Here is a 112,000-nt window from a genome sequence, read left to right on the forward strand (position 1 = left end):
CCGTCTGCTCGACGGCGCCCTCGAAGTCCTCGCCGAGCGCGGATTCCACGGAGCCTCGGTGGAGGACATCTGCGACCGGGCCGGGTTCACGCGCGGCGCCTTCTACTCGAACTTCGCGTCCAAGGACGAGTTGGTCATCGCGTTGTTCCAGGCAACCACCGACCGCCTGCTCGAGCAGATCGCCGCGCTGCTGCCCGAGCTCGCGAATCAGCCGGGCACGCTGCTGGACGCCGTGCTCGGTCTGCTCGACGAGGCCTCGCCGGACCAGCGGCAGTGGCATCTGATCTCGACCGAGTTCACCCTGCACGCGCTGCGGCATCCGGAGGCGGCGCGGGCGTTGAACCGCCAGCGGGCGATGTTCCGGGACAGCCTGACGAAACTGGTCGAGGAGATTTCCGCGGCCAGTGGGCTGACGTTCAGCGTGCCGCCGGAGCAGTTCGTCCGGCTGGTGATCGCGTTGCATGAGGGCGCACGCTCACAGAGCCTGCTGGAGCCTCGGAAGGTGCCGGCGGGTTCGCTCGAGCACACGTTCCTTCCCATGGTGCTGACTGCGGTCAGTCGACCTTCACGCTGACGGTGTGCAGGCCGGTCGAGCCGTTCGGAGCCGGCGGCGCCGACGCCTCGATCTGAGGGTTGCCCTTGTCGTCGAACGCCCGTACCTGCAACAGATGCGTGCCATGCGGCGCGTTCCAGGTCCAGTGCCACTGCCGCCAGGTGTCGATCGACGCGTCCGTCGCCAGCGTCGCTTGTTGCCAAGGGCCCCCATCAACGCGCACCTCGACCTTGGACACGCCGACGTGCTGGTCCCACGCGACCCCGGCCACGGTCACCGGGCCTGCGGTCACCTTCTTGCCGAACGGTACGTCGATCCGCGACGACAACTTGATCGGGCCGAGCTCCGACCACCCACGCGGCGTCCAGTACGCCTCGAACTGGTCGAACCGGGTCACCTCGATGTCCACCAGCCACTTCGTCGCCGACACATAGCCATACAGCCCGGGTACGACGATCCGCACCGGGAAACCGTGCTCGACCGGCAGCGGCTGACCGTTCATCGCGAACGCGAGCATCGCCTGCCGATCGTCGAGCAGCGTGCTGAGCGGCGTACCGGCGGTGAATCCGTCCTTCGATGTCGACTTGATCGCGTCGGCGTCCTTGGACGGTCCGGCTTCCTGCAGAAGGTCCTTGAGGAGTACGCCGGACCAGAGCGCGTTGCCGATCAGGTCACCGCCGACCTCGTTGCTCACACAGGTCAGCGTCACCCACTTATGCAGCACCTGGCGCTTGAGCAGGTCGTCGAACGTCAGCTGGATCTCCTTGCCGACCATGCCGTGGATGCGCAGCTTCCAGTCCGTCGGCAGGATCTGCGGCACCGAGAGGGCGGTGTCGATGCGATAGAAGTCGTCGTTCGGCGTGGCCCACGGGGTGGCGCCGTCGGCTTGCACGCCGGCGGGCGGAGCGAGGGTCGGCGGCTGGGGCAGCTTCAGGCTCTTCCGCGCGTCCGCGACGGCCGCACGATTTCCGCTGACCACTCGGCCCAGCAGTCCGACGGCCGCCGACCCGAGCGCGACCCCGGCCGACAACTGCAGGAACCCCCGGCGGGTGACGCCGTCATCGGGGAAGTCGATCAGTGGCTCGAGTCGCTTGCTGAACAGCCGCAGGATCAGCAACGCCGTGATCCCGGCGACCGCCGACGGCAGGAACCCGGTCTGCCCGGAGTCCGCCCGGGTCGTCGCCGCGATCACGGCCAGCCCGGTCAGTACGACGGTGATCAGTGCGCCGGCCCAATAGCGCCGTACGGCGAGAACGCCGCCGATTGCGGCCAGTGCGAGGACGACGATCAGGATGCCGACCCGCAGCGCGGTCTTGTCGTTGGTGCCGAACCACGAGATGGCGAGATCCTTCAGCCACGGCGGCGTCCGGTCGATGAACGCCGACCCGATCGCGACCACCGGTGTCTGCGAGGTGCCGAGGAGACCCGCCGCCACACTCCCCGCCGCCAGTCCGGCCAACGCCGCCAGCACGCCGGCGACAGCGCCTCGCCACCGCGTCGCATGCCGCCCCCGGCTCAGCTCCTGCCCGGTCGGCGGGCCACCGTCTCCGGGTCCGCCGGTACGTCGGCTGGGAGTGTCCGTGCGCACCTGACCGGTTGGTTGCTTCACCTCTCAACCATTACGCGCCGGGGCGCCCGACACCAGCCGAGCGCCCCAACCGTTAGTAGCGGGTAATGCTTTGTATCGGATTTTCAGGTTGTCGCTGTGGTTCAGATCCGGTCGGGTGAGATCGGCCCCAGGCCCGGGCGGCCGTTCGGCCAGCGGCGGGCGTTGTCCCGGACCCGGCGGAGCTTGCCGAGCACGAGGTCCCGCTCGTCGGCCAGCTGGGACATCCAGAGGCTGTCGATCTCGAGGAGGTGGTCCGGCAGTGCTTCGCGCAACCGCCGCTTCCCCTCGTCGGTCAGCACCGCGAACGAGCCGCGGGCGTCGTCGGGACACGGCTCCCGGCGCACCAGGCCGAGATTCTCGGCGCGGTCCACCAGCCGGGTGATGCCGCCGGTGGTGACGGTCAACTCCCGGGCGAGGGACGTGAGACGCTGCCTCTCCCCGTGGCTGCGGGCGAGCCGCAGCAACAGTTCGAACATTGCCATTTGCAGTCCACTGCGCTTCAGGGAGTGCCGCATCAGATGATCCAGCTCGGCCGCCGCTTCACGCAGCAGGCCATAGGCCGAGATCACATCGCTTTCCCAAGGTTCCGAGGCGCGAGTGGGGTCTGCATCGGCGAGCGCTAGGGGCGAGCAAAGCGAAGGCGCGATGGTCATGCGCGGACTCTATTAGCTGACTAGGTCACTTCGCTACACGGGGTGACCTTTCGGCTACAGACCGACCGTCAACCGCAACCACCTGAGCGTAACCACGAACCTGCCTTGACCACTTCGCGGGGCCTGTGGATAACTTCCGCGGCGGTCGGGCGATTTTTGCCAGCCTTGGTCCGTGAGGTTCGCAGCCAACAGATCGGGGAGCACGATGAGCGAGACCGAAGAAGACAAGTCGCCGTTCGGCCCGGGGTTCGTCGCCGCGTGCATCGTGGTCGGAGCGATCCTGCTCTGCGGCGTGGTCCTGCTCGTCACCGGCCCGAGCTCCGGGAGCACTTCAGCGGCTGCGAGCACGGCCGGTTCGGTCGCTGTATCGGCCGGCGCGACCGCACCCGTGGCAGGCAGTCCCGCATCCCCCGGCAATCCCGCACCCCCTGGCAGTCCTGCATCCCCCGGCCGGCCTGCGACCTCTGACGCCGGTGCGACCACCGGTCAACCCGCTGCCGCCGGGAGCTCCTGCAGCCTCGCCGACGGCGATCAGGCGATCCCTACCAAGGCCCCGGCCGCCGATGGCTGGGAAGTGAGCCGCCGGGTCGTCGTGCCTCGCTCGTCGACGTACGGCCCCGCCAGGACCGACCCCGACGGCTTCCGGCACTGCTTCGCCCACTCACCGACCGGCGCCCTGTACGCCGCCTACAACGCGATCGCCGCCGTCGCCGACGAACGTCAGGCGATCCCGACCGTTCGCAAGCTCATGCTCCCCGGAGCCGCTACCGACGCGCTGATCCGCGAGCTGGGCCACGACGACACGGCCGGCGGGTCGGCCGCCACGCAGCTCGCCGGCTACCGCCTCATCGACGCCGGCCCCGACCGGGTCACCGTGATGCTGGCCATCCCCGTCGAGTCGGCGTACATGAGTGCGACCCTGACCCTGGTCTGGCACGACGGCGACTGGCGCCTCCAACCACCACCCCCGAGCGAACCCGTCGGCGCCCCCTTCGCCCAGCACCGCGACCTGTCCGACTTCGTCCCCTGGAGCGGTGTCTGATGTGCGGAAAAGTAGACATCGGCTGCCACATCCACGAAGGCTTCCAGTCGATCGCGACCAGCGCCCTCGACCAAATGAAGGAGGGCACCAACGAGGCGGCGCTGAGCACCTTGCACTCGTTGGCGACCTTCTGGATCCGGCCTGGGTCCCCGGCCCTGGCTGATGACAAGACCTGGACGGACAGCCAGACAGTCGGCTTCATGCACGACAGGCTGCTGTGGCTCACCGGTGTGGTCTTCCTCGTCGCCGTACTGATCGCAGGTATGCGGACCGCCTGGGAACAACGCGCCAGGCCTCTCCAGGAGCTGCTCAAGGCGACGCTGATCTTCGTCGCTGTAGGTGCTGCGGGCACCGCGGTTCTGCAGTTGCTGACGACCTTTTCGGACGAGTTCGCGGTGGACATCATCCACCAGGCAGGCGCGGATCCGTCGCTCGAGACCGCCTTCGGCGGCGAGGTCGACAAGCACGGCGACCTGGTCCATGGTCTCGTTGCCCAGAATGTGCCGACGCTACTGGCCATTTCCTTGTACGGATCGGTGATCATCGCGTCGCTGATCCAGATTGTCCTGATGATGGTGCGCTCGGCGATGCTGGTGCTGCTCGCAGGGACCTTCCCTCTCGCGGCTGCCGCGACCAGTACCGAGATCGGCCGGAACTGGTTCAAGAAGTACTGCAGCTGGTCGCTGGCGTTCATCGCCTACAAGCCGGCGGCCGCACTCATCTATGCAGCGGCTCTGCAGTTGAGCAAGAGCAACCTGCTCGCCTCCGGCGACAGCGTGATCCAGGCCATGACCGGGATGATGATGCTCCTGCTCGCGATCTTCGCGCTCCCGGCACTGCTCCGCTTCGTCGTGCCGGTCACTGCGGCGGTCGCCGGCGGGAGCGCCGGGATGGGCAGCGCGGTGGCCGATCCTGGCGGTCTTGCCACCGGCGCCATCAACGTCGGCCGCTCCGGCTTCGGCGGTGGGTCGGGCGGCGGTGGGGGATCCGCGTCCGGGGGCGGCGGCGCGTCCGGCGCGAAGGCAGTCGGTGCAGCGGCCGGTGCCACTGCCGGAGCTGCCGGTGTGGCCCTCGGTGCCGCCCGCAAAGTCGGCGGGAGTGTTGCCGGGGCGGCCGCACACTCGGCCGGTGAGGCGGGAGGCGGCTCGATCACACCGTCCTCCGCGTCCGGTCCGATGGCCCGCGGCTCACGGTCGCGGCCGCCGAAGTCCACTTCCCGAAGCCAATCCAGCTCCGCGGCACAGGAGCGTGTTCCCGAGCCGACCGGCCCCAGCGGGAGCCGGTAATGCGTTGTCGGTGGGGTGTGGTGGGGTGACAGGATGCGGCATATGGGGCTGGACCGGATTGCGCTGATTTCGGATGTGCATGGGAATCTGACCGCGCTGGAGGCGGTGCTCGCGGATATCGAGGGGCGGGGGATCGAGCGGATCTTCAACCTCGGCGACTATGTCGGGAAGGGACCGCGCGGGCAGGCGGTGGTGGATCGGTGCCGCGAGGTCTGCGAGGTGAACATCCTCGGCAACTGGGACGACTTCCTGCCGGATCCTGATCGCGAGCACGACAGCGAAGGTCTGCGGTGGTGGAAGAAGGAACTGCGTGAGGATCAGTGGGCCTGGCTGCGCGGGCTTCCCTTCTGCCATGACTTCCTGCTGAGCGGCCGCCAGATCCGGCTCTTCCACGCGTCGTCGACGAGTGTTCACCGGCGGGTCCGGTTCGATCACGACGAGGCGGAGTACGTCGGGATGTTCGAGAACACGCCGGCCACCGGAGACGGCCCGATCCCGACCGTGGTCGGGTATGCCGACACCCACGATCCGTTCTACGAGGTCGACCTCGGCCGGACCTTGTTCAACATCGGCTCGGTCGGCAACAGCCTGGAGGATCCGACCCCGGTCTACGCGATCCTCGAGGGCGTCCCGGACGCACACGATCCGGCGCCGTTCTCGATCCAGTTCGTCCGCATCCCGTACGATGCCCACGCCGAACTCGAGATCGCCCGCGACCTCGGCATGCCCGAACTCGACGGCTACGAAGCCGAGATCATCCGCGGCCTCTACCGCGGCAACTTCTACGCCGACGAGCCGCACACCTACCATCGCCGTACGGCGTGACGCCCGGTTTCCCCAGGTTTGTCCACAGGTGTGGACTAGGTGCCGTCAGCAACAATCCGCCAGGTGTTCACGGAGCGGTCACTTGACCAGCAGCGCTTCGGAGCCTACGGGTTTGTAGCCCGCGGCCAGGAACGTCCGGAACGAGGCCGCGTTGCCTGGCGTGACCTGCGCCCAGATGTGTGCGTCCGCCGGGATGAGCGCACGGGCGGCTGACGCGAGCCGGCGTCCGTGGCCTTTGCCGCGGGATTCTTCGGGTACTTCGATCGCACACTCGAGGCGGCCGGCCAGACCTCGCCCGGTGAGCACGAGTCCGCCGTACTGGTCGCCGTACACCCGGACGTCGTCGCGGTAGCGCCACGCGCGCTCGACGCGAGGGTGGTCGTGATTGGTGAGTTCGGTCACACCTGTGGTGGCCGCGACCCGATCGGCCGGGTCTTTGAGCGCCGGCGCGAGCAGCATCGCGTCGATCGCGTTCACCCGGCGGCCGGTGAACTCCTCGAGGGCCGAGAGGAACGGCGGATTGGTCGGCGCGGAGAGGTCGCCGGCCGGGACGCGTTCGGCCACCCACGCGGGGTCGACGTCCGCGGCGATCACGATGTGCCCGGTCAGCGCGACGACGCAGGTCTCGCGCGGCGACGGCGCCGGTACGACGGTGACGCCGAGATCCGGGGCGGGGAAGACGCCACGTTCGATGCCGCGCAGAATGTCAGCCAGAGTTGTCATCACGAGCCATTGTCGCGGAGATCCCGTGTCAGGCTCAGACGCACGGAGGCGGCACGATGCGGAAACCGCAACTGGTGAAGGCCGACGGCCTGCCCGACCGGGTGACGATCTACGAGGTCGGACCACGGGACGGGCTGCAGAACGAGTCGGCCATCGTCGACGTCGCGGTGAAGGCCGAGTTCATCCGGCGGTTGATCGACGCCGGCCTGACGACGATCGAGACGACGAGCTTCGTGCACCCGAAGTGGGTCCCGCAGCTCGCGGACGCCGCCGAACTGCTCGACCAACTCGACCTGCCGGCGGGCGTGCGAGCCCCGGTTCTGGTGCCGAACGAACGCGGCCTGGACCGCGCTCTCGCCGCCGGTGTCCGCGAGGTCGCGATCTTCGCCAGCGCGACCGAGACCTTCGCGGCGAAGAACCTGAACTCCACGCTCGACGACCAGTTCGCGATGTTCACCCCGACGATCCAGCGCGCGCTGGCCGAAGGGCTGACGGTCCGCGGCTACGTGTCGATGTGTTACGGCGACCCGTGGGAGGGCGTCGTACCGATCGATCAGGTGGTGAAGGTCGGCGCGCGGCTGGTCGACCTCGGCTGCCACGAGCTGTCCCTCGGCGACACGATCGGCGTCGCGACGCCCGGCCAGGTGACCGCACTGATGACGGCCTTCGGCTCCGCCGGGATCGGGGTCGACAAGTTGGCTGTGCACTTCCACGACACCTACGGCCAGGCTCTCGCCAACACCCTCACCGCGCTCCGCGAAGGCGTCACTACGGTCGACAGCTCCGCCGGTGGCCTCGGCGGCTGCCCGTACGCCGAGAGCGCAACCGGCAACCTCGCCACCGAAGACCTCCTCTGGCAGCTCGACGGCCTCGGCATCGAGACCGGCGTCGACCTGGAGAAGCTCGTCACCACCAGCGTCTGGATGGCCGACCAGCTAGGCAAGCCGTCCCCTAGCCGAGTGGTGCAAGCTCTCGCCGGCTGAAACTGTCGGCGGTGGCCGACATGATGGTGGCGTGAGTACTCACCGGGCTGAGCTCGGGGAATTCCTGAAGGCGCGGCGCGCGCGGGTGTCCCCCGAGGATGTCGGCCTGCCCGCCGGCGGGAGGCGTCGTACGCCGGGGTTGCGGCGGGAGGAGTTGGCTCAGCTCGCTGGGGTCGGCGTGACCTGGTACACCTGGCTCGAGCAGGGGCGACCGATCAACGCGAGCGGTCAGGTGCTGGATGCGGTTGCCGCGACGCTGCGGCTCAACTCGATCGAGCGCGAGCATCTCTACCGTCTGGCCGAGGCGACGCCGGTGCGACCACCTCGGGCGACGGTCTGCGCGAACGAGAACGTCTTCGCCGAGATCCTCGACACACTCGATCCGTTGCCCGCGGTGATCACCAACACCCGGTTCGACATCGTGCGTACGAACGCGGCGTTCAGCGACCTCTTCCACGACTGGCACCAACTGCCCTGCATCCACAAGAACCTGCTGTGGTGCATCGTCACCGAGCCGAACGCCCGGCAGCAGTTGCTGAACTACGAGACCGAGCTCCCGTACCTCGTCGGCCGGCTGCGATCGGCGTACGGCGAACACCTCGGCGACCCGGATTGGGAGACGGACCTGGAGCGGCTGCAGGCGCTCAGTCCTGAGTTCGCCCAGCTGTGGTCACGGCACGAGGTCGCCGCCTGCACGCCGCGGCCGCGGCACGTGATCCACCCGGCCGCGGGCGAGCTCCACTTCACGGTCACCGAGTTCGCGTTGCCCGCGCATCCGGATCTGATCCTGTTTGTCGAGACGCCCGCGGATGAGGAGACCCGGACTCGTCTTCCGTTGACGCGGCGCAGCCTGGAGCGGGCCGAAGCGTCAGCGTGATTCGGGTGGGCCACTCGGCGTACGCCACGTGGTCAAGCAGAACGGGTGACCGGCCGGGTCGAGGAAGACGCGGAAGACGGACGGCTGCGGCTGGAAGGCAGTTGGCGTCCCGCCGGCCGCGATCACTCGCGCCTGCTCCGCGTCCAGATCCTCGGCCATGAAATCCAGGTGGGTCTGCTGCGGTACGCGCGGGTCCGGCCACGTCGGCGCGCGGTAGTTGAGGTCACGCTGGAAGCCGAGGCTGAAGGTGTCGAACCTCAGCTCCACGAACGCCTCGTTGACGACCGCCAGCTCACCGCCGGCCACCCGCTGGTAGAACTCGGCCAGCGGCAGCGGGTCCGGGCAGTCCAGCATTGGTCCCCAGAACGGCGCTACCACGCGGCCATCACCCTTCCACAGCCGTCACCGCGCGCCGGCGTACGGCGATCACGGCTCGATCGGGCGCCGGATCCGGCGGACCAGGCTCTTGTCGGCGTACTGACCGACGCGGTACGTCGACCAGCCGTCGACGCAGCCGCCGACCGCGCCGCCGAGCAGCGGAACCCGGCGGGTGACGGTGAGGGCCATCTTCTTGCCGCTGATCCGGGCGATCAGTTCGCCGACCACCTCGCCGGAGATCTGGCGATCCAGCTCCGGGTCGAACACCGGCGCGGTCGCGATCGCCATCGGCGACGACACCAGACTGGACTTCTTCAGCCGGTCGGCGATGCCCTCCTCGCCGAGCAGGCAGGTGATGACCGCCGTGCGGACGCGCGGGTCGTCCAGGTCGTAGCCGCGCAGGTGCGCGATCGCGGCGACCATCCGCGCCTGGACGATCGCGATGCCGGTCAGGTTCGCGGGCAGCGCGACCGGGAGGGTAATGAGGCCGCCGAGGCCGGTGGCGAAGCCCTGCACGCCGGCCAGCCGGATGTGCTGGTCGATCACCGCGTCGATGGCGAGCTGCGGGTCGCCGCCGCACCGGGCCAGCTTGCTCTCCGCGATCCGCTCGGCGCCGGGGAATCGCTGGTACCCGTCGATCGCGACTTCGAGAATCTGGCGCAGCACACCCGCCGCGGCCTGCGGGGCGAACCGCTGCGCGGCGGGCGCAAGACTGCTGGCGACGAACCTGGCTACTCCGGCCACGGTGCTCCTTCCCGCCCTCCCCCGCGTCCGGAAGCCTGGGCGTGCTTCAACTCTACGTGCCTTCCGGTACCCCGCCACTCGGGAGAAACCCCGGGTGTCCCCTACCTCTTCGTGTGTCCCCTCGACCGCGGAGTGTGCCGTCGACCGCGCAGCGTCGCCTCGGCCCCGAGGTGGTCCCTCGGCCGCAGGTGTCGCCGCCACCGCGTGGTGTCGCCGTGCTGCCGCCTTGCCCCGGGTGGTCCGTCGAGCTCGGGGTGTCCCCTCGGCGGTGGAGTGCTGGGGGGTGGTCCAGGATGGGGGTGTGCCTGTCGAGCCTGCTGCTTCTGTGTGGGAGTTTCCGCCGGTCGGGGTTGCCGGGGCGAGCGACGTGGTCGCGGGTGGTGCCGACCTGGCGCCGGGGACCGTGCTGGCGGCGTACCGGCGGGGTCTGTTCCCGATGCCAGACCACCGCGCCTCGCTGCTGTGGTGGTCGCCGGTCGATCGCGGGGTGATCGAGGTGGCCGGGTACCGGCCGTCGCGATCGGTGCGGCGGGCCCGGAGCAAGTTCGAGATCCGGGTGAACACGGCGTTCGACCAGGTCATCCGCGCGTGTGCCGATCCGCGCCGGCCCGGGTCCTGGATCGACCGGGACATCATCGCGTCGTACACCGAACTCCACCGGCTCGGCTGGGTGCACTCGGTCGAGGCCTGGGACGGCGACGAGCTCGCGGGCGGTCTGTACGGCGTGTCGATCGGCGGGCTGTTCGCCGGGGAGTCGATGTTCCACCACAAAACCGATGGTTCGAAGGCTGCTGTCGCCGGTCTGATCGAGCTGCTGGATGACGAGTACGCCGCCGAGCGCGTGCTCGACATCCAATGGGTCACCGACCACCTGGCCACCCTCGGCGCGGTCTCGATCCCGCGCGAAGACTACGTCCGCCGGGTCGCGCGCGCCATCGACCTCCCGCTTCCGAAGGCGTTCAGCTGACACCCGCCGCGGCCGCGGCGGGCAGGAAGGTCGTCAACTGACACCGACGAAGGCGGCCATCTGCCGGGTCGCCGAGGCGAAGAACTCGTCCGCCGGGTCCATCGATCCGACGAGCTGACCGAACAACTCGAAGTTGATCATCCCGAACAACTGCGTCCAGACGATCACCATCCGGAGCAGCACGCTGGGCGGCACACCAGGCGCCAACCCGACCAGCACGGCCACCTGGCCGGCGAGTACGCCGTCCGGCTCAGGAGCATCGTCGAGCGGCGCCAGCCGGCCCTCCGCATGCGCTTGCTGGAGAATCCCGAGCATCAGGATGGGCACCCGGATGGCGGGCTGAACCGTCGTCTGCGGTGCCTGATACCCCAGCACCGGCGACCCGTAGATCAGGGCGTACTGCTGTGGATTCGACCGGGCCCAGTCCCGAACAGCGCTGAACACGGCCACCCAGGTCTGCAACGGATCCCACGACCCCGGGGGCGGCGCCAGCCCTCCGTCCGGCGGCTCCGCGTCCGGGGTCGCCCCGCCGACTGCGAACGACGCTCCCGACTTGATCGCCGCTGCTTCGGCCGCTTCGCCGAGAGCGTCGTACGCGTCGATGATCAGCACTGTCAGCAAGTCGTCGCGGCTCGGGAAGTAGCGGTAGAGCGCCGACGACACCATCCCGAGCTCCCGGGAGACCGCCCGCAGCGACAGCCCTTCCGCCCCGACCGTTGCGAGCTGCCGCCGGGCGACCGCCTTGATCTCGTCGGTCAGCTCGGCCCGGGCTCTCTCGCGTGCGGTGCGTCCAGCGTTCATGAACCCAGTCTGCCACAGATTCGAGAGCAGTGCTCTTGACAAGGAGCACTGCTTCCGTGTTCACTGATCTCAACAGAGAGCACCGCTCTCGAAACGAAGAAAGGGCACGACGATGCCGGAGTACAAGCAGACCTACGACAGCAAGCGCGTGATCACCGCGGCCGAGGGCAGCATGCGGGTCTTCAACCGGATCGTCGCCCGCATGACCAAGCTCGGCCTGAGCCTGATGGGCAGCCGGGTCCTCTCGGTCCGCGGCCGCAAGTCCGGCGAGTGGCGCAGTACGCCGGTCAACCTCCTGGTCCTCGACGGCGAGCGCTACCTGGTCGCCCCCCGCGGTCACACCCAGTGGGTGAAGAACCTCCGCGCCACCAAGGACGCCCGCCTCCAACTCGGCCGCAAGGTCGAAACCTTCCGCGCCGAGGAGATCGCCGACGCCGACAAGACCCCGATGCTCCGTCTGTACCTCAAGAAGTGGGCTTGGGAGGTCGGCACCTTCTTCGGCGGCGACGTCGACAAGAACTCCCCCGACGAGGTCCTCCACCACATCGCCCCCGGCGTCCCCGTCTTCCGAATCCACGCCATCTAGTCACCCGACCCACCTGCTGAACCGCGCCGACCCAAGCAGTTGTCGCCTCAGCGCGGACGCCGATCGCGACCGAGGGCGACCGGCGTGATGGTCTCGACCGGCCGCCCCGGCCGCCCCCGCACCCGGCCGCCCCCGCACCCGGCCGCCCCGCGACGCCCCTGGGGCGGATGCGAGTCGCTCCGCGCGGTGGATGTGAGCCGGGTCGGGCGGGCGGACGCGGGCTGGGTTGGACGGGACGCGGGTTGAGCTGGGGGGGTGTGGCCGAGCCCGGGTGGCTGCGGGGCGAGCCAGGGGAGGATGGCCGAGCCCCGCGGTGGATGCAGGCCTGCGGCCTGAGTGAACTGTCACTCGACTCGCGAGTCGCCAGCTGCTGGGGTCCGTCCGGCTGGAGTTGGGGGGTGAGGGTCAGGCGGCGTGGGAGATGACGATTTTGCCGAAGCCGCCGCCGTTGGCGTAGTAGGCGAAGGCAGCGGGGGTTTGGTCGAAGGGGAAGACCCGGTCGATGACGGGGTGCAGGTCGGCTGCGGCGATGGCCTTGTTCATTGCCTGGAAGTGGGCGCGGTGGCCCAGCGCGATCGGGCGGAGGGTGACGGAGGATGTGAAGAGGAGGCGGGCGTCGATCGGGTCGGCGCCGCCCAGTGAGCCGACGAAGGCGACCTCGCCGCCGGTCGCAGTAGCGCGCAGCGACTCGTTCAGAGTGCCGGCCACATCCACCACGTGGTCGACGCCGCGGTCGTCGGTCAGTTCACGGACCTGCTTCGCCCAGTCAGGCGTGGTGGTGTGGTTGATAACGGCGTCGGCACCGAGCTCGGTCAGGCGCGCGGCCTTCTCGTCAGTGCCGGCGGTCGCGATCACTCGAGCACCGAGCAGCTTGGCGAACTGCACCGCGAACAGCGACACACCACCCGAACCCAGGGTCAGGACTCGCTCGCCAGGCACCAGCCCCTGCCCGCCGACCAGCGCGTTCCACGCGGTGACTGCCACACACGGCAGCGTCGCCGCCTCTTCGTACGTGAGGTGATCGGGGATCGGTAGGACGCCTTCCTGGTCGAGTACGGCGTACTCCGTCAGCAGACCGTTGAGCGACCCGCCCAGCTGGTCGGCGCGAGCGAGGTCGAAGCGCCCGTCGAACCACCGCTGGAACACAACGCCCATCACGCGATCCCCAACCTGGAAACGGTCGACCTCGCCGCCCACCTCGACCACCTCACCAGCCCCGTCGGACGCGGCGATGATGTCGTCGGCGACCGGAAGCGGATAGCGGCCGCGCAGGATGTTCAGCTCACGCGAGCTGAGCGAGTTCGCCCGCATCCGCACCAGCACCTCGGTCGGCCCGGGCTCCGGCACGGGATGTTCACGCAACCGCAAACTCTCGAGGCCGCCGCCGTACTGAATGTGATAGCTCTTCATCGTTTCCACCCCCCAACGGTGCGTCCACCCCCCACCCACCCTCAATTCCCACCCGGGAATCGCCGCGACTTCCGAACGCCGGCTTGAGCTGGCCCTCGTGGCGATGCAAGGTGCAACGCCGCGTTGCACAAATCCGGCCAGGCGACGCGAAGGCTCGGATGTCCTTGAGGTTGGCGGGGTGCCTGCGAAGATGGCGGGATGATTACGCCTGAGCAGCTCAATGCGGCGCCGAAGGTTCTTTTGCATGACCATTTGGATGGTGGGTTGCGGGCGGGGACCGTTGTGGAGTTGGCGCGGGAGATCGGGCATCGGTTGCCGCGGGGGGATGCGGGGGAACTGGCCGAGTGGTTCGTCGAGTCGGCGGATTCGGGGTCGTTGGAGCGGTATCTGGAGACGTTCGATCACACAGTGGCGGTGATGCAGAACGCGGAGGCGATCACGCGGGTCGCCAGTGAGTGTGTGCAGGATCTGGCCGCGGATGGAGTCGTGTACGCCGAGGTGCGGTACGCGCCGGAGCAGCATCTGACTGCCGGGTTGACGCTCGAGCAGGTGGTGGAAGCAGTCCGCGAAGGGTTCGAGCACGGGATGGCGACCGCGGATCGGCCGATCGTGGCTCGGCAGTTGCTGACGGCGATGCGGCACAAGGCCCGGTCGATGGAGATCGCGGAGCTGGCGGTCGCGTACCGCGACGTGGGCGTGGTCGGGTTCGACATCGCCGGCGCAGAGGCCGGGTACCCGCCCACCCGCCACCTGGACGCGTTCGAGTACCTGCAGCGCGAGAACGCGCACTTCACCATCCACGCCGGCGAGGCGTTCGGTCTGCCGTCGATCTGGCAGGCGATCCAGTGGTGTGGCGCCGACCGGCTGGGTCACGGCGTACGGATCATCGACGACATCACGTACGACGAGGCTGGGGAGAAGGCCGAGCTCGGGCTACTGGCGGCGTACGTCCGGGACCGGCGGATCCCGCTGGAGATGTGCCCGAGCTCCAACCTGCAGACCGGCGCCGCCGAGTCGATCGCCGACCACCCGATCGGCGTGCTCGCCAAGCTGCGCTTCCGGGTCACGGTGAACACGGACAACCGGTTGATGAGTGGTACGTCGATGAGCCGGGAGCTGGCGTTGCTCGCGGAAGCCTTCGATTACAGCCTCCACGACTTCCGCTGGTTCGCCATCAACGCGATGAAGTCCGCCTTCATCCCCTTCGACCAACGCCTCGCCCTGATCGACAACGTCATCAAGCCCTGGTACGCCGAAGCCCTCGCCGGCTGAATCCGGCGAGGGCCCGACAGTGGCTCAGACCGAGCGCTGATAGGTGCGGAAGGCGCGGGTCGAGGCCCAGCCGACGACGAGCGTGAACGCGAGCAGGTAGGCGCTGTGCCGGACGACCGACGACCAATCCGGGTCGGCGGACAGGGCTTGGCGGGCGGCGATGGCAGCCCAGTCGACCGGGTTGTAGCGAGCCGCCACGTTGACCCAGTGCGGCGCCACCGCCGGGTCGATCATGATCGACGACATGAAGGTCAGCGGCAGCGAGACGAACTGCGAGATCCCGATCAGCGCCTCCTGCTGCCGGGTCAGCAGCGCGACCGCGTTGGACAGCGAGCCGAACGCGATCCCGACCAGCATCGACACCCCGATCGTCACCAGGTAGCCGGCCGCGCCGCCGTGGTACCGCGCGCCGGCGGCGATGCCGATCGCGAACACCAGGACGGTCTGGATCAGCGTCGTGGTCGCGTTGCTGATCAACTGCCCGGCCATCAGCGCGCCCCGGCTGACCGGCGACGCGAGCAACCGGTCCATCACCCCGCGCTCCATGTCGGCGATGAACGTCGTACCGTTCCAGCCGCTCGTCATCAGCGCGGTCATCATCACGATGCCGGGCGTGAGGAAGGCGATGTACGACGAGTCGCTGAAGCCCGGGATGTTCACCACGCCCTTGAAGAGCTGGCCGAACAGCAGCAGCCAGATCGCCGGCTGGATCAGGGTGAACGCGATCAGAGCCGGCTGCCGGTACGACGCCCGCAGCCAACGGCCCGTGATGAAGCGAGTGTGCGCAAGAAATCCGGTACGGCGCTGGGCCGCAACCGGACGCGTTGCCGTCAGAGTGGCCATCACGCGGCCTCCCTTTCCAGCGAGGCTTCCCGGAACGAGCGGCCGGTATAGCGCAGGTACACGTCGTCCAGCGACGGCCGCGACACAGTCACCGCGGTGACCGGAACCGCCTTGTCCTCAAGGGCTCCCAGTACGGCGGGAACCGCGGTCGCACCGTGGTCGACCCGGAGTCGCAGCACGTTGCCCTCGACAACGATCGCGCCGATGCCGGACAGCTGTCCGAGCAGCGTGCGGACGCTGCCGTCGAGGTCCGGATCGACCAATTCGACGTGCACCGAGTCGCCGCGGAGCTCTGCCTTCAAGGCCTCCGGGGTGCCCTCGGCAACGATCTTGCCGTGGTCGACGATGGCGAGTTGACCGGCCAGCCGGTCCGCCTCCTCCAGGTAGTGCGTCGTGAGCAGCACGGTCAGGCCTTCCGCGCCGGACAGCCGGCTGACCTCGTTCCACAGGTCGGCGCGCGCCTCCGGGTCGAGGCCGGTGGTCGGCTCGTCGAGGAACAGCACCCGCGGCCGGTGGACCAGGCCGAGCGCCACGTCGAGCTTGCGCTGCATGCCACCGGAGTAGGTCTTGACCTGGCGATCGCCGGCCTCGGTCAGGTCGAACCGCTCCAGCAACTCGGTGGCGCGCCGCACCGCTGATGGCCGCGACAGGCCGTAGATCCGGCCGCTGAGGACGAGGTTCTCCATGCCGGTCGCCATCGGGTCGGAGCTGGACTTCTGCGGCACGTAGCCGATCGAGCGTCGTACCTGGTCCTGGCGGCCGACCACGTCGTACCCCGCGACGCGCGCCCGGCCGGAGTCGGCCCGGGAGAGCGTGGTGAGGATCTTGACGGTGGTGGACTTGCCGGCGCCGTTCGGGCCGAGCAGGCCGAGGACGACGCCGTCGGGAACGCTGAACGTGAGTCCGTCGAGCGCGCGGAGCGGTGGTTTCTTCCGGCCGGCCGGGTACGTCTTGACCAGGTCGACCGCTTCGAGGGCATGCGTAGCCATCAGGTGACTCCCTTTGTGGGTGCTGGGAGCCGGTCCGGCCTGGCCTATCCTGTGATTGCGCCTTGGGTGCCAGGTCTTCGGACCGACTCGAGGAACCGCGGCCCTTGACCCTGGTGTTGCCGCACCGTGGTCGAGGGCCGTTTATTCAGTGGGCTTCCGGTGGGATCGCCTTCATCCAGGCGAAGTCCGTGCCGAAGTACTTGACCGGATCCTTCAGTTGCTCGGTCGGGGTGATGCCGTCCTCCTCGAAGTGTTTCCAGGCCAGCCGCCAGAACGCGGAGCCGCCGAGAGCGTCCGAGCGGATCTCCGCGGCGAGCTGGTGAACGTACGCCGACTCGGCCTCGAGCAGCTTCAGCCGGAACTCGGACTCGATCCAGAAGATGCGCGGGAACTCCACGGAATCCATCTGGTCGTGCAGCTCGGTCAGCTCCCGGATCTCGGCGTCGATCGTCGTCAGGCGCTGGTCGAGGAGTTCGAGCACGCGGTCGGGTGGCAGGCCGGGCAGGTAGGCCAGGCCGGCCTCGAGCGGGTGGAACTCGCGGGTCGGCGTCCCGATCAGCTCGGTCAGCCAGTCGGAGAACTCGGCCTGGCCGGCCGCGGTGATCTGGTACACCGTGCGCTCCGGTCGGTTGCCCTCCCGGACCGTCTCCAGCGCCTCGATGAAGCCGTGCTTCTCCAGGGCCCCGACGACGGAGTAGAGCGAGCCGTAGTTCACCTTGATGCTCTGGTCCTTGCCGCGGGCCCGGAGCATCGTCGAGATCTCGTACGGGTGCATCGGCCGCTCGCCCAGACTCCCGAGCACGGCGAACGCCAGGGGGTTCCCCACCTTGCGCTTCGCCACGACAGACCCCCCTCGATCTCAAGTACTCGATATCGAGTATTCGAGGATGAGTATCCGATGTCAAGTAGATCGGGCAGAACGGTCGACGGATCGGACACCATTCTGGCGAGCGCGGAGGAGGGTCCGGTCGTCTCGACAGGACGTATACGCCTACTGTCCGGCGAGTGCGCCAGCTGCCAAGCGTGTGAAGACGTCCGGTCGCCGGCAGTGGGCGTATACGTCCTGTCGAGCTGCACCTGCCAGCTCGCCGACCGAGCAGCAATGGGTCATCAGAGTGGCTTGACCCAGCGGGACCATTCGGGCTGGGGTGCGTACCCGGCGGTTGACCAGACGCGGTGGGCCTGGCTGTTGTCGTCGAGGACCATCGCGTCGGCGCGGGTCCCGCCGTACGCCGTGAATCGGGCCTCGGCCCGTGCGACCAGTTCGCGGCCGATGCCCTGGCGGCGATGGGTCGGCGCGACGGCGAGTCGGTAGAGATGACAGCGCCAGCCGTCCCAGCCGACGATGATCGAGCCGACGACCATATCGTTGTCGACGGCAAGGATCAGCGCCTCCGGATCGCGCGCGATCAGCCGCAGTACGGCGTCGGCCGAGTCCGGCGGGCGGTGCGAGTCCTCAGCGGCGGTGGCCCAGAACTTCATCACGTCATCGGCATCGGCCGCGACGGCGTTGCGGTAGGCGACCATCAGCTGGCGGTCTGGAACGTGCGGCGATAGTCCTGTGGTGGCACGCCCACCACCCTACGGAAGTGATGCCGTAGCAGAGCCGCCGTCCCGAATCCCGACTCGGTCGCGATCTGCTCGATACCCATCCGGGTCTGCTCGAGGAGCGTCCGGGCGCGCAGGACGCGCTGCGTGGTGACCCACTTCACCGGCGTCGTCCCCGTCTCGGCGACGAACCGCCGGGCGAAGGTTCGCTCCGACATCTGCGCCCGCCGGGCGAGCGCGGGCACGGTGTGCTCGATGGTCAGGTTGTCGACCATCCAGTCGCGCACCGGCTGCAGGCTCTCCCCGGACGACTCCGGCACTGGGACCTCGACGTACTGCCGCTGACCGCCGTCGCGCTGCGGCGGGACCACCATCCGGCGGGCGATCCGGGTCGCGACCGCGCTGCCGAGCTCGCGGCGGACCAGGTGCAGGCAGGCGTCGATGCCGGCCGCGGTGCCGGCGCTCGTGATGATGTTGCCGTCGTCGACGAACAGCACGTCCGCGTCCAGCTTGGCCAGGGGGAACTGCTCCTGGAACAGCTTCTCGTAGCGCCAGTGCGTCGTGCACGGCCGACCGTCCAGCAGACCCGCCTTGCCGAGCACGAACGCGCCCGAGCAGACCGTCAGCAGGATCGCCCCGCGGGCCGCCGCCTGGCGGAGTGCGTCGAGGATGCGCTCGTCGTACTCCTCCCGCCAGGTCGTCGCCGGCAGTGCGACCAGGTCGGCGTCCTCGAGCTCCTCCAGCCCGTACGGCGCGATCACCGAGGAGTGACTGCTACTCCGCAGTGGCTCACCGGGCTTGGTCGAACACACTTTGAAGTCGAACTCGGGCACACCGTCGTCGGTCCGGTCGATTCCGAACACCTCTGACACCACGCCGAACTCGAACATGGCGACGTCCTCCATCAGGACGACCGCGATCTTTCGGAGCATGCAGCCAGTATGGCAGTAATTTGTGGAAGTATGTCAATAGTGCCAATGGTGGCTGGATCTAGTTGGTAGCATGATTACTGCCATGACCGGATACATCGTTCTCGCAGTACTCGTGCTGGCCGTGATCGCGGCTCTGGAGATCAGCAACAAGCGCCACTCCACCGGTCTGACCGGTGCGGAGGGCACGTGGATCGCTGACGACCGCGACCTGGCCCGGACCAAGCTCGACCTGCTCGCCCTCGGTGGCGCAGCCGAGCCCTTCAACCACAAGCCCGCCTCGACCGCGGGGACCGTGCACGCGATCCGTCGCGCTCGCCTCACCACCCACCACGGCCGCCACGCGGCCTGAGTCATACCAAGACCGCCCGGGGTTCCTGCCCCGGGCGGTCTCCTTTGGGGAGGGAACCCCGGGACCGTCGGTGGCGTCAGTACCGACTGAAAGGGCTTACCAACCTGAGGAGGATCTGAATGCACCGGAGGACGTTCCTGCAGGGGCTGGCCGCGGCGGCCGTAGGCGCGCCGGCGATCACGCTACTGGGGCAGCAGGGCGCACAGGCGGCGGTGGCAGCGAACTACTACGTCGCGACTACCGAGCAGACCAAGAACAAGGTCCTCGTCTTCCCCAAGAACAAGGCGTTCTCGGACGCTAATGTGCACTGGAGCTTCAGCCCTGGCGGCGGAGCCTGGTCGAACCTGTCCGACGTGAAGATCCGCGAGACCGCGGCGCAGGGCTGGATCGCGCTGATGGCCGCGTCCGGCGGCAAGGCCGGGATCGTGAACATCGGCAGTGAGAAGAACACCGAGCTGAACGACGTGGCCTGGAGTGCGACGCCGGGCGGGAATCCGCACGCGATCGAGCGGGTGCCGGGGAACGGCTCGGTGATCGTGGCCAGCTCCGACGGCAAGCTCACGCTGTACGCGCCGAGCAGTGTCGGCAGCCTCGGCAGTCTGGCCAAGGTGCAGACCGTGGATTACCCAGGTGCGCACGGTGTGCTGTGGGACCCGACGTACGAGCTGCTCTGGGTGGTGGGGAAGAACCGGTTCAGCCACTACGCCGTGATGGGCAGCAAGCGGAACACCCGGCTCAAGTACGCCGCCCACTTCAGCTTGGGCAGTGGAAACCTGGGCCACGACCTGCAGCCGGACTACACCAACCACCAGAAGATGCTGATCACGTCGACCAAGGGTGTGTACGAGCTGCTGACCGACGGCGGGTCGTTCCGGACCCGGAAGATCTCGTCGGAGTCGCGGGTGAAGTCGTACGTGAAGCATTCCTCCGGCGAGGTCGTCTCGATCCGCGGGGATGGCACGCAGCCGAGGGACTGGGCGAACAAGACGGTCCGCTTCTCCGCCTCGCCGGACCGGACCCGGTCGGGGGCGCAGTTCTACAAGGCGCGGATCTGGACCACGGCGTTCCAGTAAATCCGTTCTGAGCCGCGGTCGCGGTGTGCGACAGTTCGAACCGTGACCGACTACCGGGATGTGAATCGGGCCAGCTGGGACGAGCGGGTTCCGGCGCATGTGGCGTCGCCGGACTACCGGGTGGCGTCGTTCGAGCAGGATCCGTCGTACCTCAGCGGGGTGGTCCGGTTCGATATCCCTCGGCTGGGCGACATCGCCGGGCTGCGCGGGGTGCACCTGCAGTGCCACATCGGCACTGACACGGTGTCCCTCGCGCGGCTGGGGGCGCGGATGAGCGGCCTCGACTTCTCGGCGCCCGCGGTCGAGCAGGCGCAGTCGCTGGCCGATCGACTCGGGCTGACCGCGGACTTCCACGTGGCTGATGTGTACGACGCGGTCGAGGTGCTCGGCGCGTCGTCGTACGACCTGGTCTACACCGGGATCGGCGCGCTGTGCTGGCTCCCCGACATCCGGCGCTGGGCGGGCACGGTCGCCGGACTGCTCAAGCCCGGTGGGCGGCTCTTCGTCCGCGAGGGCCACCCGATGCTGTGGGCACTGGCCGGTGAAGGCCTCGAGGAGCCCGTGCTGAGGCACCCGTACTTCGAGACGCCCGAGCCGATCGTCTGGGACGAGGGCGGGACGTACGTCGAAACCGACGCGGTGTTCACCGTGAACCTGACGCACGAGTGGAACCACGGCCTGGCCGAGATCATCACCGCGGTCCAGGGCGCCGGGCTGACGTTCGACTCACTCACCGAGCACGACAGTGCGCCCTGGAACGCCCTGCCCGGCCTGATGACCGAGGACGCCGCGGGCGAGTGGCGGCTGACGGAGCATCCGAATCGTCTCGCCGCCACCTACACCCTGCAGGCGCACAAACCCGCTCAGTGAGCGCGCTTCTGCTGAACCTTCTGGAAGGCTTCCTTGATCTTCTGCTGGTTCTCCGGCTTGCTCAGCTCACGCTGCGCGACCTGCACCAGCTTGGCGACGACGGCACCCTTCACCAGCGTCTTCACGAATCCCATGGGGGACCTCCCTGCTCTGTTGCCACCGACGGTAGCCGCCTGGGCCAACCCGCTTCCATAGGTGGTTCCCCCCGGAACCCCGGAAAGTGTCCCTGGTATCGGGCACACTGGGTTCGTGCCTGAGTTGCCGGAGGTGGAGTCGCTGGCGGGGTTCCTGCGGGAGCGAGCCGTCGGGCAGGCGTTCGTGCGCGCGGACATCACGGCGATCAGCGCGCTGAAAACCTACGACCCGCCGATCTCGGCGCTGGTCGGGTTGCTGATCGACGACGTGCAGCGGCACGGGAAGTTCCTGGACATCTCCGCGCAGGGCGTGCACCTGGTGATCCACCTGGCGCGGGCCGGATGGCTGCGGTGGAAAGAGGAGCAGTCGACGACGCTGGTCCGGCCCGGGAAGGGCCCGATCGCGCTGCGGACGGTGCTGGACGACGGCTCCGGGTTCGACCTGACCGAGGCGGGCACGCAGAAGAAGCTCGCGGTGTACGTCGTCCGCGACCCGGCCGAGGTGCCGGGGATCGCGCGGCTCGGGCCGGATCCGTTCACGCTGTCGCTCGAGGACTTCGGCGCCATCCTCAAGCGGGAGGGCCGGGTCCAACTGAAGGGCGTCCTGCGGAACCAGTCGGTCATCGCCGGCATCGGCAACGCGTACTCCGACGAGATCCTGCACGTCGCGAAGATGAGCCCGTTCAAGCCGGCGTCCAACCTCTCCGAGGACGAGATGAAGACCCTGTACGACGCGATGCGCGAGACCCTCCAGGACGCGGTGGATCGCTCCGCCGGCCTCGCCGTACAGGATCTGAAGTCGGAGAAGAAGTCCGGTCTGCGGGTGCACGGACGCAAGGGCGAGAAGTGCCCGGTCTGCGGTGACATCGTCCGCGAGGTGAGCTTCGCCGACTCCTCACTGCAGTACTGCGCCACCTGCCAGACAGGCGGCAAGCCGTTGGCCGACCGCCGCCTGTCCAAGCTGCTCAAGTAGGCGAATCCAGTCACAGGTGGATGACGTACGGTGACGATGCCGAGCGGCGGCCGGCCTCGAGGCGGAGCTGCAGTTCGTGGGCACCTGGCGGTCCGGCGAGGCGGGTCGCCCAGCCGATCGACCGGCCCGCCGCGAGATCGTCGAACGTCCACTCGCGGTCGGTGGCGGACCACCCGGTCGGCAGCGGCAGCACGACCTCGCCACGCGCTCGCCCGCGGCCGAAGTTCGTCACCAGGACGGTGAGCTCGCCCGAGGTCCCCGGGTGGATCGAGGCCAGCACAGTGCCGACCGGCGCGACGAGCATCCGCCGTACGCCGGTGGGGACGAGGAGCGGGAGCACGCGTCGGGCCGGCATCGGGAACGGGCCGATCGTCGACCGCAGCAGTTGATGACCGGACACGACGTACCTCCGGCCGGCCAGCCGGATGTGCTGCTGGGCGTCCGGGTCCATCGGGCCGAGGAAGCGTACGGCGACGTCCGCCGAGCGGCGGGCGACCAGGTGGGCCGTCGGGCCGGTCGGGGTGACGTCCCAGACGCCGTCGGCGTTGGCGGTGACGGTGTCCGGCGGGACGATGCGGAGCTTGCCCTGCAGGGCGACCCGGACGAGCGGCGGTTCGCCTGAGTCGGGCAGCCGGACGATCAGGTCGTCGCCGTCGTGCCGCCACGTCAGGGCCTTGCCGGTGCGGTCCTCGACGACGTGCAGCGGGGTGGTGGCCAGGCCGGGCAGGCGGACCTCGTGGTCGGGTGGCCGGCGGGCGATCCGGAGCAGCAGCAGTTCGCGACTCCGCAGAATTGCCTCGCCCCAGGGCTGCGGCTCGAATTCCCCCGGGATCCCCTGTATCAGTGCCACGGCCGCGCCTCCTTCGAGCCACGGTCCGCAATCCGGCGGCCGGTGTCAATGCGTTGTCCCACACCTCGGGCAATCGCATTCCCAACCCTCCTCGGTGGAACCTACGGAGGGAGGCTGCTGATCTGACATGCTTGGTCGCATGTTCCAGAACCAGGAGATTCCCTCGGTCGTCGTGGCCGATCTCGACGACGCGTTGCTGGCGGACACATTCGTGCTCGACGTGCGCGAGCCGGACGAGTGGGACCGCGGCCACATCGAGGGTGCCAACCACATCCCGCTCGGCGAACTGCAGGAGCGGGTCGGTGAGGTGCCGCTGGACCAGAAGGTGCTCTGCGTCTGCGCGGTCGGCGGCCGGTCCGGGATGGCGACCCAGTTCCTGAACCAGCTCGGCCGCGAGGCGATCAACCTTGACGGTGGCATGCACGCCTGGCAGACCTCCGGCCGCCCGGTCAGCACCAACTGACGACGCCCCGGCAACGCTGCCCGGTCAACTCCCGCGATCGCCACCGCGGCGACCGTCCGGCAGGGTCGCCGCGACCCGCCAACCGCCCCCGGGGATCGGTCCCGTGACCAGCCGGCCACCCAGCTCCTGCACCCGCTCCCGCAGGCCGACCAGCCCGCGACCCGTACCGGCCAGCCCCGGCCGCTCCTGGATCGAGTGGTCGTTCTCGATGCTCACGGTCACCTCGCGACCTGACCCGTTGACCAGCACGCGTACGGCGGCGCCCGGTGCGTAGCGGAGCGCGTTCGTCAAGCTCTCCTGGACGACACGGAAGGCGACATGGGCGGTCGGAGCGGCCAAGCCGTCGCGTTCGCCCTCGAACCGGCAGGACACGTCCAGCCCGCCCCGAGCGGCCCGGGTCACGACCTCCTCGATCAGGGACAGATCCGGCTCGGCGACCTCGGTTCCGCCGAGCAGCTCGACGAGCCGCTGCAAGTCGTCATGGCCCCGCCGCGCCGACTCCGCGATGGCAGAGAAGGCCTGCTTGGCCCGTTCCGGATCCTGGTCGACCAGTCGCTGCCCGGCCGCAGCCTGGATGACCATGACGCTGATCGCGTGGCCGACGATGTCGTGCAGCTCCGAAGCGATGCGCGCCCGCTCGTGCCGGACGGCCAGCTCGGCGAAGAGTTCACGCTCCTCCTCCAACTCCCGGCCGCGCTGCGCGAGTTCGTCCGCGGCCTCCTGACGGAGCCGCAGGATCGTGCCGGCGAAGAAGCCGGGAACACTGAACATCCCCAATGCGACCCAACTGGTGCTGCCGAGGACAAGCCAGAGGACGAACAGGTACGCCGCCAACGCGCCCCCGACCACCCAGGCGGCCCGGCCGGACCAGGCCAGTGCTGTGACCGTCGCAAGCAGCACCATGATCGCGAAGGCGGTGTCGGGGAACCAGCCGTAGTCGCCGAGCAGCGCGAGGAACAGCCACATCGCGCCACCTGAGATGGCGACCAGACGAGGGTGGTCACGCCACCACAGCAGCGTGAGTCCGCTCGCCAGCAGCACGGCGGTGAAGACGTTCCCCATGAGCGTGGTCGGCCAGCCGTGCAACGCCGTCGGCAACGCGACCACGATGGCGTCGAGGACGACGATCCCCACCTGCTCGAGTCTGTGCACGCCCACCCCTTCGTATTAGCCGAGGACAGGCAACTGGGCCACGGCGCCCGCCCGGCCACGGGCGACCTTCACGTCGACCGAGCCACCGAGCAGCTTGGCGCGCTCCCTGGCCCGGGCGACGGCCGCCTTCAGGTCCGCGCTCTTGTCCACCAGTCCGTTCACGCGGATCTCGAGGGCGTCGGTCTCGAATCTCACCCCGACCTCGATCGGGGCGTCGGCATGGTCCGCGAGCGCGGTGATCAGGTGCTCGACGATCCGGTACGCCGACAGCTCGACCGTTGCCGGCAGCACTCGGGGGTCTCCCGACACGATCAGCCGCGAGTGTGTGGTGCGAAGCCGGGCGAGCAGCGTGTCGAGATGAGCGACAGTCGGTACGGGCGCCAGCGCAACGTCATCGCCGCGGAGCAGACCGACGATCTCACGCATGTCGTCCAGCGTCTGCCTGCTGCGCGACTCGATGGACTCGAGCACGACCTTCGCCTCGGCGGGCGCGAGGCTGTCGGCGGACTCAGCAGCAGTCGTCAGCTGACCGAGCCGCTCTTGCAGCAACCCGTCGAGCTGCTGGGACAGCCGCGCCCGGTCGTCCGCGACGTCGAGCGCGGCACGCTCGTCGCGCAACTGACGCAGCTCCGCTTCACGAATCTCGAGCTCCCGGTTCAAAGCGGTTCGGTGGCGGGCAGCCCGGCCGACGCCGAAGACGACCAGGAGCACCGGGAGAGCCAGCAGTACGGCGCTCGGGCCGGTAGTGGAGTCCACGACCAGCACGAGCACGGTCAGCAAGGCACCGAGTGCGCCGACGAGCCACGCCGTCGTGCGCTCGGACACGAGTGCCCCGAGGAACGCGAGTACGAAGGCCAGTGGGAGACCGGCGCCGCAGCGGGTCACCCAGCCGAACATGACGTCGTGCAGCGCCATCACCACGACGGCGGCGGTGGTGACGGCGATGATGTTGCGCCGCCACCAGAGCACCGGAATCGTGGCGCCCAGGAACACCACGATCATCCAGGGCGACCGAGAACTCGTCAGGTGAACCATCGACCCCTCCGCGATGGCTGCCCGGACCTGGTCGCCGGTCATCCGGACGTCCTCCCACATCAGCAGGACGCCGAGCGCGGTGAGGCCTCCCGCCAGGACCCAGTCCCGGACCTTGATGCCCCGGAAGACCTCATCCATCGCAAACTCCTACCTCCAGCAGACCCGCTCAGGCGGCCGTACGCTCGGTGACCGGCGCGACGCCCGCAGACTGCCTGGTGACCCGATTCTGCACGAAGAGGCCGATGCCGTAGAAGAGCGCGGTGAGCGGAAGCGCGACCGCCAGACCGCCCGCGATCGTGTCGATCGACGCGTCCCTGGCGAGCATCACGAGCTGTGTGACGACGATGCCGAGGAGGCCGAGCACCTGGTTCCGCCAGCCACCGGCGAAACGGGCCACGGCGTACGCCAGGGCGAATGCCAGCGGGAGCTCGGCGCCGCAGCGACTGATCCAGCCGAACGCGAGCACGTGGGCGAGCGTGGCGACGGCGGTGACCGCGACGACCGCGAGGATGTTGCGCCGGCGCCACAGGATCGGCAGCGTGACGAGCAGGAAAGCCGGCACCATCGCCCATGAGGTCGACGACAACGGGTGCGGCAGGCCTTCCGCGCTCGACGCCGTGACGTTCTCGAGCATCATCAACAGACCGGCTACGGTCATGAAGCCGGCCAGTACATAGTCGAGCGGCCGGATCCCCTTGAAGATTCCGTTCATTGGTCTTCCCTTCGTTCCGGGCCACCCTGATTGACCCTGATGCCGCGACGGTAGGTCCCGGCATCCGTCGTCCACGTCTGGCGCGAGGACGATTGTCAGGAGCCGCCGTCCTCCGCAGGGATGACCCACGCGCCGCAGGGATGACCCGGCCGGACGGTCGGGCACAATCTCGGTGTGACCGAGTTGGATTCCTTCCCCGCCCCACCGCCGCGGTCGAAGATCCGCGTGCTCGTCGCCGACGACCAGACCCTGGTGCGCACCGGTTTCCGGGTGATCCTGGAAGCCGAGGGCGACATCGAGGTCGTCGCCGAGGCCGACACCGGCACGGAGGCGATCCGGCAGGCCCAGCTGGTCAAGCCAGACGTGATCCTGATGGACATCCGGATGCCCGAGCTCGACGGCCTGGCGGCCACCGAGGAGATCCGGCGGCATCCGAACGCGCCGACGATCATCGTGCTCACCACGTTCGACCAGAACGAGTACATCTACCGGGCGTTGCGGGCCGGCGCGGCCGGCTTCCTGCTCAAGGACTCCCCGTCGACGCGGCTGGTCGCGGCTGTTCGCGCCGCGGCCACCGGCGACTCGCTGATCGAGCCGGCGATCACCCAACGACTGGTCGAGCGCTTCGTCGAGCCGGTCCAGCCGCAGGGGCTGCCCCCCGAGCTGACCGCGCTGACCGACCGCGAGCTCGACGTACTGCGGCTCATCGCCCGCGGACTGTCGAACGCGGAGATCGCGGCCGAGCTGGTGGTGGCCGAGACGACCGTGAAGACCCACGTCGCCCGGGTCCTGACCAAGCTCGGCGTCCGTGATCGCGTCCAGGCCGTGGTGGTCGCCTACGAGACCGGGTTCGTCACTCGGAGCTGATCATTGGAGGAGAAAACCTTCCGGTCAGGCCCTGGAGGCGTTACTTTGTCACCGGTCGGTTGACCGGCGTACACCTGTGTCTCATGCGGCGGTAGAGCGCACAGCGTCGGATGGCCGCGTCCGTCCACGCTGGGGAGGCTGTCGTGTCGCTCTTCCGTCCACTCGCCACCACGCTCGGCATCGGTGGTCTGCTCGCCGGCGCCGCGCTGAACCCGGCGTTCGCACAGCCTGTCCCCGGTCCGCAGCCGGTCGAGGCGCAGCGGCCTTCGTCGTCGAGCTCGGACATCTCCGACCTCGCGATCGCTCCGGCCGACGAAGGGCTGGTGACGAGCCGGCAGGACAGCCCGGTCGCGCCCGGCGTCAACTACACGGCCTTCGAGCGCCTCGACCCCCGCGGCTGGTTGCGCGGCGACATTCTCGCCACCGACCTGGACAAGCACGGCGTCACCGTCGACTACGTCAACACCGGCAAGGTCTCCGGCGGTACGCCGCTGAGCCAGCAACTGGCCCGCAAGGGCGCGATCGCCGGGGTCAACGGCGACTTCTTCGACATCAACGACACCACCGCGCCGATCGGCGTCGGGGTCGAGCGGTCCGGCCGGCTGATCAACGCCCCGGCCGCCGGCCACAACGACACCGCCGTGATCGGCAAGGACGGACTCGGCACGATCGCCCAGCTCTTCCTGCAAGGTACGGCGACCGACAACGCGACCAAGCTCGAGCTGACCAACCTGAATTCGCCGGCTGTCAACGCCGGCGGCATCGGCCTCTACACCCCGGAGTGGGGCGACGCGGCCCGGACCAGGACCGTGGACGGCCTGCCGACCGTCCGCGAGGTGATCCTTCGCGACGGTGTGGTCGTCTCGTCGGCCACCACTCCGGGCACCATCCCGCTGGCCGCGAACGAGCAGGCGCTGATCGGCCGCGAGGCCGGGGCCGACGCGCTGACCGCGTTCGAGGTGGGCGACAAGGTCGACGTGCAGTACGGCCTGCGCCCCGACGCGGCGGATGTCGCGGTCGGCATCAGCGGCAACACCCAGCTCGCGAAGGACGGCAAGGTCCCCGACGACGTGCCGGACGCCGACCTCGCGCCGCGGACCGCGATCGGGTTCGACGCCGATGGCAGCAGGATGATCCTGCTCACCGTCGACGGCCGGGCGACCGGCTCCCGCGGCCTGTCGCTGAAGGAGATGGGTCAGCTGATGATCGGCCTCGGGGCCGACGACGCGCTCAATCTGGACGGCGGCGGCTCGTCGACGATGCTGGCCCGTACGCCCGGCAAGGCGGCGCCGCAGGTCGTGAACGATCCGTCCGACGGCGGCGAGCGGCTGATCCCGAACGGCCTCGGCCTGCTGCCGGTGAAGGGTTCCGGCAAGCTGAAGGGCTTCCGCGTCGAGGCGGTGGGCACCGCGGACGAGGAGCCGGACACCGACATCTCCCGCAGCTCCCGCGTCCTCACCGGCCTCAGCCGCGTCCTCACCGCTACCGGTCACGACGAGACCTACGCGCCGGCGACGGGTACGCCGTACTGGTTCGGTGGGAGCAATGTCCGGGTCGACCAGCATGGCGTGGTGATCGGTCGGAAGGCCGGCGACGCGGTGATCACGGCGGCCCGCGGTACGGCGAACGGAAGGTTCCCGATGACAGTGCTCGGTCCGCCGACCCGGTTGGCGCCGTCGACCCGGCAGGTGTCGTTGTCCGACGCAACGGCCAAGGGCTTCTTCGAGGTCGACGGGTACGACGCCGACGGCTTCTCGACCTGGATCGAACCGCGCGACGTCAAGCTGAGCTACGACCCCGCGGTCGTGAATGTGGTTGCGCGCGGCAACGGGTTTGACGTGAATGCCCTCAGCAGCGAAGCGGTCTCGACCGTGATCACCGCAACGGTCGGCAACCTGACGACGCAGCTCAGTGTCACCGCCGGGCTGGCCAGTACTGTCGTGGACGAGCTCGACGACCTGAGCAAGTGGGCGGCGAACGCCGTACCGGTCGGTGCGGCGACGGCGTCACGGTCGGCGGCCGAGGGTCATGACGGTGGTCACGCGATCGCCCTCGACTACTCGCTCACGGGCAGTACGGCGACACGAGCGGCGTACCTCTCGCAGACTCCGCAACAGACGCTCCCCGGTCAGCCGCAGAAGCTGGGCGCATGGGTCTACGGCGACGGCAAGGGCGCGTGGCTGCGGGCGAACGCGTACGACGCCGCCGGCGGTACCGCGCAGACACTGAACCTCGCGGCCGCGGTCGACTGGACCGGCTGGAAGTACGTCGAGGCCGACATCCCGCCGGGTCTGACGATGCCGCTGCGGTTCTGGCGGATCTACGTGGTGGAGACCGTGCCGACCCGGCAGTACTCGGGCCGGATCATCATCGACGACCTGACCGTCCGCAGCGCTCCGCCGGTGACGATGGAGCCGCCCGCGAAGGTGATCGACCCGATGGTGGTGACCGACGGGACGGTGACCGGCGGCGGCCGGTGGCGGTTCGCGGTGATGTCGGACGCGCAGTTCACCTCCGACGACCCGAACTCGGACTACGTCAAGCAGGCCCGGCGGACGATCCGCGAGGCGCTCGCGCAGAACCCGGACTTCCTGGTGATCAACGGCGACTTCGTCGACCGCGCGTTCGGGCCGGACATCGCGCTGGCCAAGCAGATCATCGACGAGGAGGTCGCGGGCAAGGTGCCGGTGCACTACGTGCCGGGCAACCACGAGACGTACGGGCCGGGTGACCTGTCCGAGTGGACCAAGGTGTTCGGGTCGCCGACCAGCACGTTCGACCACAAGGGCACGCGGTTCATCCTGCGCGACTCGTCGCTGGGATCGCTCCGGGCGGGCGGGTTCGACCAGATCCTCGACCTGCGCAAGCAGATGGACGACGCGGCGACGAACAAGACCATCCGCAACGTGGTGGTGATGGCGCATCACCCGATCGACGACCCGTCGCCGGCGCAGAACTCGCAGCTCGGCGACCGCAAGGAAGCCGCCATGATCGTCCAGTGGCTGGCCGATTTCCGGGCCTCGACCGGCAAGGGCGCGGCGTACATGGCGGCGCATGCCGGGACGTTCGCGGCCACCCGGACGGACGGCGTCCTGCTGCCGCTGACCGGCAACTCGGGTAAGAGCCCCGCTGCTGCTCCGGACGCCGGCGGCTTCACCGGCTGGGCCCTGGTCGGGATCGACCCCAAAGCGACCGCGGCCCCGGCCGGCGAGCGCAAGTGGTCGGCACCTGAGCGGTCCTGGTTCCAGGTCGAGCTGCGGCCGCACGTGGACTCGCTCGAGCTCACCGCCCCGGCCACCCTGCAGCGCGGTCAGACGGCGGCCGCCTCGGCGACCGTCGTCCAGGACGGTCGCCGCGTCCCGGTAGCGTTCCCGGTCTCCTCCGACTGGTGGGGTTCGCCACAACTCCACATCGGCCCGGCCCGGACCGCGCCGTTCTGGGCGGTCGCGTCGTACGACCCGGCGACCGGTCAGCTGACCGCACTGCGTCCCGGCATCGCCCAGCTCGGAGTCACCGTCAACGGGGTCTCGAAGAACTCCACCATCGAGGTGGGCTGGTAGGTGTGCAGCTCAACAGGACGTAGTCATGTAGTAGGTCCTCGGTTCACGCTCAGCGGGCGAGTGGTCCGGGCGGAATGAGGCACTACTACCTGTCCAGATGCACGTGGCGGCCGGCCGTCGGGTAGCGTCCGGCGGGTGACTGACGTGGTGGTGCCGCAGCGGCTGCGGAGTGGTGACCGGGTTGCTGTGGTGGCGCCGTCGGGACGGGTGGATGCGCAACGGCTCGAGATCGGGATCGAACACCTGAAGGGGTGGGGGCTCGAGGTCGAGGTGATGCCGTCGGTGCTGGCAGGGCACGAGCGGTTGAGCTACCTCGCTGCGGAGGACAAGGCCCGGGCCGAGGACTTGCGGACCGCCTGGCTGGACGCCCGCTTCACCGCGGTGTTCTGTGCGCGGGGTGGGTACGGCGTGCAGCGGATGCTCGAGTACGTCGACTTCGACGAGCTGGCTGCGGTCCCGAAGTGGTTCATCGGGTTCAGTGACATCACCGCACTGCATGAGCCGCTCAACGCGCGGGGCCTGGTCACGATTCATGGGCCGATGGCCGCCGCGGTGGAGCAGTTGGCGGTTGCGGACGGACGCGAGCGGCTGCGTGCGTTGCTGTTCGAGCCAGAGAGCGTCACTGACCTGTTGGCGCCCGCCGGAGCTCGCACTGTTGCCGGTGGCGTCGCCGAGGGACGTCTGGGTGGCGGCAACCTGGCGTTGCTGGCGACGAGTCTCGGTACGCCGACGTACGCGCCGCCGGCGGGTGTCGTCGTACTGGAGGATGTCAACGAGGACGGGTACCGGGTGGACCGGTTGCTGACCCAGTTGCTGCGGTCCGGGTGGTTCGACGAAGTGACCGGTGTCGTGGTGGGGGACTTCAGTGAGGCGGAGGATCCGATCGCTGATGTGGTGCACGAGCGGCTCGAGCCACTCGGCGTACCGATCGTGGAGGGTGCGGCGATCGGCCATGAGGCGTTGAACCTCGCCGTACCGCTCGGACTGCCGGTGCGGCTCGACGGGACCGCGGGGACTCTCACTCCGCTGTGGTGAGATGCTCCCGTAGGAAGGTGAGGGCCTGCGGGTAGGCGTCGAGGCGGTTCTTCAGCTTCGCGAGGCCGTGGCCCTCATCCGGGTAGACGAGGAGCCGGCACGGTACGTCGCGCTTGGTCAGCGCCTCGGTGATCTGCTCGGCCTCTGACAGCGGCACCCGTGGGTCATTGGCGCCGTGGATGACGAACAGCGGCGCCCGGATGTCGTCGACCCGGCTGAGTGGACTCGCGGACTCCAGGAAGTCCCGGTCGGTCGCGAGATAGCCGTACTCGCGCTCCCGCATGGCCCGGCGGTAGTCCGAGGTGTTCTCCAGGAAGGTCACCAGGGAGGCGATCCCGACGATGTCCACACCGGCCGCCCACAGGTCAGGCTGGAACGCGACCCCGGCCAGCACCATGTAGCCGCCGTACGAACCGCCCCACAGCGCGGCGTGCCGCGAGTCGGCGCCGATCGACGGGAGCCAGCTGTGGATCGCGGCCAGGTCCTTCACCGAGTCGAGCCGCAGCTCCCGGTCGTCGAGGGAGTACCAGCGCTTGCCGTATCCCGCCGAGCCGCGGACGTTCGGTACGACGACCGTGTGGCCGTCGGCGGCGAGCGACGAGATGATCGGGCTCCACAGGCGCATCGCCGCGCCCTCCGGACCACCGTGCACGTGGACCACGGTCGAACCCAGGTCCGGACCGGTCGGCCGGAACACGAACACCGGCACCTGCTCACCGTCGAACGACGGCACCCGCAGGCTCTCCGGGTGCTCGAGCTCGGCCGGAGGCTCCGCCTGACCCGGCGACCGCAGCTCCACGACCTCGCCGGTCGCCGGGGTGTACCGGAACACCGTCGGCGGCGAGACCGGTGAGTTGTAGGTGATCGCCGCGAACGAGCCGTCCGCGGACCAGAGCGGATCCGGCGTCGCCATCGTCAACCCGGCGCAGCCGCCCGAGGGCAGGTCCAGTGGCGCGGTCGCCGAGCCGTCCAGCCGGTGCAGCGCCAGCGAAACCTCGCCGTCCTCCAGTACGCCGACCAGCAGGTGCTCGCCGTCGGGTGAGACCCAGCCGGCCAGGTCGCGGGCGTCATCCACGAGTACGTCGCTCCACACCGCGTCGGCCAGGTCATAGCGGCGTACTGCCATCCGGTCCCGGTCTGCGTTGCTCGACACCAGGAACGCGCTGGAGTCCGGCAGCCATGAGACCGCCGTCTGGTCGTTGTGGGCGTCGGCCGGGGTCAGCTCGGTGACGGCCTGCGTGGCCGTGTCGACCAGCAGCAGCTGCATGGAGTTCGCCGGTGCGCTGGCCATGGACAGCACGACCCACTGGTCGTCCGGAGAGGGGCTGACCGCCATCACCCAGCCACCGCCGTCGTACAGGGCCTTCTCCGTACCGGTCGGCAGGTCGCGGCCGACCAGGTCGAAGTCGACGCCATTGCGCCGGTTCGTGGTGAACAGGATCCGGTCGGGCTTCGCGTCCACCAGATGGTGGTTGTACGCCGGGTCGTGGACGAGCGGCGTGAGTGTGGGCAGCCCAGGGTCGTCGAGATCGAGTATCGACAGCTGGCCACGTTCGTCGCCGCCGCTGTCGTGCTCGACGACCACGCGCCGGCTCCCGGGCACGAACCGCGCGCCGCGGCAGGTGTCGCCGAGGTCGGTGAGCGCTCGCCACGTCCCGTCGGGAGCGATCTCGTTGACCTGGCGGACACCGGTGCCGTCGTAGAGGACGAGCAGGCGACCCTCGTCGTTCACGTCGAGTGCCATCGTGGACGTCAGCGAGAACAGCGTTGTCAGCACCGTCCCATCCTCACATGGGTGCCGGTCACCGGGGGCAGCCCGTGCGGTCTGCCCCCGGCGCCGCGTCAGCGCTCGCCGTGCCAGGAATGCCAGAGCGCCGCATACGGGCCCTGGGCATCGACCAGTTCGTCGTGCCCGCCCAGCTCGACGATCTTGCCGTCCTCCACGACTGCGATCACGTCCGCGTCGTGGGCGGTGTGCAACCGGTGCGCGATCGCCACCACGGTCCGGCCGGCCAGCACGCCGGCCAACGACCGCTCCAGGTGCCGGGCGGCCCGCGGGTCCATCAACGAGGTGGCCTCGTCCAGGACCAGCGTGTGCGGGTCGGCCAGCACCAGCCGGGCCAGAGCGACCTGCTGCGCCTGAGCCGGAGTCAGCGAGATCCCACCGGACCCCACCTCGGTGTCCAGCCCGTCGTCGAACCCGGCGACCCAGCCGTCGGCGTCGACCGAGCGCAGCGCGGCCCACAGGTCGGCGTCGGTGGACTCCGGCCGGGCCAGCCGCAGGTTGTCCCGCACACTGCCCACGAACACGTGGTGCTCCTGGTTGACCAGAGCAACGTGACTCCGGACCTGCTCGGCCGACATCTGGTCCAGGGCCGCACCACCCAACGTGATGTCACCGAGCCGTGGCGAGTAGATGCCCGCCAGCAACCGGCCGAGCGTCGATTTCCCTGCTCCAGAAGGGCCTACGAGCGCAACCCGCGCACCCGGCTGCACAGTCAGCGTCACACCGTGCAGCACGTCCCGGCCCTCCAGATAGCCGAACCGCACGTCGTCGGCCAGCACAGTCCGGCCCTCCGGCTCGGCGTCTCCCTCGGCGGCGGCTGCTTCGATCTCACGGACCCCGACCAGCCGGGCCAGTGACACCTGCGCCACCTGGAGTTCGTCGTACCAGCGGATCATCATGTTGACCGGCTCGACCAGCATCTGGATGTACAGCGCACCAGTGGTGAGTGCGCCGACGGTGAGCCAGCCCTGGATGGCGAACCCGCCACCGATGACCAGTACGGCGGCCAGCGCGACCGTGTGGGTCATGTTGATCACCGGGAACAGGACCATCCGCAGGTACAGCGTGTACCGCTCCCAGGCGACCCACTGACCGATCCGGGTGTCGCCCAGCTTGATCCGGCGGTCGCCGAGCCGGTGCGACTCCACGGTCCGGCCGGCGTCGACGGTCTCGGCCAGCCCGGAGGCCACCGCGGCGTACCCGGCGGCCTCCGACCGGTAGCCCGATGGCGCGCGGCGGAAGTACCAGCGGGCACCGATGATCAGGATGGGCGCCGCGATCACCACGGCCACGGCCAGCTCAGGCGCGGTCACGATCAGCGCGCCGATCAGCAGCGACCCCCAGATCACCGCGATGGTCAGCTGCGGCACTGCGTCCCGCATCGCGTGCGAGAGCCGGTCGATGTCGGTGGTGATCCGGGACAGCAGGTCACCGGTGCCGGCCCGCTCCAGGACACCCGGCGGCAGGCCGACCGCGCGGACCAGGAAGTCCTCACGCAGGTCGGCGAGCATCTCCTCGCCGAGCACCGCACCACGCAGCCGGGTGAGCCGGACGAACACCGTCTGCACGAGCAGAGCGATGACGAACCCGATCACCACGGACGGCAGCTGCACATCGGTGCTGCCCTGCGACAGCTTCTCCACCACGTTGCCGAGCAGCCAGGGCCCGACCATGCCGCTCAGCGCCGCCACGGCGTTCACCAGCGTCAGCCAGCCGAACGCGCGGCGGTGCCGGCGGAACAGTGTCTTCAGGTAGGCGCGCACGGTCGCGCTGCCCGCCACCGGCAGCCGGGCCGCTTCCTGCGGCGCCGCCGGGTCGTACAGAGGGCGCTTCACGCCAACTCCTCGAAGGTTGGTTCGTCTTCACGGGTCACAACCGCGCGGTAGCGCGGGTTGGTGAGCACCAGCTCGTGGTGGGTCCCGACCGCGTCGACACGGCCCTCCGGAACGAAGACCACTCGCTCCGCGCGGTCCAGCATCAGCGGGCTGGAGGTGAACACCACAGTGGTCCGGCCGGCGCGCAGCAGCCGCAGACCGTCGGCGATCCGGGCCTCGGTGTGCGCGTCCACCGCACTGGTCGGCTCGTCCAGCACCAGCACCGGCGGGTCGACGTACAGCGAACGGGCCAAAGCGACCCGCTGCCGCTGCCCACCGGACAGGGACCGTCCACGCTCGGTCAGCACGGCCTTCATCGCGTCCGACTCACCGGCCGGCAGCGTCTGCCGCAGTACGTCGAGAATGTCCGTGCACTGCGCTGCGTCGAGCGCAATCTCCGGAGAGACCGCACCACTCGCCGGTACGTCGAACAGCTCGCGCACCGTCCCCGACAGCAGCACCGGGTCCTTGTCCTGCACGAGTACGACGGTCCGCGCGGACTCCAACGGGAGGTCGTCCAGCGCGACCCCATCGAGCAGCACAGAGGCCTCGCCGTCCTCGGCCGTCGGGCTGTGACCACCCAGGCGGTCGGCCAGCCGGCCACCCGCGTCCGGGTCGCCACAGACGACCGCGGTGAAGCTGCCGGTCGGGACGTGCAGACCGGACACCGGGTCGAGCACGTCACCGTCGGGCAGCTGGGCCTCGCCCGTGCCCTTGGTCTCGTCGGTCCGCTGCAGCGACAGCACTCGCGCGGCCCGGCGCGCCGACACCTTCGAGAAGATGAACGCGCTCGCCGTCTCCTCGAACGTGTGCAGCGGCACCAGCATGAAGGTGATGAACCCGTACGTCGTGACGAGCTCGCCGACCGAGATCTGTCCGGATATCACCAGCCGGACACCCAGCCACACGACGACCACCAGGAAGATCCCGAACAGCAGCACCTGGAGAGCCGCGATCAGCGACCACATCCGGGCACTGCGGACCGCACTGGCCCGGTAGTCCTGCGATGCGGCGCGGTAGCGGTCCAGGAACAGCTGCTCACCACCGATACCCCGCAGCACGCGCAGACCGGCGACGGTGTCGGCGGCCAGCTCGGTGGCCCGGCCGCCCTTGGCCCGCTGCGCGTCCGCACGACGCTCGGCCGGACCCATCAGCGGAACGATCGAGAACGCCAGCACCGGTACGGCGACGGCGACCACCAGACCGAGCTGCGGTTCGTAGAACAGCAGACCGATCACGACGGCGAAGCAGGTCAGCAGAGCGGCCGCGAACCGGCCGAGCACCTCGACGAACCAGCCGATCTTCTCGACGTCGCCGCTACTCACGGCGACCACCTCGCCGGCGGCGATCCGGCGGGTGAGCAGCGAGCCCAGCTCCGCGGCCTTGCGGAACAGCAGTTGCTGCAGGCGCGACGCCGTACTGATCCAGTTGGTCACCACGGCGCGGTGGAAGAACGAGTCGGCACCGGCCTTGGCCGCGCCGAACGCGAGCAGCAGCACGCCGGCCAGGATCAGCTTCGGCCAGGACAGGTCGATCACCGCCTGGACGGCGAGACCGACGGCGACCGGAGCGGCGGCGATACCGCCGAAGTACAAGAGTCCCCAGAACACTGCGAGGGCCTGCCCGCGCAGTTGCTGGTGCTCCAGCCAGAGAATGAGTCGGAGACCCGACCGGGTGTCCGGCACACCCGGGTCGGCGAATGGAATGAGGCGCAGGGACATGACGTCTCACAAAGAGGCATAGAGGGTGGAAAAGAGGCACCTGACCAGGCGAATAGATCAACCCTAGGCGGCGCCGCCGACAGTTCGCCAACCGTTTTCAACCGGTGGTCGGACACCGGGGGAATCGTTTCCGGCGACGGTAGTACCGTCTTCAACGGACGATCGGAGGGAGCCGGGTGGCGGAGCTGACGCGAGGGCGGCGGCTGCTGATTCTCGGCATCTGTTGCTCCAGCCTGTTCATCGTCGGGCTGGACTCCACCATCGTGAACCTGGCGCTGCCGTCCATCCGCGTCGAGCTGGGCGCGTCGGTGACGAAGCTGCAGTGGACCATCGACGCTTACACACTGGTGATCGCGTGTCTGCTGATGGTGTCCGGTTCGACCGCGGACCGGGTCGGACGGCGGCGGACGTTCCAGGCCGGGCTGGTGCTGTTCGGGATCGGGTCGCTGTTGTGCGGTTTCGCGCCGACCATCGATCTGCTGATCGTGTTCCGGATGCTGCAGGCGGTCGGCGGATCGATGCTGAACCCGGTCGCGATGTCGATTATCACCAACACGTTCACCAACCCGCGTGAGCGCGCCCAGGCGATCGGAGTCTGGGGCGGTGTGGTCGGGCTGAGCATGGCGGTCGGCCCGTTGGTCGGTGGCGCCCTCGTCGACGCGGCCGGCTGGCGGTACATCTTCTGGATCAACGTGCCGGTCACGGTGGCCGCCGTACTGATGACTGCCTCCTTCGTGCCCGAATCGCGGGCCGCGGTGCCGCGGCGGATCGATCCGGTTGGTCAGGTGCTCGTCGTCCTGGTGCTCGGCAGCCTGGTGTACGCGATCATCGAGGGGCAGTCGGCCGGGTGGGGTTCGCCGCTGATCATCGGGTGCTTCGTGCTCTGCGCGGTGGCGTTGGTGTCGCTGGTCTTGTACGAGCGTCGCCGGGAGGAACCGCTGCTCGACCCGCGGTTCTTCCGGAGCGCACCGTTCTCCGGCGCGACGCTGATCGCCGTCTGCGGGTTCTCGGCGTTGTCCGGGTTCCTGTTCCTGAACTCGCTGTATCTGCAGTCGGTGCGCGGGTTCTCCGCGTTGCACGCTGGCTTGCTGACGTTGCCGATGGCGGCGATGACGGTGGTGTTCGCGCCGCTGTCCGGCTGGCTGGTCGGACATCGCGGACCGCGGCTGCCGCTGGTCGTTGCCGGGATCGGGCTCACGGTCTCCGGGCTGCTGCTGTCGCGGCTGGACCTCACCACCTCGACCGTCGTGCTGCTGGCCGGCTATCTGATCTTCGGCCTCGGCTTCGGGATGCTGAACGCGCCGATCACGAACGCCGCGGTCTCCGGGATGCCACTCTCCCAGGCCGGCGTCGCGGCCGCGATCGCCTCCACGAGTCGCCAGGTCGGCGCGTCCCTCGGCGTCGCGATCGCCGGTACGGTCCTGACCGCTCGGCTGGTCGGCCCGCTCGAGACCGGCTTCGTCGACGCCGCTCTGCTGTGCTGGTACATCATCGCGGGCTGCGGGTTCCTGGTCCTCGTGCTCGGACTGATCACGACCGGCAAGTGGGCCCGTCGTACGGCGGAGTCTGTCGCGGAGGACCTCGTCAGGGCTCGATGAGTCCGGCGCGGCCGAGGGCCTTGAGCCGGCCGCGGAGGATCTTCTGCCGGCGCTCCTCGTCGGGGAACAGCTCGACGTACGCCGTTCCCTTCGCGGCGAGCAGGTCGTCGTCGAGGCGTCGTACAGTGCCGGCCGGGAAGCGGTGGGTCATCGCGACCTGCACCGCGGCGCTGTCGATGCCGGTGAGGAGGTCGGTCAGCTGCTCCTCGGTGGTGACGCCGAGCCGGCTGAGGATGCCGAGCATCCAGGCGTAGTGGTTCGTCTTGGCGTGCGGCGCGTCCGGGTAGCGACGGGTCAGGTACGACGTCAGGGTCGCCGTGGTGAGGTCACGCGGGGTCTTGTCCGGCTCGGCGGCCGCGAGTTCGCGGTAGAGCCGGTCGATCTCGGTGAACTCGTTGTCGGCCAGCTCCATCAACGCCGCCGCGAGCAGGAACCGCCGGTCGAACTCCGCCTTGCGCTCCGGTGGGATGTCCAGCTTGTACCGGATGTCGTGCTCGAACTCGGCCCACGCGTGCTGAACCGCGGTCCGGACCTGGATCTCCATGGTCAGGTTCTTCAGCACGGCGTACTCCGGCAGCTCCCGGCGATGCGCGTTCAGCCGGACCAGATAGTGCTTGCTCGCGTACCCGAACACGCCCTGCGCGCGGGTGTGCGCGCCCATGTCGGTGTGCTCGACGATGTCGAACTCCGCCTCGATCACCTCGCACACCCGGTCCACGGCCTCGACCAGGAACGTGATCACCCGGGCCGCCACCAGGTCGGTGATCTGGTTCAGCGGGTCGTCGTACTTCGGCCTGGTCGGGTCGTCGGGATGCGGTTTGGCCGCCTTCGCCAGGAACGACTCCGGATCCTTCGCTCGGGCGGTCGCGCTGAGGTAGTTGATGCCTTCCTCTTCGCCGATCAGCTCGTCGATCAGGGCCTCGAGCTTGCGCGCACCACCGACGTACTGCTGATGCACGCGCTCGTACAACGCGCCCGCCTGACCAGCCCACTCCATGGCCGCACCCTAATGTGCCGACAGCTGACGCGCTCTCTGGACGCGTCTATCGAAATCTAGTTCGTTCACTAGAAAGCCGTAGACAAGGCTCGCGACACGCTCTCGCGGTGGCTAGCGAAATCTAAGGAAAACGCTAGACGGGCTCATACAGTGACAGCATGGATCCGATCCGGAATCCCTATGCGCCCGGCGCCGGTCAGCGGCCGCCTGAGCTGGCCGGACGCGACACCGAGGTGCGGCAGTTCGAGGTGGTGCTCGAACGGGTCGCGGCAGGCAGGCCGGAGCGGAGTCTGGTCCTGAGCGGACTCCGTGGTGTGGGTAAGACCGTGCTGCTCAACACCTTGCGCAGCCAGGCCATCAAGCGGGCGTGGGGCACGGGGAAGATCGAGGCTCGGCCGGACCAGAGCGTCCGGCTGCCGATCGCGCAGGCGCTGCACACCGCGATGCGGGAGTTGGGACATCGGCACCGTGACGACGAGCGGGTCGACCAGTTCAGCGCCGTACTGAAGGCCTTCGCGCTGCGGACGGCGGCGAATGATCGGAAGGGGATCCGCTGGCATCCGCCGGTCGACGTGGCCGCGGCGAAGGGGCGAGCCGATTCGGGTGATCTCGAGATGGACCTGATCGAGCTCTTCACCGATGCGGCCGATCTGGCCGGCGATCTGTCGGTGGGGGTCGGGTTGTTCATCGACGAGATGCAGGACATCAGTGCGGACGACCTGTCCGCGCTCTGCGCCGCTTGTCACGAGATCTCCCAGCAGAGTGCGCCGTTGGTTGTCGTGGGCGCCGGGTTGCCGCATCTGCCCGCCGTACTGTCCGCCAGCAAGTCGTACTCCGAGCGGCTCTTCCGCTACATCCGCGTGGACCGGTTGGCGCGGGAAGCGTGCGATCGGGCGCTGATGGTGCCGGCGGAGAGCGAGGGCGTTCTGTACGACGAGGAGGCGCTGGACGAGCTGTACGCCCAGACGGACGGGTACCCGTACTTCGTCCAGGCCTTCGCCCACTCCACCTGGGACCACGCCCCGACCTCCCCGATCACGATCAAGGACGTCGCGGTCGCCGCCCCCGAGGCCTCCGCCGAACTCACCGTCGGCTTCTTCGGCTCCCGCTACGAACGCGCGACGCCCGCGGAACGCGAGTACATGCGCGCCATGGCCGAACTAGGCATCGGCGTCGACGACGGCTCCGTCCCCACCGCCGAAGTAGCCAGCACCCTCAACCGCAAACCCCAGTCCCTCTCCCCCGCCCGCGACGGCCTCATCAAAAAAGGCCTGGTCTTCTCCGCCGAACGCGGCACCGTAGCCTTCACCGTCCCCCACTTCGGCAAATTCCTCCGCACCCGCACGGCCTGACGTACTACGTCCAGCCCACGCGTGCTCCAGCGGCCGCTCCTCCGTCGCGTCCACTCCGCGCGCTCCCACCCACCCGTACCTTCCCTGCGGGGCGGCAGCCCGCCCCCTGCGCGCTGCCGCGCGCGACCGACTACCCAAGCCGGCCCTTGTCCACGAGACGACTGGCATCACGCCAACCGTCAGAGCCCACGACAACGCCCAGCCAAAAGGGCCAACTAGCACCAACCGAGCGACTACTACGTCCGTGAGGAGTCTTGTAGGAGCCGTTCGGCCTCTTCGATGATTAGGCCAGCATCGGATGATGGGATTACCTGCACCCCGAGGCGCTCCCAGCCTTCCTTGGCAATCTCGAACTGGGCCTCGCCAGCCGCGTTATCCGGCGACGTGAATACTGCATTGACCTCAACATCGCGTGGAATGGACACGATGTCGCGCCCACTCCTTGACGCCAGGCGACCGCCATCGTCTCTCAGTAGTCCGAGCAGATAATTCCACGCCTGAATTTGGGTTTGCAGATGGCGCGTATTCTTGACATCGAACGCCCACACCTGAGACATCTGGTGAACGATTCCATCTCTGACGGCGAAATCAACACTGGTCTCCTGTGATCCCACCGCAGCGACCTGGAACCTGGCGACGTGCCGAACCAGTTCAGAGTTCAACTCGAATGCGTCCCGCAGTCTATGGACGACGCGAGTCCGTGAGCGATGGCTGACACTCGCGTCCGAATCTACGATCATCAGTTCGTAGGCCAAGTCTGCAGCTTCTTCTGAGGTAGCGGCCAGGACTGGCCGCGGCTCGGAAAGCTGAACAATACTGTTCATCCGAGTCCGGAGGTCTTCAACCTCTCCCCGATCAAAGCTTGAACGGTGATCCGCCAGTGATGATTCGACGGACTCCAGACCGGACTCGATCGCCTCCTCGATCCTCCTGAGGAAGGATGAGGTCAAGATCGGCGATCCACCAAGCCGCGCAGCTCGGCGCAGATTATTCACACGCCTAAACGACCAGTCGTCATCCCAGCCGGCGATCACGCCGATGTTGACGAATTCGCCGCGGATCGGATCTGGGACGTATCGGATTACCCAGTAGTCGTAACGCATGCGACCCCCTCTCACAGCCGGCCTTCTGCAGCTTCACGGAGCCTTTCCGACACTTTCTTCCGGCGGGAATATACGAAGAACGCCAGAGTGCGTAAGGTCTCGTCTGCCACACCCCACCTCTAGCGGTACCTCACCGATGGTCCTGGCGAGATCGTCACAGGACAGCCCGTCAACGGACTCCGCGGCGGCGGAGAGTGCTGCGACCTGGAGGCTCCTCAGTTGCACTTCTTCTGGCCACGGCCACTCTGTCTTGACGCGAGCTGCCAGGAGGTCGGGCGTCCAGTCGCCCTCGATGCTGTCGAACCAGAGTCCGTGGTCGATTGACCAGACCCGATCACGCTCCGCAAGGTGATAAAGAAGCTGGAGGTCAGTGCCCAGGCACAGATCCCATAGCGCCAGGTAATAGGCGAACCTCTCGGAGTTGCCGTCTCTCGCCACTCTGGTTATCTGGGTGCTCTCCTCAACGTCTCGAAGCATCTCCGAGCCGACATACGTACCTCCTGGCAGGCGGATCCCGTTGGCATAGGAATCGCGCACCAGGGCATCGTCGACATAGACGAGCGCGGTTGGCCTAATCGGTGCGCCGATCAGTGCGCCTATTCTGCCGACCACCAGTTCGTGGACAAGAGAGAGGTTGCCGTGTGGATTACCTGGCCACTTCATCCAGTATCGGCGACCGTTGTGGGCAACCGCGAGTACGGGCCTTGCGCCTGTGTCGGCAACCTGGAGCAGCGCTTGCGCCGACTCGCCAGCAAGTCCACGACGGGGATCGGCGAGGGCATCCGTGATGCTTTGATCTGACCAAGCATCCCCGCTAGCAGTCATTCATCTCCCCGCCGCTCGCGATTGATCTCCGACAATCTGGATGCTAGGCAACGCAGCATACAAGTCCTCCCCCGCTGACAAAGAGGATAGATCCAGTGTTCGGCGGTATGCGACCATCCCTGGCATCGGCAAATTCCTTCGCATCCGCACCGCCTGACGTACTACGTCCAGCACACGGAGCCTCGCCGGATCCGCTGATGAGGGCGACGATCGTCGTACCTCTGGCGAACGCTCCGCGGCTCACCTGGTCGAACAGCGCGTACATCCTCTTTGCCTCGTAGACCCAATCCAGCAGCGGGCCGTGCCTCGCAGCGAAGTCCGCAATGAACTCGTCCAGCTCGGGTGTTCGCTTCGCGTAGCCACCGAAGTGGTAATCGCATTCGAGGTGCCATGTGCCGACCCGGGCGCCGTACGCGGCCTGCTGCAGGTCGACGATCTCGTCCTCGAGAAAAGCGCCACCTTTCAGGACGGGGACGCCGATCACCACGTGGCGCGCGCTCACTCCTCCGGCGACACCAGCCAGAGTTCCGCCGGTACCGACCGCACAGAACAGCACGTCGAACGGCTCGGTGAGTTCGGCCGGAAGTTCCGCGCATCCCAGCACACCCTCTGTGTTGCATCCACCTTCAGGGAGCAGGTAGAAGTCGCCGAACTCTCGCTGCAGGGCGCCGATCACCGCGTTCGAGGTCTTGGCGCGGTACGCAGTCCGGTCGAGATAGGTGAGTCGCATGCCGCGGCCCCCGGCGTACGCAAGCGAGCAGTTCAGCGGCAGGTGCTCTTCCCCGCGGATCACACCGATGGTGGTGAAGTCCCCGTAGTAGCTAACCGCAGCAGTTGCCCGGATGTGGTTCGAGTAGGCCCCTCCGAAGGTCAGCAGTGTGTCGAACCCGAGCTCGCGTGCCGAGGAGACGTTGTACTTCAGCTTGCGCCACTTGTTGCCAGAGATCTCTGGGTGGATGAGGTCGTCACGCTTGAGGAGGACCCGGATGCCTGTGGCGGTCAGGCGGTCGTCGTGGAGCTCCGAGACCGGCGACGGCAGCCGAAGGTCGACTGGCCTGAGCTCGCCTTCACCCACATCGTCAGCATCGCACGTGTGGTGCGAGCCGGCAGGGTCATGGGGTGGTTCGGTAGCGGGTGGGGGTGGTGCCTAGGAGGGTGGTGAAGGCGGTGATGAAGGTGCTGGGGTTGGACCAGCCGCAGGCGTGGGCTACGTGGGTGGTGGTGTGGCCGTCGGCGAGGAGGATGAGGGCCTGGTGGATGCGTAGTTGGGTGCGCCATTCGTAGAAGGTCATGCCGAGTTCGTTGTGGAGGAGGCGGCTGAGGGTGCGGGGGCTGGCTCCGATGGTTCGGCCGAGGTCGGCAAGTGGGGTGTTGTCCGCGGGGTCGTCGTACAGGAGTTGGGCGATCGCCTGCAGTCGATCGTCTTGTGGTTCCGGCAGGTGTAGTGGCTGCTCCTGTGCTTCGTGGAGTTCGTCGACCAGGACTCGGCGGACGCGGGCGCGTGCGGCCCGGTCGTAGGCGGGTACGGCGGGGTCGTAGTTGCGTGGACCGGTGAGGTTCAGCAGGATCTCGCGGGCGAGGTCGGAGACCATGAACACGGCGGGACGGGCTGGTACGAGCCGGGCCAGAGATGCCGGGAGGAACAGGATCCGCATGTCGGTGTTCCCGTGGGCGCGGTGATAGTGGGTGAAACCGGCGGGGGTCCAGGCGACGCGATTGGCCGGCACGATCGAGGTGCCACGTTCGGTGTGCACCGACAGCACGCCGCGGGCGGCGTACACCAGATGCCCGCGCGCATGGGACTGCACGGAGCTCGTTCCCCCGGACGGCCAGAGGTGCACGCCTCCGGACGGCCACAGCTGGGAGGATCGGGCAACTTGGCGACGAACGGGCATCGGTTGGCATTCTATCGGTGGCCCGCCACACCGCCTGCTGGCGACAGTGAATGCATGAGTACGACGATGCGCGCGGCGGTCTGTGTCAGGGCGGGTGGCCCGGAGGTCCTGGAGCTCCGTGAACTGCCGGTGCCGGCAGTCCGGGAGGGCTGGAGCCTGGTGCGAGTGATGGGCGCGGGCTTGAACCGGTCGGAGCTGCGAACCCGGCAGGGGCATTCCCCGAGCGTGACGTTCCCGCGGGTGCTCGGGATCGAATGTGTGGGAGTCGTTGCGGCGTCGACCGATCCCAGGTTGCCGGATGGGACGACCGTCGCGGCGGTGATGGGTGAGATGGGACGTCAGTTCGACGGCGGCTACGCGGAGTACGCACTGTTGCCGAACTCCCTGCTGATGCCAGTCACCACCGCATTGCCGTGGGACGTCTTTGCCGCGCTACCCGAGACGTATCTGACCGCGCATGGCTCACTGGACACGTTGGGGATCGAGCCCGGAGGCAAGCTGCTGATCCGCGGCGTGACCTCGTCCGTCGGGATGGCGGCCGCGTCGATCGCGTCCGGCTACGGTGTCGAGACGGCGGCGACGACCCGGCGGCAAGACAAGGTCGAGGCATTGACTGCGGCCGGTGTCGACCACGTACTCGTCGATGGCGGTGGGTCGCTGGCGACCATGCACGCGGTGTGGCCGGAGGGTCCGGACTATGTTCTGGACCTCGTCGGAGCGAGTACTGCGGTCGACTCGCTGCATCTGGTCCGTCGTGGCGGGACGGTGTGTGTCGCGGGCTCGCTCAGTGGGTGGCTGATGCCGGACTTCGAAGCCATAGCGATGATTCCGTCCGGGACCAAGCTCACGGCTTTCCACAGCGACAACCTGAAGGGCGAGGCGGGCGCGGCCGTGCTGCAGCGGGTCGTGCACGAGATCGAGGCCGGCGTCTATCGACCCAACGTCGACCGGGTCTTCGGCCTGGACGACATTGTTGCGGCCCACCACTACATGGAAAGGAACGAAGCCATCGGAAAGCTTGTCGTGACGCCCTAACGGGTCGTTTACGAAACTGACCTTTCGTGGGGGACCGGTGAGTCGGTAGGGTCGATTGTCATGACCACCCGGCGGACTGGCCAGCGCGACGACGCGCCTGTGCGTCAGCGGGGCGGGCGGCACAGCCGGCGGAAGTCGCACAAGGTGCAGTGGTTTTCGGTGACTGCGTTGGCCGTGCTGGGGACTGTGGTGGTGATGCATCCGGATGTGGCCAACCGGCGGAGTCTGGCGGCTGACGTGGTGACCGGGGTGAGTGCGCCGGTGAGCGCGCCTGTCACCGAGGTGCCGGTCAGTACGCCCACGCCAGTTCCGACGCCGACGCAGAAGTTCACGACTCCGTTGCGGCCGGCACCGAGTTTGACGCGGCAGCCCAAGGGCGCGAAGCCGAATGTCACCGTGTCCAGCGGCAAGCTTGCCGTGGTGCCCGGGTTCAACAAGGCGACCGGGGTCCGGGACAAGCTGACCTATCGCGTCGAGATCGAGCAGGGGGTGTCGGTCAACGGTGCCGCGGTTGCCGCGATCATCCACAAGACGCTGACCGACCCGCGCGGCTGGCAGGCGGTTCACCCGGTCAGCTTCGAGCGGACCGACAAGGCCGACGCCGACCTGCGCATCATCCTGGCCACGCCGGCGCTGACCGACAAGCTCTGTCTGCCGCTCGACACCGGCGGTGAGGTGTCCTGCCGGGTCGAGGACCGGGTCGTGCTGAACGCCAAGCGGTGGATGTACGCGATCCCGGCGTACAACGGCGACGTCTCGCTGTACCGCAGCTACCTGGTCAACCACGAGGTCGGGCACGCGCTCGGCCACGGCCACTCGACCTGCACCAAGGCGAAGACCCCCGCGCCGGTGATGATGCAGCAGACCAAGGGCCTGGCCGGCTGCCTGCCGAACGCCTGGCCCACGATCAAGGCGACTTAGGTGGTGTCTGATGACACCGCCTGAGCCAAACTGCCGTTCGTGAGAAGCTGAGTCGGAGGGGAGGGAGCAGCGATGTCGTCACAGGATTTCCCGACGTACGGCCGGGGCGACGAGCCCGACCAGTCCGGTGAGGAGCACCACTACGCCCGTCCCATGCCGTACGGCGGTGGGACCTACGGCGTGGGCCCACACACGGACCCGCAGCCCGGCCCCTACGCCCAGCCGCAGCCCTACGGCTCCCAGCCCGGCCAGCCGCAAGGTCAGCCGGGCCAGGCACAAGGCCGGCCCGATCAACAGAGCCAGCCGCAGTACGCGGGTCCGCCGCAGAGCCAGGGCCCGACGTACACCCAGCCGCCGAACTTCCGCCCCGGGAGCCCCTACGGACCCGCGGCGCATCCGCAGCAGCACGAGCTCCCGACGTACGGACGGGATGAGCCGGTCGCGCCCCGCGACCCGCGTGCCGCCCGGGTGGTCGGACTGGCCGCACTGATCGCGGCCGTCTACGGACTGCTCGTCGTGTCCGTCCAGCGGGTCGCCCTGCGCGAGATCTCCCAGGCTCCCGGCTCATCGCTGAATCACCCCCTCCGCACCGACGTGATCGACACCATCGGCCAGCTGCTGCTGATCGTGGTCGGCGCGGTCGCGCTCGGGATGTGGATCCGAGATGTGCTCGCCCGCCGCAAGGTGGGGCGCCAGCCCGACCCGGTCGAGCTCGGTGGCCTCCTGCTGGTCGCGGTGTCCGCGATCCCGATCCTGATCTGGCTGATCATCGTCCTGTCCACCGGCCTGGGCGCCATCGACGACACGATCGACCGGCTGCCCAAGGCGTACGGTTGGGGCGGCACCGGCCTGCTGATCCTCGCGACCGGTCTGGCCATCGGGTACCGCGAGCTGAAGCCCGACGTCAGCAATCCGGTCGTCCAGGGCCCGCCGGTCAAAGCGCCCTGGGAGTGAGCGCACCCGTTGTCCTGGTCCCGGGCCTCGGTCTCGGTCCGGAGTCGTACGCCAAAACGGTCGAGCACCTGACCACGCCGTACCTCGTGGTCACTCTTCCTGGGTACGGCGAACCGGCCGGGGCCCGCGAAGATCTGCATCCGCGCGCCCTGGCCGTGGCACTCGCCGACAAGATCCGCGAGCGGTCGGTCCTGGTCGGACACTCGGCGAGCTGCCAGATCGTGGTCGAGACCGCGATCATCGACCCCGAGCTCGTCCACGCGCTGGTGCTCGTGGCGCCGACCGGAGACGCCCGGATGTCGAGCTGGGTGGACCGGACGGTCCGCTGGCTGGGGTCGGCCGTGCCGGAAGCGCCCCGCCTGATTCGGGTTGTCACCCCGCAGTACGCCCGTACGACGCTTTCCTCGATCGCCCGGGCCGCGGAAGCCGCCCGGCACCACGACCTGGCCGCGGTCATCACCCAGGTGCGGGTGCCGGTGGTCATCGTGCGCGGCAAGCACGATCTGATCTCGCCGGCCGAGTGGGTCGAGCGGCTGGCGGAGCTGAGCCACGGCGAGGCTCGCACCCTCGAGTCCGGCTCGCACATGCCGGTGCTCACCAACGGTCCCGAGGTGGCGGCCCTCATCCAGCGCGCCGCCGCCGTACCCGAAAGCGATTGAAGCGCTATCGTTGACGCGCTAACAACCTTTGCGGGAGCTCGCACCGTACGCGCGGGCTGAGAGGGCGACAGCTGGGTCGCCGACCGCCTGAACCTGACCGGGTAATGCCGGCGTAGGGAGCGGGTCATCATGACCAATACTGCTGTTCGTCCTGCTAGCGATATCGAGGCGCCGCTCGTCCTGACCACGGACTCCCCGCGGACGCTCGGATTCCTCGACCAGTTCGCCCTCTGGGGGAACTTCGGCATCTCCTTGTTCGGGCCGGTCACCGGTGCGCTGGTGGCGGCGACCACGGGCTCGCTGTGGAAGGGCCTGCTCGCGGTCGTCGTCGGCTGTGGGATCGGCGCGTTGGTGCTCGGTGGTGCGGCGGTGTTCGGTTCGCAGACCGGTGCGCCGGCGATGACGTGCCTCCGCGGCTTGTTCGGCCGACGCGGTTCGATGGCGCCGACCGTGCTGAACATCGCGCAGAACGTCGGCTGGGCCACGATGGAGATCATCATCATCTCGCAGGCCGCGGTCGCGGTGACGAGTGAGCGCTGGCGCTGGGTGTTCGTCCTGCTGGCCGGGGTGATCGCGACGACGATGGCGGTCCGGCCGCTCGGCAGTGTGAAGCTGCTGCGGAAGTTCATGGTCTGGCTGGTGCTGATCGCGTCGGTGTACCTGTTCGTGCAGGTGCTCAGCAAGCCCATGCACGACCTGCCGCAGGACAACGTGTTGGGCTTCTGGCCGGCCGTCGATCTGGCCGCCGCGGGCGTGGTCTCGTTCGCGCCGCTGGCCGCCGACTACACCCGGCACTCGCGCACCAACAAGGCGGCGTTCGCCGGCTCCTCGCTCGGCTACGGCTTGGCGGCGATCGCGTACTACGCACTCGGTGTGTTCGCGGTCGCGACTTTGCAGACCAACAGCGAGGACGTGATCACCGCGCTCGTCGTCCTGCCGGCCGGCGCGATCGCACTGTTGGTCCTGCTGGTGGACGAGGTCGACGAGGCGTACGCGAACGTCTACTCGACCACGATGGCCGCCCACAACCTGATCGGCCACGTCGACCGGCGCTGGATCTCGGTCGCGATCGGCGTACTCGCCACCGGCCTCGCCCTGATGGTTGACCTAGGCAACTACACGCAGTTCCTCTTCCTGATCGGCTCGGTCTTCGTCCCGCTGTTCGCGGCCGCGATCGCGGACTTCTTCCTGGTCAGCAAGATGAACTGGGACGTCTCGGGTACGGCGCGCTTCCGGTGGCAACCGGCCGTGGCGTGGCTGATCGGATTCGTCGCCTACCAGGTGGTCAACCCCGGCACAGTGGGCCATTGGTCGCCGTTCTGGACCGACGTCCAGCAGCGGGTGTTCAACCACCAGCCGGTGCCGACCTGGCTGGGTGCGACGGTCACCTCGATCGTCGTCTCGATGCTGGCCGCGGTCGTGCTCGGTCGCGTGGGGCGCCGACCGCTGGACAACTGACCCGGAGTAACCGGGATACTTGCGCCCATGCTGAACTCCGCACTGCGCAGCCGGGCCGAGTACGCCGAGCTCGGGGCCGACGGCCTGGCCGCGCGGACCACGCCCGAGCGGGACGCGGCGACCGTCAAGGCCGTCGAGGAACTGCTGGCCGGGCGTGAGTCGGTGCTCGACCTGTGCTGCGGCTACGGCCGGATCGGGTTGCCGCTGGCCAAGGCCGGCAAGGTCGTCCGCGCGCTGGACATCTCGCCGAACCTGATCGAGGCCGGCCGGGCGAAGGCGGCCGAGGAGGAGCTGTCGATCGACTGGGCGGTCGGGTCGATGACGGACCTGCCGTACAAGTGGGACGCGTTCGACGCGGTGATCTGCCTGTGGACCGCGTTCCACGAGCTGTTCGCCGAGGACGAGCAGGTGTCGACCATCTGCGAGATCTCCCGGGTCCTGAAGCCGGGCGGCATCGCGATCATCGAGGGCCCGGCCTGGGGACCGGCGACGGCGGCCGAGATCGCCAACGGGATGCGCCAGGGTCCGGAGCACCGGATCGTCACCACCGAGCACTTCGGCACCAGCAGCGTGCACTTCATCCACGACGAGATCAGCTACGGCCGGCTCTGCGCGGCGGCCGGAATCGAGGACTACAAGGTCTACAAGCGGGACTGGGGCGGCCGTCGCCGGCTCATTCTGGAGATCCACCAGCCCGCCGCTGACTGACGCGTCGGCAGTCCTTGCAGGTAAGGGAAAGCAAGGAGCAGATCCCCACTCCACACTGGGGATCTGCTCCTTTGTCCGTCGAGTGTAAATGCTTCCTGGCCGGCTGAAGAAAATTCAGTCTTTTGCTTCGAGATTCAGCAAAAACCGCTTCGCGTCCAGTCCGCCGGCGTACCCGGTGAGCGCGCCGTTCGAGCCGATCACCCGGTGGCAGGGCAGGACGACGCAGACCGGGTTCGCGCCGAGTGCGGTACCCACCGCCCGAGCCGCCTTGGGCTTGTGGATCTCTCCGGCGACAGCGCCGTACGTCGTCGTCGTGCCGTAGCGGGTGTGCTTCGGCAGATCGGTGAGCACGAGTCGCTGGAACGGAGTCGCCAGCGCCAGGTCGACCTTCAGGTCGAAGGCCTGCCGATGGCCGTCCAGATACTCGTCGAGTTGCCGTCGTACGTCGTCCAGCGCACCGGGCTGGCGGAGTACGCGCGGGGACACCGCACGGGCGAGGCGGGTGGTCATGGTCTCCTCGTCGCCGAACGAGCTGGCCACCACCCGGCCGTGCGCGACGGCGAGCAGCATCGTGCCGATCGGGGTGTCGTGCAGGGTGTAGGCGACGTCGGCGTCCGGAAGGATCGGTGGGGTCAGGTCTGGGGTGGTGAGCCGGGTCAGCCGGCTCTCGAGGTCAGTCATCGTTTACTCCGAGTTTGCTGCGCAGTGCCGCGAGGGCGTCGCTGACGAGCCGGCGCGACGCGGCGGGCGTGGTGTCGAGGGCGGCGGCCACGCCGTGGTGGTCCAGGTCGCCGACGTATTTGAGCGTGATCGCGAAGCGTTGCCGCTCCGGTAGCTCGTTGACCGCGCGCCAGAGGTCGGGGTCCGGCCAGTCCGCGGCCTCCGGGCCGTCGACGGCGACCGGTGGAGCCTCGTCCAAGGGGCGCTGCGGTTTGCGTGCACGGTGTACGTCGGTCGCGCACCGGGCCGTGATGGTGAGGAGCCAGCTGCGGAGGTTCTTCGCCGATGTGAGATCGGGGTAGGCGGCGTACGCCTTCTCCCAGGCGCGTTGGGCCGCGTCGTCGCCGTCCACCGGCCCGGCCATCGCACGGGCCAGCCGGGCCACGTCGCGCCAGTGCGCGTCGATCAACGCCTGGAACGGCGGCAGTACGACCTTCTCCCGAGCCATCACGCAAGTAGAACGCATGGTGAGCGGTGGATGTGAGGGTGCCTGGTCCGGATCCCGAGATTGTCTAGTTACTCAGTGGACATTGATGAGAAGATTGCTGACATGACGACGACACTGCTCACCCGCCGTCGCGTCATCGATCTTCTGCGGACGGCGAGCGCCACCTGTCGGTGACCCTGTCACCCGTTGTCCCGGCGGTCCTCCCGCCGTACGAGGCCTCCTGACGCCTCCCACACCCCGCCCGGCTGTGGTGCTCGCTGCTGCCCTGCCGCCGGTCGTCCCTGCCCCGTTCCCCGAGGGAGAGACATGTCCGTACCCGCCTTGCACCGCCCTGCCCTCTCGGTGGTCCCCGACCGCTCCGAGGAGCGGATCGTCGACGCCGACGTGTTCCGGTCCGTGTTCCGTCGCCACGCCGCCGGTGTCGTGGTGATCACCGCGGACGCCGGCCACGGCCCGGCCGGGTTCACCGCGACCTCCTTGGTCTCGGTCAGCCTGCTGCCACCGCTGGTCTCGTTCGCGATCGCCACCAGCGCGTCCAGCTGGCCGACCGTCAGCACCGCCGACAGCCTGGTGATCAACTTCCTGTCCGCTGACCAGCAGGCGATCGCCGGCCGGTTCGCCACCAGTGGCATCGACCGCTTCGCCGAGCCGACCCGCTGGTCCCGGCTGCACACCGGCGAACCGGTGCTCGACGAGGCGCCCAGCTACCTGCGCGCGCAGGTCGCCCACCGCTTCGCCGTGGGCGACCACCACCTGGTCGTCGCCCGCCTCGCCACCCATACCGAACGACGTGAGCACGACCCGTTGCTGTACCACGACGGCCGCTACGTCACGACGCATTCGAAGGCACATCATGCTTAAGACCCACAAGGTTCTGGCCGCGGCCGTCGCGATTGCCGCCTTGGCCACCGGCTGCGGCGGCGCCGCCCAGGCCGGCAACGACGGCGGCGCGAAGCTCGCGCTGGACGCCGCACTGCCGACTACCGTCCCGGACGGCACCAAGATCGTCGTCGGCGACCCGGCCACCGAGGTGGCCCTGAAGCTGTCCGGCCAGATCGACAAGGTGTCGAAGTTCGTCCAGTTCGCCAACCTGAGCGGCGGTCCGCAGACGACCGAGGCGTTCCGGGCGCACGCGCTGGACGTCGGCTCGGTCGCGGAGATCCCTCCGATCCACGCGACCTGGACCGGACTGCACGTGAAGATCGTCGCCTCGAAGTTCCGCCAGGAACCGCTCGAGCACCCGATCTACAAGCTCGGCATCGCTCCCGGGGTGAGCGTGAAGACGCTCGGCGACCTGCGCGGCAAGAAGATCGCCTACAGCCCCGGTCAGGCCCAGGGCGCCCTCGTCCTCAAAGTGCTGAAGAAGGCCGGCCTGACCAAGGAGGACGTCAAGCTGGTCGAGCTCCCGAGCACCGGCGACGTGTACTCGAACGCGCTGGCCGCCAAGCAGGTTGACGTCGCCCCGATCGGCGGCGTACAGATCAAGCGCTACCTGGCCAAGTACGGCAAGGACGGGGCCGGCACGATCGATCACGGGCTGCGCGACGACGCCGGCCACCTTTATGTCCTCACCGAGTCCCTGGAGGACCCGGGCAAGGCGGCCGCGATCCGCGCGTACGTCGCCGCGTGGGGTGTCGCGCAGGACTGGATCGACAAGCACCCCAAGGAATGGATCCAGGGGTACTACGTGAAGGACCAGGGGCTCACCGAGGCCGATGGTCAGTGGCTGGTCGACAACGCCGGTCACCCGGATATCAGCGCGGACTGGAGTGACGCGATCCAGCGGCAGCAGGAGACCATCGAGCTGCTCGCCAAGGAGACCGGCAACAAGGTGATCCAGGCCAAGGACCTGTACGACCTGCGCTTCCAGACCGTCGCGGCCGATGCGATCAAGGGAGCCACCAAATGAGCGCCACGACACTGCCTGGACTGCGTACAGCCGATTCGGTCGCGCCCGTCGTACGGCGTCGTCGCCTTGGACTGGGCAAGCCGATCAGGTTCGGCGCGGCCATCGGACCCGTGCTGCTGCTGGTGATCTGGAGCATCGGGTCGGCGACCGGCTGGATCGACCAGCGGGTGCTGTCCGCGCCGTGGACGGTGGTGACCACGGCTGGCGACCTGATCGCCGATGGTCGCCTCCAGTCGAACTTGTGGACGTCCGCGCAGCGCGCGCTGATCGGACTCGCGCTCGGCATCGTGCTGGGCGTCGTACTCGCGCTGCTCTCCGGACTGTCCCGTCTCGGCGAGGCACTGCTGGACGGTCCGATTCAGATCAAGCGAGCGATCCCGTCGCTGGCGCTGCTGCCGCTGCTGATCCTCTGGCTCGGTATCGGTGAGTCGATGAAGGTCGTCACAATCCTGCTCGGCGTGTTCGTGCCGATCTACATCCACACCCACAACGGCCTCCGCACGATCGACAGCCGGTACGTCGAACTCGCGCAGACCGTCGGGCTGTCGCGCTGGGACTTCATCCGCCGGGTGGTCCTGCCGGGCGCGCTGCCCGGGTTCCTGCTCGGCCTGCGGTTCGCGGTCACCGGCGCGTGGCTGTCGCTGGTCGTCGTCGAGCAGATCAATTCCACCAGCGGTATCGGCTACATGATGGAGCTGGCCCGGACGTACGGACAGACCGACATCATCATCGTCGGCCTGGTCCTGTACGGCGCCCTCGGCCTGCTCTCCGACGGAGCCGTCCGCCTGATCCAGAGGAGGGCCCTCACATGGCGCCGCACGCTAGCCTCTTGACGGCCGCGGTCCAGGTCCGCGACTTGGTACGCCGGTACGACGATCGCGCCGTACTGGACGGGGTCGACCTGGACATCGCGCCGGGTGAGTTCGTTGCCTTGCTGGGAAAGAGTGGGTCCGGGAAGAGCACGTTGCTGCGAGCGCTGGCCGGGCTGGACCCGGACGTGGCCGGCTCGGGCGAGGTCGTCGTACCAGCGCAGGTGTCGGTTGTCTTCCAGGATTCCCGGTTGTTGCCCTGGGCAAGGGTGCTGGACAACGTCGTTCTCGGGTTGTCCGGGGCTGCTGCGCGGGGCCGGGAAAGTCTGTCGGAGGTTGGGCTCGCCGGGCGTGAGAAGGCGTGGCCGAACGAGTTGTCCGGCGGGGAGCAGCAGCGGGTCGCGTTGGCGCGTTCGCTGGTGCGGGAGCCGGAGTTGCTGCTCGCGGACGAGCCGTTCGGTGCGCTGGACGCGCTGACCCGGCTGAAGATGCATGTGCTGCTCCGGAAGCTGTGCGCCGCGCATCAGCCCGCCGTACTGCTCGTCACGCACGACGTCGACGAGGCGATCGTGCTGGCCGACCGGGTGATCGTGCTCGACGAGGGCAAGCTCGTCGCCGAGGAGCTGATCTCGCTCAGCACGCCGCGCAGTCCGGCCGATCCAGGATTCGCCGCGGTCCGGTCGCGGCTTCTCGACGCCTTGGGGGTTTCGCTGTGAGCAAGCAGTTGCATCTGAACGCGTTCCTGATGAGCACCGGGCATCACGAGGCCTCGTGGCGGTTGCCGGAGAGCGATCCGTTCGCCAACACGTCGGTGTCGCACTATCAGGAGCTGGCCCGGATCGCGGAGCGCGGCAAGTTCGACTCGGTGTTCTTCGCGGATTCGCCGGTGCTCATCGGTGACGTCGGCCGCCGTCCGGCCGGCACGTTGGAGCCGACGGTGCTCTTGACCGCTCTCGCGGCCGTGACGTCGCGGATCGGGCTCATCGCCACCGCGTCGACGACGTACAACGAACCGTTCAACCTGGCCCGGCGGTTCGCCAGCGTCGACCACGTAAGCGGTGGTCGCGCGGGGTGGAACGTGGTGACCACGGCCGGTCCGGAGGCCGCTCGCAATTTCAATCTGGCTGATCAGCCGGCGCATGCGGAGCGGTACGAGCGGGCGGCGGAGTTCCTCGAGGTCGCGTACGAGCTGTGGGACTCGTGGCAGGACGACGCGGCGATTGCGGACAAGTCGACCGGCGTGTGGGCTGTGAACGACCGGGTGGTGCCGATCGACCATGTCGGGCGGCACTTCCAGGTGCGCGGTCCGCTGAACCTGCCGCGGTCGCCGCAAGGGCACCCGCTGATCGTGCAGGCCGGATCGTCGGAGGACGGCAAGGGTCTGGCGGCACGGTACGCCGAGGCGGTCTTCACCGCACAGCAGACGCTCGAGGACGCGCAGGCGTTCTACCAGGATCTGAAGGCACGGACGGCCGCGCTCGGGCGTGATCCCGCGACGATCAAGATCCTGCCGGGCATCGTGCCGGTGATCGGTGGGACGGTCGAGGAGGCGCTGCGGCTGGAGCGTGAGCTGGACTCGTTGATCCGGCCCGATTACGCGCGGCTGCAGCTGGCGAAGACGTTGAAGGTCAGGCCGGAGGACCTGCCGTTCGACGAGCAACTGCCGGCCGATCTCCCCGACGAGGACGAGATCGAGGGCGCGAAGAGCCGCTATACGCTGATCGTCACGCTGGCCCGGCGCGAGAAGCTGACGGTCCGCGAGCTGATCGGCCGGCTGGGCGGCGGCCGCGGGCACCGCACCTTCAGCGGTACGCCGGAACAGGTCGCGGACGCGATCCAGGACTGGTTCGAGGCCGGCGCGGCCGACGGATTCAACATCATGCCGCCGGTCCTGCCCGCCGGGCTCAGCACCTTCGTGGACCACGTGATCCCGATCCTCCAGGCCCGCGGGCTCTTCCGCACCGAGTACACGGGCACCACGTTGCGCGACCACTACGGTCTGGCCCGTCCCGCCAGCCGGGCCTCGTTGCAGGAGGCCACCGCCTGATCCGGTGCTGGGGCCTGTCAGGTGGCGGGCCCCAGCACCACTCGCGGCTCAGTCGACCCGGACCACCAGCTTCCCAACGGCCTTGCCGTCCTGCATGATCCTGTGCGCCTCGCCGATCTCCTCCATGCTGAAGACCCGATCGATGCGGATCGGGAGCTTCCCCTCCGCCACCAGATCGACGTACCGCTGGAAGGCCGCGGGCGGCAGGTCGCTGCTCTCGCCGCCGTACGCCGTCAGCCGGACCCCGTTCGGGAGATAGCCGATCGGGTAGAAGTCGGGGATCGTCCAGTTGTCGCTGAGCATTCCGGTGAAACACACCGTGCCGTGCACCGCGGTCGCCTTCAGGGTGTCCGGCAGGACATTTGTCCCGACGAGTTCGAGGCCCGCGTTCACGCCGCCGGGCAGGATTTCCCGGATCTTCTCCGCAACGTTGCCATCATCAACAATCGGGTGATCGACGCCGAGATCGCGCAGCACCTGTGCGCGGTCCGGATTCCGCGTCGTCGAGAACACGGTCAGCCCGTGCTCCTTCGCCAGTACGGCGGCCGCCACCCCGACGGACGACGTACCGCCGCGCACGAGCAACGTCTGCCCGGGCTCGATCGCCAGCCCGGTGTGCAGCGAACCGTGTGCCGTCTGCAGCATCTCCGGCAACGCGCCGAGCGTGGCCCAGTCGAGGTCCGTCGTCACCGGGATGACGGACGACGCCGGTACGACGGTGTACTCGGCGTACCCACCGTCGAACTCGCGGCCCATCCCGCCCATCATCGCCACCACCTGCTGCCCGGGCTCGAACTCACCGCCCGGCGCCGCGTCCACCGTCCCCGTCGCCTCGATCCCCGGGATCACCGGGAACCGCGCGTTCGTCGCCAGCCCGGCCCGCAGGTGGTACTCGGACCGGTTCAGCCCGAACGCCTCCACCTTGATCCGCACCCACCCGGTCTCGGGCTCGGGTACGGCGATCCGCCGTACCCGCATGTCCTCCGGCTCCCCGGGCCCGTCCAGCACGATCGCGCGCATCTCCATGCGATCCATCCTCGCTTGAGCGTGCGATGAGAAACCGTTTTCCATCACCCGGCGAGCCTCCGTGACTTCCTCACACGGCCGCGTGACAGAGTTGTCCCTATGGGACAGAACTTCCTCGGTGGGAGGGGCCCAAGCGTGGTGGCCCATCGTGGCGCTAGTGATGTCAGTCCCGAACACACGCTCGCGGCGTACCGCCGGGCGGTCGACGCGGGAGCAGACGGTCTCGAATGCGACGTTCGGCTCACCGCAGACGGACATCTGGTCTGTGTCCACGACCGCCGCATCGAGCGCACGTCCAACGGTCGCGGCGTGCTGTCCACGATGAGTCTGGAGGAGCTCGAGGCGTTCGACTGGGGCTCCTGGAAGAACCCGTGGGCGGAGCTCGACGACGAGGCCGAGTTGCCGAGCCCCGACATGCGGAAGGTGCTCACGCTCGACGAGCTCCTCGCCACCATCCGGGACGCCGGCAGGCCGCTCGAGCTCGCGATCGAGACCAAGCACCCGACCCGGTATGCCGGTCTGGTCGAGCGCCGGCTGATCGAGGCCCTCGACCGCTTCGGGTGGGCGCATCCGAAGATCGGCACGGAGTCTCCGGTCCGGGTGATGAGCTTCTCCTGGCTGTCCCTGCGCCGGATGCGGGTGCTGGCGCCCGGCCTGCGGACGGTCCTGCTGATGGACCGTGTCCCGCTGCGTTTCCGCGACGGCTCACTGCCGACCGGGGTCTCGTACACCGGTCCCAGTCTGGAGATCGTCACCGCACACCCCGAGTACGTCGATCGCGCGCACAAGCACGGGCATCAGGTCCACGTGTGGACCGTCAACGCCGACGCGGACGTCCGGCACTGCCGCGACATCGGCGTCGACGCGATCATCACCGACCGGCCCGAGGCCGCGCTGAAGACCCTCGCGGAACCCGCCAAGGCCCCGGTCCCGACGTACACCTACCCACCGAGACGCCGCGATCGCCGTCAGTCCTGACGCCGGGCTCCGGCGGCGTGACGGGGTAGGACGCCGCAAGTGCGCACGAAGTTTGTTACACATCGGTTGCATGTTGTGTGGCGTGTGTCACGCAGGTCTGGATACGTAGTGGCGTGAATGCGGGCGGTTATTAAAACGTTCATTTCCGTCGATTTCGTCACGGTTTCTTGGGGTTTAGGCGGGGCTTGTGCTGTGACTATGTAACGGAATACCTGCGGTGGTTTTCCAGGGCGGCAACGTGGGCAGATGTCACTGTGGCTGTTCCGATCATCGAGGAGACCCTGCTTGTCCTCAGCGACCCTGCCTGCCGACGTCAGCATCGTGGACGTCGTCTTGCCGCACAAAGTATCCGCAGTCGCGGATGCCCGCCGCCGTCTGGCCGCTTACCTGGAGCGGTACCGGGTCGCCGAAACCCCCTCCGACGACGCTCAACTGGTGCTGTCCGAGCTGCTGTCCAACGCGATCCGGTACGCCCCGGCGCTGCCCCCCGGCGAGGTCCGCGCGGCCTGGTGGATCGACAAGGCGGGCATCCATGTCGAGGTGACCGACGGCCGTGGCGACACCGAACCGCAGGCCATCAGCGACACCCACCCCGAGTCGATCGGCGGCCGCGGCCTGCGGATCGTCGACATCCTCACGTCGAGCTGGGACGTGCGCACCGCCGCCAACCACCGCACCGTCCACGCGATCATCCCGAACTGATCGACCGCGCGATCGTCCTGACCTGATCGGGTCGGCTGACCTGATCAGGTTGGCTGTCTTGAGCGGGTTGGCTGTCTGGTGCGGTGGGCTGCAAGACTGCGCCTATGGGAAAGAAGTCGCGGCAGCGCGCGAAGAACACGACGACCGTCACCCTCGACCCGGCCGACCTGGTGGATGTCGGGCCGCGGGAACCGTGCCCGTGTGGTTCGGGCAAGCGGTTCAAGCAGTGCCACGGCAAGGACCGCGCGCAGGCGGCGGACACCTTCGTGGTGCGGCCGTTCGAGGGGCTGCCGTCGGAGTGTGACCTGATCGCGTTCCGCGAGATCGTCCCCTCGGGTACGGCGGAGGTCGTGCTGACCGGGGACCACGCGGGCAAGGTGGTCAACCTGGTCACCCTGCTGCCGATGGCGATGCCGGGCCTGGTCCGTGACGACGAGACGATCTGGATCGGCCTGCAGACGCACGCGTCGTCGGGTGATCCGTCCCGCGACCTCGGCCACGCGATCACCGCCGCGCTGGACACCGAGCCGGGCAACCCGATCCAGCTCGGCGACCTGATGACGGACGGCCCGCGGCTGCAGGACCTGATCGACACCTCGAAGCCGATCGAGGTCAAGGTGCACGAAGGGTTCGACTTCTGGGTCGGCGAGAACGTCGAGGACCCGACCGGCGAGGTCGCCGCGGGGCTCGAACGGGCCAACGCGGCCGCTGCCCCGACCGTACGGCTGGAGTCGGTCGAGGCGGCGTACTGGACACAGATCGGTGACCGCCGCTACCTGCGCTGGGTGATGCCGCACAGCGAGGACACCCTGCTCGACGCACTCGCCCGCCTGCACGCGGCCGGCTCCTCCGCGCTCACCGAAGGCAGCCGCCTGATCGGCTCCTTCCGCGCCCTCGGCGTCCTCGCCCCCGTCTGGGAACTCCCCGCCGACACCGAAGCCGCCGACGTAGAAAAGCCCGCCGCCGACTTCGCCGTAGCCCTCGAGAAGGCCCTATCCACCGAGGCCCCCCTCACCACCGAAGAACGCGCAGCCCGAGCCGGCCTCTCCAGCCGCCAACTAACCATCCGCTAGCACCCCGGCGCCGACCGCGCCCCCCATCACCTCGAACACCCGGGTGTCCAAGCACCCGGGTGTTCGCGCACCAGTTACCCACCCAACCCCACCCACGTACGAGCGCGCCCCGCCCCAGCCCCGCCTACGTGCGAGCGGCCCGCCCCATCCCCGTCCACGTGCGAGCGGCCCGCCCCAACCCCGGCCCACGTGCGAGCCTCCCGCCCCAACCCCGGCCCACGTGCGAGCCCTCGCCCCAAGCCCGCCCACGTGCGAGCGGCCCGCCCCAACCCCGCCCGCCCGGCCGCCGGCGACACCCGGCCCGAGGCGCGGATCGTGGAAATCGGCGAGATATCCCGCCTCCAACTGACCTCAATCCACGACTCGCCGCACCACGCGCCCGGGTGCTCGTCGGCTGCTCAACCACGCGCCGGCTGCTCCCACGAGTCGCCGACCTGAAGGTGGGATGGATTGGGCCCGAGTGGGCGAGGTGGAGGCCCGTGTGCACGGGTGGCTGGGGGTGCCGGGTGGGGCCGAAGTGGGTGTGGTGGGTGCCGGCGTGGCTGGTGGCGCGAGCGCACGGGTGGCTGGGGTGCCGGGTGGGTGTGGTGGGTGGTGGGGACACGAACACCCGGTGCCTTGGGGCAGCCGGGTGTAAGTTACTGAGAGTGGTCTAGGCCGGGAGGGGGTGGGCACCTGCGGACCGGGGCTAGGAACGTGGACGGCCCAAGTCCTGCTGACGGGGGAGCAACAGGGCCTGGGCCTAGCCATGAAGAGTACTCAGAATGGATGTCCGCCACAAGCCCCGATTTCACTGCGCGTGTCGTAGGGCTCACTTGGGTGGTGGAGCAAACGTTCAGGTGCAGGTCAGGAGCCGCCGAGTGGGGCGCGGAGGACGGGGCATGACATGCAGCGGGGTCCGCCGCGGCCGGAGCCCAGCTCGGAGCCGGAGATGCGGATGACCTCGATCCCGGACTGTTCCAGGCGCGTGTTGGTCTCCACGGTCCGCTCGTAGGCGATGCACACGCGTGGCGCCAGCGCGAGGGTGTTGTTCCCGTCGTCCCACTGCTCGCGTTCGGCGGTGACCGGGTCCAGGCCGGTGTCGATCCGCCGGAGCGTGTCGATCCCGAGCGCCTTCGCCGCCGCCACCAGGAACGGCTCGGGCTCCTCAACGTGCAGCTCATCGCCATCGGTGGTGACCGCGAGCGCACGCATCTCCTCGGCCATGTTCGGATACATCAGTACGGCGTCGACGTCGACCATCGTGCAGACGGTGTCGAGGTGCATCGTGGCCCGCTGCTGGGCGATCGGCACCGCGAGCACCGTGTGGGCCAGATCCTTGGCGAACACCCGCCGAGCCAGCCGTTCCACACCCGCCGGCGTCGTCCGCTCCCCGACCCCGACCGCGAGTACGCCGGGCCCGAGAGCGAGGACGTCTCCGCCTTCGACGTGCTCGAGCTGATGGTCGTACACCTTGTCGGCGCCGGCGAACCGCGGATGGAACGCGTAGATCAGCTCGGTCAGCTGGGTCTCGCGCGCCCGGGCCGGCATCGCGAGCGAGGTGACGGCGACCGAGTCCCGGATCCAGACGCTGGAGTCGCGGGTGAAGAGCAGGTTCGGCAGGGGGTCGATCAGGAAGTCCTCGTGGGCCAGCAACGACGTGACCAGGCCGCCCACGCGGACTTCGTCGTTGCGGACGCCGGCCATCAGGGCCTCGGCGAGCTGGGCCGGGTCCAGGCCGGCCAGCGACCTCCGGAGGTAGTCGCGCAGGGTGTCGCCGAGCCGGAGGTCCTCGGTGGTGCCCGTCACCGCTTGTGCCCGCGCCTCCGGATCCGTGAGCGCTTCGGTGAGCAGCTCGCCGAGGTACAGCACCTCGACGTCGCGGTCTCGGAGCGCCTGGGCGAAGGCGTCGTGCTCCTCCTGCGCCCGGCCGACCCACGGGATGCCGTCGAACAGCAGTTTGTCGTTGTTCCGCGGGGTGAGCCGGCGGAGCTCGTTCCCGGGGCGGTGCAGCATCACCGTCCGCAGCGGTCCGACCTCACTGTCGACGCCGTACGCCCTGTCGACTGCTCGAGCCTCGGTCATGCGCCTGCCCTTTCGTCCGGTCGTGCCAACCACGCTACGGCAGCCCGCCGCAGGTGTGCGGCGTGTCGCTCGATCTGTCTGATTGTCCGACAATATGCCTCAACCGCAACTTCACGCCAGGTGGTGGCCGATGGAGCCGGGATCAGCCAGGGTGGAGTGGGTGGATCGGCCCGGCGGACGGGGATATCGGCCAGGTGGCAGATGTTCGGGGCGGGGTGTGGCGACAGGATTTCTGGTGTGAGGACGCCACCAGGGCGACCGGATCGGAAGAGGTACCGAGATGATGCGCAAGGTGACCGCCAACATCACGCTCTCGCTCGACGGACGGGTGAACGGCGCCGGTGGCGATTACGACATGAGCTGGATCGTCCCGCACGCGATCACCGAGGCGGCCCGCGATCACATGATCCGGGTGACGTCGCCGGCGACCACGATCCTGCTCGGCCGGAAGAACTACGAAGGCTTCGGCGGCTTCTGGCCGGCGGTGGCCGACGACGAGAACGCGGCGCCGCAGGATCGGGCGGTGTCGAAGTGGATGAACGAGACGGAGAAGGTCGTCTTCTCGACGGCGCTGACCGAGGCGCCGTGGCAGAACTCGCGGGTCGTCGACGCCGACCCGGCCGATGTCGTCAAGCAGCTGCGGGCCGAGGAGGGCGGGGACATCATCGTGCTGGCCAGCGCCAGCGTGATCAGGGCGCTGCTGGCCGCGGACGAGGTCGACGAGCTGAGCATCACGCTCGCCCCCGAGCTGGTCGGCGCCGGGGCTCGCCTGTTCGAGGACGGGCTGCCGGGCTCGTCGTGGCGGCTGGCGGACTCGACGCCGACCGAGTCCGGCGCCGTGTGCCTGCTCTTCGACCGCGTGCGCTCCTGAAGCACCTGAACTGGTCATCCGGACTCCTCCGATCGGCGATGAAAGCTGTCGCCAGAGAAGATGCCGCGATCGGCACCCACCCCCCGGCGGTTTTCCACAGGGTCGTTCGAAAGAACGAGATATCCACAGCGCGTGGGCGCTGACGAGGTCGATCGGCTGCGGAGGAACTAGGCTGACGTGCTGTGTCCGGTCATGATCTGCCTTCCGAGCCTTATCAGCGTGCCGTCGCCTGTGTGATCCCGGCGAAGGACGAGGTGGCGCGGATCGCGGCGACCGTGGACGCGGTGCACAAGATCATCGGGGTCGACCTGGTCGTGGTCGTGGACGACGGCTCGGCCGACGGTACGGCGCAAGCCGCCGAGCGGGCCGGAGCAGTCGTCGTCCGGCACGAGCGGAACCGGGGGAAGGCAGCGGCGATGGAGACCGGAGCGGCAGCGGTCGCGGAGCGCGACGGTGCCCGGCCACGGCATCTGCTGTTCCTCGACGCCGACCTGACCGACTCCGCGACCGCAGCGGCGCCGCTGATCGAGCCGGTCCAGACCGGCCAGGCTGACATGACCATCGGCACGCTGCCGGCGCAGTTGCGCGCCGATGGGTCCAAGGCCGGCGGCCACGGGTTCGTCGTCAAGCTGGCCCGGGCCGGCATCGAGGAAGCGACCGGTTGGGCTCCGGAGCAGCCGCTGTCGGGGCAGCGCTGCCTGACTCGGGCCGCGTTCGACTCCGCCGTACCGCTGGCCGCCGGGTTCGGGGTCGAGACCGCGCTGAGCATCGATCTCGGCCGCAAGGGTTTCCGCATTCTCGAGGTTCCGATCGAGGTCCGGCACCGAGCCACCGGGACGGATCTGCGCGGGCAGCTCCACCGCGCGAAGCAATACCTGCACGTCCGTCGTGCCCTCGCCGCGCGCAGCGCCCTGCCCGCGGACGGCGGCGGCCCGTCGCTGCGCAGCCTGTTCCCGCGGAAGACAGTGCAATGAGCACTGGCGACACGCCTGACACCACCACTGCCGATCCGCAGTTGGCGAACCGCTACGGCCGTCGCGCCGTCGCGCTCTACCTGGCCTGTACCGCGCTCATCGTCGCGGCCGGCCTGCTCGGTCCGTCGGTGGTCGTGCTGACCCTGACCAACCGGCACGCCTGGCTGCCGTCGTACTGGTTCAACTCGAAGCCGAACGACTGGCTCGTCACGGTGATGATCTACGTCGCCATCCTGCTCGGCGGGTACGGCGTCTTCGTCGCCACCAAGGCCCTGAAACATGGCTGGTCCCCGCGGGTCGACCGATTGGTTGCCCTAGGCATCGGTACGACGGCGGCCATCACCCTGGTCCCGCCGATGGCCTCCGGCGACGTCCTGATCTATGCCGCGTACGGGCGGATCATGTCGCTCGGCGGCAACCCGTACACGACCGCACCGGCGGACACGATCCGGCTCGGCTACGACCCCGTGATCGCGGCGACCGAGCGGCCCTGGCAGGGCGCAAAGAGTGTGTACGGCCCGATCGCGACCTGGATCCAGTGGATCGCGTCACTGATCGGCGGCGACTCGATGCAGCTGACCGTGTGGATGCTGCAGTTGTCCGTCGCGATCAGCCTGGTCGTCACCGGACTGCTGCTGCTCAAGCTGGTCGGCCCCAACCTGCCGAACCGCCGCCGCGTGATCATGCTCGGCCTGGCGAACCCGCTGATCCTCTGGACGGTCCTGGCCGGCGCGCACAACGACGCGATCGCGGTGATGTTCGCAGTGATCGCGCTGGTGCTGTTCCGGCGGCACGTGTTCTGGGCGGGCATCATGCTCGGGGTGGCCGGCTGCACGAAGCTGTCCATCGGGCTGGTCGGGGTCGCGATGCTCTGGTCGCTGCGGGCGGATCGGCGGAAGGCTCTGATCTTCTGTGGCGGCGGTGCGCTCGCGATGGGTGGTCTGTACGCGATCGTCGGGCTGCAGGCGTTCCAGCAGGCGCGGTCGCAGACGTCGTTCATCTCGACCGGCACACCACACAAGGTCCTGCTGAGCTTCTTCACCCTGTTCCTGCCGAACGGGCTGGTGCGGACGGTCCTGGCGATCCTCGCGTGGGTCGGCCTGATCGTGGTCGCGATCCTGCTGACGCAGGTGTTCCCGAAGTCGCTGGTGCCGCAGACGCATCCGGACGACCCGACGCCGGCCGCGATCCGCTACACCGCGATCTACGCGATCGCGTGGATCCTCACCGCGATGTACTCACTGCCCTGGTACGACCTGATCGCCTGGGTCGCGCTGGCCGCGGTCGCCGCGTCCAAGGTGGACGGGCTGATGGTGATCCGGACGACGATGCTCGCGATCGCCTATGTCCCCGGCCGGGATCCGAACGCGCGCCAGGTGGCCGCGAGCCTGTCCGACTCCCTCGAGTGGTTCAGCGCACGGCTGCGCGACACGATCTGCCCGGCCGTCGAGCTGGCAGTCCTGATCGGCCTGATCGTCTGGGCGCGCCGCGGCGGAGCACAGTGGTGGCCGTACGACTGGCCCCGCCGCAAACAGAAAGCCCTCCAGGAGAAGGCCGAAGCCCACTAGCCGGCGTCAGCTCCAGAGGTCGTGACCGGCGGCGATCGCCTTCGCCAGAACGGTTTTGACGGGCTTCTTCAGGACCGCCGCGGCCGCGGCCACGTCGTCGTACTCGGGCTGGACGTTGACCACCTGGCCGCCGTACCGGGCGATCTTGACGTGGATGCGCTGGCCGTCGACGTCGACGCTGGCGAACTCGCGATCCGCGGCGTGCTTGCGGATGCTGAACTCCCGCAGGCCGATCGCCGACGTCTCGGCCAGGATCACCGAGCGGACCACCTCGGCATTCGCGCTGCCGACGAGGACCGACAGCGTGTGGGCCGGCCGTCCCTTCTTCATCAGGATCGGTGTCAGCCACGCGTCGGCCGCGCCAGCCTCCATCAGCCGGGCCAGGACCTGCGGCCAGATCCGCGGGTCGAGGTCGTCGACGTTGGTCTCGTAGACGAGTTCGGTGGCCGGATGCTCGACCGACTCGCCCACCACCACGCGGACGACGTTCGGTACCTCGACCGGATCGCGGCCGCCCGCGCCGACGCCGGTCCGCTCGATCCGCATCGACGGCAGCTGGCCGAACTCGTTCGCCATCGAGGCCAGCAGGGCCGCGCCGGTCGGCGTAGTCATCTCGTACGGCGCAGCGCCGCCGACGACCGGTGCTTCGGCCTCGGACAGCAGGGCCAGGACCGCGGGGCCGGGTACCGGGATCCCGCCGTGCTGACCGCGAACCTGGCCACCGCCGCCGAGCGAGATGGTGGAGACGACGATCCGGTCGAGATCGAGCGAGATCGACGCAGCCGCGACGCCGACGATGTCCGCGATCGCGTCGAGCGCGCCGACCTCGTGGAAATGCACCTCGTCAGGCGCGACGCCGTGCGCGGCACCCTCGGCCCGCGCCAGCCGGGCGAAGGTGTCCAGGGCGCGCGCCCGAACGGCGTCGCTCAATGCGGCCTGCTCGAGCAGTCGCCGGACGTCAGCCCACGGCCGAGTCACCTGGTGTCCGTGCCCGGCCTCGTGCCCATGCCCGTGTCCAGCCTCATCTCCATGACCGTGACCATGGCCGTGGCCGGCGTCCGGGATGTTCTCCGGGTGGGGGGTGCCATTGACCTGAACCGTCGCCTTGGTCGCGGCGATCTGGTGCCGCGCCGTCGGGGCGACGGTCACTGACAGGGACGCGTCGACGGCGGCCACCGCGACATTGACCACCGCGAGATCCGCACCCGCGTCCAGGAACGCCCCGAGCAGCATGTCGCCAGAGGCACCCGCCGAACAGTCGATCCAGGCGATTCTCACTCGGTCTCCTTGGACTCGCGAGGTGCGGAACGGCGGGCGACGCGAGCGGCGAAGACCCCGGCGCCGAAGCCGTTGTCGATGTTCACCACTGTCACACCGGGCGCACACGAGTTGAGCATCCCGAGCAGAGCCGCCAGCCCACCGAACGAGGCGCCGTACCCGACTGAGGTCGGTACTGCGACCAACGGTACGCCGACGAGTCCGCCGACCACGCTGGGCAGCGCACCCTCCATGCCCGCGACGACGATCAGGCAGTCCGCGGCGTCGAGACGCTCGCGCACCCCCATGATCCGGTGCAGCCCCGCGACACCCACGTCGGTCACCAGATCGACCTCCGCGCCGAAGACCCGAGCCGTCGTCGCCGCCTCGGCTGCCACCGGGGCGTCCGACGTACCGGCCGACACCACGGCGACAGTCCCGCGCAGGACGGGCGGCTCGCCGAGGACCGCCGTACGACCGACCGGATCGATCACGGCGGCTGGCAGAGTGGCGGCCACCGCCTCCTGGGCCTCGACCGTCAGCCTCGTGGCCAGTACGGCGTGATCGGGATGCGTGGCGTGCAGAGTCCGCAACAGTTCGACGACCTGGGAGGGTGTCTTACCGGCGCCGTAGACCACCTCGGCGTCGCCGGTCCGCTCCAGCCGATCGGTGTCGAGCCTGGCGTATCCCAAGTCGTGGACGCCCGGCTGGGGACCTTGGTCTGGCAAATGAGTCACGCCGAGAATCTACGTGGCCTGCGCGGACAACACCTCTTCCGGTCCAGATGCACACGCTGCGCAACCGTCTGAATACTCAGGCATACGATCCGATGCCTTAGGCTGCAGTGCGTGTCTTCGACGTTAGCCGGTGCATTCGGGATCGCCGCCCTGTTCGTGGCGGTGCTCGCCCTGGTGTTCGCCATCCAGGCCCTGCGAGCTCAATCCGGTGCGACCAAGCCGGCCAAGTTCGATTCGGCCCCGGCGCCCGAGCCGGAGCCGCAGCAGCCGGAGTCCAAGCCGGGGACGGTCCGGTCCGAGCTCCGCAGGCTGGGCAAGGAGATCGAGGTCACCCGCGGCGAACTGCGCGAGACCCTGAAGCATCTGGCGGTGGTCCGGTACGACGCGTTCGGCGACACCGGCGGGAAGCTGTCGTGGTCGATGGCGCTGCTGGACGACCAGGGCGACGGGGTCGTCCTGACGTCGATCAACGGCCGGGCGGATGCGCGCACCTACGCCAAGGAGGTCAGGGCGTTCGCGAGCGAGGCCAAGCTGTCGCCCGAGGAAGAAGAGGCGATCGAGAACCTGCGCAAGGAATCCGAGCAGACCGACTAACGACGCTTGGGCACTCGGGCGGTCAGCGCGCCCGGCTCGATCTCGGCGGACAGGAATCGCCCGGGCCCGATCGGGTCCCCGTCCAGCTGGCGCTGTACGTCGACCGCCGCGGTGATCTCCACTCTCCGCCCGGTGAACCGCTCCAGATACATGTCTGTCCGGTTCGTCCGCGTCATCAGCCGCCAGACGACGATCGGCCACTGCGTCACCCGGCGTGGGGCGATCACCACGACGTCGAGCAGCCCGTCGTCCGGCCGCGCGTCCGGGAGCAGTGGGATGTTCGCCTGCAGCATGCCGACGTTCCCGATCACGACCGTCCGCACCCGCCGCTCGATCGGCTCCGCGTCGTCGATCGTCAGCTTCACCCGCACCGACGGGTGGTTGATGTTCTTCGCCGCCGACACCAGGTACGCGGTCCAGCCGATCTGCTTCTTCAGGTGCGGAGGCGCATCGGAGATGATCGCCGCGTCCAGCCCGAGCCCGGCCATCACCGCGAACCGGTCGGTGTCCAGTTCGTCGCCGCGCACACTGACCAGGTCGATCCTGCGGTCACGGCCGTCCAGGATGCGCTCCAACGCGTCGTCCAGGTCGAGCGGGATGTGCAGGTTCCGAGCCAGCAGATTTCCGGTGCCTGCCGGGATCACCCCGACCGGGATCCCGGTGTAGGCCAGCGCCGCGCAGACCACGCGGACCGTACCGTCGCCGCCGGCGATCAGCACCAGATCCGACTCGTTCTCGATCGCGCGCTTGGCCATCGCGTTCCCGGCGTCGTCCTCGCGCGTCTCCAGCCACAGCGGGTCGTCGTACCCGCGGACCGACAGCGCCCGGCTCACCTTCCGCCGGAACGCTACGCCGTCGCCGACCTTGATCGGGTTCACGATGACGGCCGCCCGGGGCGGGATCGTCGTACCGGTGCCGTCCGAGGGCGTACGACGCCGCCGGCGCCGCAACCCCGGCCGGAGACCGAATCCGATCGATGTGGCGGTCAGGATCGCCAGGCCGAGCGCCCATCCGCCGAGCACGTCCGACACGTAGTGCGCGTTCAGAGCGATCTGGTCGGCGGACGCGATCCACACCACCGCGATCGCCGGCAGCATCACCAGCAGGCGGAACCGGCGCCGCCAGCCCCGGACCGACGGCAGCACGACGCCCAGCGCACCGGCCATCACGAACGCGGCCGTCGCGTGGCCCGAGACGTACGACCAGCCGTCGCTCTCGACCAGCATCTGGGCCGGCCGGGGCCGCTCGAAGATGTACTCGACCAACTGAACCAGGACGAGCTCCGCAACGGCGGACACCAGCAGCCAGAAGGCCAGCACGCGGGCCCGGCGGCGCCACAGGTACGCCGCGACCACCACGATCACCGCCCGTGAGGTCCAGGGCAGGACCACCGCGCCGACGACCTGCCAGAAGTCGATCACGGTCTCGTGGCCGGCGCCGTACGCGGCGGCCCGGGCGGCGACGGACTGGTCCCAGCGCTGCAGCGGAGGCCAGTCCTTGAAGACGAGCAGCGTGATCACGGTGAACGGGAGCGCACCCAGGACGACCGTCAGCGCACGGCCTAGCGAACTGGGTGGATGGTGGTTCATGGCCCGCTCTGATCCCCCTCGATGATCGCGTGCTGCCACCACATCATCCCGAATAGGCTTCGCCGGTTCTGACACGCCCCGATACCCTCAGGGTGTGATTGACGCGAAACTGCTCCGTGAGAACCCAGATATCGTGCGTGCGGCCTTGACCAAGCGCGGCGAAAGTACGGACTTGGTCGACCAGATCCTGGTGGCCGACAGTGAGCGTCGATCGTCCATCTCCGCGTTCGAGGCGCTCCGGGCCGAGCAGAAGACACTCGGCAAGCAGGTCGCCCAGGCCAAGGGCGACGAGCGGACCGCGCTGCTGGAGCGGACCAAGGCGCTGGCCGCCGAGGTGAAGGCCAACGAAGCCGCCGCGAACGAGGCAGGGAACCGCTTCGACGACCTCTCCCGCGCCCTGCCGAACCTGGTGTCGGACCAGGCCCCGGTCGGCGGCGAGGACGACTTCGTCCTGGTCGAGGAGGTCGGCAAGCCGCGCGACTTCGCCGCCGAGGGCTTCGAGCCCCGCGACCACCTCGAGCTGGGCGAACTGCTCGGCGCGATCGACATGGAACGCGGCGCGAAGATCTCCGGCTCGCGGTTCTACTTCCTCAAGGGCGCCGGCATGCTGCTCCAGCTCGGCATGCTGCAGCTGGCGATCCAGCAGGCGGTCGAGTACGGCTTCACCCCGATGATCACGCCGACACTGGTCAAGCCCGAGGTGATGGGCGGCACCGGCTACCTGTCGGCGCACGACGACGTCTACCGGCTCGAGGACCCCGAGCTGTACCTGACCGGTACGTCGGAGGTCGCCCTGGCCGGATACCACATGGACGAGATCCTCGACCTGTCCGGCGGCCCGATCCGGTACGCCGGCTGGTCGTCCTGCTACCGCAAGGAAGCCGGGTCGCACGGCAAGGACACCCGCGGGATCATCCGTGTCCACCAGTTCGACAAGGTCGAGATGTTCTCCTACTGCAGCCTGGACGAGGCGGACGCCGAACACCAGCGGCTGCTCGGCTGGGAGAAGGAGATGCTCGACAAGATGGAGCTGTGCTACCGGGTGATCGACACCGCGACCGCTGACCTCGGCGTCTCGGCGTACCGGAAGTTCGACTGCGAGGCGTGGGTGCCGACGCAGGGCCGCTACCGCGAGCTCACCTCGACGTCGAACTGCACGGACTTCCAGGCGCGCCGGCTGAACATCCGGCACCGCGACGCCGACGGCAAGACGCAGCCGGTCGCGACGCTGAACGGCACGCTGGCCACCACCCGCTGGATCGTCGCCATCCTGGAGACCCACCAGCTGGCCGACGGCTCGGTCCGCGTGCCGACCGCGCTCCGCCCGTACCTAGGCGGCCGCGAGATTCTCGAACCGGTTGCCAAATGACGGTGCTGATGCCACGCCTCCGGCGCGGCGGGTCATTGGGCTGTAACTCCCGGCCTTCCCTCGTCGCTCCGGTCGCTTCGCTCCCTGCGCTCCTCAGTCCAGGCCGGGAGGCCCAATGACCGGGGGCCCGCGGCCGACGGCCGTTGCCCTGGACATCGATGGCACGCTGATCGACCACGACGAAGGGCTGTCGCCCGCGGTCGTCGATGCCGTACGGCGGACGGCCGCCCAGGTGCCGGTGATCCTGGCGACCGGCCGGGCCTGGTCGACCACCAAGCCGGTGGCCGAGCGGTTCGGCCTGCCGGCCGGCGGATTCGTTGTCTGTAGCAACGGTGCGCGCACGCTGCGATTCCCGGACGGGAAGGTCGTCGACGAGCGGACCTTCGATCCGACGACCGTGATCGCCTCGGTCCGCAAGTACGCGCCGAACGCCCGGATGGCGGTCGAGGAGTACGACGGCAGCTACCTGGTCACCGCGCCCTTCCCGGAGGGCGATCTCGGCGCCGGAGCCAGGATCCGCGTGGTCGGCGACGACGAGCTCGCACCGGAGCCCGTGACCCGGTTGATCATCCGGGACCCGGAGCAGTCCGAAGCGGACTTCGTCCACCTGGCGGAACGCCTTGGTCTGCACGGTGTGAGCTACTTCGTCGGCTGGACGGCGTGGCTGGACATCGCACCCGAGGGGGTCGACAAGTCGACCGGGCTGAAGGTGGCGCTGGCGCAGTACGACCTCGATCCGTCCGGCCTGGTCGCGATCGGCGACGGACGCAACGACATCGAGATGCTGACGTACGCCGGTCGCGGTATCTCGATGGGGTCCGCGCCGGACGAGGTCAAGGCCGCGGCCGACGAGGTGACCAAGTCGGTGCAGGACGACGGCGTCGCCGCCGTACTCAACCGCTGGTTCTGACCAAATTCTTGACAGTTGTCAAGTGCAACCGAAAACCTGACAGGTGCCCAGAGCAACCGAAAGGCCCGGAACCCCTGTTCACACAGGGATTCCGGGCCTTCGCTGTCAGTGTCCGATAGTCCGCTGGCGGGCCGAGTATCGGATCAGGCGACGCGGCTGCTGCCGGTCCGGCGTGGCTGGCACTGCTGGTGGTCGATGACCGTGTCGAACGCGTCGAGCACGGCGCTGACCTTCGGCCGCGGCCGTGGCGTCTTGGCGGCCGGACTCTGCCCGCGGCGGGCGCGGCGCAGGTGACGCTTCACCGTCGACAGCGAGCAACCCAGCCGCATGGCCAGGGACTCCAGGCTGTCGTTCGGGTACTGCGTCCGCAGCCGCAGCACCTCTTCGTGGCTGACCGGCCGACGGGTGCCACGGGCGCCGGCGAGCTGGTCGAAGTCGTCGGCCTGGACCTCGACGTCGAGCAGGTTGCGGATCGAACGCCGTTGTGCGGCAGTGGTTCCGGCGACGAACCCGCTCACGTCGTGCTCAGCAACGGCGCTGTACAAGCAGTCGGTGAACAACGGGCAGGAGGCACACAAGGCCTTTGCCTCGCGGACGAGCTGTTCGTACCGCTCCCGGGTGCGACGGGTGGCGGACGCGGGCGGCGGCTCTTCCATCAGGCGGTGCTGGAAAATCTCCGGTCGGGCGATGCAGCCGGTCATCGCCCCTTCCCTGATGGAAGCCGTGTCGACAGCCGCTCGGGAGCTGCTGCCCCCCGGCCCCGCTAGATTGGCGCTGTTGACGATCATCAAGGCTCCCCAAGTATCAGGACCCGAGTGAACGAACGGTGAACGACGTTCGGCCATACGAATCCACTAGCTGATGGATCGGCGAACTTTGTTGCCGACCCACCGTGTCGTCCCGGGCGCGGGACGCACCGATCCATAACTGTTGACGCCGCTGCTGCGGATTTGGTTGCAGCCAATTCCGCATCAGTTCTTCGACGTTTCTGTGTGCTTCCGGTGGTGGGGCTGCATCAGTCGCGCTGATCCAGAACAGGCTTACGACGCGGCCGAATCGCCCCCGGTTCCCCGCCAGACCTCCGCATGAAATCATGTGCCCCCCGCGCTGCGCAGGGGAACTTGCTGCCTTTGCAGCATCCTGCCGTAACGGTCTGATGACGTTGTCAAAAGCTCAATCAGAAAGATCAGAAACGTCTGAAACCGGTGTCCGATGGCTTGCGCCGGAGGTGGTCGGAGGAGTAATGAACCCGCTGGATACGGTAGCTGTGTGACCGCCGCCGAACTCCCCCGCCTGATCGCCACCGACCTCGACGGAACGCTTGTCCGCAGTGATGGAACCATCTCGGCGCGGACCCGCGCGGCGGTGCTCGACGCGCAGCACGCGGGGAGTGTTTTCGTGATGGTCACCGCGAGGCCACCTCGCTGGTTGCACGACCTGTCCGACCTGGTCGGCGATCACGGTGTCGCAATAGTTGCCAACGGCGCCATTCTGTACGACGTCGTGCGCCGCAAGGCGATCCGGACCCGGTTGATCGAGCCGGGCGTCGCGCTCGACGTCGCGCGGGCGATCCGGTCGGAGATTCCCGACGTACAGTTCGCCATCGAGCGATCGAACCGCTACGGACAGGAACCGGACTACCTCAATCGCTGGCCGAAGCCCGAAGACACATTGGTCGCTGCTGTCGAGGTGCTGCTGTCCGAGCCGGCCGCGAAGCTGCTGGTCCACCATCCGAGCTGGCACTCCGACGAACTGCTCGCCCGGATCGGTCCGGTGGTGGGCGATCGGGTGACCGCGAGTCACAGCGGTGGTCACGGGTTGGTGGAGATCTCCGCCACCGGTGTCTCGAAGGCCGCGATGCTGGCCGATTTCGCTGCCGAACAAGGGATCCCGGCCGCTGCGACGATCGCCTTCGGCGACTCGATCAACGATCTGCCGATGCTCGCCTGGGCCGGTACGTCGTACGGCGTGGCCAACGCGCATCCCGACGTACTGGCCGTCGTCGACGTGGTGTGCCCGGCAAACGACGAGGACGGCGTCGCTGCCGTCCTCGAAGAGTTGTTCCGGTCTTGAGTTCTTCTTTCAGCCTTTGAAATAAGGCGTTACAGATACATCCCGCCGCTGCCCGGGCCGTCGGTGGTGCCGGCCTGCGGCGCACCGGGAAAGCCGGGGCCGTCTTCGGGCGGCAGCTGCTGGCCGCCGGGCAGTGCGCGTCGCATCTGCTCCAGCTGCTGGCGAGCCGCCATCTGCTGGGCGAACAGCGCCGTCTGGATGCCGTGGAACAAACCTTCCAGCCAGCCGACCAGCTGCGCCTGCGCGATCCGGAGCTCGGCGTCGGTCGGCGTGCTGTCGTCGGTGAAGTCGAGGCTGAGTCGCTCCAGCTCTTCGACCAGCTCCGGAGCCAGGCCGGACTCGAGCTCCTTGATGGACGCCTCGTGGATCGCCTTCAGCCGCTGCCGCGATGCCTCGTCGAGAGGGGCGGACTTCACCTCCTCGAGCAGGTTGCGGATCATGTTCGCGACCCGCATCACCTTGGCCGGCTGCTCGACCAGTTCGGTCACCGACCGCGGTTCGTCGTGCTCGTCATCGTCACGGTTGGAGCGCGGCGGCCCCTCGACAGCCATTCCGTCCGGCCCGACGATCAGCACCTTGCCGTCCTCGGTCCGCGCCCCGGTCATCGGAACTCCCTGGCCCTCGCTGCTGCTCTCGGTCATCTGCCCATCCTAGGCCGGTCGACTGAACCTACGACCCGTCCGGTGGCCCTAGGATGCGCGGGCGCGATGCCGTCGTACAGCGTCCCGGTTGGCGCAGGCGGGGCTGCAATAGCGCTGACGGCCGGTCCGCGAAAGGTCGGCGTACACCTTGCCGCAGCCGTCCGCGGCGCAGCGGCCGAGCCGGCTGATGCCACGGCCCGCGAGGTGGAGCGCCGTACCCGTGCTGATCAGTGTCGCGACGAGGCGGCCGACGGGGACCTTGTCGGGCCGGTAGTGCACGTGCCAGCCGTCGCCTGCATGGTTGGTCAGGCGCGGATGCTCGGTGTACTTGGCCAGCATCGCGTTGATCAGATCGACGCGGGTCTGCTCGTCCTTCGCGTCCACGACCGCGAGCCATTCGTCGAGTGCGACGCGAACGGCCGCCAGGTCCGCGGCGGTGACGCGTCGCTCGCGGACCAGGCGGCTCTCGACCCCGCTTTCCTCGCAGCGCTCGGCCAGTTCCTCGGGGGTGGTCGCCGGCCGGGTGGCCAGGTTGACCGCGAGCAGGACCGCGTCGGCGCCGTAAGGGTTGAGATGCATAATGGCATTACATCACGATGGATCCCATGACAGCCAACCTCGACGTCCATCGGCACCGCTGGAGTGCGGTGTCCTCCCATCAGGTCAGTGAAGGCCTGGTCGTGTACCAGCGGTGTGCCTGTGGTCGATGGAGAGTCACCAGCACACCGCCGTACGCCGTCTCCTACCCCGGCATCGCCCGCACGACCTAGTCGATCCGGCTCACCATCGGCAGGCGCGATCGCGTCATCAGCCAGGCCAGCAGCCCGGCGAACAGCGGTACGGCGATCACGATGCCTGCGATCTCGGCCCACGGCACCATGAAATGCGGTGATCCGAAGGCCGCGTGGGCTGTGTAACCGTAGAGCGCGCCGACGCCGACGCCCAGCACACAACCGAGCTGCCCGAGCACCCACGCCTGCGCCGCCGCCAGGGACCGCCGCCGGCGCGGTTGCGCACCGATCGCCGCGAGAGTCGCGAGATCCGCCCGGCCCTCGGCGGCCGACAACGACACCGAGATCGCCACGCCGAGCAGCGTCACCACCGTCGCCGCCGTGAGAATCCCGATCAGGAACAGCCGCGCCGGGCTCTGGTAGCCCTGCTCCACTTTCAGTACGTCGTCCGAGCCGAGCACCCTCGCGACCGCGGCCAGTTCCGCATCGGTCGGCTTGCGGGTCAGCTCGAACTGCACCTCGGACACATCGAGCGTCCCGAGCTTGCGAGCCGCGTCCGGGCTGATCAGTGCGCTGGTGCGGAGGAACTCGATGTTCGTCGGCATGCCCGGGGAGGCGGCTGCGACGGCTCGGCCGGCGTTGCCGGTCTCTGTGGGCACCTGGTTGTGCAGCGTGATCGTCTGGCCGGCCGCGAGCTTGGTGCCCGGAATGACGACCTTGCCGGCGCGCAATGCCTCCGCGGCCTTGGCGCCGTACTCGCCGAAGCGTGCGACGAAGACGGGATCGACCGCCAGCAAGCTGTACCCCGTCAGGCCCTCGGTGCCCTCGGGCGCGCTGGCATAGAGCGTGGGCAGGTAGCCGTACTGATCGACCTTTGCGTTCGGCAACGAAATGTAACCCAGCTGGTACGTGTGCCGGACCGGCAGTTGCGCGGCGACGGAATCCACCAGAGTGCGCGAGTACGTGAGCGAACCCGGGCCGGAGTCGAATCGCAGCACCGCGTCACCGTGCCGTGCGATCGGCGTGTAGTCCTTCGCGGACGCCGCGATCGCGTTCGACGCCGCGAAGGCGACCGCCGCGGTCCCGGCCACGGCCATCATGATCGCGGCCGTCGCGGGCCCCGTGCGGTGCCGATGCCGGGCAGCGTCACGGACGGCCATCCGGGCACTCAACGGCAGCATCCGCGCCAGGCCGGCGAACTTCCCGACCAGACTCGGCAGCATCCAGACCAGTCCGGCGATCGTCGCGGTGATCCCGAGCAGCACCAGGGCGATCGGTCCGGTCGGTGTCACCGTCGCGTGGCCGGTGGGCTGGAACTGCGCCGCCGACCGCTGCGCGGCCTTCAGCGCCGCAGCGATCAGGCCGCTGCCGATGAACACACAAACCACACCGGCCGCCACCAGGATCACCGCCGCGACCCGGATCCGGGTCTGCATCGCCGTCGTCGCGAATCGTCCGGCCAACGCAGCCATCGGCGCCTGCCGGCCGGCGCTGATCGCAGGTACGGCGGCCGCCGCCAGCCCGGCGAGCAGGCCGAGTGCCGCGATCAGTACGACGGCCGACCACGGGACCTGCCAGGCGACGAACACCGACGACGTCATCCGCTCCCACAGTGGCTTGCCCGCCAACACCAGCGCGGACGCGAGGGTGAGTCCGCCGATCACCCCGACCAGACCGGCGAACACCCCCTGCATCAAGACGATCCGCCGGACGTCCCGCGGCGTACCCCCGGCCGCCATCACGAGACCGAGCTCCCGGGTCTGCCGCCGGGCTCGTACGGCGAACGCCGTACCGGCGAGCAGGATGATCTCGAGGATGCCGAAACCGATCACGAGCGCCATCGCGGCGTACGGGCCGATGTCCCGGCTGGGCATGCCGTACGGGTCCGGCGGCGGGTGGACGATATTTGCTCGCGGCAACAGAACGAGGCCGTCTCCGAGCAGCGTCGTCGAGAGCAGGTGCGGATCGGCCGAAGCGGGCAGCTTGACCAGGTAGCTCACGGTGCTGCCGGCGTCGGCGGTGTACAGCGGGGTGTCCGGCGGGGCGAAGATGGTCCGCGTACCCGGGCCCGAGATCGAGCGGGCGATGCCGACGACGGTGTAGCTCGTGCCGTCCGCGCTGACCACGGTGCCCGATGCCGCACCGAGTCCGAGGCGATCGGCCAGCGACGGTGAGACGGCGATCTCGTTCTTCGCCGCGGGAAGGCGGCCTTCGTCGAGTTTCACGGTGCCCTTGGTGAGCGGGCTGGTGCCGTCGCCGGTGACCAGGCTGACCGAGGTGTTCGCTCCGCGACCCCGGATCTCCACCGCGCCGGCGTCGACGAACTGGCGGGCGAAGGTGGTCCCGGCCGGCAACAACGGCGCCGGGTCGAAGGTCGACGGCGTCCGGACCGGCTGCTCGGCGCCCTGCGCGGGTGGTGGCTCGTTCATCTGCAGTGACGGCTCACCCGGCGGGTGCTGGAGTTTCCCGAACTGCGTGACGTCGAGCCGGCCGTCGGCCTGGCCGACGGTGATCCTGGCGAGCGTGTCACCTGCCGGGCTGGAGGTCTTGAAGACCACGCCCATCCAGGTCGCCGCGAGTACCGGCAGGCCGATCAGCGCCGCGACCAGACACGTCCGGCCGAGTGACTTCCTCGTCGTCCGGCGAGCGATCCGCAGCGGCGGGCCCCAGTCGCCCATCAGCGGCTCTCCTGCAGCAGCGCGTCGGCCTCGGGCAGCGGGCCGGACTGACCTACCAGCACACCATCGCGCAGGTAGACCACGCGGTCGGCCCAGGCTGCGTGCCGGGCGTCGTGGGTGACGAGCACGCCGGCGATGCCGTGCTGGTCGCAGCGGTCGCGGAGCAACTGGAGGACGGCTTCGCCGGTGTCGGAGTCGAGAGCCCCGGTCGGTTCGTCGGCGAGGAGCAGTCGGCGCTCGCCGACGATCGCGCGGGCGATCGCGACTCGTTGCCGTTGGCCACCGGACATGCCGTCAGGGAAGCGATCGGCGATGTCATCGATACCCACCTCCTGCAGGGCTGCTTCGGCGTACGTGCGGGCGGTCCGGGTCCGGACGCCGTCGAGCTCCAGCGGGAGTGCGACATTCTCGGCCGCGGTGAGCGCGGGGATCAGGTTGAAGTCCTGGAAGACGTAGCCGATCCGCCGACGGCGCAGGGCGGCGACCGCGTTGCGGCTCAGCGTGGCAAGGTCGTTGTCATCGACAAGTACTTCGCCTCCGGTGGGCCGGTCGAGGCCGCCGGCGCAGGTGAGGAGGGTGGACTTGCCGGATCCGGACGGACCCATCACGGCGACGAGTTCACCGGCTTCGACGGCGAGGTCGACGCCGCGGAGGGCGTGGACGGCTTGCTCGCCGTGTCCGTGGGTCCTGGTGAGGCTGCGGATATCGAGAATCACGCTCATTGCCGGGCCTCCTGTTCGTCCGGTACGTCGTACGTCTGCGGTGTGCCGGCCGGGCGGCGGCGCTGGCGTAAGAGCATGGCCTCACAGTGGTCGAGCCAGCGGATCTCGGCTTCGGCAGCGAAGATCATCGACTCGACCACGAGTTGCCACGAGATCTCGCCGTCGCGGCTGCCGCGCTTCAGCCGCGTCAGCTCCTGCAGCGATTGCATGGTCGACATCCGCTGGCGTTGCACGACCGCACTGACGTCCACTCCGGGAACGGCGAGGGCGAGCGCGAGCTTGATCGCCAGCTCGTCCCGCGGCCTCGACTCCCGGGTGACCGGTGTGTCGAACCACTTGGCCAGCTCGGCCCGACCGGCGTCGGTGATCTCGTACATCGACCGCCCGTCGCCCTCGGTCGACGCGGCGTGCACCAGTTCGTCACGCTCGAGACGGGTGAGCGTCGTGTAGACCTGCCCGATGTTCAGCGGCCAGGTGGCTCCGGTCGCGGCCTCGAACTCGCCCCGCAACTGGTAGCCGTACTTCGGCCCTTCGCGCAGCAACGCCAGCAACCCATGCTTGATCGACATGGATACTGAGTATGCATACCGAGTATGCGGCGGTCAAGGGACCGGTCTAGTCCTCGCGCACCAGACGCCGGACCAGTTGGGTGGTGATCGCGTCGACGTCGTACGGGCGGCCGGACCCCGGGGTCAGCTGGTCGAGGACGAGCCCGTCGACGGCGAAGCGGAGCAGGCGGACCTCTTCGGCGCCGCCCGGGAGGCCGGCGTTGACGTGGAATGCGACGTCGGCGTCGAAGCCCTGCCGGAGCGTGCGGGACAGGATCTCGTGCAGGCCGGGGCGGCGCGCGGCCTCGAGGCGGAGCTCGAACAGGGCGAGGGAGAGTTCGGGCCGGCCGAGGAGGCGTTCGACGATGTAGCGCACGTAGTCCACGACCAGGTCGATGGTCGGCTTGCGGTGCGAGAGTGGCTCGAGGACGGCTTCGTCCGGCGCGAGCCGCTCGAAGATGCGCTCACCGAGTGCGCCGAGCAGTGCGTCGCGCGTACGGAAGTAGTTGGACGCCGTGCCGGCGGGGAGTCCGGCCGCGGCGTCGACGGCTCGGTGGGTCAGGCCGCGCGCGCCGGCCTCCGCGAGGACGGCGAGCCCGGCGTCGGCGAGTTGAGTACGGCGTTCTGCGTTCCGGGGCACGTTGACACGCTAGCAGACTTCCACTACAACTGTCGTATACAACAACGACAGCTGTAGTAGTCAGGAGAACGTATGCATCCCGCCGCCTTCGGCGCGACCGTGGTCACCGACCGGACCGCGGAGGTCGCCGCCTTCTACCAGCAGCACCTCGACCTGCAGATCACCCTCGACCTCGGCTGGTTCATCACCCTGCGCCGGGGCGAGGCGGACTGGGAGCTCGCGATCTGCGAGCGCGGACATGCGACGGTCCCGGCCGCCGTGTCCGCTGCCACCGAGAGCACGAGCGTCTTCGGCTTCATCGTCGATGACGTGGACAAGATCGCCGCCACGCTCAGCGAGGCCGGCGTTCGGCTGGAGACCGAGCCGGTGACCGAGGTCTTCGGCCAGCGGCACTTCTTCGTCCGCGACCCCGAAGGCACCTGGCTCGACGTCATTCAACTGGTCGAGCCCGACCCGGAGTGGCTGGCGGCCAACCTGCCGACCAGCTAGGAGCCCGCTGAATTAGGGCGCTTTGGGTTCGGTGTCGACGGGTGGGGTCTGGGCCGGGGCGTGTCGGTTCCCGGATCTGGGTGTGTGGCCGGCTGGTCGGGTTGTGTGCCGGGAGTGCTGGGGGTCGTGGCGTGGGGGGCCTGCGTGGCGTGTCAGTCAGTGGTGAGGGTCCAGGTGCCGGCGGTGCGGGTCAGTCCTCGGCCGATGAGGTTACGCAAGTTGAGGGCGGCGGTGCGGTGTTTGAGCCAGGCGTTGTTCTTGGTGGTGCCGTGGTAGCGGAGTTTGACGCGGCGCCCGCGTTGGCTGGCGATCTGGGAGATGACCCGTTCCACGTTGGGTCGGAAGGTGCGGTAGTCGCGGCGCAGGTCGGGTCTGCCGGACCAGTCACGGCGGGCTTGGCGCAGCAGCGCGTCGCGGTCGTGCAGGTGGAGGATGCGGCCGTCCTTGGCTGTGGTGCAGCGGGTCCGTAGCGGGCAGTCGCGACACAGCACGCCGAAGGCCACGGCGCGTGTCTTGGTGATCGCCCGGGTGTGCCCGGCCGGGCAACTGGCCTGCCCGGCTGCCTCGTCCACGGTGAAATCGTCGATGGTGAACCCGCCGTCGATCGCGGTTTTCACCGGGCCGGGTTTGATCACCGCTGCATGCCCGGCGTCCTCGATCGCGCCGCGCAGATCCCCGGTGCCGTAGGCAGTATCGCCATACCACTCGCGGATCTCGGTCTCGGCGTCGAGGAACCTGCCAGCCACGGCGGCGTCGCTGTTGTCGGCCCCGGCAGCCGCGGTGAGCGACTCGTCGGTGATGATCGCGGTCTGCGGCTCGGCCGCCACATGCGCGCGGAACCCGTCGCGGGTGTTGCGGGGCGACTTGCGGGTATGGCGGGCCTCGGGGTCCACCGTGGAGATCACCCGCTCCGGCGCGACTCGCCGCGCGATCCGCCACCTGCCGTCGGTGCCGTCGCTGCCGTCTGCCGGCTCGACGTCTTGGCCGGCGATCAACGCCAGCAACGCCACCACCTGTTCGGCGCGCTCATCAAGTTTCTGCCCCGACAGGGCCGAGATCAGCGCGTTCGCGTCGTTGACCAGCGCCGACACCAGCCCATCCCGCGCGGCCGGATCGTCCCAGTCGATCACCGGCTTGCCCGGCTGGGAGTAGTCGTGGCCTGTGCACACCGCCGCGATCAGCTCGGCCGCACCGGGCACCTGCCGCCCGACCCGGCGGATCACCGAGACCAGCTGAGTGATCGTGTCCTGCGTGGCCACCGCATCGTCCAGGATGGTGGAATCCACCGCCCGCCTCGACCGGCCCCGCACCACCCCCGTCGCCTCCACGACCGCACGGACCGCGTCGTTGATCCGATGCGGCCGCCGCGACCTCGCCAACCGGCGGCGCCAATACACCAGCGTCGAGGCATCGAAACCCCTGTGATCCAACGCCATCCCGGTCGCGACCTTCCACCGTAGATCACACCGCGCAGCCTCCGCGGTCTCCCGGTCGGAGTAATCGTGCAACGTCTGCAACACCAGAATCGACGCCATCACCGACGCCGGGATCGAGGGCCGCCCCCGGCCCGACGGAAACAAGTCATCGAACTCGCTGTCGGCGAACAGATCCCGCCGATGCTCGGCCAAGAACGCGAACATGCTGCCATCAGGAACCAGATGACCCACCAGCGCCCGCGCGTCCAGCAACTCCCGATCAGACCGCTCCACACCCTGCACCAGACAATCCTCCCGAACAGCTCACCAACCGCCGGGACGACACTCCGATTATTCAGCGGTCTCCTAGAGCGTCAGCAGGATCTTGCCCAGGTGATTGGACTGTTCGAGGTCCTGGTGGGCGCGGGCGACCTCGGCCAGCGGGTAGGTGGCGTGGACGATCGGGCGGACCTTCTTCTCGGCGATCAGCGGCCAGACGTGGCCGACGACCTCGGCGAGGATGCGTCCCTTCTCCGCCACCGAACGGACGCGGAGACCGGTCCCGGTGATCGAGCCGCGGCGGCTCATCAGCCGGCCGAGATCCAGTTCACCCTTCGTGCCGCCCTGCATCCCGATCACGACCAGGCGCCCGTCGTACGCGAGGGTCTTGACGTTGTCGGTCAGGTACTTCGCGCCCACGATGTCTAGGATCACGTCGGCTCCGGCGTTGCCGGTCGCCTCCTGGACGACCGACGCCCACTCGGCTTCCTTGTAGTTGATCGCGACGTCCGCGCCGAGCCGGGTGCAGAACTCCATCTTGTCCTTGCTGCCGACCGTGGTCAGCACCCGTGCGCCGTGCGCGACCCCGAGCTGGATCGCCATCGAGCCGATGCCGGACGAACCGCCGTGCACCAGCAGCGTCTCGCCGGACTTGAGGTGCGCGGTCATGAACACGTTCGACCACACCGTCGCGACCACCTCGGGCAGCGCCGCGGCACTCACCAGGTCGAGCCCGTCGGGCACGGGCATCACCTGCGGCACCGGTACGGCGACCTTCTCGGCGTACCCACCACCCGCGAGCAGCGCGCAGCACTCGTCGCCGACGGACCAGCCCTCGACGTCCGCGCCGACCGCGGAGATCGTGCCGGACACCTCGAGCCCGATCGTCCCCGGCGCACCGGGCGGGGGTGGATAGAACCCCTGCCGCTGCATCAGATCGGCCCGGTTCACACCGGCCGCGACCACGTCGATGACAACTTCGTCCGCGGCCGGCTGCGGATCCTCGATCTCGCCGACCGTCAGGACCTCGACCCCGCCGGCACCCTCACACACGACAGCTCGCATGCTGCACACCGTACCCTCAGCGATTCACCAGCTCAGCGAGCTCGGCGGCGATGCTGTCGAGATGAGTGGTCTCGCCGATGGACTGGAACCAGTCCCATAGTTCGAGTGAGTGGTAGACGCGGTACAGCAGGATCCGTTCCTCCCAGTCCTGCGGCAGCGCGCCGTACCCCTCGATCAGACCGGCGAGCTTGTCGGCGTTGCTGCGGATCGAGTACGACGCCGTCTTGGCCAGGTCGATGAGTGGGTCGGCGGCGATCGCGTTCTCGACGTCGATGAACCCGGTGACGCGCCAGGTCGCCGGATCCACGAGGACGTTGCCCTCGTGGAAGTCGTTGTGACACAGGACTGCGGCGTGGTTCGCGGCGAACAGTCCGCTGTGCTCGTCGACGTACGCGCGGATTGCTTCGTGCAACCCTGGATCCCCTTCTAGCTGCTCGAATTCGTCGAGCTTCTTGGCGAACTGCCTTCGCATGTACTGGTCGTTGTCAGGCAGCGGATCGAGGATCCGGTCGGTGAGATATCCGTACGCCGGCTGCGGGATGCGGTGGACACGGGCGAGCAGTTGGCCGAGTTCGACGTACGTCGCTCGCCAGTCGGGCGGATCGGTCTCGGACAGTGGTATGCCGTCGAGCTTGGTCAGGATGGTGAAGGCGTCGTGGTCACCGGCCGGCTCGGCGTGGACGACCCGTGGGATCGAGCCGTCCAGCTCATCGGCCAGCAGGCCGTAGACGTGGACTTCCTTGGACTGCTTCCAGGCCCACTCGGGTGCGTAGACCTTGACGATCAGGGGGTCGGCGTCGGTTCGTCGTACCTCGAAGACTGTGCTCAGCTGTCCGCCGGTTCGCTGGACGACTTCGGCGACCTCGCTGTCCGGGCAGCCTTCGGCGACGATCGCTGCGATATCCACAGCCTCACGCTAAGAACCGCGTCCAGCGGTTTTCAGTCGTCGAAGTCTGCCCAGGTGTCGACATCGTCGCCGGCCCGGGTCGGGTCGGACCAGGCGAGGTCGAGGCCGGCGAGGGTTCGTCGTACCGACTTGTCACGGGGGTCGCCGACGCGTGTGATCGCTTCGGCCAGCGCGGTCCGGCGGTAGGCGGTCGCGAGTTGCTGCTCGCGGCCGTCTGTGTCGCGCAGGCCGTATCCGTCGTGGTCGCCCAGTCCGATGAGGAGTGCCGTGACGTCTTCCTTTGTCAGCCAGGGAAGGTCGCAGCTCAACAGGACGACGACCGCAGCGGTGCCGTGGCTCAGCCCGGCCGCGATCCCTGCCACCGGACCACCGGACGGTGGATCCTCAGCGGTCCAGTCGACCGGGCGGCAGGTGGTGCGGACCGGGCCGACCACCACCGTCGACACCGCGTCGGCGGTTGCCGTCAGCACCCGATCGAGCAGTGTGACTCCGTCCAGCACCAACATCGCCTTGTCCACGCCACCGAACCGCGTCGACCCGCCCCCAGCAAGCACCACCGCGTCGAACTCCACGACAGCAGTCTCGCCGGGTCAGTCCTTCGGGACCAACTCTTCCCGCCTCTTGCGCATGTGATCGAGCCGTCCCGGTTGACCTGGCTGCGTCCGGGCTGACCGGACCCCCTCGACAGTAGGTCCTCAGGTGGCGCGAGGTTCAAGCCCGGGATCTGCGGCACCATGGAGGGGTGAAGATCGCCGTGGTGCAGACCGCCAGCAGCAACGACAAGGCCGCCAACCGCGACCTGGTGACCCGCGTCGTCGCCGACGCGGCCCAGGGCCGGCCGGATCTCGTCGTCCTCCCGGAAGCGATGATGTCCGACTTCGCGGTCGAAGGCGGCTCGGTCGCCGAGGCCGCGGAGTCCCTGGATGGGGACTTCGTGGACACGCTGCGGAAGTGTGCGCTCGAGCACGGTGTGGCGATCGTGGCAGGCATGTTCGAACGCAGCTGCGACCAGCATCGTCCCTACAACACGCTGCTGGCGGTCGGCGCGGACGGATCGCTGCTCGGCGCCTACCGGAAGATCCACCTGTACGACGCCTTCGGCTACAAGGAATCGGATCAGCTGACGTCGGGTGATGTCGCACCGGTGGTAGTTCGCGTCGGCGGCATGTCCCTGGGCCTGATGACTTGCTACGACCTGCGCTTCCCCGAGCTGTCTCGCGCTCTGGTCGACGCCGGCGCTGAGGTGCTCGTCGTACCGGCGGCCTGGGTCCGTGGCCCGTTGAAGGAGCACCACTGGACCACTCTGCTCACCGCTCGGGCTGTGGAGAACACGTGTTATGTGGCGGCCGCCGCGCAGAACGGGAAGAAGTACTGCGGCCTCAGCCAGGTCATCGATCCACAGGGCATCGCTGTGGTCTCAGTGGGCGAGTCGGATGGGCATGCGGTCGCGGAGGTCTTGGCTGAGCGGCTGGCCGACGTACGCAAGCGGAACCCCTCGCTCCAGAACCGCCGCTACACGGTCACCCCGCGCTGACGCCCGAGGCGCGGACTAGGCCGTATCCGATCGCGGCCGAGCGGTTAGCCTCCAGGGGTGCTGGATGGGTTTGATCTGGAGCATCACGGCGACCTCGAGGTCGGCGACGGGCTGGTCGATCTCGCGGTCAACGTGCGGGCGGGGACACCGCCGGCGTGGTTGGTCGACGAGATCACGAGCAGTCTGAGCGACCTCGCGTCGTACCCGCGGCAGGACGCGGCGGTGGCGGCGGTCGCCATACGGCACGGTGTGACACCGGATCGGGTCCTGCTGACCGCGGGGGCCGCCGAGGCGTTCGTGCTGATCGCGCGGGCGTTCCGACCGCGGCATGCGGTGGTGGTTCATCCACAGTTCACCGAACCCGAGGCGGCGTTGCGATCCGCCGGGCATCTGGTCGACCGGGTGATCCTGCGGCCGGAGGACGGGTTCGTGCTCGATCCACGCGCCGTGCCGGCCGACGCCGATCTCGTTGTCATCGGCAATCCGACCAACCCGACGTCCGTGCTCCACCGGGCGGACGACCTGCGCGAACTCGCGCGGCCCGACCGGATCCTCGTCGTCGACGAGGCGTTCATCGACGCCGTACCGGGTGAACCCGAGTCGCTCGCCGGCGCGTCGATCCCAGGCCTCGTGGTGATCCGCAGCCTGACCAAGACCTGGGGACTGGCGGGGCTGCGCATCGGGTACGTCCTCGCGGCGCCCGGGCTCATCGAGCAACTGGCCGCCGTTCAGCCGCACTGGCCGGTGTCCACACCTGCACTTTCGGCGGCGATTGCCTGCAGCAACGAGCGCGCTTTGTCCGAGGCAATCACTGCGGCGTTGGACATCGAGCGGCAACGTGTCCATCTGCTTGACAATCTCGGTTCAGTGACTGGGCTGTCGACGTACGGCGTGGCGCGGGGACCGTTCGTACTCGTGCATGTCGACGGGGGCGTCGTACTGCGGGAATCCCTGCGGGACAAGGGGTTTGCGGTCCGGCGGGGCGATACATTTCCCGGGCTCGGGCCGGATTGGCTGCGGATCGCTGTACGGCCGCTCGACGTCACCGATGCGTTTGTGAAGGTACTGCGCGACCTGACGGATTGAGTGATTTCTGCACCGAGTCGGACAAGCCTCCTGCCGGCGAGGTTATGGGTCGATGAGGTGGTCGGATTTGTGGGTGCCGTAGTGGGTGGATTGGCGGGACATGATGTCGCGCATGGGGGTGCCGCGGGGGACGCCGTAGACGGTGCCGGGGAAGTCCATGTCGCGTTGGACTTGCCAGAGCTCCTCGTGCCGGTCGGGTGAGAAGAGCTGGGCTGGGTTGCCGGCAGCGATCCATCCGATCGGGAGGACCGTGCCTGGTTCCAGGCGCGAGTTCACGTGCAGCACGCTGTTGATCCGGAGCTCCGCGCCCGCGCCGGCGACAGAACCAGGGAACAACGCGACGCCCGTGGCGATGAAGACTTCGTCCTCGACCGTGGCGCCGTTGACGTGTGCATGGGGACCTACCAGGACCGCGTCGCCGAGCAGGGCGGGATGGTCTGCCCGGCCGCGTACCAAGGCGTTCTCCATCACCACACTGTTCTCACCGAGACGGACCTCGCCGTTCTCCGCCGTCAGCACCGCACCATGCAGAACTCTGCTGCCCTCGGCCAGCACGACGGCTCCACAGAGCACGGCCGATGGGGCGACGTAAGCGGATTCGGGCACGACCGGTCGCCGGCCGCGGTGTTCGAGCAGCATCAGCTGTCCTTCCGTTGAGCATCACCTCATCTTCCTCAGCTGTACCCCGGTTGGTGAGCGGATTCTCCACTGCCCGGGTCCTCACAACCCGTCCGGCGGCGTCCGGCGGCCGTCCACATCGGAGGTGGGAGGCTCGGTCGACCGGACGATCCGGGGTGGAGAACCGCGAACGCTGCAAACATTAGAACAGATGTTCGATCGGGTGCAACGCATCCTGACGAGTCAGATGTGATGTCTCAGGACATCGGTGACAGTTCTGCATCAGGACATCGGTGACATTCGATGTGTCAGGACATCGGTGACGATTCAGGGGTCTTGGCGTGGGCCGCGGGGGCGGCCGTTGCCGACGTAAGTCACTCCGGGCGCGGGCCTGGTGTGCTCGATGAGGATCTCGCCTTCCAGGTCGGCGACGGTGATCTTGTCGCCGGCGGTGATGACGAGGACCTGCTGGAAGCCTCGTCGCCCGTCGACCATGTACTGGACCTTGTTCAGCATGAAGACACCGTTGCAGGTCAGCTTCTTGACGACGGTGCCGTCGGGCGGGTCTGTGGGCACTGGTGCCGAGGCAGGTCGGGGCCGGCTGGCGGGACGGCGGATCAGGTCACGAGTGGGGCGAGGTGCCTCGGCCTTCGTGGTGGCCTCCCAGGCGGTCAGGGGTGTGACGCGGCCGGGCAGGCCTTGGTGGGGGCGCTGGGTGTTGTAGATGTGGTCGAAGGCGTCGACCTGGGCCTGCAGGTCAGCCAGCGTGTCGGCGATCGGCTGCTTGTCCAGGTAGCGGAAGAGCGTCTGGTGGAAGCGTTCGTTCTTGCCCTGGGTGGTCGGCTTGTACGGCTTGCCGGTGATCGGCTCCACGCCCAACGCCATCAGGTGCACGACGAACTGACCCAGGAGTCCGCGGCGCGACGGGTTGAGCGCGAGCCCGTTGTCGGACAGCAGCCGCTGGGGCACACCGTGGGCGGCCACGGCCTTGTCGAAGACGGCGACCGCCGCATCTGATGTCTCGCCCCACGCGACGTGCGAGGCCACCGCATAGCGGGAGTGGTCGTCGATGAGCTGGAAGATCACACACTTACGCCCGCCACTGAGCACGTACTCGGTGCCGTCGAGCTGCCAGCAGGCGTTCGGCGCTGGATAGACGAACCGGCGCCACGCCGAGCGTGGCTTCTTCCTCGGCTCGAACCGAGCCACACCTGCCTGACGGAAGATCCGGGCCAGTGACGCGACTGAGGGCACCACCTCCAGCCCCATCGCGCGCATCTTGTCGTGCACGCTGATCGGCCCGTGGTCCAGCCCGGAGGCCTCCAACGCAGCCCGCACCCGTACCGCTTGCTCTTTGACCTCCTCGGTCAACTTCGCCGGGCTCAACCTCGGGCGCCTGGACCTGGGCTCGAGCACGGCCGCCGGGCCGTCGGCCTTGGCGCGCTTGCGCAGCTCGTAGAAGGACTTGCGCGAGATGCCGTGCTCGGCGCAGAAGGTCGAGACCGCGCCGCGCGGAGCATCCTCGGGCCACTGCGAGATCGCGAGGCGAACACGGGGATCGATGGGTTCATTGGCTGACACCGCCCGAGCCTCGCGGCCGAAGTGTCACCACCAAGCCCACCAGAAGAGTCACCGATGTCCTGATCTAAAACCGTCACCGAAGTCCTGCGACATGACATCCTGACGAGTCAGATGTCATGTCGCAGAACATCAGTGACAGTTCTGTATCAGCACCTCGGTGACAGTTCTGGTGGTCTTGGTGGTGACACTTCGGTCATCCGCTAGGCCCGTGATCAGCTGCCATAGTCAGCGGATCTCGCTCCAGTGGGCTCCGGTCCAAGGTGGCAGGTCGAGCGAGCGGGATGCCCAGCTGAGGCAGATCACGGCGATACGTTGAAAGACCCTGCGGAGCCACTGCGGAGCCTGCGTCTCGTGAGCGGCCCGGCGAGCGCACTGACCGGCGATGTGGGCCGCCCAAGGCCCTCCTTCAGGTAGTACGTCGAACGGATCCGGGCCGCCTTCGAGTGGCAACGTAGCGAGTGCCGAAGCGAGGTCCTGCTGCGGATTCCCACGAACGGCCTGGGCCCAGTCCACCAGCACCACGCGTCGACCGACGAAACACAGATTGTCGCTCCGGACGTCGTTGTGCACCAGCGCATCACCCCCGACTGGGACGTTGCCCTCCGCTTCCACCAGTCCATCCAGCGCGGCGCTGAACCAGGCCTCGCTGCACAGGCCGAGCGCCAGGAAGTCATCCGCCTCGCGCTCGATCAACGGCCACTGCGGCCGGAATCCGTCCCGGGCTGACGGCAGGGATGCCGGCGGGGGCAGCTCACCGACCCGCCGCAGTGCCGCGAACAGGAGATCGAACTGACCGGGCTTCCACGTCACCGGGTCATGGTCGGCCGGCCAATGCGCAGCACGCAGGTCCTCCATCACGAGGACCGGGCGATCTCCGTCCTCGAGCCAGGCCAGCTCCCGAGCGACCAGGTCGCTATCGACACTGGAGACGATCTCATGCTCTGTACGGAGCCCTTTCGCGCCCTGGTCATCGACCGCAGCCTTCACGAAGGCGCTCGAGCCGTCAGCAAAGCCAACGACGAAGGACGCGGCCGACAGCCCGGTGTGCGGCCGATGCCAGTCAATCGGCTCTTTGCCTAGTGCCGACGCGATCAGCGTGTGCAGCTCCTGCGTCGGATGCCCGTCCTTTGTCAGAGCCATACTGTGCTTCTCCAAGCCGGTTGGATCTTGACTGCTCCGAGTGCCAGCGCCGGTCGCATTTTATCGTCGGCGACGACACGATCACCGTCGCCGACGCCGACGGAGTAGTCCTCATCGAGCGCCGGCGGTCGCGTGTGCGGGGCTGCGCGAGGTGGGGTGACGAGGGCTATTTCACGTGTTCTGGGCGGATGCCTAGGCCTATGAAGCGGCCGGTCAGGCGTGTCAGGGGTGGGAATGCTCGGAGAAACCTTGGTGTCGTCGGGTCGGCTGACGTGGGGGCGGCGTACAGGGCTTTTGTGGCGGCGGCTTGGAAGCGTTGGGTTACGCGTGTCGGGAAGGTGCGGCGGCGTTGGATCGTGCGGAGGGTGTGGGTGGTGACGTGGCCGCGGTGTAGTGCGGGGGCGAGGAGGTTGGCGCTGGCTACGGCGTCCTGGATTGCCAGGTTGATTCCTACTCCGCCGGCTGGTGACATGGCGTGGGCGGCGTCGCCGATGAAGAGGAGGCCGGGGCGGTACCACTGCGTCAGGCGGTCCATCCGGACGCTGAGCAGGTGGACGTCGTCGAAGCTCCTCACCTCGTCCAGGCGGTCGGCCGGCAACGGCAGGAGTGCGGCGATGCGGTCGCGGAAGGGCTGGATGCCGTCGGCTCTGATGGCGTCGGCTCGGCCCTTCGGGAATGCGTACGCCAGCTGCCAATAGGTGCCGCGGTCCACTGCCACCAGTGATCCGCCGCGACCACTCTGGAAGAACGGCACAGACTCATCGGTACGGCGTGAGACGCGGAACCAGAACACGTCGACACCCGGCGCTACCGCGACCGACGTCAGCCCGGCGATCTCTCGCAGGACGGAGTCGCGGCCTTCCGCGGAGACGACTAGTTCGGCACGCAACTCGAGTGGGCCGGCAGTCGTCTCCGCGCGTACGCCGATCACCTGGCCGGCCGCGGTGATCAGGTCGGTTGCGGTGGTGCGCCGGAGTAGGCGGAAGGCGTCGTACTCAGAAGCCTTCTGGGCGAGGAAGTTGAGGAAGTCCCATTGGGGCATGAAGGCGACGTACGGCGAGCGCACGGGGAGGTGGCGGAAGTCGGCGACGGTCACTGGGCCGTCCGGCGTGCCCATGGTGACTCGGTCCATGCGTCGATGCGGCAGGGCGAGGAATTCGTCGGCCCAGCCGAGTTCGTGCATCAGTTCGATGGTCGACGGGTGCACTGTGTCGCCGCGGAAGTCGCGGAGGAAGTCGGCGTGCTTCTCCAGCACGGTGACGTTCACGCCCTGCCGGGCCAGGAGGGCGCCGAGCATCAGACCGGCCGGCCCGCCGCCGGCGATCGCCACAGTGGTCCACCCCGGCATCACACCGCAACGCTAGCTCCGGTCTCTAGGCGCGCTGGGTTGCCAGGTGGGGCACCGCGCGGTCGAGGGCGAAGATGGCAGCGCAGGCGACGAGGGCGACGACGGACACCGCGAGCCAGGGCAGCTCGTGATCCAGCTCGAAGAGCTGAGCGAAGAAGGCCGGAGCCAGAACGCTGGCGAAGGTGAAGGAGTACTGCCAGTAGGAGAGGTACTTCCCGCGCCCGACCACCGGTGCCGCTGCCGCCGACACTGCGTTGTTGGTCGCTGCGTGCAGTACGTCGCCGAACGCGAAGAACGCCGTGGCAAGGACCAGCACGGGCACCACGAATCCCTCAGGGATATGCACGAGCGATGCCATCAGCAAGCCCCACACCGCCCAGGCCAGGCCGGCCACGACCATGACATACATACGGCGTCGCCGTTCGGTGTGCCGGACTACGAGCGTCTGACCGGTCGCCAGTACGACGGATGTCGCAGCCAGCAGGACGCCGACCAGCCACTTCGGCACCGGCAGCGCCTCAGCGATGTAGACGGGTAGTCCGACACCGATCGTCATCATGCACAGCGCCAGCAGGGTGTTGGCACCGATGAGGACCAGGAACGGCTTGTCCTTGCGCAGAAGCGGTGCCGGACCGGTGTCCTTGGCGGCCTCCGTGTGGTGCGACGGGTGCAGCCGCAGCAGGAGAAGACCGGCCACGAAGAAGGTCATCGCGTCGATTGCGATGGCGATGAGGAACGGCGCGTCGCCACCCATGGCCAGCAGGACACCGGCCGCCAGTCCACCGAGGGCGAATCCTCCCGCCTGCATCATGCCGCCCAGACCGAACCACCTGTCGCGGTCGCCCTCGTCCGCGATGTCCGCCAGCAGACTGAAGATCGCCGACCAGAATGTTCGCTGACCGGTCGTCATGACCAGTGCGCAGAGGAACAGCAACCACTCCGATCGCCCGAAGAAGAAGCCCGTGAACGCCAGTCCCTGCGCGAACTGCGCGCCGATCACGAGGTTCCGCGGCCCGACTCTGTCGATCACCATCCCCACTGCAGCCGGTGCGGTGATCGAGAAGAGTGTCGCGACGGTCAGCAGCAATCCGGCTGTTCCGAGCGGGATGTCGGCGACCTTGACGAAGTAGAGGAGCAGGAGCGGGCCCGCGCAGCCGCCACCGAACGAGTCGATGGCCAGCGCGACCAGCAGTGGCTGGCGCCCACGGACGTTCGGGAGGCCGAGGGATGTGGCTGCGGGCATGACTCAGAGCTCCCATCGCATCGACTCGGCGACCACGAACATAGCAAGCGTTTGCCGGGAGCCTCCAGCGGATTTCAGTCCGCTGCGGGCACCCGTCGTACCGAGACGTGCCGCAGCGGCCGCCAGGCGACGGCCGTCATCAGCACCATTGCCACGAACGCTATGCCGAACGGTGCGGCCAGTCCGAACCGCTGTGCCAGTACGCCGCCCAGCGCCGAACCGATCGCGGCACCGCCGACCGAGGCCAGCAGGTAGACGCTGTTCACTCGGCCCATCAGTGGCTCCGGTGTCGCCAATTGCCGTGCGGTGGTCGACACGATGCCCCACACCACCGCATGGACGCCGAACACAGCCATGGTCACTCCGGCGACCCACGGGCTCCGGGTGAGCGCGAGTACCAGATGGACCGTCGTCTCGATCACCAGACCGGCGCGCAGCAGAGTCAGCGAGCCGACACGCGGTTCCAACAGGTGGTATGCCGGCATGCCGAGGACGGCTCCGATTGCGCCGACTGACATGAGCAGTCCGAACTGCGTCTCACTCAGACCGAGCCGCTGCCGGGCGAACAGCACCCAGGTTGCGAAGGCCGCGCAGAAGGTGATGTTCATGACCAGGATCGAGCACGCGAGCGTTCGTACGCCGGCGTGGCGCCACAGCCAGCGCACTCCCTCGCGGACTTCGCTCCAGATCGCCGTACCCGATGACTCCGGCAGTGGCGGCCGTACGGCGACCCGCGCGACCAGGGCGGCCGCGGCGGCGAACGTGACTGCGTCGAAGACCAGTGGGACCCCGGCCCCAACCGCGAACAGCAGTGCGCCGAGTGGTGGGCCGCCGAGCTGTTGCAGAACGGTCCCACTGGCGAACAGCCGCGCGTTGGCCCTGCCGAGGTGGGCTTTGGGTACGGCGCTCACCAGCAACGCACCGGATGCGTTGTCGGCGAGGGTTTCCGCCGTACCCAACAAGAAGAGGGACAGGTAGATCGCCCAGAGCGGCGACGAGCCGAGCAGTACGGCGGCGCCGAGTCCGGCGAGCACCAGTGCGCGAAAGGTGTCGGCGGCAACGATCATCAGCCGGCGATCGAGCCGGTCGACGAGGGCGCCACTGAACAGGGCGAACAGCAGCCACGGCAACTGCTGGACGAATGCGGCGGCGCCGACCGCGGCCGGTTCAGTCGTGATCGAGGCGACGAGCAACGGGCCGGCGGCGAGCATGGCGCCGTCGCCGAGGTTGGAGATGATCGAGGCCGGCCAGATCTTGCGGAAATCGGATCCGAGATCGGACGGCAGCAGGAACGTACCGAAGGAAGGCATGCGAGAGCTCCAGAGGGCATGACGGAACCGCCGGAGCCGCCGGCGTGACGCCGGCGGGAGACCCGGTCGGCTGCTCGGCAACCGGCCGGATGGCCCGGTCAGCTGCTGGTCAGCGCGCCGACCGGACGGTGCGTGCCATGTCCTCGAACGACCGAGACATTGCTCTCACCTCCGTCTGTACCCCAAGGCGGCCCGTCCGCCTGCCCAGACCCAACCGGCCGCTACCCGCCCCCGCACTCCCGTTCCGGCCCGACCGGCTGCGCTATCCTCGACGATCGGCGACCACGTCGCCTGGAGGGTTCGCATAGTGGCCGAGTGCGCTGGTCTTGAAAACCGGTATGGCGGGTGACCGTCATCGTGGGTTCGAATCCCACACCCTCCGCCTCAACAGTCCAGAAAGTCACTCTGACCTGGGAACACGCTGCTCCGGGTTGCCGGGCATGGCGTCCGGCTGAGTGCGGCTTCGAGCCGATCTAGACTCCCGAGACCGCCTGTTTGGTGAGAATTTCTGTGCCGGCTGTCGGATCCGGGGTGGGGCGTTCGTAGTAGTGGTGAGCGGCGGCCCGGACGCGGCCCGCCGGGGACAAGGGTGATGAGATGCGACCCCTTCGACAGGAAGGCATGGCGGCATGCGGAAACTGATCTACGGCATGAACCTGAGCCTGGACGGCTACATCGCCGCGCCCGGCGACGACATCGGCTGGGGCGCGCCGAGCGATGAGTTGTTTCAGTGGTGGCTCGACCAGGAGTTGGCGATCGGGCTGTTGATGTACGGGCGCAAGCTGTGGGAGGTGATGAGTTCCCACTGGCCGACCGGCGACCAGCAGCCCGACGCCACCCCGGCGCAGATCGAGTTCGCGCGGAACTGGCGGGACACGCCGAAGGTGGTGTTCTCCTCGACGATCGACAAGGTCGACTGGAACACCCGCCTGGTCACCGGCGACGCTGTAGCGGAGATCACCCGACTCAAGGCCGGCGATGGCGAGCCGATGAGGGTCGGTGGCGCCGCGCTCGGTGGGGCGGCCATGCGGGCCGGGCTGGTCGACGAGTACGAGATCGTCACCCATCCGGTGCTGGTGGGCGGCGGCACACCGTTCTTCACCGCGCTGGACAGCTGGGTGAACCTGAACCTGGTGGAGACGGGGACGTTTCCCGGCGGCGTGGTCCTGACCAGGTACGAGACGAGGCGTTGAGCGCGATTCCTTGCTGCTTGTCTGAGGGAGTGGCAGCATGCCCCGGAGCAAGGTCGAGCTTTCCACTTCGAAAATTCGACAAACCAATTGAGATTCTCGGCGGCCAGCGTAATCAGCGAAGCCGTGGCGGGTGCCGATCACGAGTGACGTGTTCGCCACTTTAGGCTGGCGGTGTGAGCCTCGACATTCCTGAGCAGGTCCGCAAGACGGTCATAGCCGACGGGAACGAATCCTGGTTGGACGAGCTGCCGGGCGTGGTCGACTCGCTGGCTCAGGAGTGGTCTCTGATGATCGGTTCCAGCTTTGCAGGCGGTCACGCCGCGCTGGTCGTCGAGGTGACGCTGGTTGACGGAACTCCGGCGGTCCTCAAGATCGGTGTGCCAGGTCGGGGCGTCGGGCACGAGGCCATCGTGTTGCGCCTGGCGAACGGAGAGGGATGCGCCAAGCTGTTGGGCGAAGACGTGGGTCGACAAGCCCTTCTGCTGGAGCGCCTCGGAGCTCCGATGCACGACATCGTGGCCGACCCTGCAAGCCGCCACAACTTGCTGTGCGAAGTGGCGGTCCGCCTGTGGCGTCCGATCGGTCCCGACATTGACCTTCCAACCGGCGCGAAGTTGGCTGAGCAGTACGCCGATCGGCTGCCAAGACTATGGGAGCAGGCGGGGCGACCGTGTACGCCGGCCACTGTGGCGGACGCGCTGAATTGCATGAATCGTCGTCGCCTTGCCCACGACGATCGGTCGGCAGTTCTGGTCCACGGTGACATCCACGAGATGAACGCCCTGCAGGCGAGTGACGGCAGCTACAAGCTCATCGATCCAGCCGGGCTGCGGGCCGAACCGGCGTGCGATCTCGGCACCATCGTGCGTTGCACCCCGGACCTCGGCGATGACCTCTGGGCGCGGACCGAGCGGCTGGCTTCTCGCACGGGCGTGGATGCCACTGCCATCTGGGAATGGGGAACTATCCACCGAGTCGTCAGCGGCGTCTACGCCTGCAGTATTGGCTTTCAGCCCTTCGGCGATCTGCTGCTGGCCGAAGCGGATCGCCTCACGGCGTAGTGGCGGGTGACCGTCGTCGCGGGTCCGAATCCCACACCCTCCGCCTTCTGATGTCTTAAGTCGTCCCGGGGACTAGTCGAGCGGCTCGAGGACGAAGAGGGGGATCTTGCGCGGGGTCATGGTTTGGTATTCGGCGTAGCCGGGGAAGGCGGCGACGGCTCGCTTCCACCACACCTCGTACTCGGCGCCTTCGAGCTCGCGGGCGACGTACTCGCTGGTGACTTCGCCGTCCTGCACCGTGGCCTTCGGGTCGGCCTTGAGGTTGTAGTACCAGACCGGATTCTTCGGGCCGCCGCTGTTCGACCCGACGGCGAGGTACACGTTGTCGTGCTCGACGCGCATCAGCGGGGACTTGCGGATCTTGCCCGACTTCGCACCGCGCGTCGTCAGCAGCACCACCTTCAGGCCGCGCACATCGATCACGTCGGTGGTCCCGGCCTCGGTGACCTTGTCGACCTCTTCCCGGACCCACGCGGTCGGGCTCGGGGCGTACTCCCCAGCGTTTGATGTCATCTCATCAATTCTAATGGTGATACGACACCAATCACCGAGCGTCTCAGCTGTCGGTGCTACTCGGTGAGGGCGTCGCCTCGGGTAGTTCTGCGGTACAGGACGGTGCCTGCGACTCGGGTCCGGGAGACGAGTCCGCTCGCGTTCAGGACCGACAGGTGCTGGCTGATGGCTCCGGGCGTGAGTCGCAGCCGGCGGGCGAGTGCGGTGGTGGTGGCGGGTTCGGCGAGTGTGGTCAGGATGCCGGCGCGGGTTCGGCCGATCAGGGCGGCCAGTGCATCGGCTGGGGGCGGTGGAGTGGTCTCCCACAGGGTGGCGACGCCGCGGACCGGGTAGGCGATCATCGGCTGGTAGCGCGCGCCGTCGTACCCCGGCTTCAAGCGACCGGTCATCGTGCGTACCCACGGCCAGCCCATCGCGAGTGGCACCAGGGTCAGGCCGGTCCCCGATAGCTCTCCGCTCCAGTCGTAGGGATCCGCTACGGACAGGCGGTCCCCGTCGAGGGTGACGGTCTCGTGCAGGTCGTCGAACAGCGCTTGCAAGCCGCCGGTGGCGAGTCGTTGTGATCGCCACAGCACGTCGGCCTCGAGAAGTCGGAGGATGCTGGGCCAATGCTGGGCGAGCGCCTTGTCCCAGTAGGACTGGAGCGTGTCGACGATGCGGAGGGTGGCGGCCTCGGGGTCCGCACGGATCCGGTCCGCCAGCTCCTCGGGTACGTCCGCCACGTCGCCGATGTCGGTGATGACTTGCTGCGCTTCGGTACGCCGGATCCGGTTGAACTCGCCGGCGATGTCGGGCTGTGGTTCGGATGGTGTGAAGGAAATGAAGTCGGCAATCCATCCGTGCACCGGAGCGAGCGTGAACACCTCGGTCAGGTCGAGATCGGCGACCAAGGGTCGGGTTGCGCGCACCCAGGGAAGGTGCAGCGAATGTTCGCCGGGCGCCCGCAGCGCGACCGTGCTGAACACCAACTCCATCAGCGGTGAGAACGCGAACCTGATCCGGGCCACGTCCTCGGGCCGTAGCCGCCACTCGATCACTCGAGCCTCCTCGCCGGCATTCCGCTGCGTGTTTTAGGCCAGGCTAAAAGTATCGCCGTCTCGCGTTGCCCCGGCCACAGTCGTCAAGTCGGGTCAAGGGGCTCCGACTTTCTCACGACAGGGCCAGAAGGCCCGACAAGGCGAAAGGAACCCGAGATGAGCAAGGTAGTCATGGATGTATCGATGTCCCTGGACGGATTCTCGGCCGGACCGAACGTCCGGCCGGAGGAGCCGATGGGGGACGGCGGCGAACGGCTGCACGAGTGGGCTTTCTCCGGAAAGGGACCGGACGGCGAGGTCGACAGCGCCGTCCGCCGGGAGTTGGACGCGATGGTTGGCGCCACCATCATTGGACGGCGTACTTTCGACCTCGGTCTGGCTCCGTGGGGCGGTACGCCGTGGCCCGGCGTACCGAGCTTCGTCGTCACCCACCGGACGAGGGGCGACCTCCTCGGCGACAACGGAGGGACGTTCGCCTTCGATGGGCTGGAGGCCGCGGCCCGGCGTGCCAAAGCTGCCGCGGGGGACAAGGACGTTGTGGTGCTCGGTGCGGACGTCGGCGGGCAGCTGATCACGGCCGGTCTGCTCGACGAGGTGTGGATCCATCTCGTCCCCCGGCTGATGGGGGAGGGCACGCGGCTGTTCGATGGGGTACGGGCCGAGCTGATCCCGGAGGACAAGCCCGTCGCGGGGGCCGCTACCCACCTGCGTTATCGCGTCGCCAGGAATGAAGCAGAGCGATGAATACAGCGATGTTCGGCAGCTTTCTCGTTGGCGTGCTGGTCATGCAGGTGATCCCCGGTCCCGGAATGCTCTTCCTCCTGGCCAACGGAGTCGCCGGCGGGGCGCGCGCCGGCGTGGCGGTGGCCTGCGGAACAGCAGCTGGGATGCTGGTCCACACGACTCTGACGGCGCTCGGGCTTGCTGCTCTGCTCAAAGCAGTGCCAGAAGCGCTGGCGGTCATCAAGGTGATCGGCGGGCTGTATCTGCTCTGGCTTGCTCTTCAGGCATTCCGGGCGCAGCAGCAATCCGTGGCCATCGAACCCGCTGGACACGGAAGGCGGTTCTGGAGCCTGTTCGGCCGCGGGGCGCTCAACAACCTGGCCAATCCGAAGATTGTTGTGTTCTACGTCGTCTTTCTGCCCCAGTTCGTGGATCCGGCAGTTGGTAATGTGACGCGCCAATTGTTCGTCCTGGGTGGAACGATGCTGTTGGTCGGGCTCGTGGTCGACCTGCAGATCGGACTGCTGGCCGGCCGGCTCCGCGGGGTTCTGCTCCGCAGCCGTATCTTCCGGCAGATGCTCAACAAGATCTCCGGAACCATCTACGGAGCACTCGCCGCCCGCCTCATCACCGCCCACTGAAGGGGAACTATGGCGAAAGGACATGGGTGTGGATGTCGACGATGCTGCGGAGCGGTTGGGGTTCAGCGGGTCCTGCGCTTCCAGCGTCGCTTCAGCGTGCTGCCGCTGGTGCCGCCGGAGGACCCGAGCGAGGGGGATCGGGAGCTGATGCGCCTCGGTCTGCAACTAGCGGCACCGGAGAGTGCGTTGGACGACGAGGATCTGGCGCGGATACCGCAGGACACGAGCTTGCAGCGCGCGTTCGTGACTCACCTACGCTCTGGCCGGCACTGGCACACGCGCACCGGCATTCTCCGCTCGGAGCTCGCGTGGGGTTGACGGAACGGGCGCTGAAGCATGTGGCCGCGCTGTCTTCGGATGGACCAGTCGACCCGGGCCTGCGCGTGACTCTGAACTTTCACCCTGACAGGTGGGTTCGGGGGCGCCTGGTGCTCGATGCGCTCGCGGAGGACGGGGCGTACGTGTCGCAGTTCGTCACCGGGATCAGCAACGGTGGCCTGACCGCTCATCCCGGTGGGGATCGGTGGCGGTGGGAGAGCCGGATGTTCGGCGGGGCGTACGACGAGGCTCGCGCCGAAGAGCGGCCGGTGTACGGCGCGCTGAACTTCCGGCGGAGGGCTGTCGGTGGGGCACCGCGGTTCGGGTCGGCGCATGTGCGGTTGACGGCAGAGGCCTTGGCCCGATCGACGTTCTGCCATCCCGACAGCTGCTTTGAGCCTGAGCACTTCGGGGTGGCGGAGCGGATGGGGCTGATCGCGTTGGCCGACGCGGCGGAGTGCGACGTACTTGACGACTACATCGAGGCGCAGGTACACGGACCGGTCCGGCTGGAGCGTGATGTCGAGGCGGTGGTGCTGGATCCGTCGTACCGCGGGACGCCGGTCGAGTCTGCGGCGGCCAGGCTGGGTTGTCCGGTGGAGTGGCATGACGGGTTCCGGCTCACGGTCGATGTACTGCGGGAGCACGCCGACTACCGCGGTCCGCAGTACGTCGAGCTGGGTGAGCGGATCGCGGTCGGTGGGGTGCTGACGCCGCGGGTGATCGGTGATGCGGCTGGTGTGTACGACGAGCAGGCGCTGAAGCGGGTCTGGCACTGTGTGGCGCGGTTCGGCCTGGCAGGCTGGGCGGATGGAGCTGAGGATTCCGGTCGGTCGGGATGAGGTCTGGGCAGAGCATCTGGCGGGTGACGGGGTGCCTGTGGTGTTGCTGCACCCCGGGATCGGCGACTCGCGGGTCTGGGACCTTGTGATGCCCGGATTGGCCGGCCACCGGGTGGTGCGGTACGACGTCCGCGGCTACGGCCGGTCCGCACCGCCGACGACCGAGTTCTCGCTGCTCGGTGACTTGGTCGCCGTATTGGATCAGCTCGGGCTGGAGCGCGTGCTGCTGGTCGGGTGCTCGATGGGCGGAGGTACGGCGATCGGACTGGCGCTCAAGCAGCCCGAACGAGTCGTCGGGCTGGCGCTGCTGTGTCCGGGAGTGCCCGGTTTCCCCTGGCCCGACGAGCCGGAGCTCGACGCCGAGGCGGACGCGCTGAGAGAGGCTCGGGACGTCGACGGGATGGTGCGGCTCGGTTTACGGCTGTGGGCCGCCGCGGGCGATGACGACGCCGCGGTCGCTCAGCTGCGGTCCGCCGTACCGGCGTGGTTCGAGCAGCGGCAGTATCTGAAGGAGGATCCGCCCGTCTACGACCGCCTGCACGAGCTCCACGTGCCGACCGCGGTCATGGTGGGCGACAAGGACCGCCCCATCCTGGCCGCCATCGCCGGCGCGACAGCCGCCCGGATCCCCGGCGCCGAGTTCAGCTGGATGCCCGGCGTCGACCACCTCCCGAGCCTCCGCGACCCGGCCAAAGTGCTCGACACCATCCTGCGGCTAGCTCGTTGACGGGTACGACAGGTGCTGGTGGATCAGTTGCCAGCCTTGTGGGGTGTGGGTGAACACTCGGGTGGAACGGGACTCGGTGTCGACGCCCGCGGTGGTGACGTGGTCGATGCCCCAGGCGATGGCGAGCGTGCCGGAGGCCTTCACTACGGCGTCGGGGGTGGTGAAGCTGATGGGGTCGGTGGTGGATTCCAGGCCGGACTTGCAGACTTCGCGGACCGCTGGCTTGCCGGTGTAGTTGCCGTTGACTTCGTACGAGACGACGTCCTCGGCGATGGGGTCCATCAGGGCGTCGAGGTCGCGGGTGGCGGTGTCGGCGGTCCAGCGGTCCAGGATGCTGCGGATATCGGCAGTGGCGACGGCCAGTGGTACGTCGTCGTGGGGGAACGAGTGGTGTTCGTGGGTGACGGTCCAGCGGTCGCCGGTCTTGCGGAGACCGATGGTGAGGCGCAGGCGCAGCGAAGGATTCTCGTCCGGGGTGCCGCAGCGGAGTAGGGCGAAAGCGAAGGCCACGTCCGAGCCGGCTGTCACCTCCAGCGACTCCAACGCGAACGTCGCGCCAGAGCGTTGCCACTCGAAGAAACCCGGCCACGTCTCGCGGTAGGCGTCCAGGCCGCGCACTCCGTCGTACGGCGGGGGTACGTCGAACATCACGATGTCAGGCGCGTGGTCGGCCAGGACCGTGGCCAGGTCACCGGTGTGCACCGCGGTGACCCAGTTCTCGATCAGCGTGCGGATCTCCTGCTCGTCAGTCATCTTTCGTCCATCCATTCGAGGGCTCTGTCACCCCTACAACCCGGCGCCGGACGCAAACTCATCGCGGTAGCGACGACGGCAGTCCGAACGACGGGAAATCCGCCTCCAGGTACGAGATGACCTCGGCGATCTCCGTCCCGCGGAGCACGATCACGTCGAGCCCGCCCGGGACGTAGCGCGAGCCGTCCCACAGGTAGGTGCCAAAGGCGAGCTGACCGTTTGCACCGGCCGGCAGGAAGCGCCACTCCGACTGCAACGGCCCATCGAGCAGGAACGACCGGATCGCAGCGCGGCCGGCGAACCACTCCGGCAGCGGCGGCATCGAGTACTTCGCGTCCTCTGCCAGCATCGCGACGATCGCGTCGACGTCGCGCGCCTCCCACGCGGCCATGTACCGCCGGACCAGGTCCCGTTCACCGGATTCCCCCAGCGCGTCCAGCGTGGCCTGCTGGCTCGGCACTGAGCTCACCACTGCCCGGGCTCGTTGCAGTGCACTATTGACCGCGGCAACCGACGTCTCCAGGATCTCTGCCACCTCACGAGCAGTGAAGGCCAGCACCTCACGCAGAAGCAGTACCGCACGCTGCAACGCCGACAGGTGTTGCAGCGACGCCACAAACGCGAGCTCCACGGACTCCAACGCCAGCACCCGAGCTTCCGGGCTCAACGACGCAGTCCACGACAGCCGACTCATCGGGTACGGCTCCAGCCACAGGACTTCGGCTGAGCCCTCCACGTCGACGGGCAGCTCGCGGCGGCCGCGGCGTTCGATCAGGGTGAGGCAGCGGTTCGTGGCGATCTTGTAGAGCCACGGCCGGATCGAGCCGCGGTCCACGTATCCGCTCAGACCGCTCCACGCGCGGACCAGCGTCTCCTGTACGGCGTCCTCCGCATCAGCATCGGATCCGAGCATCCGGTAGCAGTGCGCATGGAGCTCACCACGCCACGGCTCAACCAGCTGTCCGAAGGCGTGCTCGTCACCGGCGCGCGCGGCGTCCAAGAGCTCTCGCATCACCTGCACGTTAACGAATGGCTGGCCCAGCGCTCCAGTGTCGCCGCGGTCCGGCCACTGTCCACAGCCTGCCGGCACCGCTCCAGACAGTTCGCCAACTGTTCGAGCAGCAGGCCGCTTTCCAACTCCAGGGTGACCAGTGCAGCCGCAGCATTCAGCAGTACGACGTCCCGCACCGGCCCGCGCTCACCGTCGACCAGACCGCGTAGCACGCGGGCGTTGAACGCAGCGTCGCCACCACGCAGCTCGGCCAGTGAAGACGGCCGCAGTCCGAGTGCGCGTGGGTCGAAGACGATTTGGCGAGCGGAGCCTCCGGACACCACCCACACCCGCGAGAGCCCGGTCGTGGTCAGCTTGTCGAGGCCGTCGTCACCTCGGGCCACGAGGGCGGATTTACCTTGCTGGGCGAGCGCATGGGCGATCACAGGAAGCATTCGGGGATTGGCAACTCCTATTAGCTGATGCTTTGGGTCGGCAGGGTTGAGCAATGGTGCCAGGACGTTGAACGCGGTCGGGACTGCCAGCTCGCGGCGTACCACCGCGACCTGGTGCAAGGCCGGGTTGAAGCGTGGTGCGAACAGATAGGTCAGTCCGACCTCGGCAGCCACCCGCGCAGCATCAGACGCCGACAGGTCGAGTGGGACGCCGAGGTGTTCCACCAAGTCGGCAGAGCCGCCCGCTGATGACGATGCGGCCCGCCCGCCGTGTTTGACCACGGTGACGCCGGTGGATGCTGCCACCACCGCGGCCATGGTGGAGACATTGACCGCACCGGTCCGATCACCGCCCGTCCCGACGATGTCCACGAACGGTCCGGCGATCCGCACCGGCGTCGCGTGCGCACGTAGTACCGAGGCCAGTCCGCCGATTTCGTCGGCGGTCTCGCCCTTGGCCCGCAGAGCGATCAGGAAGCCGGAGATCTGCGCCGGTGAGGCGTCGCCCAGCACCAGTTGGTCCATCGCCCAGCCGGTGTCCGCCGCCGTCAGGTCGGAGCCGGCCAGGAGCGCGGAGATGAGTCCGGACCAGGTCCGGAGTGTTGTTGCCATCGGCAATCCTCAGGGTGCTGGGCCGCCCACGAGGAGACATCACAACGGCCGCCTCGAAGGAGACGGCCGGGTGGTTACGCGCGGAAGCAGCCGTCTAATCGACGGCCCACCACATACCCGCGCGCAGGAACATGGTCAGAACTGTAGTCACGCGACCAACTGCTCCGCAACGTTCCATCCGCGGATGTAGTCGACGGTGAAGGTGGGGACGAGCCGGTCGTCGTCACCGACACTCCGCTCGGGGAAGTCGAACACGGCGAGCATCAACTGCACCGGGTACGACGGGGCGCCCGAGCAACTGCGGATCGGCGCGCCGTCGACGAAGTACGTCGCCTCACCCGAGGCCCACTGGACGGCGTACGTGTGGAAGTCGGCCAGGTCCAACGGGAGGCGGACCGCCTCGAAGTCCTGCGGCACGGACGGGTCGCGGATGGTCTTCAGCCCCATCCCGACGGCCGCCGAGCCCGGGACCACCGTGTCGCCGAACACCTCCATCACACAGATCTCGCCGCACCGCTCCGGCTGGTCCTCCAGCCCGACCATCCACAGCGACACCATCGATCGCGGACTGAGGTCGGCGCGTGCGCGCAGTTCGACGTACCCGCCGTTCGGAGTCCAGCCCCAGAACGCTTCCTGCTCCTCACGGACGACGAGACCCTCGCGGTACGGCTGCTGACCGATCGTGCTGCCGACCGGACCGGAGTAGTTGCCGGACTGGATCCCGGACACCCGGAGATCCGGTTTGTGGTCACCGGAGCACCAGAGTCCCTGGTCAGGCGGGATGCTGAGCGTGAGGCAGGAGTCCCTCAGCCGGTACGTCGCAGCTGACGCCGCACGGGAACTCCACTGCGGCAGGTAGTACGGCGACCAGGCGGATTGGTCGAGCGAGGACGCTTCGAAGTCGTCCTCGAACACCAGGTCACCGCGGGTCGCGCTCATGACCCCATGATGGGCGATGCCGGGGCGCTGTCACATCATGGTGCTCCGATCCGTCTAGGTAGTGATGGACTGCGACCAGGAGAAGGCACCCGTGGACGAGCACGATCAGCTAGCGCGCCAGTTCGAGCAGAACCGCGGGCAGTTGCGCGCGGTCGCCTACCGGATGCTCGGGTCGGTCGCCGAGGCCGAGGACGCGGTACAGGAGGCGTGGCTGCGGCTGAGCCGGTCCGACGTGAGTGACGTCGGCAATCTGTCCGGGTGGCTGACCACTGTGGTCTCGCGGGTCTGCCTGGACATGCTGCGGAGCCGCAAGTCCCGGCGGGAGGACTCGCTGGACACGTTCGTGCCGGACCCGATCGTCAGTCGCGAGGTCGGGCCGGAGGACGAGGCGCTGCAGGCGGATGCGGTCGGTCTGGCGCTCCTCGTCGTACTGGAGACGCTGTCGCCGGCGGAGCGGCTGGCGTTCGTCCTGCATGACATGTTCGGGGTGAGCTTCGACGAGATCGCGATGATCGTGGACAAGTCGCCGGCCGCGACGCGGCAGCTGGCCAGCCGCGCCCGGCGGCGGGTGCAGGGTGCGCCGGTGAGTGACGGCGACACGGGGCGGCAGCGCGCGGTCGTGGAGGCGTTCATGGCGGCGTCGAGGAGCGGTGACTTCGAGGCGTTGCTCGCGCTGCTCGATCCGGACGTCGTACTGCGCGCCGACGCCGGGGATGCGACCGAGGACTTCTCCGGTCCGGCGGTGTCGAAGCTGGTCCGCGGTGCCCTGGCGGTGGTCGAGCAGGCGCTGCTCTTCACCCGGATGGCGCCGTACACGGAGATCGCCGTGGTCAACGGGACGCCCGGCGCGATCACCGTCGTCAACGGCCGCCTGATGGGCGTGATGGGCGTCACGGTCGTCGACGGCAAGATCACAGAGATGGACATCCTCGCCGACATCGACCGGCTCAAGGAGCTCCCACTCCCGGCCTGAGCAACCCGAGCACGCGTCGCCCTTGCGCCTCCGCCGTACCGGGTGGATTCCGGTCGGCGCTCGGTCCACCCGGACCGATCAACGTCAGCCAGAACGCCGCCCACAGGCAGCGGGCTTCGCGGAGACGGTCCGGATCGACGTCGAAGCGCCGTACGACGGAACCCCAGTCGGTCGCGCGTCCTGACAGATGCTCGACAAGATTGGCGAGCTCGACCGTGCGGTCGCCCACTCCGGCGTCCTCGAAGTCGACGATGCGGATCCGGCTGCCGTCCCAGAGGTAGTTGGCCAGGTTCGGATCGCCATGGCCGACCACCGGGTCGCGCATGTCGAACCCGGCAAAGCTGTCCAGCCAGACCGCTGCCGCCGTCGCGGCGCCGGCGATCACGCCGGCGCCGGTGCGGAGGGGCGCGAGCGCGGTGCGCGTGCGGTCGACCAGAGCTGGTGCGTCGATCGGGGCCAGGCCGTGGGGATCGACCGACCACAGGGTGGTGAGGGCGTCGCCCAAGGCGTCGAGCTGGGCGGGGGTGAGCGCCCCGGAGAGTGGTTGGCCGGGCAGGACCGACATCGAGACCCACGGACCCGGGGAATCGGGTTGGGATCGGTTCAGGGGGATCGGCGCCAAGCTCGGTGCGTGCTGTGAGAGCAGGGTGAGGGCGGCAAATTCGCGACCCGGCTCGTCGCGGGACCAGGAGGTGTAGCGCTTCGTGAGGACCTCATCGGTGACCTCGACAGTGTGGGTCATCTGGAGAAGTTTGCCGGGGGGGTGTCGATTGGGGCCTCTTTCCTTCGACGTATGGGCAGGAGCGGATACGTGAGGGAGTGGGTTCGGATGACGACGCAGGCGGTTGCACCGGGTGCATGTGATGTCGTGGCGGGGCTGCTGGGGGCTGGGTTCAACGGTGCCGCCCGGCTGCCCGGTGAGGCGGAGTACGACGTTCAGCGGAAGTCCGTGATCCCGACGGTGGACTCGCGGCCGCTGGTGGTCGCCGAGGCCTACAGCCGGACCGACGTGCAGGCGGCGGTGCGGACGGCACGGGAGTACGGCGTACCGATCGCGGTGCAGGCCACGGGTCACGGGACTCGCGTTCCGGCCGACGGCGGGATCCTGCTGAAGACGACCCCGATGACGTCCGTACTGATCGACCCGGAGCGTCGGATCGCGAAGGTCGCGCCAGGCGCGCGCTGGGGTGCGGTCCTGGACGCAGCCGGTCAGTTCGGCCTGGCGCCGCTCTCGGGATCGCACCGCGACGTCGGCGTGACCGGGTACACGCTCGGCGGCGGAGTCGGCTGGCTCGCGCGGAAGTACGGGTTCGCGGCCGACAGCGTGATCCGCGCCGAGGTCGTCACCGCGGACGGGCGCCTCGTCACGGCGAGCGCCGAGCACCACGCCGACCTGTTCTGGGCGATCCGCGGCGGCACCGGCAACTTCGGCGTCGTGACCTCGCTCGAGTTCCGGTTGTACCCGGTCCGCCAGGTCCACGCCGGCATCGTGTACTACGGCATCGACCGAGCGGCCGCGATCCTGCGCCGCTACCGCGACTGGACCGCCACGATCCCCAACGAGCTCAGCACCGCGATCCTCCTGACCCGGGTCCCCGGCACCGAACAGCGCGCCGTCGCGATCAAGGTCATGTACGCCGGTGCCGCCGAACTGGCCGAGCACCTCCTGAAGCCACTGTTCGCCGGCGGTCCCAGGCTGGCCGGCGAGCTGACCACGATCGAGTACGGCGAAGCCGCGATGGGCGGCACACCTGCCCGGCACCTCGACTTCCTCGACACCCTGACCGACGACGTGATCGACGTGGTTACCGGCTTCGACGACGAGGACGCGCCGACCGTCGAGATCAGGCACTGGGGTGGCGCGATGGCGCACCCGGGTCCCGGTGCGGGACCGGTCGGTCACCGCGAAGCGTCGTACTCGCTGATCGTGGACCGGGAGATGCACGGTCTGCTACCGGACTCGGGTCGCACGTTCGTGAACTTCCTCGGTGATCCCAGCCGGGCGGACACGGCGTACGCGCCGGAGGATCTGCGGCGGCTGCGCGAGGTCAAGCGGGCCTACGACCCGACGAACTTCTTCCACCTGAACGCGAACATCCGGCCCTGAAAAAGCGACCCGGTCCCCAGGAGGGCAGGGGACCGGATCGCTCAGGGCGTCTAGCGGGGTGTGCTCAGACCGTGCCCGAGTTGCCGTAGACGGTCACGTGGACGTGGTCGTAGTGGTTCGCGGTGGTGCTACCGCGGTCCTCCATCGCGCGCCAGCCTTCGCTGCTGCGCTGGACCGTCCAGATGTGCTGCTGCCAGATCAGCTGGCTGACACCCAGCTTCTTGTAGTTCGCGTGCAGCCAGTCGGCGACCTCCTGGCCCTCCGAGCCGCTGACCATGATGTCCAGCGCGTGCCCGCTCGAGTGCTCCGAACCACTGTCACCCGAGCGCAGACCGCCGTACGACGTGATGTCCGGGAACTTGGCGCAGATCGCGCGGTGGACGCGGATCGCGTCCTGGGTCAGGCCGCTCTCCACCGAGGAACCGGCCTTGCAGGCGGCCTGGGAGATCGCGCCGCCGGCGGAGGCAGCGGTGGTTGCGACCGGCTTCGTGGCGGACAGGTACACCGCCTTCACCCAGCGGGACTTGTTGTCGCTGACGACCTCGGCCCAGATGCCGTCGACCTTGCCGGTGACGGAGACCTTGGTGCCCTTCGGCAACACGTCCAGCAGCACGCCGGTCAGCGGGAGGGACCACAGGTTCACGTCGGTGGTGGTGTACTTCGTGCCCGTTGCCTTCGGCGGCGTCGCGGTGCGGGTCGGCGTCGCGGTGGGCTTCGGGATCGGCGCCTGCTTCTTCAGATGCTTGGGCGCCGGAGTCGTCTTCGGCTTGGGAGCCGCCGTCGACGGGGTGACGTTCAACGGGGGTCGCAGCGCGTCCCGGCTGACCTGGTTGCCGCGCGACAGCTGCAGGGACGAGCTGGCGATCGACGGGTCGAAGGTGACGTGGTGGTCGGGGAGCGCGGCCGCCGAACCGGTGGCTACCAGGGCCACTGCCGCGCCGGGGATCGCCACCTTTGCAATACCTGGGCGGATCACCTGCGGGCGAGGTTGACGGTGCCGCGCCTGTCTATGCCGTCCTGCAGTCACTTCTGGAAACCCAATCTGCCGAGACCAAAACGTTATCGACCGGAGGAGTCAAGCACACATCGCCACCCGGGTTCGAATCGGCCCCCAGTCTTAACGCATTACGAACGTCCGCCAGCCTCGGCCGAGCCGTGATCCGGCCGCTGTCCGGATGTGATCAGCCCGAGATCAAACGCTTGGTCGACACAGGGCGTCCGTGATCGCGTTCGCGACCAGGTCGGCGTACCGCTCCGGGGGCCAGCCGCGGAGCAGGACGAGGAGCTCGTAGAACTCGACCGAGATGTAGGTCCACAGCACGTCGGCGACCTCGTCGAGCGTGATCCCGGGGCGCAGGCCGCCGGTCTCGAGCAGGTGCCGGCCGAACATCGTCATCCCGGTCAGCCGCTCGTCCAGCAGGGTCTGCCAGGTCTCGCGCAGCGTCTCGTCGCTGTGCCGGCCGTCCCGGATCAGGATCTGTACGCGCGCCGACCGCTGCTGCCGTTGGGTGAGGCCGTCGGCGTACAGCCGGATCTTCCGCCGTACGTCGGGCTCCGTCTGGACAGCCCGCAGTTCGGGGCGCTCGGCGACGGGGACCGGCTCGTCGTCGCCGGCGATGACGAAGTCGAAGACGGCCTTGGCCAGCGCGGCCTTGCGGCCGAAGCCCTTGTAGACGCTCTCGGCCGAGACGCCGGCCCGCTGCGCCACGGCACTGATCGTGGTCGCCTGGAAGCCGTCGGCCTCGAACAGTGCCTGCGCCGCGACCACGACGTCCCGCCGCCGCTGCCGGGCCCGCTCGCGCCGGCCGGTGGCGTCGTACGGCCTCTTGACTTCCGGCATGCCCGCTCCCATTCTTTTGGTTACAGGCAGACTGTATCGAATTGTAGGGGGAAGAACCATGAGTACCGCGACAGACGTGGGCACGATCGCGGCCCGCAGCATCCTGGCGATGGCCGACGGCGAGCCGGCCGACTTCGACGCGCTGGTCCATCCGGAGGCGGTCAACCGGGAGGGGCGGATCGAGCCGCCGGAGTGCCGGGTGGGAGGTCCGGCCGGCTTCTACGCGACCGCGCGCTGGCTGCGGACCGCGTTCGAGGGGCTGGCGTACGAGATCCACCATGTGGTTGCCGATGGCAACTTGGTGGCGGTGAACTCGACGATGAGCGGCCGGCATGTGGCGCCGTTCGCGGTCTACACCCCGGACGGCGCGGTGGACACGGTCTTCCCGCCGACCGGCAAGACCTTCGCGGTCACGCAGTCGCACTGGTTCCGGATCCAGGACGGCAAGGTGGTCGACCACTGGGCCAACCGCGACGACCTCGGCCAGGCCAAGCAACTCGGCTGGGTCCCGCCGACGCCGGCGTACCTCTTCCGGATGGCCCGCGCCAAGTCCCGCACCAAGCGCGCCACCGCGTGACCCGCTCCACCCCAGCCGACCGCCTCACGCCGACTTTGTGCATCACGTCCGTACGGCGGGGGCCGCGTCGTACGGATGTGGTGCACAAAGTGGGGTTGTGTGATCCAGGTGGCGGCGCGGAGGGGTGGTTGCCTGGTTGACTGCGGGCGTGGATGAGCTGGGGTTGCGGGTCGAGCGTGGAGTCGTGGCGCGGCTGGTGATCGATCGGGTCGCGAAGCGGAACGCGTTGACTCGCGCGATGTGGGAGGCGCTGCCCGGCCTGCTCGCGGAGTTGGCCGCCGACGACCAGGTGAAGGTGCTGCTCGTCACCGGCGAAGGGCCGACCTTCTCGGCCGGTGCGGACATCGGCGACCTGATCTCCGGCGACGATCCGGCCGACCCGATGGCGGAGTTGCGCGCCTTCAACCTGCGCGCGCAGACCGCGCTACGGGGGTTCCCGAAGCCGACGATCGCGGTGGTGCGGGGGCACTGCATCGGCGGCGGACTCGAGATCGCGGTGAACTGCGACTTCCGGTTCGCCGCGCGGGACGCGACGGTCGGGGTGACACCGGCCCGGATCGGGGTGGTCTATCCGCCGGCCGCGATCAAGGTGCTGCTGGACCTGGTCGGTCCCGCGACGACGAAGTACCTGCTCTTCAGCGGTGACCTGCTGACCGCGGAACAGGCCGAGCTGAAAGGCCTCGTGGATCGTGTCGTCGACGACCCGGCGGCGGAGGCCGAGGCATTCGCGGAGACGATGGTGTCGCGCTCGCAGCTGACGATCCGCTCGGCCAAGGAGACGGTCAACGCGCTGCTGGCCGGAGCGGACGCGGACGCCGCGGCCCGATCGCGGTACCAGGAGACGATCGCCTCCGGTGAGCTCGCAGAGGGAATCGAGGCGTTCACCCGGAAGCGCTCGCCCGACTTCCCGTGGCACTCAGGCTGAGACCAGGGTGCCGCGGAGCTCGACCCGATCGCCGACCGCGGCCGAGACCCGGGCCGCGATCGCCTGGGCGTGCGCGTCGTCGGTGACGTCGACCAGGTAG

The 112,000-nt window shown here is 68.6% G+C and carries 113 protein-coding genes, 1 tRNA gene, 1 pseudogene and 1 riboswitch (2 of these 116 cut by a window edge); of the genes and pseudogenes, 56 read left to right on the top strand and 59 right to left on the bottom strand.

What is annotated here, in order from left to right; translation table 11 throughout:
* Positions 1-574, top strand: the 3' portion of a protein-coding gene (locus tag OG876_RS12530) for a TetR/AcrR family transcriptional regulator (RefSeq protein WP_328524993.1). Its footprint begins 38 nt before the window's first position; only the last 574 of its 612 coding nucleotides appear in the window; its start codon lies beyond the left edge, outside the window; it ends in the stop codon at positions 572-574.
* Here the strand turns inward: OG876_RS12530 and OG876_RS12535 are convergent.
* Together OG876_RS12535 and OG876_RS12540 are read right to left on the bottom strand one after the other, a co-directional pair.
* Positions 555-2,162 (bottom strand): molybdopterin-dependent oxidoreductase, encoded by a 1,608-nt coding sequence (locus OG876_RS12535; RefSeq protein WP_328524994.1) that lies wholly within the window; start codon positions 2,160-2,162, stop codon positions 555-557. The two genes, OG876_RS12530 and OG876_RS12535, sit on opposite strands and share 20 nt — an antisense overlap.
* Positions 2,163-2,263: 101 nt before the next feature.
* Entirely contained in the window at positions 2,264-2,731 is a 468-nt protein-coding gene (locus tag OG876_RS12540) for a MarR family winged helix-turn-helix transcriptional regulator (protein WP_328524995.1), read from the bottom strand.
* Between the two features lie 289 nt (positions 2,732-3,020).
* Here OG876_RS12540 and OG876_RS12545 point away from each other — a divergent pair, with 289 nt between their 5' ends.
* From OG876_RS12545 to OG876_RS12555, 3 genes are read left to right on the top strand one after another with little or no spacing between them, the layout of a single operon-like run.
* A complete protein-coding gene (locus tag OG876_RS12545; RefSeq protein WP_328524996.1) occupies positions 3,021-3,857 on the top strand; it encodes a hypothetical protein in 837 nt (278 codons plus the stop codon).
* Entirely contained in the window at positions 3,857-5,143 is a 1,287-nt protein-coding gene (locus OG876_RS12550) for a type IV secretion system protein (protein ID WP_328524997.1), read from the top strand. Before OG876_RS12545 ends, OG876_RS12550 begins: the two co-directional genes overlap by 1 nt.
* 33 nt (positions 5,144-5,176) lie before the next feature.
* On the top strand, positions 5,177-5,968 hold the full coding sequence (locus OG876_RS12555) for a metallophosphoesterase family protein (protein ID WP_328524998.1): 792 nt from the start codon (positions 5,177-5,179) through the stop codon (positions 5,966-5,968).
* Between the two features lie 78 nt (positions 5,969-6,046).
* Here OG876_RS12555 and OG876_RS12560 read toward each other — a convergent pair whose 3' ends face one another.
* On the bottom strand, positions 6,047-6,691 hold the full coding sequence (locus OG876_RS12560) for a GNAT family N-acetyltransferase (RefSeq protein WP_328524999.1): 645 nt from the start codon (positions 6,689-6,691) through the stop codon (positions 6,047-6,049).
* 56 nt (positions 6,692-6,747) lie between these two features.
* On the opposite strand from OG876_RS12560, the gene OG876_RS12565 reads away from it, so the two are divergent.
* Positions 6,748-7,674 carry a hydroxymethylglutaryl-CoA lyase gene (locus tag OG876_RS12565; RefSeq protein ID WP_328525000.1) on the top strand — a complete coding sequence of 309 codons (927 nt, stop codon included), beginning with the start codon at positions 6,748-6,750 and terminating at the stop codon, positions 7,672-7,674.
* 31 nt (positions 7,675-7,705) lie between these two features.
* On the top strand, positions 7,706-8,551 hold the full coding sequence (locus OG876_RS12570) for a helix-turn-helix transcriptional regulator (protein WP_328525001.1): 846 nt from the start codon (positions 7,706-7,708) through the stop codon (positions 8,549-8,551).
* Here OG876_RS12570 and OG876_RS12575 read toward each other — a convergent pair.
* Together OG876_RS12575 and OG876_RS12580 are read right to left on the bottom strand one after the other, a co-directional pair.
* Positions 8,543-8,929: a VOC family protein gene (locus tag OG876_RS12575; protein WP_328525002.1), complete on the bottom strand. Its 387-nt coding sequence runs from the start codon at positions 8,927-8,929 to the stop codon at positions 8,543-8,545. The genes OG876_RS12570 and OG876_RS12575 overlap by 9 nt on opposite strands.
* A 48-nt stretch (positions 8,930-8,977) precedes the next feature.
* On the bottom strand, positions 8,978-9,673 hold the full coding sequence (locus tag OG876_RS12580; protein WP_328525003.1) for an EcsC family protein: 696 nt from the start codon (positions 9,671-9,673) through the stop codon (positions 8,978-8,980).
* A 301-nt stretch (positions 9,674-9,974) separates the two neighbouring features.
* On the opposite strand from OG876_RS12580, the gene aat reads away from it, so the two are divergent.
* Positions 9,975-10,640 (top strand): leucyl/phenylalanyl-tRNA--protein transferase, encoded by a 666-nt coding sequence (aat, locus tag OG876_RS12585; protein WP_328525004.1) that lies wholly within the window; start codon positions 9,975-9,977, stop codon positions 10,638-10,640.
* A 33-nt stretch (positions 10,641-10,673) separates the two neighbouring features.
* Here the strand turns inward: aat and OG876_RS12590 are convergent, their stop codons facing one another.
* A complete protein-coding gene (locus OG876_RS12590; RefSeq protein WP_328525005.1) occupies positions 10,674-11,441 on the bottom strand; it encodes a TetR/AcrR family transcriptional regulator in 768 nt (255 codons plus the stop codon).
* Positions 11,442-11,553: 112 nt separating this feature from the next.
* On the opposite strand from OG876_RS12590, the gene OG876_RS12595 reads away from it, so the two are divergent.
* Complete coding sequence (locus tag OG876_RS12595; RefSeq protein ID WP_328525006.1) at positions 11,554-12,027, top strand: nitroreductase family deazaflavin-dependent oxidoreductase; 474 nt, start codon at positions 11,554-11,556, stop codon at positions 12,025-12,027.
* A gap of 405 nt (positions 12,028-12,432) precedes the next feature.
* On the opposite strand, the gene OG876_RS12600 is transcribed toward OG876_RS12595, so the two are convergent.
* Positions 12,433-13,437, bottom strand: a complete 1,005-nt coding sequence (locus tag OG876_RS12600) for a zinc-dependent alcohol dehydrogenase family protein (protein WP_328525007.1) — start codon at positions 13,435-13,437, stop codon at positions 12,433-12,435.
* Between the two features lie 198 nt (positions 13,438-13,635).
* Between OG876_RS12600 and OG876_RS12605 the strand changes: the two genes are divergently transcribed.
* Entirely contained in the window at positions 13,636-14,709 is a 1,074-nt protein-coding gene (locus tag OG876_RS12605; RefSeq protein WP_328525008.1) for an adenosine deaminase, read from the top strand.
* A 24-nt stretch (positions 14,710-14,733) separates the two neighbouring features.
* Here the strand turns inward: OG876_RS12605 and OG876_RS12610 are convergent, their stop codons facing one another.
* The 5 genes from OG876_RS12610 to OG876_RS12630 all read right to left on the bottom strand — a co-directional run bounded on the left by OG876_RS12610 (position 14,734) and on the right by OG876_RS12630 (position 19,021).
* A complete protein-coding gene (locus OG876_RS12610) occupies positions 14,734-15,552 on the bottom strand; it encodes an ABC transporter permease (protein WP_328525009.1) in 819 nt (272 codons plus the stop codon).
* Positions 15,552-16,541: an ATP-binding cassette domain-containing protein gene (locus OG876_RS12615; RefSeq protein ID WP_328525010.1), complete on the bottom strand. Its 990-nt coding sequence runs from the start codon at positions 16,539-16,541 to the stop codon at positions 15,552-15,554. Before OG876_RS12615 ends, OG876_RS12610 begins: the two co-directional genes overlap by 1 nt.
* 145 nt (positions 16,542-16,686) lie before the next feature.
* Positions 16,687-17,382 (bottom strand): PadR family transcriptional regulator, encoded by a 696-nt coding sequence (locus OG876_RS12620; RefSeq protein WP_328525011.1) that lies wholly within the window; start codon positions 17,380-17,382, stop codon positions 16,687-16,689.
* 269 nt (positions 17,383-17,651) lie between these two features.
* On the bottom strand, positions 17,652-18,068 hold the full coding sequence (locus tag OG876_RS12625) for a GNAT family N-acetyltransferase (protein WP_328525012.1): 417 nt from the start codon (positions 18,066-18,068) through the stop codon (positions 17,652-17,654).
* Positions 18,068-19,021 (bottom strand): GlxA family transcriptional regulator, encoded by a 954-nt coding sequence (locus OG876_RS12630; protein ID WP_328525013.1) that lies wholly within the window; start codon positions 19,019-19,021, stop codon positions 18,068-18,070. The genes OG876_RS12625 and OG876_RS12630 overlap by 1 nt, the downstream gene beginning before the upstream one ends.
* Positions 19,022-19,103: 82 nt before the next feature.
* On the opposite strand from OG876_RS12630, the gene OG876_RS12635 reads away from it, so the two are divergent.
* The 3 genes from OG876_RS12635 (at position 19,104) to OG876_RS12645 (ending at position 21,313) form a co-directional block, all read left to right on the top strand.
* Positions 19,104-19,370, top strand: a complete 267-nt coding sequence (locus OG876_RS12635; RefSeq protein ID WP_328525014.1) for a hypothetical protein — start codon at positions 19,104-19,106, stop codon at positions 19,368-19,370.
* A gap of 119 nt (positions 19,371-19,489) precedes the next feature.
* Positions 19,490-20,443 carry a DUF6528 family protein gene (locus tag OG876_RS12640; RefSeq protein ID WP_328525015.1) on the top strand — a complete coding sequence of 318 codons (954 nt, stop codon included), beginning with the start codon at positions 19,490-19,492 and terminating at the stop codon, positions 20,441-20,443.
* Between the two features lie 42 nt (positions 20,444-20,485).
* Positions 20,486-21,313 (top strand): class I SAM-dependent methyltransferase, encoded by an 828-nt coding sequence (locus tag OG876_RS12645; protein WP_328525016.1) that lies wholly within the window; start codon positions 20,486-20,488, stop codon positions 21,311-21,313.
* Here the strand turns inward: OG876_RS12645 and OG876_RS12650 are convergent.
* Positions 21,307-21,447 (bottom strand): hypothetical protein, encoded by a 141-nt coding sequence (locus tag OG876_RS12650; protein WP_328525017.1) that lies wholly within the window; start codon positions 21,445-21,447, stop codon positions 21,307-21,309. The genes OG876_RS12645 and OG876_RS12650 overlap by 7 nt on opposite strands.
* A gap of 115 nt (positions 21,448-21,562) precedes the next feature.
* Between OG876_RS12650 and OG876_RS12655 the strand changes: the two genes are divergently transcribed.
* Positions 21,563-22,420: an Fpg/Nei family DNA glycosylase gene (locus tag OG876_RS12655; RefSeq protein ID WP_328525018.1), complete on the top strand. Its 858-nt coding sequence runs from the start codon at positions 21,563-21,565 to the stop codon at positions 22,418-22,420.
* A 10-nt stretch (positions 22,421-22,430) separates the two neighbouring features.
* Here OG876_RS12655 and OG876_RS12660 read toward each other — a convergent pair whose 3' ends face one another.
* Complete coding sequence (locus tag OG876_RS12660) at positions 22,431-23,270, bottom strand: hypothetical protein (RefSeq protein ID WP_328525019.1); 840 nt, start codon at positions 23,268-23,270, stop codon at positions 22,431-22,433.
* Positions 23,271-23,409: 139 nt separating this feature from the next.
* On the opposite strand from OG876_RS12660, the gene OG876_RS12665 reads away from it, so the two are divergent.
* Positions 23,410-23,733, top strand: a complete 324-nt coding sequence (locus OG876_RS12665) for a rhodanese-like domain-containing protein (RefSeq protein ID WP_328525020.1) — start codon at positions 23,410-23,412, stop codon at positions 23,731-23,733.
* A gap of 24 nt (positions 23,734-23,757) precedes the next feature.
* Here OG876_RS12665 and OG876_RS12670 read toward each other — a convergent pair whose 3' ends face one another.
* From OG876_RS12670 to OG876_RS12680, 3 genes are read right to left on the bottom strand one after another with little or no spacing between them, the layout of a single operon-like run.
* Positions 23,758-24,885: a sensor histidine kinase gene (locus tag OG876_RS12670; protein WP_328525021.1), complete on the bottom strand. Its 1,128-nt coding sequence runs from the start codon at positions 24,883-24,885 to the stop codon at positions 23,758-23,760.
* 15 nt (positions 24,886-24,900) lie between these two features.
* Positions 24,901-26,058, bottom strand: coding sequence for a sensor histidine kinase (locus OG876_RS12675; RefSeq protein WP_328525022.1), 1,158 nt, complete (start codon positions 26,056-26,058; stop codon positions 24,901-24,903).
* 28 nt (positions 26,059-26,086) lie between these two features.
* Positions 26,087-26,632: a hypothetical protein gene (locus tag OG876_RS12680; protein WP_328525023.1), complete on the bottom strand. Its 546-nt coding sequence runs from the start codon at positions 26,630-26,632 to the stop codon at positions 26,087-26,089.
* A 174-nt stretch (positions 26,633-26,806) separates the two neighbouring features.
* Here OG876_RS12680 and OG876_RS12685 point away from each other — a divergent pair, with 174 nt between their 5' ends.
* The 3 genes from OG876_RS12685 to OG876_RS12695 all read left to right on the top strand — a co-directional run bounded on the left by OG876_RS12685 (position 26,807) and on the right by OG876_RS12695 (position 32,094).
* Entirely contained in the window at positions 26,807-27,499 is a 693-nt protein-coding gene (locus OG876_RS12685; protein ID WP_328525024.1) for a response regulator transcription factor, read from the top strand.
* Positions 27,500-27,642: 143 nt separating this feature from the next.
* Positions 27,643-31,059: a phosphodiester glycosidase family protein gene (locus OG876_RS12690; RefSeq protein ID WP_328525025.1), complete on the top strand. Its 3,417-nt coding sequence runs from the start codon at positions 27,643-27,645 to the stop codon at positions 31,057-31,059.
* Positions 31,060-31,194: 135 nt separating this feature from the next.
* A complete protein-coding gene (locus OG876_RS12695; RefSeq protein ID WP_328525026.1) occupies positions 31,195-32,094 on the top strand; it encodes a S66 peptidase family protein in 900 nt (299 codons plus the stop codon).
* Here OG876_RS12695 and OG876_RS12700 read toward each other — a convergent pair.
* From OG876_RS12700 to OG876_RS12710, 3 genes are all read right to left on the bottom strand, one after another.
* Positions 32,078-33,871 (bottom strand): alpha/beta fold hydrolase, encoded by a 1,794-nt coding sequence (locus OG876_RS12700; protein ID WP_328525027.1) that lies wholly within the window; start codon positions 33,869-33,871, stop codon positions 32,078-32,080. The genes OG876_RS12695 and OG876_RS12700 overlap by 17 nt on opposite strands.
* 65 nt (positions 33,872-33,936) lie before the next feature.
* A complete protein-coding gene (locus OG876_RS12705; protein ID WP_328525028.1) occupies positions 33,937-35,715 on the bottom strand; it encodes an ABC transporter ATP-binding protein in 1,779 nt (592 codons plus the stop codon).
* Positions 35,712-37,475, bottom strand: a complete 1,764-nt coding sequence (locus tag OG876_RS12710) for an ABC transporter ATP-binding protein (RefSeq protein ID WP_328525029.1) — start codon at positions 37,473-37,475, stop codon at positions 35,712-35,714. Before OG876_RS12710 ends, OG876_RS12705 begins: the two co-directional genes overlap by 4 nt.
* Positions 37,476-37,651: 176 nt before the next feature.
* On the opposite strand from OG876_RS12710, the gene OG876_RS12715 reads away from it, so the two are divergent.
* Entirely contained in the window at positions 37,652-39,073 is a 1,422-nt protein-coding gene (locus tag OG876_RS12715) for an MFS transporter (RefSeq protein ID WP_328525030.1), read from the top strand.
* Here the strand turns inward: OG876_RS12715 and OG876_RS12720 are convergent.
* Complete coding sequence (locus tag OG876_RS12720) at positions 39,060-40,070, bottom strand: GTP pyrophosphokinase (RefSeq protein ID WP_328525031.1); 1,011 nt, start codon at positions 40,068-40,070, stop codon at positions 39,060-39,062. The two genes, OG876_RS12715 and OG876_RS12720, sit on opposite strands and share 14 nt — an antisense overlap.
* A 158-nt stretch (positions 40,071-40,228) precedes the next feature.
* Here OG876_RS12720 and OG876_RS12725 point away from each other — a divergent pair, with 158 nt between their 5' ends.
* Positions 40,229-41,422, top strand: a complete 1,194-nt coding sequence (locus OG876_RS12725) for an ATP-binding protein (protein WP_328525032.1) — start codon at positions 40,229-40,231, stop codon at positions 41,420-41,422.
* A 236-nt stretch (positions 41,423-41,658) separates the two neighbouring features.
* Here OG876_RS12725 and OG876_RS12730 read toward each other — a convergent pair whose 3' ends face one another.
* From OG876_RS12730 to OG876_RS12745, 4 genes are read right to left on the bottom strand one after another with little or no spacing between them, the layout of a single operon-like run.
* Positions 41,659-42,525, bottom strand: a complete 867-nt coding sequence (locus OG876_RS12730) for a DUF3037 domain-containing protein (RefSeq protein ID WP_328525033.1) — start codon at positions 42,523-42,525, stop codon at positions 41,659-41,661.
* 33 nt (positions 42,526-42,558) lie between these two features.
* Positions 42,559-43,350: a HipA family kinase gene (locus OG876_RS12735; protein ID WP_328525034.1), complete on the bottom strand. Its 792-nt coding sequence runs from the start codon at positions 43,348-43,350 to the stop codon at positions 42,559-42,561.
* A 43-nt stretch (positions 43,351-43,393) separates the two neighbouring features.
* On the bottom strand, positions 43,394-44,425 hold the full coding sequence (locus OG876_RS12740) for a 1-aminocyclopropane-1-carboxylate deaminase/D-cysteine desulfhydrase (RefSeq protein WP_328525035.1): 1,032 nt from the start codon (positions 44,423-44,425) through the stop codon (positions 43,394-43,396).
* Positions 44,426-44,462: 37 nt separating this feature from the next.
* Positions 44,463-45,158, bottom strand: coding sequence for an AraC family transcriptional regulator (locus OG876_RS12745; protein WP_328525036.1), 696 nt, complete (start codon positions 45,156-45,158; stop codon positions 44,463-44,465).
* A gap of 141 nt (positions 45,159-45,299) precedes the next feature.
* On the opposite strand from OG876_RS12745, the gene OG876_RS12750 reads away from it, so the two are divergent.
* The 6 genes from OG876_RS12750 to OG876_RS12775 all read left to right on the top strand — a co-directional run bounded on the left by OG876_RS12750 (position 45,300) and on the right by OG876_RS12775 (position 50,980).
* On the top strand, positions 45,300-46,280 hold the full coding sequence (locus OG876_RS12750) for a zinc-binding dehydrogenase (RefSeq protein WP_328525037.1): 981 nt from the start codon (positions 45,300-45,302) through the stop codon (positions 46,278-46,280).
* A gap of 60 nt (positions 46,281-46,340) precedes the next feature.
* Positions 46,341-47,201, top strand: a complete 861-nt coding sequence (locus OG876_RS12755) for a DUF3152 domain-containing protein (protein ID WP_328525038.1) — start codon at positions 46,341-46,343, stop codon at positions 47,199-47,201.
* A gap of 72 nt (positions 47,202-47,273) precedes the next feature.
* Positions 47,274-48,155: a hypothetical protein gene (locus OG876_RS12760; RefSeq protein WP_328525039.1), complete on the top strand. Its 882-nt coding sequence runs from the start codon at positions 47,274-47,276 to the stop codon at positions 48,153-48,155.
* Entirely contained in the window at positions 48,152-48,814 is a 663-nt protein-coding gene (locus OG876_RS12765) for an alpha/beta fold hydrolase (protein WP_328525040.1), read from the top strand. Before OG876_RS12760 ends, OG876_RS12765 begins: the two co-directional genes overlap by 4 nt.
* A 20-nt stretch (positions 48,815-48,834) precedes the next feature.
* Positions 48,835-48,950, top strand: a riboswitch (TPP riboswitch).
* Positions 48,944-50,272 carry a purine-cytosine permease family protein gene (locus OG876_RS12770; RefSeq protein WP_328525041.1) on the top strand — a complete coding sequence of 443 codons (1,329 nt, stop codon included), beginning with the start codon at positions 48,944-48,946 and terminating at the stop codon, positions 50,270-50,272. It overlaps the preceding riboswitch by 7 nt.
* A 27-nt stretch (positions 50,273-50,299) precedes the next feature.
* Entirely contained in the window at positions 50,300-50,980 is a 681-nt protein-coding gene (locus OG876_RS12775) for a class I SAM-dependent methyltransferase (RefSeq protein WP_328525042.1), read from the top strand.
* A gap of 114 nt (positions 50,981-51,094) precedes the next feature.
* Here the strand turns inward: OG876_RS12775 and OG876_RS12780 are convergent, their stop codons facing one another.
* Together OG876_RS12780 and OG876_RS12785 are read right to left on the bottom strand one after the other, a co-directional pair.
* Positions 51,095-51,661, bottom strand: a complete 567-nt coding sequence (locus tag OG876_RS12780) for a methylated-DNA--[protein]-cysteine S-methyltransferase (protein ID WP_328525043.1) — start codon at positions 51,659-51,661, stop codon at positions 51,095-51,097.
* Positions 51,654-52,148 carry an RNA polymerase sigma factor gene (locus OG876_RS12785; RefSeq protein WP_328525044.1) on the bottom strand — a complete coding sequence of 165 codons (495 nt, stop codon included), beginning with the start codon at positions 52,146-52,148 and terminating at the stop codon, positions 51,654-51,656. Before OG876_RS12785 ends, OG876_RS12780 begins: the two co-directional genes overlap by 8 nt.
* 306 nt (positions 52,149-52,454) lie before the next feature.
* Between OG876_RS12785 and OG876_RS12790 the strand changes: the two genes are divergently transcribed.
* From OG876_RS12790 to OG876_RS12810, 5 genes are read left to right on the top strand one after another with little or no spacing between them, the layout of a single operon-like run.
* A complete protein-coding gene (locus OG876_RS12790; RefSeq protein WP_328525045.1) occupies positions 52,455-53,009 on the top strand; it encodes a flavin reductase family protein in 555 nt (184 codons plus the stop codon).
* Positions 53,002-54,057: an ABC transporter substrate-binding protein gene (locus OG876_RS12795; protein ID WP_328525046.1), complete on the top strand. Its 1,056-nt coding sequence runs from the start codon at positions 53,002-53,004 to the stop codon at positions 54,055-54,057. The genes OG876_RS12790 and OG876_RS12795 overlap by 8 nt, the downstream gene beginning before the upstream one ends.
* Entirely contained in the window at positions 54,054-54,890 is an 837-nt protein-coding gene (locus tag OG876_RS12800; protein WP_328525047.1) for an ABC transporter permease, read from the top strand. Before OG876_RS12795 ends, OG876_RS12800 begins: the two co-directional genes overlap by 4 nt.
* The gene (locus OG876_RS12805; protein ID WP_328525048.1) at positions 54,866-55,582 is read left to right on the top strand and encodes an ABC transporter ATP-binding protein; all 717 of its coding nucleotides are present in this window, start codon (positions 54,866-54,868) and stop codon (positions 55,580-55,582) included. Before OG876_RS12800 ends, OG876_RS12805 begins: the two co-directional genes overlap by 25 nt.
* The gene (locus tag OG876_RS12810) at positions 55,579-56,913 is read left to right on the top strand and encodes an LLM class flavin-dependent oxidoreductase (protein ID WP_328525049.1); all 1,335 of its coding nucleotides are present in this window, start codon (positions 55,579-55,581) and stop codon (positions 56,911-56,913) included. Before OG876_RS12805 ends, OG876_RS12810 begins: the two co-directional genes overlap by 4 nt.
* A gap of 48 nt (positions 56,914-56,961) precedes the next feature.
* Here OG876_RS12810 and OG876_RS12815 read toward each other — a convergent pair whose 3' ends face one another.
* Entirely contained in the window at positions 56,962-57,939 is a 978-nt protein-coding gene (locus OG876_RS12815; protein ID WP_328525050.1) for a zinc-binding alcohol dehydrogenase family protein, read from the bottom strand.
* A 135-nt stretch (positions 57,940-58,074) separates the two neighbouring features.
* On the opposite strand from OG876_RS12815, the gene OG876_RS12820 reads away from it, so the two are divergent.
* The 3 genes from OG876_RS12820 to OG876_RS12830 all read left to right on the top strand — a co-directional run bounded on the left by OG876_RS12820 (position 58,075) and on the right by OG876_RS12830 (position 60,692).
* Positions 58,075-58,917, top strand: coding sequence for a glycerophosphodiester phosphodiesterase (locus tag OG876_RS12820; protein WP_328525051.1), 843 nt, complete (start codon positions 58,075-58,077; stop codon positions 58,915-58,917).
* Between the two features lie 285 nt (positions 58,918-59,202).
* Positions 59,203-59,619: an ATP-binding protein gene (locus OG876_RS12825; protein ID WP_328525052.1), complete on the top strand. Its 417-nt coding sequence runs from the start codon at positions 59,203-59,205 to the stop codon at positions 59,617-59,619.
* A gap of 104 nt (positions 59,620-59,723) precedes the next feature.
* Positions 59,724-60,692: a DUF5926 family protein gene (locus tag OG876_RS12830; RefSeq protein WP_328525053.1), complete on the top strand. Its 969-nt coding sequence runs from the start codon at positions 59,724-59,726 to the stop codon at positions 60,690-60,692.
* Between the two features lie 846 nt (positions 60,693-61,538).
* Here the strand turns inward: OG876_RS12830 and OG876_RS12835 are convergent.
* On the bottom strand, positions 61,539-62,756 hold the full coding sequence (locus OG876_RS12835) for an arginine deiminase (RefSeq protein ID WP_328525054.1): 1,218 nt from the start codon (positions 62,754-62,756) through the stop codon (positions 61,539-61,541).
* Between the two features lie 280 nt (positions 62,757-63,036).
* Here OG876_RS12835 and OG876_RS12840 point away from each other — a divergent pair, with 280 nt between their 5' ends.
* The 3 genes from OG876_RS12840 to OG876_RS12850 all read left to right on the top strand — a co-directional run bounded on the left by OG876_RS12840 (position 63,037) and on the right by OG876_RS12850 (position 66,169).
* Complete coding sequence (locus tag OG876_RS12840) at positions 63,037-63,627, top strand: dihydrofolate reductase family protein (protein WP_328525055.1); 591 nt, start codon at positions 63,037-63,039, stop codon at positions 63,625-63,627.
* A 182-nt stretch (positions 63,628-63,809) separates the two neighbouring features.
* The gene (locus tag OG876_RS12845; RefSeq protein WP_328525056.1) at positions 63,810-64,601 is read left to right on the top strand and encodes a glycosyltransferase family 2 protein; all 792 of its coding nucleotides are present in this window, start codon (positions 63,810-63,812) and stop codon (positions 64,599-64,601) included.
* Positions 64,598-66,169, top strand: coding sequence for a DUF2029 domain-containing protein (locus OG876_RS12850; RefSeq protein ID WP_328525057.1), 1,572 nt, complete (start codon positions 64,598-64,600; stop codon positions 66,167-66,169). The genes OG876_RS12845 and OG876_RS12850 overlap by 4 nt, the downstream gene beginning before the upstream one ends.
* A 6-nt stretch (positions 66,170-66,175) precedes the next feature.
* Here the strand turns inward: OG876_RS12850 and larC are convergent, their stop codons facing one another.
* Both larC and larB read right to left on the bottom strand, forming a co-directional pair.
* Positions 66,176-67,447 (bottom strand): nickel pincer cofactor biosynthesis protein LarC, encoded by a 1,272-nt coding sequence (gene larC / locus OG876_RS12855; protein WP_328525058.1) that lies wholly within the window; start codon positions 67,445-67,447, stop codon positions 66,176-66,178.
* Positions 67,444-68,163 (bottom strand): nickel pincer cofactor biosynthesis protein LarB, encoded by a 720-nt coding sequence (larB, locus tag OG876_RS12860; protein ID WP_328525059.1) that lies wholly within the window; start codon positions 68,161-68,163, stop codon positions 67,444-67,446. Before larB ends, larC begins: the two co-directional genes overlap by 4 nt.
* A gap of 111 nt (positions 68,164-68,274) precedes the next feature.
* Between larB and OG876_RS12865 the strand changes: the two genes are divergently transcribed.
* Positions 68,275-68,757 carry a DUF4446 family protein gene (locus OG876_RS12865; RefSeq protein ID WP_328525060.1) on the top strand — a complete coding sequence of 161 codons (483 nt, stop codon included), beginning with the start codon at positions 68,275-68,277 and terminating at the stop codon, positions 68,755-68,757.
* On the opposite strand, the gene OG876_RS12870 is transcribed toward OG876_RS12865, so the two are convergent.
* Positions 68,754-70,346: a diacylglycerol kinase family protein gene (locus tag OG876_RS12870; protein WP_328525061.1), complete on the bottom strand. Its 1,593-nt coding sequence runs from the start codon at positions 70,344-70,346 to the stop codon at positions 68,754-68,756. The two genes, OG876_RS12865 and OG876_RS12870, sit on opposite strands and share 4 nt — an antisense overlap.
* Positions 70,347-70,440: 94 nt before the next feature.
* Here OG876_RS12870 and serS point away from each other — a divergent pair, with 94 nt between their 5' ends.
* Entirely contained in the window at positions 70,441-71,715 is a 1,275-nt protein-coding gene (serS, locus tag OG876_RS12875) for a serine--tRNA ligase (protein ID WP_328525062.1), read from the top strand.
* A gap of 115 nt (positions 71,716-71,830) precedes the next feature.
* Positions 71,831-72,625, top strand: a complete 795-nt coding sequence (locus OG876_RS12880) for an HAD family hydrolase (RefSeq protein WP_328525063.1) — start codon at positions 71,831-71,833, stop codon at positions 72,623-72,625.
* 143 nt (positions 72,626-72,768) lie between these two features.
* On the opposite strand, the gene OG876_RS12885 is transcribed toward OG876_RS12880, so the two are convergent.
* Positions 72,769-73,326 (bottom strand): WhiB family transcriptional regulator, encoded by a 558-nt coding sequence (locus OG876_RS12885; protein ID WP_328525064.1) that lies wholly within the window; start codon positions 73,324-73,326, stop codon positions 72,769-72,771.
* A 568-nt stretch (positions 73,327-73,894) separates the two neighbouring features.
* Here OG876_RS12885 and OG876_RS12890 point away from each other — a divergent pair.
* Positions 73,895-74,698, top strand: coding sequence for an HAD-IIB family hydrolase (locus tag OG876_RS12890; protein ID WP_328525065.1), 804 nt, complete (start codon positions 73,895-73,897; stop codon positions 74,696-74,698).
* Between the two features lie 29 nt (positions 74,699-74,727).
* Here the strand turns inward: OG876_RS12890 and OG876_RS12895 are convergent, their stop codons facing one another.
* Together OG876_RS12895 and OG876_RS12900 are read right to left on the bottom strand one after the other, a co-directional pair.
* On the bottom strand, positions 74,728-75,339 hold the full coding sequence (locus OG876_RS12895; protein WP_328525066.1) for a bacterial proteasome activator family protein: 612 nt from the start codon (positions 75,337-75,339) through the stop codon (positions 74,728-74,730).
* Positions 75,340-75,387: 48 nt separating this feature from the next.
* Positions 75,388-75,918, bottom strand: coding sequence for a CGNR zinc finger domain-containing protein (locus tag OG876_RS12900; RefSeq protein ID WP_328525067.1), 531 nt, complete (start codon positions 75,916-75,918; stop codon positions 75,388-75,390).
* 26 nt (positions 75,919-75,944) lie between these two features.
* Between OG876_RS12900 and OG876_RS12905 the strand changes: the two genes are divergently transcribed.
* Complete coding sequence (locus OG876_RS12905; protein ID WP_328525068.1) at positions 75,945-76,109, top strand: hypothetical protein; 165 nt, start codon at positions 75,945-75,947, stop codon at positions 76,107-76,109.
* On the opposite strand, the gene OG876_RS12910 is transcribed toward OG876_RS12905, so the two are convergent.
* The 4 genes from OG876_RS12910 to OG876_RS12925 are packed head-to-tail and all read right to left on the bottom strand — an operon-like array spanning position 76,106 to position 80,658.
* On the bottom strand, positions 76,106-78,748 hold the full coding sequence (locus tag OG876_RS12910) for an FtsX-like permease family protein (RefSeq protein ID WP_328525069.1): 2,643 nt from the start codon (positions 78,746-78,748) through the stop codon (positions 76,106-76,108). The two genes, OG876_RS12905 and OG876_RS12910, sit on opposite strands and share 4 nt — an antisense overlap.
* Positions 78,748-79,464, bottom strand: a complete 717-nt coding sequence (locus tag OG876_RS12915) for an ABC transporter ATP-binding protein (protein ID WP_442914174.1) — start codon at positions 79,462-79,464, stop codon at positions 78,748-78,750. Before OG876_RS12915 ends, OG876_RS12910 begins: the two co-directional genes overlap by 1 nt.
* Before the next feature lie 2 nt (positions 79,465-79,466).
* Entirely contained in the window at positions 79,467-80,039 is a 573-nt protein-coding gene (locus OG876_RS12920; protein ID WP_328525071.1) for a helix-turn-helix transcriptional regulator, read from the bottom strand.
* Positions 80,040-80,085: 46 nt separating this feature from the next.
* Entirely contained in the window at positions 80,086-80,658 is a 573-nt protein-coding gene (locus tag OG876_RS12925) for a TetR/AcrR family transcriptional regulator (RefSeq protein WP_328525072.1), read from the bottom strand.
* 72 nt (positions 80,659-80,730) lie between these two features.
* On the opposite strand from OG876_RS12925, the gene OG876_RS12930 reads away from it, so the two are divergent.
* Positions 80,731-81,147 (top strand): VOC family protein, encoded by a 417-nt coding sequence (locus OG876_RS12930; protein ID WP_328525073.1) that lies wholly within the window; start codon positions 80,731-80,733, stop codon positions 81,145-81,147.
* Positions 81,148-81,299: 152 nt separating this feature from the next.
* Here OG876_RS12930 and OG876_RS12935 read toward each other — a convergent pair whose 3' ends face one another.
* From OG876_RS12935 to mobA, 4 genes are all read right to left on the bottom strand, one after another.
* Positions 81,300-82,865 carry an IS1182 family transposase gene (locus OG876_RS12935; protein WP_328522656.1) on the bottom strand — a complete coding sequence of 522 codons (1,566 nt, stop codon included), beginning with the start codon at positions 82,863-82,865 and terminating at the stop codon, positions 81,300-81,302.
* 63 nt (positions 82,866-82,928) lie between these two features.
* Positions 82,929-83,906, bottom strand: coding sequence for an NAD(P)H-quinone oxidoreductase (locus tag OG876_RS12940; RefSeq protein WP_328525074.1), 978 nt, complete (start codon positions 83,904-83,906; stop codon positions 82,929-82,931).
* Between the two features lie 16 nt (positions 83,907-83,922).
* The gene (locus tag OG876_RS12945) at positions 83,923-84,813 is read right to left on the bottom strand and encodes a phosphotransferase family protein (protein ID WP_328525075.1); all 891 of its coding nucleotides are present in this window, start codon (positions 84,811-84,813) and stop codon (positions 83,923-83,925) included.
* A 32-nt stretch (positions 84,814-84,845) separates the two neighbouring features.
* A complete protein-coding gene (mobA, locus tag OG876_RS12950; RefSeq protein WP_328525076.1) occupies positions 84,846-85,385 on the bottom strand; it encodes a molybdenum cofactor guanylyltransferase in 540 nt (179 codons plus the stop codon).
* Positions 85,386-85,555: 170 nt separating this feature from the next.
* Between mobA and OG876_RS12955 the strand changes: the two genes are divergently transcribed.
* The gene (locus tag OG876_RS12955; RefSeq protein WP_328525077.1) at positions 85,556-86,347 is read left to right on the top strand and encodes a carbon-nitrogen hydrolase family protein; all 792 of its coding nucleotides are present in this window, start codon (positions 85,556-85,558) and stop codon (positions 86,345-86,347) included.
* A gap of 57 nt (positions 86,348-86,404) precedes the next feature.
* Positions 86,405-87,433 carry an Rv2231c family pyridoxal phosphate-dependent protein CobC gene (gene cobC / locus OG876_RS12960; RefSeq protein WP_328525078.1) on the top strand — a complete coding sequence of 343 codons (1,029 nt, stop codon included), beginning with the start codon at positions 86,405-86,407 and terminating at the stop codon, positions 87,431-87,433.
* 42 nt (positions 87,434-87,475) lie between these two features.
* On the opposite strand, the gene OG876_RS12965 is transcribed toward cobC, so the two are convergent.
* From OG876_RS12965 to OG876_RS12990, 6 genes and pseudogenes are all read right to left on the bottom strand, one after another.
* Positions 87,476-88,072 carry a gamma carbonic anhydrase family protein gene (locus tag OG876_RS12965; protein WP_328525079.1) on the bottom strand — a complete coding sequence of 199 codons (597 nt, stop codon included), beginning with the start codon at positions 88,070-88,072 and terminating at the stop codon, positions 87,476-87,478.
* Positions 88,073-88,693: 621 nt separating this feature from the next.
* Positions 88,694-89,632, bottom strand: a pseudogene (locus OG876_RS12970) (integrase core domain-containing protein); the annotation flags it as partial.
* 225 nt (positions 89,633-89,857) lie between these two features.
* A complete protein-coding gene (locus OG876_RS12975) occupies positions 89,858-90,772 on the bottom strand; it encodes a phosphotransferase (protein WP_328525080.1) in 915 nt (304 codons plus the stop codon).
* Between the two features lie 166 nt (positions 90,773-90,938).
* Positions 90,939-92,120 (bottom strand): FAD-dependent oxidoreductase, encoded by a 1,182-nt coding sequence (locus tag OG876_RS12980; RefSeq protein WP_328526900.1) that lies wholly within the window; start codon positions 92,118-92,120, stop codon positions 90,939-90,941.
* Between the two features lie 25 nt (positions 92,121-92,145).
* Entirely contained in the window at positions 92,146-93,363 is a 1,218-nt protein-coding gene (locus tag OG876_RS12985; RefSeq protein ID WP_328525081.1) for an MFS transporter, read from the bottom strand.
* A 74-nt stretch (positions 93,364-93,437) separates the two neighbouring features.
* Complete coding sequence (locus tag OG876_RS12990) at positions 93,438-94,673, bottom strand: MFS transporter (RefSeq protein ID WP_328525082.1); 1,236 nt, start codon at positions 94,671-94,673, stop codon at positions 93,438-93,440.
* A 293-nt stretch (positions 94,674-94,966) separates the two neighbouring features.
* Between OG876_RS12990 and OG876_RS12995 the strand changes: the two genes are divergently transcribed.
* The 3 genes from OG876_RS12995 (at position 94,967) to OG876_RS13005 (ending at position 96,927) form a co-directional block, all read left to right on the top strand.
* A tRNA-Ser gene (locus OG876_RS12995) sits at positions 94,967-95,055 on the top strand.
* 247 nt (positions 95,056-95,302) lie between these two features.
* On the top strand, positions 95,303-95,866 hold the full coding sequence (locus tag OG876_RS13000) for a dihydrofolate reductase family protein (protein WP_328525083.1): 564 nt from the start codon (positions 95,303-95,305) through the stop codon (positions 95,864-95,866).
* A gap of 173 nt (positions 95,867-96,039) precedes the next feature.
* Entirely contained in the window at positions 96,040-96,927 is an 888-nt protein-coding gene (locus OG876_RS13005; protein ID WP_328525084.1) for an aminoglycoside phosphotransferase family protein, read from the top strand.
* Positions 96,928-96,999: 72 nt separating this feature from the next.
* On the opposite strand, the gene OG876_RS13010 is transcribed toward OG876_RS13005, so the two are convergent.
* Together OG876_RS13010 and OG876_RS13015 are read right to left on the bottom strand one after the other, a co-directional pair.
* Positions 97,000-97,440 carry a nitroreductase family deazaflavin-dependent oxidoreductase gene (locus OG876_RS13010; protein ID WP_328525085.1) on the bottom strand — a complete coding sequence of 147 codons (441 nt, stop codon included), beginning with the start codon at positions 97,438-97,440 and terminating at the stop codon, positions 97,000-97,002.
* A gap of 56 nt (positions 97,441-97,496) precedes the next feature.
* Positions 97,497-98,477 carry an ArsR/SmtB family transcription factor gene (locus OG876_RS13015; protein ID WP_328525086.1) on the bottom strand — a complete coding sequence of 327 codons (981 nt, stop codon included), beginning with the start codon at positions 98,475-98,477 and terminating at the stop codon, positions 97,497-97,499.
* 156 nt (positions 98,478-98,633) lie between these two features.
* Between OG876_RS13015 and OG876_RS13020 the strand changes: the two genes are divergently transcribed.
* The 5 genes from OG876_RS13020 to OG876_RS13040 all read left to right on the top strand — a co-directional run bounded on the left by OG876_RS13020 (position 98,634) and on the right by OG876_RS13040 (position 101,728).
* Positions 98,634-99,221, top strand: a complete 588-nt coding sequence (locus tag OG876_RS13020) for a dihydrofolate reductase family protein (RefSeq protein ID WP_328525087.1) — start codon at positions 98,634-98,636, stop codon at positions 99,219-99,221.
* Positions 99,218-99,841: a LysE family translocator gene (locus tag OG876_RS13025; protein ID WP_328525088.1), complete on the top strand. Its 624-nt coding sequence runs from the start codon at positions 99,218-99,220 to the stop codon at positions 99,839-99,841. Before OG876_RS13020 ends, OG876_RS13025 begins: the two co-directional genes overlap by 4 nt.
* A 9-nt stretch (positions 99,842-99,850) precedes the next feature.
* Positions 99,851-100,159, top strand: coding sequence for a hypothetical protein (locus OG876_RS13030; protein WP_442914125.1), 309 nt, complete (start codon positions 99,851-99,853; stop codon positions 100,157-100,159).
* A 65-nt stretch (positions 100,160-100,224) separates the two neighbouring features.
* Positions 100,225-101,001 (top strand): DUF3626 domain-containing protein, encoded by a 777-nt coding sequence (locus tag OG876_RS13035; RefSeq protein ID WP_442914175.1) that lies wholly within the window; start codon positions 100,225-100,227, stop codon positions 100,999-101,001.
* The gene (locus tag OG876_RS13040; protein ID WP_328525091.1) at positions 100,970-101,728 is read left to right on the top strand and encodes an alpha/beta fold hydrolase; all 759 of its coding nucleotides are present in this window, start codon (positions 100,970-100,972) and stop codon (positions 101,726-101,728) included. The genes OG876_RS13035 and OG876_RS13040 overlap by 32 nt, the downstream gene beginning before the upstream one ends.
* Here the strand turns inward: OG876_RS13040 and OG876_RS13045 are convergent.
* From OG876_RS13045 to OG876_RS13060, 4 genes are all read right to left on the bottom strand, one after another.
* Positions 101,717-102,481, bottom strand: a complete 765-nt coding sequence (locus OG876_RS13045) for a YybH family protein (RefSeq protein WP_328525092.1) — start codon at positions 102,479-102,481, stop codon at positions 101,717-101,719. The two genes, OG876_RS13040 and OG876_RS13045, sit on opposite strands and share 12 nt — an antisense overlap.
* A gap of 58 nt (positions 102,482-102,539) precedes the next feature.
* Entirely contained in the window at positions 102,540-103,493 is a 954-nt protein-coding gene (locus OG876_RS13050; RefSeq protein ID WP_328525093.1) for a sigma-70 family RNA polymerase sigma factor, read from the bottom strand.
* Positions 103,493-104,539, bottom strand: a complete 1,047-nt coding sequence (trpD, locus tag OG876_RS13055) for an anthranilate phosphoribosyltransferase (protein WP_328525094.1) — start codon at positions 104,537-104,539, stop codon at positions 103,493-103,495. The genes OG876_RS13050 and trpD overlap by 1 nt, the downstream gene beginning before the upstream one ends.
* Before the next feature lie 147 nt (positions 104,540-104,686).
* The gene (locus OG876_RS13060) at positions 104,687-105,478 is read right to left on the bottom strand and encodes a glycoside hydrolase family 16 protein (RefSeq protein ID WP_328525095.1); all 792 of its coding nucleotides are present in this window, start codon (positions 105,476-105,478) and stop codon (positions 104,687-104,689) included.
* Positions 105,479-105,569: 91 nt separating this feature from the next.
* On the opposite strand from OG876_RS13060, the gene sigJ reads away from it, so the two are divergent.
* The gene (gene sigJ / locus OG876_RS13065; protein WP_328525096.1) at positions 105,570-106,451 is read left to right on the top strand and encodes an RNA polymerase sigma factor SigJ; all 882 of its coding nucleotides are present in this window, start codon (positions 105,570-105,572) and stop codon (positions 106,449-106,451) included.
* On the opposite strand, the gene OG876_RS13070 is transcribed toward sigJ, so the two are convergent.
* A complete protein-coding gene (locus tag OG876_RS13070; protein WP_328525097.1) occupies positions 106,426-107,193 on the bottom strand; it encodes an aminoglycoside phosphotransferase family protein in 768 nt (255 codons plus the stop codon). The genes sigJ and OG876_RS13070 overlap by 26 nt on opposite strands.
* 87 nt (positions 107,194-107,280) lie before the next feature.
* On the opposite strand from OG876_RS13070, the gene OG876_RS13075 reads away from it, so the two are divergent.
* Positions 107,281-108,558, top strand: coding sequence for an FAD-binding oxidoreductase (locus OG876_RS13075; RefSeq protein WP_328525098.1), 1,278 nt, complete (start codon positions 107,281-107,283; stop codon positions 108,556-108,558).
* 64 nt (positions 108,559-108,622) lie between these two features.
* On the opposite strand, the gene OG876_RS13080 is transcribed toward OG876_RS13075, so the two are convergent.
* The gene (locus OG876_RS13080) at positions 108,623-109,510 is read right to left on the bottom strand and encodes an SH3 domain-containing protein (RefSeq protein WP_328525099.1); all 888 of its coding nucleotides are present in this window, start codon (positions 109,508-109,510) and stop codon (positions 108,623-108,625) included.
* Between the two features lie 240 nt (positions 109,511-109,750).
* A complete protein-coding gene (locus OG876_RS13085; RefSeq protein WP_328525100.1) occupies positions 109,751-110,398 on the bottom strand; it encodes a TetR/AcrR family transcriptional regulator in 648 nt (215 codons plus the stop codon).
* Positions 110,399-110,456: 58 nt separating this feature from the next.
* Here OG876_RS13085 and OG876_RS13090 point away from each other — a divergent pair, with 58 nt between their 5' ends.
* The gene (locus OG876_RS13090) at positions 110,457-110,975 is read left to right on the top strand and encodes an ester cyclase (RefSeq protein ID WP_328525101.1); all 519 of its coding nucleotides are present in this window, start codon (positions 110,457-110,459) and stop codon (positions 110,973-110,975) included.
* A 148-nt stretch (positions 110,976-111,123) separates the two neighbouring features.
* Positions 111,124-111,900, top strand: coding sequence for an enoyl-CoA hydratase/isomerase family protein (locus OG876_RS13095; RefSeq protein WP_328525102.1), 777 nt, complete (start codon positions 111,124-111,126; stop codon positions 111,898-111,900).
* Here the strand turns inward: OG876_RS13095 and OG876_RS13100 are convergent.
* Positions 111,892-112,000: the 3' portion of a YciI family protein gene (locus OG876_RS13100; protein WP_328525103.1), read on the bottom strand. It continues 233 nt past the right edge of the window; only the last 109 of its 342 coding nucleotides appear in the window; its start codon lies beyond the right edge, outside the window; its stop codon occupies positions 111,892-111,894. The genes OG876_RS13095 and OG876_RS13100 overlap by 9 nt on opposite strands.

This window comes from Kribbella sp. NBC_00359 (genome assembly GCF_036097425.1).
Classification (GTDB): domain Bacteria; phylum Actinomycetota; class Actinomycetes; order Propionibacteriales; family Kribbellaceae; genus Kribbella.

Bases quoted from the DNA above. Each gene is read 5' to 3' on its own strand.
- OG876_RS13045 (WP_328525092.1), bottom strand. From the start codon at position 102,481: ATGACTGACGAGCAGGAGATCCGCACGCTGATCGAGAACTGGGTCACC.
- OG876_RS12870 (WP_328525061.1), bottom strand. From the start codon at position 70,346: ATGAACCACCATCCACCCAGTTCGCTAGGCCGTGCGCTGACGGTCGTC.
- OG876_RS13020 (WP_328525087.1), top strand. From the start codon at position 98,634: ATGAGCAAGGTAGTCATGGATGTATCGATGTCCCTGGACGGATTCTCG.
- OG876_RS12790 (WP_328525045.1), top strand. From the start codon at position 52,455: ATGTCCGTACCCGCCTTGCACCGCCCTGCCCTCTCGGTGGTCCCCGAC.
- OG876_RS12605 (WP_328525008.1), top strand. From the start codon at position 13,636: ATGATTACGCCTGAGCAGCTCAATGCGGCGCCGAAGGTTCTTTTGCAT.
- OG876_RS12840 (WP_328525055.1), top strand. From the start codon at position 63,037: ATGATGCGCAAGGTGACCGCCAACATCACGCTCTCGCTCGACGGACGG.
- OG876_RS12565 (WP_328525000.1), top strand. From the start codon at position 6,748: ATGCGGAAACCGCAACTGGTGAAGGCCGACGGCCTGCCCGACCGGGTG.
- trpD (WP_328525094.1), bottom strand. From the start codon at position 104,539: ATGGCAACAACACTCCGGACCTGGTCCGGACTCATCTCCGCGCTCCTG.
- OG876_RS13030 (WP_442914125.1), top strand. From the start codon at position 99,851: ATGGCGAAAGGACATGGGTGTGGATGTCGACGATGCTGCGGAGCGGTT.
- OG876_RS12595 (WP_328525006.1), top strand. From the start codon at position 11,554: ATGCCGGAGTACAAGCAGACCTACGACAGCAAGCGCGTGATCACCGCG.
- OG876_RS12590 (WP_328525005.1), bottom strand. From the start codon at position 11,441: ATGAACGCTGGACGCACCGCACGCGAGAGAGCCCGGGCCGAGCTGACC.
- OG876_RS12600 (WP_328525007.1), bottom strand. From the start codon at position 13,437: ATGAAGAGCTATCACATTCAGTACGGCGGCGGCCTCGAGAGTTTGCGG.
- OG876_RS13090 (WP_328525101.1), top strand. From the start codon at position 110,457: ATGAGTACCGCGACAGACGTGGGCACGATCGCGGCCCGCAGCATCCTG.
- OG876_RS12940 (WP_328525074.1), bottom strand. From the start codon at position 83,906: ATGCGAGCTGTCGTGTGTGAGGGTGCCGGCGGGGTCGAGGTCCTGACG.
- OG876_RS12730 (WP_328525033.1), bottom strand. From the start codon at position 42,525: ATGCGTTACGACTACTGGGTAATCCGATACGTCCCAGATCCGATCCGC.
- OG876_RS12885 (WP_328525064.1), bottom strand. From the start codon at position 73,326: ATGACCGGCTGCATCGCCCGACCGGAGATTTTCCAGCACCGCCTGATG.
- OG876_RS12755 (WP_328525038.1), top strand. From the start codon at position 46,341: ATGACCACCCGGCGGACTGGCCAGCGCGACGACGCGCCTGTGCGTCAG.
- OG876_RS12880 (WP_328525063.1), top strand. From the start codon at position 71,831: ATGACCGGGGGCCCGCGGCCGACGGCCGTTGCCCTGGACATCGATGGC.
- OG876_RS12815 (WP_328525050.1), bottom strand. From the start codon at position 57,939: ATGGAGATGCGCGCGATCGTGCTGGACGGGCCCGGGGAGCCGGAGGAC.
- OG876_RS13075 (WP_328525098.1), top strand. From the start codon at position 107,281: ATGACGACGCAGGCGGTTGCACCGGGTGCATGTGATGTCGTGGCGGGG.
- OG876_RS12905 (WP_328525068.1), top strand. From the start codon at position 75,945: ATGACAGCCAACCTCGACGTCCATCGGCACCGCTGGAGTGCGGTGTCC.
- OG876_RS12990 (WP_328525082.1), bottom strand. From the start codon at position 94,673: ATGCCTTCCTTCGGTACGTTCCTGCTGCCGTCCGATCTCGGATCCGAT.
- OG876_RS13060 (WP_328525095.1), bottom strand. From the start codon at position 105,478: ATGAGCGCGACCCGCGGTGACCTGGTGTTCGAGGACGACTTCGAAGCG.
- OG876_RS12980 (WP_328526900.1), bottom strand. From the start codon at position 92,120: ATGCCGGGGTGGACCACTGTGGCGATCGCCGGCGGCGGGCCGGCCGGT.
- OG876_RS13085 (WP_328525100.1), bottom strand. From the start codon at position 110,398: ATGCCGGAAGTCAAGAGGCCGTACGACGCCACCGGCCGGCGCGAGCGG.
- OG876_RS12760 (WP_328525039.1), top strand. From the start codon at position 47,274: ATGTCGTCACAGGATTTCCCGACGTACGGCCGGGGCGACGAGCCCGAC.
- OG876_RS12640 (WP_328525015.1), top strand. From the start codon at position 19,490: ATGCACCGGAGGACGTTCCTGCAGGGGCTGGCCGCGGCGGCCGTAGGC.
- OG876_RS13050 (WP_328525093.1), bottom strand. From the start codon at position 103,493: ATGCGAGAGCTCTTGGACGCCGCGCGCGCCGGTGACGAGCACGCCTTC.
- OG876_RS12795 (WP_328525046.1), top strand. From the start codon at position 53,002: ATGCTTAAGACCCACAAGGTTCTGGCCGCGGCCGTCGCGATTGCCGCC.
- OG876_RS12610 (WP_328525009.1), bottom strand. From the start codon at position 15,552: ATGGCCACTCTGACGGCAACGCGTCCGGTTGCGGCCCAGCGCCGTACC.
- OG876_RS12710 (WP_328525029.1), bottom strand. From the start codon at position 37,475: ATGTCCCTGCGCCTCATTCCATTCGCCGACCCGGGTGTGCCGGACACC.
- OG876_RS12750 (WP_328525037.1), top strand. From the start codon at position 45,300: ATGAGTACGACGATGCGCGCGGCGGTCTGTGTCAGGGCGGGTGGCCCG.
- OG876_RS13025 (WP_328525088.1), top strand. From the start codon at position 99,218: ATGAATACAGCGATGTTCGGCAGCTTTCTCGTTGGCGTGCTGGTCATG.
- OG876_RS12805 (WP_328525048.1), top strand. From the start codon at position 54,866: ATGGCGCCGCACGCTAGCCTCTTGACGGCCGCGGTCCAGGTCCGCGAC.
- OG876_RS12735 (WP_328525034.1), bottom strand. From the start codon at position 43,350: ATGACTGCTAGCGGGGATGCTTGGTCAGATCAAAGCATCACGGATGCC.
- OG876_RS12665 (WP_328525020.1), top strand. From the start codon at position 23,410: ATGTTCCAGAACCAGGAGATTCCCTCGGTCGTCGTGGCCGATCTCGAC.
- OG876_RS12720 (WP_328525031.1), bottom strand. From the start codon at position 40,070: ATGGAGTGGGCTGGTCAGGCGGGCGCGTTGTACGAGCGCGTGCATCAG.
- OG876_RS12895 (WP_328525066.1), bottom strand. From the start codon at position 75,339: ATGACCGAGAGCAGCAGCGAGGGCCAGGGAGTTCCGATGACCGGGGCG.
- OG876_RS12835 (WP_328525054.1), bottom strand. From the start codon at position 62,756: ATGACCGAGGCTCGAGCAGTCGACAGGGCGTACGGCGTCGACAGTGAG.
- OG876_RS12555 (WP_328524998.1), top strand. From the start codon at position 5,177: ATGCGGCATATGGGGCTGGACCGGATTGCGCTGATTTCGGATGTGCAT.
- OG876_RS13000 (WP_328525083.1), top strand. From the start codon at position 95,303: ATGCGGAAACTGATCTACGGCATGAACCTGAGCCTGGACGGCTACATC.
- OG876_RS13010 (WP_328525085.1), bottom strand. From the start codon at position 97,440: ATGACATCAAACGCTGGGGAGTACGCCCCGAGCCCGACCGCGTGGGTC.
- OG876_RS12785 (WP_328525044.1), bottom strand. From the start codon at position 52,148: ATGGCTCGGGAGAAGGTCGTACTGCCGCCGTTCCAGGCGTTGATCGAC.
- OG876_RS12680 (WP_328525023.1), bottom strand. From the start codon at position 26,632: ATGAACGGAATCTTCAAGGGGATCCGGCCGCTCGACTATGTACTGGCC.
- OG876_RS12800 (WP_328525047.1), top strand. From the start codon at position 54,054: ATGAGCGCCACGACACTGCCTGGACTGCGTACAGCCGATTCGGTCGCG.
- OG876_RS12675 (WP_328525022.1), bottom strand. From the start codon at position 26,058: ATGGATGAGGTCTTCCGGGGCATCAAGGTCCGGGACTGGGTCCTGGCG.
- OG876_RS12965 (WP_328525079.1), bottom strand. From the start codon at position 88,072: ATGCTGCTCGAACACCGCGGCCGGCGACCGGTCGTGCCCGAATCCGCT.
- OG876_RS12725 (WP_328525032.1), top strand. From the start codon at position 40,229: ATGGATCCGATCCGGAATCCCTATGCGCCCGGCGCCGGTCAGCGGCCG.
- OG876_RS12545 (WP_328524996.1), top strand. From the start codon at position 3,021: ATGAGCGAGACCGAAGAAGACAAGTCGCCGTTCGGCCCGGGGTTCGTC.
- OG876_RS12615 (WP_328525010.1), bottom strand. From the start codon at position 16,541: ATGGCTACGCATGCCCTCGAAGCGGTCGACCTGGTCAAGACGTACCCG.
- OG876_RS12775 (WP_328525042.1), top strand. From the start codon at position 50,300: ATGCTGAACTCCGCACTGCGCAGCCGGGCCGAGTACGCCGAGCTCGGG.
- OG876_RS12780 (WP_328525043.1), bottom strand. From the start codon at position 51,661: ATGACTGACCTCGAGAGCCGGCTGACCCGGCTCACCACCCCAGACCTG.
- OG876_RS12630 (WP_328525013.1), bottom strand. From the start codon at position 19,021: ATGCTCCGAAAGATCGCGGTCGTCCTGATGGAGGACGTCGCCATGTTC.
- OG876_RS12910 (WP_328525069.1), bottom strand. From the start codon at position 78,748: ATGGGCGACTGGGGCCCGCCGCTGCGGATCGCTCGCCGGACGACGAGG.
- OG876_RS12635 (WP_328525014.1), top strand. From the start codon at position 19,104: ATGACCGGATACATCGTTCTCGCAGTACTCGTGCTGGCCGTGATCGCG.
- OG876_RS12560 (WP_328524999.1), bottom strand. From the start codon at position 6,691: ATGACAACTCTGGCTGACATTCTGCGCGGCATCGAACGTGGCGTCTTC.
- OG876_RS12770 (WP_328525041.1), top strand. From the start codon at position 48,944: ATGACCAATACTGCTGTTCGTCCTGCTAGCGATATCGAGGCGCCGCTC.
- OG876_RS12930 (WP_328525073.1), top strand. From the start codon at position 80,731: ATGCATCCCGCCGCCTTCGGCGCGACCGTGGTCACCGACCGGACCGCG.
- OG876_RS12900 (WP_328525067.1), bottom strand. From the start codon at position 75,918: ATGCATCTCAACCCTTACGGCGCCGACGCGGTCCTGCTCGCGGTCAAC.
- OG876_RS12975 (WP_328525080.1), bottom strand. From the start codon at position 90,772: ATGGCTCTGACAAAGGACGGGCATCCGACGCAGGAGCTGCACACGCTG.
- OG876_RS12830 (WP_328525053.1), top strand. From the start codon at position 59,724: ATGGGAAAGAAGTCGCGGCAGCGCGCGAAGAACACGACGACCGTCACC.
- OG876_RS12625 (WP_328525012.1), bottom strand. From the start codon at position 18,068: ATGGTCGCCTACCGCAACGCCGTCGCGGCCGATGCCGATGACGTGATG.
- OG876_RS13070 (WP_328525097.1), bottom strand. From the start codon at position 107,193: ATGACCCACACTGTCGAGGTCACCGATGAGGTCCTCACGAAGCGCTAC.
- OG876_RS12550 (WP_328524997.1), top strand. From the start codon at position 3,857: ATGTGCGGAAAAGTAGACATCGGCTGCCACATCCACGAAGGCTTCCAG.
- OG876_RS12985 (WP_328525081.1), bottom strand. From the start codon at position 93,363: ATGCCCGCAGCCACATCCCTCGGCCTCCCGAACGTCCGTGGGCGCCAG.
- OG876_RS12650 (WP_328525017.1), bottom strand. From the start codon at position 21,447: ATGGGATTCGTGAAGACGCTGGTGAAGGGTGCCGTCGTCGCCAAGCTG.
- OG876_RS12850 (WP_328525057.1), top strand. From the start codon at position 64,598: ATGAGCACTGGCGACACGCCTGACACCACCACTGCCGATCCGCAGTTG.
- OG876_RS12920 (WP_328525071.1), bottom strand. From the start codon at position 80,039: ATGTCGATCAAGCATGGGTTGCTGGCGTTGCTGCGCGAAGGGCCGAAG.
- OG876_RS13040 (WP_328525091.1), top strand. From the start codon at position 100,970: ATGGAGCTGAGGATTCCGGTCGGTCGGGATGAGGTCTGGGCAGAGCAT.